At 69.6% G+C, this 115,343-nt stretch carries 78 protein-coding genes and 1 CRISPR repeat array (2 of these 79 cut by a window edge); of the genes, 35 read left to right on the top strand and 43 right to left on the bottom strand.

Features of this window, described 5'->3' with window-relative positions; genetic code table 11:
- The 9 genes from NM961_RS13475 to NM961_RS13435 form a co-directional block, all read right to left on the bottom strand.
- A protein-coding gene (locus tag NM961_RS13475) for a DUF4350 domain-containing protein (RefSeq protein WP_255914915.1) crosses the window boundary here: on the bottom strand, window positions 1-775 show its 5' portion. 491 nt of this gene lie to the left of the window's left edge; only the first 775 of its 1,266 coding nucleotides appear in the window; it begins with the start codon at window positions 773-775; its stop codon lies beyond the left edge, outside the window.
- Window positions 772-2,388, bottom strand: a complete 1,617-nt coding sequence (locus NM961_RS13470; protein WP_255914914.1) for a DUF4129 domain-containing protein — start codon at window positions 2,386-2,388, stop codon at window positions 772-774. Before NM961_RS13470 ends, NM961_RS13475 begins: the two co-directional genes overlap by 4 nt.
- Window positions 2,378-3,376, bottom strand: a complete 999-nt coding sequence (locus NM961_RS13465; RefSeq protein ID WP_255914913.1) for a stage II sporulation protein M — start codon at window positions 3,374-3,376, stop codon at window positions 2,378-2,380. Before NM961_RS13465 ends, NM961_RS13470 begins: the two co-directional genes overlap by 11 nt.
- Before the next feature lie 6 nt (window positions 3,377-3,382).
- Window positions 3,383-4,069 carry an RDD family protein gene (locus NM961_RS13460; RefSeq protein WP_439334215.1) on the bottom strand — a complete coding sequence of 229 codons (687 nt, stop codon included), beginning with the start codon at window positions 4,067-4,069 and terminating at the stop codon, window positions 3,383-3,385.
- A 14-nt stretch (window positions 4,070-4,083) separates the two neighbouring features.
- The gene (locus NM961_RS13455) at window positions 4,084-4,653 is read right to left on the bottom strand and encodes an RDD family protein (protein ID WP_255914912.1); all 570 of its coding nucleotides are present in this window, start codon (window positions 4,651-4,653) and stop codon (window positions 4,084-4,086) included.
- A gap of 55 nt (window positions 4,654-4,708) precedes the next feature.
- The gene (locus NM961_RS13450; protein ID WP_255914911.1) at window positions 4,709-5,467 is read right to left on the bottom strand and encodes a sulfurtransferase; all 759 of its coding nucleotides are present in this window, start codon (window positions 5,465-5,467) and stop codon (window positions 4,709-4,711) included.
- Between the two features lie 60 nt (window positions 5,468-5,527).
- Window positions 5,528-6,817: an NCS2 family permease gene (locus NM961_RS13445; RefSeq protein ID WP_255914910.1), complete on the bottom strand. Its 1,290-nt coding sequence runs from the start codon at window positions 6,815-6,817 to the stop codon at window positions 5,528-5,530.
- 152 nt (window positions 6,818-6,969) lie between these two features.
- Complete coding sequence (locus NM961_RS13440; protein ID WP_255914909.1) at window positions 6,970-8,925, bottom strand: reprolysin-like metallopeptidase; 1,956 nt, start codon at window positions 8,923-8,925, stop codon at window positions 6,970-6,972.
- A gap of 311 nt (window positions 8,926-9,236) precedes the next feature.
- A complete protein-coding gene (locus NM961_RS13435; RefSeq protein WP_255914908.1) occupies window positions 9,237-9,677 on the bottom strand; it encodes a hypothetical protein in 441 nt (146 codons plus the stop codon).
- Between the two features lie 109 nt (window positions 9,678-9,786).
- Between NM961_RS13435 and NM961_RS13430 the strand changes: the two genes are divergently transcribed.
- Together NM961_RS13430 and NM961_RS13425 are read left to right on the top strand one after the other, a co-directional pair.
- Window positions 9,787-10,869 (top strand): PQQ-dependent sugar dehydrogenase, encoded by a 1,083-nt coding sequence (locus tag NM961_RS13430; RefSeq protein ID WP_255914907.1) that lies wholly within the window; start codon window positions 9,787-9,789, stop codon window positions 10,867-10,869.
- Between the two features lie 114 nt (window positions 10,870-10,983).
- On the top strand, window positions 10,984-11,328 hold the full coding sequence (locus NM961_RS13425) for a RidA family protein (RefSeq protein ID WP_255914906.1): 345 nt from the start codon (window positions 10,984-10,986) through the stop codon (window positions 11,326-11,328).
- A 412-nt stretch (window positions 11,329-11,740) separates the two neighbouring features.
- Here the strand turns inward: NM961_RS13425 and NM961_RS13420 are convergent, their stop codons facing one another.
- Together NM961_RS13420 and NM961_RS13415 are read right to left on the bottom strand one after the other, a co-directional pair.
- On the bottom strand, window positions 11,741-13,912 hold the full coding sequence (locus NM961_RS13420) for a hypothetical protein (protein WP_255914905.1): 2,172 nt from the start codon (window positions 13,910-13,912) through the stop codon (window positions 11,741-11,743).
- Between the two features lie 109 nt (window positions 13,913-14,021).
- The gene (locus tag NM961_RS13415) at window positions 14,022-15,881 is read right to left on the bottom strand and encodes an aspartyl protease family protein (RefSeq protein WP_255914904.1); all 1,860 of its coding nucleotides are present in this window, start codon (window positions 15,879-15,881) and stop codon (window positions 14,022-14,024) included.
- A 104-nt stretch (window positions 15,882-15,985) separates the two neighbouring features.
- Here NM961_RS13415 and NM961_RS13410 point away from each other — a divergent pair, with 104 nt between their 5' ends.
- From NM961_RS13410 to NM961_RS13400, 3 genes are all read left to right on the top strand, one after another.
- On the top strand, window positions 15,986-16,615 hold the full coding sequence (locus tag NM961_RS13410) for a helix-turn-helix domain-containing protein (protein WP_255914903.1): 630 nt from the start codon (window positions 15,986-15,988) through the stop codon (window positions 16,613-16,615).
- 367 nt (window positions 16,616-16,982) lie between these two features.
- Window positions 16,983-18,050: a TraB/GumN family protein gene (locus tag NM961_RS13405; protein WP_255914902.1), complete on the top strand. Its 1,068-nt coding sequence runs from the start codon at window positions 16,983-16,985 to the stop codon at window positions 18,048-18,050.
- Between the two features lie 336 nt (window positions 18,051-18,386).
- Window positions 18,387-19,841, top strand: coding sequence for a right-handed parallel beta-helix repeat-containing protein (locus tag NM961_RS13400; RefSeq protein WP_255914901.1), 1,455 nt, complete (start codon window positions 18,387-18,389; stop codon window positions 19,839-19,841).
- Window positions 19,842-20,337: 496 nt separating this feature from the next.
- Here NM961_RS13400 and NM961_RS13395 read toward each other — a convergent pair whose 3' ends face one another.
- On the bottom strand, window positions 20,338-21,126 hold the full coding sequence (locus tag NM961_RS13395) for an acyl-CoA thioesterase (protein ID WP_255914900.1): 789 nt from the start codon (window positions 21,124-21,126) through the stop codon (window positions 20,338-20,340).
- 262 nt (window positions 21,127-21,388) lie between these two features.
- Between NM961_RS13395 and NM961_RS13390 the strand changes: the two genes are divergently transcribed.
- Window positions 21,389-22,738, top strand: a complete 1,350-nt coding sequence (locus NM961_RS13390) for a right-handed parallel beta-helix repeat-containing protein (RefSeq protein ID WP_255914899.1) — start codon at window positions 21,389-21,391, stop codon at window positions 22,736-22,738.
- Window positions 22,739-22,748: 10 nt separating this feature from the next.
- Here NM961_RS13390 and NM961_RS13385 read toward each other — a convergent pair whose 3' ends face one another.
- Window positions 22,749-23,309 (bottom strand): GNAT family N-acetyltransferase, encoded by a 561-nt coding sequence (locus tag NM961_RS13385; RefSeq protein ID WP_255914898.1) that lies wholly within the window; start codon window positions 23,307-23,309, stop codon window positions 22,749-22,751.
- Window positions 23,310-23,387: 78 nt separating this feature from the next.
- On the opposite strand from NM961_RS13385, the gene NM961_RS13380 reads away from it, so the two are divergent.
- Window positions 23,388-24,566 (top strand): esterase/lipase family protein, encoded by a 1,179-nt coding sequence (locus NM961_RS13380; RefSeq protein ID WP_255914897.1) that lies wholly within the window; start codon window positions 23,388-23,390, stop codon window positions 24,564-24,566.
- Between the two features lie 122 nt (window positions 24,567-24,688).
- Here NM961_RS13380 and NM961_RS13375 read toward each other — a convergent pair whose 3' ends face one another.
- Window positions 24,689-25,096 (bottom strand): hypothetical protein, encoded by a 408-nt coding sequence (locus tag NM961_RS13375; protein ID WP_255914896.1) that lies wholly within the window; start codon window positions 25,094-25,096, stop codon window positions 24,689-24,691.
- Between the two features lie 205 nt (window positions 25,097-25,301).
- Between NM961_RS13375 and NM961_RS13370 the strand changes: the two genes are divergently transcribed.
- Window positions 25,302-26,204 (top strand): DMT family transporter, encoded by a 903-nt coding sequence (locus tag NM961_RS13370; protein WP_255914895.1) that lies wholly within the window; start codon window positions 25,302-25,304, stop codon window positions 26,202-26,204.
- Window positions 26,205-26,462: 258 nt separating this feature from the next.
- Here the strand turns inward: NM961_RS13370 and NM961_RS13365 are convergent, their stop codons facing one another.
- A complete protein-coding gene (locus tag NM961_RS13365) occupies window positions 26,463-27,185 on the bottom strand; it encodes a UDP-2,3-diacylglucosamine diphosphatase (protein ID WP_255914894.1) in 723 nt (240 codons plus the stop codon).
- A gap of 566 nt (window positions 27,186-27,751) precedes the next feature.
- On the opposite strand from NM961_RS13365, the gene NM961_RS13360 reads away from it, so the two are divergent.
- The 9 genes from NM961_RS13360 (at window position 27,752) to NM961_RS13320 (ending at window position 48,237) form a co-directional block, all read left to right on the top strand.
- On the top strand, window positions 27,752-30,646 hold the full coding sequence (locus NM961_RS13360; protein ID WP_255914893.1) for a PKD domain-containing protein: 2,895 nt from the start codon (window positions 27,752-27,754) through the stop codon (window positions 30,644-30,646).
- A 149-nt stretch (window positions 30,647-30,795) separates the two neighbouring features.
- Window positions 30,796-34,227, top strand: a complete 3,432-nt coding sequence (locus NM961_RS13355; protein WP_255914892.1) for a PKD domain-containing protein — start codon at window positions 30,796-30,798, stop codon at window positions 34,225-34,227.
- Between the two features lie 407 nt (window positions 34,228-34,634).
- Window positions 34,635-37,232 carry a M14 family zinc carboxypeptidase gene (locus NM961_RS13350; RefSeq protein ID WP_255914891.1) on the top strand — a complete coding sequence of 866 codons (2,598 nt, stop codon included), beginning with the start codon at window positions 34,635-34,637 and terminating at the stop codon, window positions 37,230-37,232.
- A 422-nt stretch (window positions 37,233-37,654) separates the two neighbouring features.
- Window positions 37,655-39,094, top strand: a complete 1,440-nt coding sequence (locus NM961_RS13345; protein WP_255914890.1) for an alpha/beta fold hydrolase — start codon at window positions 37,655-37,657, stop codon at window positions 39,092-39,094.
- 99 nt (window positions 39,095-39,193) lie between these two features.
- Window positions 39,194-39,928 (top strand): ABC transporter ATP-binding protein, encoded by a 735-nt coding sequence (locus NM961_RS13340; RefSeq protein WP_255914889.1) that lies wholly within the window; start codon window positions 39,194-39,196, stop codon window positions 39,926-39,928.
- The gene (locus NM961_RS13335) at window positions 39,925-41,106 is read left to right on the top strand and encodes an ABC transporter permease (protein WP_255914888.1); all 1,182 of its coding nucleotides are present in this window, start codon (window positions 39,925-39,927) and stop codon (window positions 41,104-41,106) included. Before NM961_RS13340 ends, NM961_RS13335 begins: the two co-directional genes overlap by 4 nt.
- Before the next feature lie 34 nt (window positions 41,107-41,140).
- Window positions 41,141-41,641 (top strand): RNA polymerase sigma factor, encoded by a 501-nt coding sequence (locus tag NM961_RS13330; protein WP_255914887.1) that lies wholly within the window; start codon window positions 41,141-41,143, stop codon window positions 41,639-41,641.
- On the top strand, window positions 41,638-42,216 hold the full coding sequence (locus NM961_RS13325; RefSeq protein ID WP_255914886.1) for a hypothetical protein: 579 nt from the start codon (window positions 41,638-41,640) through the stop codon (window positions 42,214-42,216). Before NM961_RS13330 ends, NM961_RS13325 begins: the two co-directional genes overlap by 4 nt.
- A gap of 240 nt (window positions 42,217-42,456) precedes the next feature.
- Window positions 42,457-48,237, top strand: a complete 5,781-nt coding sequence (locus tag NM961_RS13320; RefSeq protein ID WP_255914885.1) for a proprotein convertase P-domain-containing protein — start codon at window positions 42,457-42,459, stop codon at window positions 48,235-48,237.
- Window positions 48,238-48,925: 688 nt separating this feature from the next.
- A CRISPR array of direct repeats spans window positions 48,926-49,726; the repeat unit is 36 nt; unit sequence GTCGCAGCGTTCCTAGCCGAATAGGCTGTTGAAACT.
- 338 nt (window positions 49,727-50,064) lie between these two features.
- Here NM961_RS13320 and NM961_RS13315 read toward each other — a convergent pair.
- From NM961_RS13315 to NM961_RS13295, 5 genes are all read right to left on the bottom strand, one after another.
- Complete coding sequence (locus NM961_RS13315) at window positions 50,065-52,251, bottom strand: prolyl oligopeptidase family serine peptidase (RefSeq protein WP_255914884.1); 2,187 nt, start codon at window positions 52,249-52,251, stop codon at window positions 50,065-50,067.
- 185 nt (window positions 52,252-52,436) lie between these two features.
- Entirely contained in the window at window positions 52,437-54,947 is a 2,511-nt protein-coding gene (locus tag NM961_RS13310; RefSeq protein ID WP_255914883.1) for a PKD domain-containing protein, read from the bottom strand.
- Between the two features lie 193 nt (window positions 54,948-55,140).
- Window positions 55,141-58,041, bottom strand: coding sequence for a winged helix-turn-helix domain-containing protein (locus tag NM961_RS13305; protein WP_255914882.1), 2,901 nt, complete (start codon window positions 58,039-58,041; stop codon window positions 55,141-55,143).
- A 1,129-nt stretch (window positions 58,042-59,170) separates the two neighbouring features.
- On the bottom strand, window positions 59,171-59,605 hold the full coding sequence (locus tag NM961_RS13300) for a DUF4279 domain-containing protein (protein WP_255914881.1): 435 nt from the start codon (window positions 59,603-59,605) through the stop codon (window positions 59,171-59,173).
- Between the two features lie 303 nt (window positions 59,606-59,908).
- A complete protein-coding gene (locus tag NM961_RS13295) occupies window positions 59,909-61,729 on the bottom strand; it encodes a DegV family protein (protein WP_255914880.1) in 1,821 nt (606 codons plus the stop codon).
- Window positions 61,730-62,025: 296 nt separating this feature from the next.
- On the opposite strand from NM961_RS13295, the gene NM961_RS13290 reads away from it, so the two are divergent.
- The 4 genes from NM961_RS13290 (at window position 62,026) to NM961_RS13275 (ending at window position 66,829) form a co-directional block, all read left to right on the top strand.
- Window positions 62,026-62,394 carry a hypothetical protein gene (locus tag NM961_RS13290; protein WP_255914879.1) on the top strand — a complete coding sequence of 123 codons (369 nt, stop codon included), beginning with the start codon at window positions 62,026-62,028 and terminating at the stop codon, window positions 62,392-62,394.
- A gap of 40 nt (window positions 62,395-62,434) precedes the next feature.
- On the top strand, window positions 62,435-63,211 hold the full coding sequence (locus NM961_RS13285) for a M90 family metallopeptidase (protein ID WP_255914878.1): 777 nt from the start codon (window positions 62,435-62,437) through the stop codon (window positions 63,209-63,211).
- An 83-nt stretch (window positions 63,212-63,294) separates the two neighbouring features.
- Window positions 63,295-63,945: a proprotein convertase P-domain-containing protein gene (locus NM961_RS13280; protein WP_255914877.1), complete on the top strand. Its 651-nt coding sequence runs from the start codon at window positions 63,295-63,297 to the stop codon at window positions 63,943-63,945.
- Between the two features lie 166 nt (window positions 63,946-64,111).
- Window positions 64,112-66,829, top strand: a complete 2,718-nt coding sequence (locus NM961_RS13275) for a C25 family cysteine peptidase (RefSeq protein ID WP_255914876.1) — start codon at window positions 64,112-64,114, stop codon at window positions 66,827-66,829.
- A 340-nt stretch (window positions 66,830-67,169) separates the two neighbouring features.
- Here the strand turns inward: NM961_RS13275 and NM961_RS13270 are convergent, their stop codons facing one another.
- The 7 genes from NM961_RS13270 to NM961_RS13240 are packed head-to-tail and all read right to left on the bottom strand — an operon-like array spanning window position 67,170 to window position 76,870.
- Entirely contained in the window at window positions 67,170-69,461 is a 2,292-nt protein-coding gene (locus tag NM961_RS13270; RefSeq protein ID WP_255914875.1) for a glycosyltransferase, read from the bottom strand.
- Window positions 69,458-70,492 (bottom strand): GDP-mannose 4,6-dehydratase, encoded by a 1,035-nt coding sequence (locus tag NM961_RS13265; protein ID WP_255914874.1) that lies wholly within the window; start codon window positions 70,490-70,492, stop codon window positions 69,458-69,460. The genes NM961_RS13270 and NM961_RS13265 overlap by 4 nt, the downstream gene beginning before the upstream one ends.
- Window positions 70,489-71,964: a glycosyltransferase family 2 protein gene (locus NM961_RS13260; RefSeq protein ID WP_255914873.1), complete on the bottom strand. Its 1,476-nt coding sequence runs from the start codon at window positions 71,962-71,964 to the stop codon at window positions 70,489-70,491. The genes NM961_RS13265 and NM961_RS13260 overlap by 4 nt, the downstream gene beginning before the upstream one ends.
- Entirely contained in the window at window positions 71,961-74,633 is a 2,673-nt protein-coding gene (locus NM961_RS13255) for a glycosyltransferase (protein ID WP_255914872.1), read from the bottom strand. The genes NM961_RS13260 and NM961_RS13255 overlap by 4 nt, the downstream gene beginning before the upstream one ends.
- The gene (locus NM961_RS13250) at window positions 74,630-74,983 is read right to left on the bottom strand and encodes a hypothetical protein (protein WP_255914871.1); all 354 of its coding nucleotides are present in this window, start codon (window positions 74,981-74,983) and stop codon (window positions 74,630-74,632) included. The genes NM961_RS13255 and NM961_RS13250 overlap by 4 nt, the downstream gene beginning before the upstream one ends.
- A gap of 9 nt (window positions 74,984-74,992) precedes the next feature.
- Entirely contained in the window at window positions 74,993-76,321 is a 1,329-nt protein-coding gene (locus NM961_RS13245; RefSeq protein ID WP_255914870.1) for a hypothetical protein, read from the bottom strand.
- A 27-nt stretch (window positions 76,322-76,348) separates the two neighbouring features.
- Complete coding sequence (locus tag NM961_RS13240) at window positions 76,349-76,870, bottom strand: hypothetical protein (protein ID WP_255914869.1); 522 nt, start codon at window positions 76,868-76,870, stop codon at window positions 76,349-76,351.
- 94 nt (window positions 76,871-76,964) lie between these two features.
- On the opposite strand from NM961_RS13240, the gene NM961_RS13235 reads away from it, so the two are divergent.
- The 6 genes from NM961_RS13235 (at window position 76,965) to NM961_RS13210 (ending at window position 82,052) form a co-directional block, all read left to right on the top strand.
- A complete protein-coding gene (locus tag NM961_RS13235; protein ID WP_255914868.1) occupies window positions 76,965-78,146 on the top strand; it encodes a hypothetical protein in 1,182 nt (393 codons plus the stop codon).
- A 25-nt stretch (window positions 78,147-78,171) separates the two neighbouring features.
- Window positions 78,172-78,759: a hypothetical protein gene (locus NM961_RS13230; protein WP_255914867.1), complete on the top strand. Its 588-nt coding sequence runs from the start codon at window positions 78,172-78,174 to the stop codon at window positions 78,757-78,759.
- Between the two features lie 16 nt (window positions 78,760-78,775).
- Window positions 78,776-79,858: a glycosyltransferase family 4 protein gene (locus NM961_RS13225; RefSeq protein WP_255914866.1), complete on the top strand. Its 1,083-nt coding sequence runs from the start codon at window positions 78,776-78,778 to the stop codon at window positions 79,856-79,858.
- The gene (locus NM961_RS13220) at window positions 79,855-81,057 is read left to right on the top strand and encodes a glycosyltransferase family 4 protein (RefSeq protein WP_255914865.1); all 1,203 of its coding nucleotides are present in this window, start codon (window positions 79,855-79,857) and stop codon (window positions 81,055-81,057) included. Before NM961_RS13225 ends, NM961_RS13220 begins: the two co-directional genes overlap by 4 nt.
- 161 nt (window positions 81,058-81,218) lie before the next feature.
- Window positions 81,219-81,728, top strand: a complete 510-nt coding sequence (locus tag NM961_RS13215) for a hypothetical protein (RefSeq protein ID WP_255914864.1) — start codon at window positions 81,219-81,221, stop codon at window positions 81,726-81,728.
- A gap of 12 nt (window positions 81,729-81,740) precedes the next feature.
- Entirely contained in the window at window positions 81,741-82,052 is a 312-nt protein-coding gene (locus tag NM961_RS13210; protein ID WP_255914863.1) for a hypothetical protein, read from the top strand.
- A gap of 109 nt (window positions 82,053-82,161) precedes the next feature.
- Here NM961_RS13210 and NM961_RS13205 read toward each other — a convergent pair whose 3' ends face one another.
- From NM961_RS13205 to dusA, 6 genes are all read right to left on the bottom strand, one after another.
- Window positions 82,162-83,544, bottom strand: a complete 1,383-nt coding sequence (locus NM961_RS13205; protein ID WP_255914862.1) for an ATP-binding protein — start codon at window positions 83,542-83,544, stop codon at window positions 82,162-82,164.
- 6 nt (window positions 83,545-83,550) lie between these two features.
- Window positions 83,551-84,243, bottom strand: coding sequence for a response regulator transcription factor (locus NM961_RS13200; protein ID WP_255914861.1), 693 nt, complete (start codon window positions 84,241-84,243; stop codon window positions 83,551-83,553).
- Window positions 84,243-84,497 (bottom strand): PepSY domain-containing protein, encoded by a 255-nt coding sequence (locus NM961_RS13195; protein ID WP_255914860.1) that lies wholly within the window; start codon window positions 84,495-84,497, stop codon window positions 84,243-84,245. Before NM961_RS13195 ends, NM961_RS13200 begins: the two co-directional genes overlap by 1 nt.
- Before the next feature lie 115 nt (window positions 84,498-84,612).
- On the bottom strand, window positions 84,613-85,521 hold the full coding sequence (locus NM961_RS13190; RefSeq protein ID WP_255914859.1) for an arginine deiminase-related protein: 909 nt from the start codon (window positions 85,519-85,521) through the stop codon (window positions 84,613-84,615).
- 18 nt (window positions 85,522-85,539) lie between these two features.
- Window positions 85,540-88,803, bottom strand: coding sequence for a ligand-binding sensor domain-containing diguanylate cyclase (locus NM961_RS13185; RefSeq protein WP_255914858.1), 3,264 nt, complete (start codon window positions 88,801-88,803; stop codon window positions 85,540-85,542).
- Window positions 88,781-89,800: a tRNA dihydrouridine(20/20a) synthase DusA gene (dusA, locus tag NM961_RS13180; protein WP_255914857.1), complete on the bottom strand. Its 1,020-nt coding sequence runs from the start codon at window positions 89,798-89,800 to the stop codon at window positions 88,781-88,783. Before dusA ends, NM961_RS13185 begins: the two co-directional genes overlap by 23 nt.
- Window positions 89,801-90,792: 992 nt before the next feature.
- On the opposite strand from dusA, the gene NM961_RS13175 reads away from it, so the two are divergent.
- The gene (locus NM961_RS13175; protein ID WP_255914856.1) at window positions 90,793-93,093 is read left to right on the top strand and encodes a hypothetical protein; all 2,301 of its coding nucleotides are present in this window, start codon (window positions 90,793-90,795) and stop codon (window positions 93,091-93,093) included.
- Between the two features lie 500 nt (window positions 93,094-93,593).
- Here NM961_RS13175 and NM961_RS13170 read toward each other — a convergent pair whose 3' ends face one another.
- On the bottom strand, window positions 93,594-93,815 hold the full coding sequence (locus NM961_RS13170; RefSeq protein WP_255914855.1) for a hypothetical protein: 222 nt from the start codon (window positions 93,813-93,815) through the stop codon (window positions 93,594-93,596).
- Between the two features lie 318 nt (window positions 93,816-94,133).
- Here NM961_RS13170 and NM961_RS13165 point away from each other — a divergent pair, with 318 nt between their 5' ends.
- Window positions 94,134-96,188: an O-linked N-acetylglucosamine transferase, SPINDLY family protein gene (locus NM961_RS13165; RefSeq protein WP_255914854.1), complete on the top strand. Its 2,055-nt coding sequence runs from the start codon at window positions 94,134-94,136 to the stop codon at window positions 96,186-96,188.
- Between the two features lie 100 nt (window positions 96,189-96,288).
- On the opposite strand, the gene NM961_RS13160 is transcribed toward NM961_RS13165, so the two are convergent.
- Complete coding sequence (locus NM961_RS13160; protein ID WP_255914853.1) at window positions 96,289-97,179, bottom strand: ferritin-like domain-containing protein; 891 nt, start codon at window positions 97,177-97,179, stop codon at window positions 96,289-96,291.
- 247 nt (window positions 97,180-97,426) lie between these two features.
- Here NM961_RS13160 and NM961_RS13155 point away from each other — a divergent pair, with 247 nt between their 5' ends.
- Complete coding sequence (locus NM961_RS13155; RefSeq protein WP_255914852.1) at window positions 97,427-98,020, top strand: YdeI/OmpD-associated family protein; 594 nt, start codon at window positions 97,427-97,429, stop codon at window positions 98,018-98,020.
- 133 nt (window positions 98,021-98,153) lie between these two features.
- Here the strand turns inward: NM961_RS13155 and NM961_RS13150 are convergent, their stop codons facing one another.
- The 3 genes from NM961_RS13150 to ygiD all read right to left on the bottom strand — a co-directional run bounded on the left by NM961_RS13150 (window position 98,154) and on the right by ygiD (window position 100,776).
- A complete protein-coding gene (locus tag NM961_RS13150; RefSeq protein ID WP_255914851.1) occupies window positions 98,154-98,519 on the bottom strand; it encodes a hypothetical protein in 366 nt (121 codons plus the stop codon).
- Between the two features lie 208 nt (window positions 98,520-98,727).
- A complete protein-coding gene (locus NM961_RS13145; RefSeq protein WP_255914850.1) occupies window positions 98,728-99,942 on the bottom strand; it encodes a GNAT family N-acetyltransferase in 1,215 nt (404 codons plus the stop codon).
- A 33-nt stretch (window positions 99,943-99,975) separates the two neighbouring features.
- Entirely contained in the window at window positions 99,976-100,776 is an 801-nt protein-coding gene (ygiD, locus tag NM961_RS13140) for a 4,5-DOPA-extradiol-dioxygenase (protein ID WP_255914849.1), read from the bottom strand.
- Between the two features lie 604 nt (window positions 100,777-101,380).
- Between ygiD and NM961_RS13135 the strand changes: the two genes are divergently transcribed.
- Together NM961_RS13135 and NM961_RS13130 are read left to right on the top strand one after the other, a co-directional pair.
- On the top strand, window positions 101,381-102,070 hold the full coding sequence (locus tag NM961_RS13135) for an outer membrane beta-barrel protein (RefSeq protein ID WP_255914848.1): 690 nt from the start codon (window positions 101,381-101,383) through the stop codon (window positions 102,068-102,070).
- Between the two features lie 141 nt (window positions 102,071-102,211).
- The gene (locus NM961_RS13130) at window positions 102,212-104,059 is read left to right on the top strand and encodes a VWA domain-containing protein (RefSeq protein WP_255914847.1); all 1,848 of its coding nucleotides are present in this window, start codon (window positions 102,212-102,214) and stop codon (window positions 104,057-104,059) included.
- Window positions 104,060-104,276: 217 nt separating this feature from the next.
- Here the strand turns inward: NM961_RS13130 and NM961_RS13125 are convergent, their stop codons facing one another.
- Complete coding sequence (locus NM961_RS13125; protein ID WP_255914846.1) at window positions 104,277-104,912, bottom strand: YiiX family permuted papain-like enzyme; 636 nt, start codon at window positions 104,910-104,912, stop codon at window positions 104,277-104,279.
- Window positions 104,913-105,235: 323 nt separating this feature from the next.
- Here NM961_RS13125 and NM961_RS13120 point away from each other — a divergent pair, with 323 nt between their 5' ends.
- A complete protein-coding gene (locus NM961_RS13120) occupies window positions 105,236-105,940 on the top strand; it encodes a DUF1287 domain-containing protein (protein WP_255914845.1) in 705 nt (234 codons plus the stop codon).
- 292 nt (window positions 105,941-106,232) lie between these two features.
- Here NM961_RS13120 and NM961_RS13115 read toward each other — a convergent pair whose 3' ends face one another.
- Entirely contained in the window at window positions 106,233-107,978 is a 1,746-nt protein-coding gene (locus NM961_RS13115; protein WP_439334216.1) for an alkaline phosphatase, read from the bottom strand.
- Window positions 107,979-108,128: 150 nt separating this feature from the next.
- Here NM961_RS13115 and NM961_RS13110 point away from each other — a divergent pair, with 150 nt between their 5' ends.
- Window positions 108,129-110,117, top strand: coding sequence for a bifunctional 2',3'-cyclic-nucleotide 2'-phosphodiesterase/3'-nucleotidase (locus NM961_RS13110; RefSeq protein ID WP_255914843.1), 1,989 nt, complete (start codon window positions 108,129-108,131; stop codon window positions 110,115-110,117).
- Between the two features lie 316 nt (window positions 110,118-110,433).
- On the opposite strand, the gene NM961_RS13105 is transcribed toward NM961_RS13110, so the two are convergent.
- The gene (locus NM961_RS13105; RefSeq protein WP_255914842.1) at window positions 110,434-111,045 is read right to left on the bottom strand and encodes a hypothetical protein; all 612 of its coding nucleotides are present in this window, start codon (window positions 111,043-111,045) and stop codon (window positions 110,434-110,436) included.
- Between the two features lie 859 nt (window positions 111,046-111,904).
- Between NM961_RS13105 and ubiA the strand changes: the two genes are divergently transcribed.
- Window positions 111,905-113,038 carry a 4-hydroxybenzoate octaprenyltransferase gene (gene ubiA / locus NM961_RS13100; protein WP_305119173.1) on the top strand — a complete coding sequence of 378 codons (1,134 nt, stop codon included), beginning with the start codon at window positions 111,905-111,907 and terminating at the stop codon, window positions 113,036-113,038.
- A gap of 384 nt (window positions 113,039-113,422) precedes the next feature.
- Here ubiA and NM961_RS13095 read toward each other — a convergent pair whose 3' ends face one another.
- Together NM961_RS13095 and NM961_RS13090 are read right to left on the bottom strand one after the other, a co-directional pair.
- A complete protein-coding gene (locus tag NM961_RS13095) occupies window positions 113,423-115,129 on the bottom strand; it encodes a hypothetical protein (RefSeq protein ID WP_255914841.1) in 1,707 nt (568 codons plus the stop codon).
- Window positions 115,130-115,217: 88 nt separating this feature from the next.
- A protein-coding gene (locus NM961_RS13090) for a ComF family protein (RefSeq protein ID WP_439334214.1) crosses the window boundary here: on the bottom strand, window positions 115,218-115,343 show its 3' end. It continues 588 nt past the right edge of the window; only the last 126 of its 714 coding nucleotides appear in the window; its start codon lies off the right edge, out of view; the stop codon is at window positions 115,218-115,220.

Genomic DNA, 115,343 nt, shown 5'->3' with positions numbered 1-115,343 from the left:
GGTAGCCCGGGCTGTCCAGCGCGCTGTTGTGCAGCGGATCGAAGTCCGCCGCCACCAGCACGCTGCCCTCGCCCCAGGGATGACGGCCGAAGATGAAGCCATCATCGCTGTTGCCCCAGAGCCAGTCGAAATCGGTTTCATATTCCGCATCGGTGGTGAAGCGGAATTCGCTGCAGAAGCGGCCACTGCCGGCCTTGTCATTGCCGAAGCTGGCGCCGAACAGGCGGCGCAGCTGTTCCAGCGTCCGGGCGAGATCCTGCGCGTCGGCCTTTGCAGGCGCTGCGCCGGCCGCTTCCTTCGGCGCTTCGGCTGCGTTCTTCCCGCCGCTGCCGGACGTCGCCGCGGCGGCTTCGGACCACTCGTGGCAGCTGAAATGCGACTTCACGCGCAGGCTCAGGGTATCCAGCAGTTCGCCGGAACGGCCTTCGTCGCCGGCGGGCAGGCGGAACAGCAGGTGGCCTCCGCCTTCGACCCAGCTCATGAGCGTCTCGACCTGGGCCGCAGTCAGCGTGCGCACGTCGATGTCCAGCAGCAGCATGTCCTGCGGCGCCAGCGCCATGGCGTCGAAGTTGAGATCCTTGCGGCTGATCGCCTCGACGCCGTAGCCCTGCAGCGTCTTGCGCAGGGCATACAGCGGGTTGTAGCGCGCCTCGCCGCGCGGCGGCAGGTGGAATTCGCGCTCGACCCGGTGGAAGGTAGTGAGGAACCAGGCCACCAGTCCGCCCAGCACCAGCAGGCCCAGGCCGGCGATCAGATAGCGCACGTTGCGCTTCATGCGGCGCCCCGCGGTGCCGACCAGGCGGCCAGCAGCGCTTCCAGCTCGGCCGGCTCCGGCAGCCGGCGCGCGTAGGCGGCGGACTGCCAGGCACGGACTATACGAGTGAACAATTTTGCATAGTCGCCATCATCCAGACGGCGCGCGCGGCGCAGGCATTCGGCCTCGGTCGCACCGGGCGGCAGCGGCAGGCCCAATGCCTCGTCCAGGCGCTGCACCGCGGCGCGGTAGAACAGCGCCAGCGCGGCGCGCTGGCGGCCTTCGCGCCACAGCGCACGCACCGCGGCGGGCAGGTCGTCGGGCAACTGTTCGGGCAGGTCCAGGTCGTGCACCTGCACCGGATCGGGCTGGCGCTCGCGTTCAAAGCGGTCGCTGACCCAGGGCAGCCAGTAGCGGTGGTAACGGATCAGCAGCACCACCAGCACGGCAAGCAGGATCCACAGCGCGTTCTCGAACAGGAAGGCCAGGCCGTTGCCCAGCGGCTTGAGCCACTGCAGCGCCGGCGGCTTGGCGTCGAACCTGGCGGGATCGCGCTCGCGCGGCTCCCACACGACCTGGGTGGTCCTGGGATTGAGATCGCCGTCGGCATAGGCCTTCTTCGCCGCCGCCTCGAAGGCTTCGCCGTCGGGCTGGTACTGACCGCCGAACACGCGGCGCAGGCTGCGCGGCGGCGCATCGGCCAGGTCCTGCTCCGCGCGCTCGGCGGCCATGCCGCCGATGCGGTCCTTGGACGAGTCCTGTGCGCCGGCCTTGGCCAGCTCCTCCAGCAATTGTTCGGCGCCGGGCGGATCCTCGGCCCAGGCCGGCGCCGGCGCGAACGCGGCCAGCACGGCCAGGGCCAGCACCGCCGCGGTCGCGGACAGGCGCTGGGCCAGGCGGCGGAAGGCCAGTTCCACATCCCAGGCTTCCAGCTGGGTGCGCCGGTTGAGGTACTGGCCGAAGCCGGCGCCGACATAGAACGGCTCCATCAGGCTCATGGCCAGCCAGGCGATCAGGTTGAACAGCAGCTTGGCCCACAGCGGCGGTTCCTGGATCAGGTTGTCCCATACGGCCTTGGCCGCGTCGGACATGAATTCCACCGGCACGAACATCAGCCCCAGCAGCACGATGGAGAAGTTCAGCATCAGCTCCATGTTGACCGCGAGCAGCAAGGTCAGCGCCGCGGTGCCGCTGGTGGAGCGCTGCAGCACACGGACACGTTCGCGCCGGCGCGCGCCGCTCAGGCCTTCGAGCAGGTCCACCGGCAGCAGCAGCGAACGGCAGGGATGCAGGCGGCGCCAGGTCAGCCAGGCGAACATGCTGCGCCAGCCCCAGCGCAGCTGGGCGCGCGCGGCCTCGGCCACGCCGGGCGCGGCGCCGAACACTGCGCGCGACAGGATGTACAGCGGCACGCGGTCGAACACGGGCTTGAGCCACCACAGCAGCAGCCCGGCCAGCCACACCTGGCCCAGCAGCAGGCACAGGCCGTTGAGCAACAGCAGCACCGGCAGGGTCACCAGCAGCCAGGCGCCCCAGATGCGGCCCGCATGGCGCCGCACCAGGGCGAAGCCCAGATCGGTCGCCTCCCAGGCCGTACGCGGCCGCAGCGCGACGGTCAGGCCTTCAAGCCGCATGCGCGACTCCGCGACCGCCGCGCCACAGCCACAGCAGTATGCCCAGCCACAGCAGCCCGCCCACGCTGAACTTGACCGCGTCGGGCATCCAGCCGATGGAGGACCAGAACGCCTCGACGAAGGCGGCGAACAGCAGCAGCGCGAACACGCCGAAGATCAGCCGTGCGCCGATCACGCCGGCCTCGACCAGGGCGCGGCCGCGGCTGCGCCGGCCCGGCGCGATCAGGGCGAAGCCCAGCTGCAGGCCGGCGCCGCCGGAAATCACGATGGCCAGCAGCTCCGGCGCGGAATGGCCGACCACGAAGCGCCAGAACGGCCCGCCGTAGCCGATCGCGGTCAGGTGTCCGGCGACGGCGCCTATCATCACCCCGTTCATCACCAGCACGAACATCGAGCCCACGCCGCCGAGCAGGCCGGCGGCGAAGGTGCGGAAGCCGATGCTGATATTGTTCATTATGTAAAAACCGAACATTTTCATGTCACTGCCGCTCTCGCGGCCGAGCTTCTCGCCGACGGTGGCCGGGTTGTACATGGCCTCGTATTCGGCCAGCTGGGCCGGACCGTAGATCGAATGCACCAGCTCGGGGCGGTACTGCAGCAGCACGATCAGGCCGATCAGCGGCAGGAACAGCAGCGCCGCGGCCAGCGCCATCGCGCGCCATTGCTGGCGCACCAGGCGCGGGAACTCGGCACCGAAGAAATTCGCCACTGCCTGCCAGCGCGGCGAGCGCGGCCGGTACAGCACTAAGTGGCCGCGGTGGACCAGTTCCTGCAGCCGCTCGATCAGCACCACGCTGTAGCCGCGGCGGCGCGCCAGGGCCAGGTGCTGGCAGACGCGGCGGTAGGCGGCGGGGAATTCGAGATCGCCGAACACGCCTTCGGCGTCGTGCGCGCGGTCGCGCGGCCGCGGCCGCTGGCGCTGCTTCAGCCATTCGTCCAGGGCGCGCCATTCCGCCTCGTGCCGCTGCTGGAAGACATCCTGTTTCATGCGGCCTCAGTCGCGTCCGAGGAAACTGTTGGCCAGCCCGAGCAGGCGCTGCACCGCGACCGCACCACGCGCCTGGGTCAGCTGCGGCAGCAGTTCGGCCAGTTCTCGCTGGCGTTCCGGGGTGAGCTGGCGCGAGCGCTCGGCGAAGGCGACGATGGCGCCCTGCTCCGCCGCCGGCAGCGGCAGCGGCGAAGGCACCGCCGGCACTACCGGCGCCGCGCTGTGGCCGTGGGCCGGCTCCACATGCACTACCAGGGTGCCGGCGACGATGTCGCCCAGACGCCGGCTGCTGCGGTCGATCAGGCCCGAGACCAGGCCGAAGCCGTACAGGATCGGCAGCATGTCCACGGTGCGCATCAGATTGCGCACGATCGAGGCCACCCAGCCCACCGGCGTGCCGTTGGCATTGACCACGCGCAGGCCCAGGGCCATCTTGCCGGGCGTCTGGCCGTCGCGCAGCACTTCGAACAGCACCGGATAGCCCCAGGTCAGCGAGAACATCAGGATCAGGTTCAGCGCCATGCCGAATTCGCCGGCCAGGGCGAACCCGATCGCGCACACCCACAGCACGCCTATGCGTATGGCCAGGTCGATGACCCAGGCCGCGGCGCGCGGCAGCATGCCGGCGGCGCGCAGGCGCAGGGCGATGCCCTCGGGCGTCTCGACCAGGGTCAGGGTATCGACCAGGGTCACGGGCGCGTTCGTACTCAGACTCTCACCACGATGGTGTCGGCGAAGATGTCGTGCAGGCAGCGCCGCTCGTCGCCGAAGATCATCAGCGAATCGACCAGGAAGATGATCCAGCCGATAAAGGGCAGCGATTGCAGCAGGCCCGACGCCATCACGCGCAGCACGATGATGCGCCACAGCTCGCAGCGGCTGCCGTCGGTGCGCACTATGCGTATGCCGACGATGCGCTTGCCCAGGGTCTGGCCATGGCGATGCAGCAGCACCAGGTTGAAGCCGATGTAGGCGAGAAAACCCAGCAACGCAAGGATCACGCCGGCGGCGCGCGCGCCCTGGCCCGCGTTCTCGAACACCGCGGATACCGCCACCAGCGCGATGGCGAGCACGACGATGAAGACGCTGTCCAGCAGGTAGGCGCCCAGGCGGCTGCCGCGATCGGCCAGCTCCAGGTCCGCCTGCCCGGGCTGTTGCTCGACCTGGGCCAGCGGCGCCGAGTACGGGTTGTAGCTGGGCAGCGGCGGCGGGGACGCGGCCGGCGGAAGCGGCGGCGGTAGCCGGGCGGTTTCCGGCAGCGGCGGCGGTTGCGTCATGCAGTTCCCCTGGCGTCCCTGTTCACCGCGCCACTGTAGCGAGCCGCGCCATCAGTCACAAATCCGCCGCGGCCGGCGCTGCCGCGGCGGCCAGCGGGCTCAGGTCCGGCGCCAGTGCGACGCGCTCGTCGAACACGAAACAATGGCCGCTGTAGCCCAGGCCGCCGATCTGTTCGAAATAGCCCAGGATGCCGCCTTCGAGTTGCAGCGCCTGGGGAAAACCGTTGTCGCGCAGCCATAGCGCGGCCTTCTCGCAGCGTATGCCGCCGGTGCAGAAGCTCACCACGGCCGCATCCGCCAGGGCTTCGCGCTGGGCGTCCATCGCGGCGGGGAAATCGGTGAAGCGGTCTATGGGCAGGGTCAGCGCGCCGGCGAAACTGCCCAGGCGCACTTCCTCGCGGTTGCGCGTATCCAGCAGCACCAGGCGGCGGCCGGCGTCGTCGTGGCCGGCGGCGATCCAGCGCGCGAGCGTCGCGGGATCCACCGCGGGCGCGCGGCCCTGCAGCGGATCGCAGCCGTCGCGGCGGAAACTGATGATTTCAGGCTTGTGCTTGAACTTCAGCCGCGCGAACGGCGGGGTTTCGCTGCGGCTGAATTTCACCGCGATCGCAGCGAAGCGCGCATCGGCGCGCAGCCGGTCGAGGAAGGCGTGTATGCCCGCATCGGCCCCGGCCAGGAAAATATTGATGCCCTCGGCCGCGACCAGCACGGTGCCGCGCAGTGCGTGCTGCCGGGCCACGGGTTGCAGCTGCGCGATGAGCGCCGCCGGGTCGGCGATGGGCGTGAAGTGATAAGCCGCGATATTCAGGATCATGCGGCCATTGTAGCTGCCCGCCCGGGAGCGGCACTGCGGCACGACGCCGCGCGCCGGCGCTCAGACCAGGGCGAACTTGGCCACGAACACCAGCGCGATCGCCGCCACGGCCGGCGGCACTTCGCGCCCGCGTCCGGCCAGCAGCTTGATGCCGGCGTAGCTGATGAATCCGAAGGCGATGCCGTGGGCGATGGAAAACGTCAGCGGCATGGTCAGCGCGCAGATCAGTGCCGGCGCGGTTTCGGTCAGATCGTCCCAGGGCAGCTCGGCCAGACCGCGGCTCATCAGGATCGCCACATAGATCAGCGCCGGCGCCGTGGCGAACGGCGGCACCGTCGCCGCCAGCGGCGAGAAGAACAGCGCGGCGAGGAACAGCAGGGCCACCACCACCGCGGTCAGCCCGGTACGCCCGCCCACGGCGGTGCCGGCGGCGCTTTCGATATAGGCCGTGGTCGAGGACGTGCCCAGCACGGCGCCGGCGGCGATGGCACTGGAATCGGCCAGCAGCGCGCGGCGCAGCCGCGGCAGGCGCCCCTGCGCATCGAGCAGGCCGGCGCGATGGCTGACCCCGACCAGGGTGCCGGTGGCATCGAACAGCTCCACCAGGAAGAACGTGAGCACGACGCTGACCAGCCCCGCCTCCAGCGCCGCCCCTATGTCCAGCTGCAGCAAGGTCGGCGCCAGCGACGGCGGCGGCGCGAACACGCCGGCAAAGCGCGCGTGCCCGCCGAGCACCGCCGCCACAGTTACCGCGAGGATGCCGAGGATAATGCCGCCGCGCACGCGGCGCGCCTCCAGCCCGAGGATCAGCAGCAATCCGCCCACGGCGTACAGCACGCCCGGCGCATGCAGGTCGCCCAGCCCGACCAGCGTCGCCGGATTGGCCACGACCAGTCCCGCGTTCTTGAACCCGATCATGGCCAGGAACAGGCCTATGCCCGCGGAGATAGCCAGCTTGAGCGAGGCCGGAATCGCATGCACCACCCACTCGCGCACGCGCAGCACGCTGACCGCGAGGAACAGGCAGCCGGAAATGAACACCGCCCCCAGCGCCGCCTGCCAGGAAAAGCCCAGCCCCTGCACCACGCCGTAGGCGAAATACGCGTTCAGCCCCATGCCCGGCGCCAGCGCGATGGGGTAGTTGGCATACAGTCCCATCACCGCCGAACCCAGGGCCGCGGCGAGACAGGTCGCGACGAACACCGCCTCGCGCGGCATGCCGGCCGCGGCGAGGATCTCCGGATTGACGAACATGATGTAGGCCATGGCCAGGAATGTGGCCAGCCCCGCCAGACACTCGGTACGCACGTCGCTGCCGCTTTCGCGCAGGTGGAACCAGCGGTCGAGCATGATGGCGTCTCCGGGGTCTGGGGCCTGCCGAGCATAGCCGCGGATGCGCGGGCAAGGAACGCCGCGCGGCGGGATTGGTGATTCGGGATTGGTCAGGCGCGGCGGTGCCGCGCCAAACACCGAATCCCGAATCACCAACCCGAATCCCGGCCCTACAGCTCGAAGCTGTCGTCGAAGATCGCGTCGCTGCCCGGCGTGATCGTGAAATCCGGGGCCGAGACGTTGAAGAAGATATTGCCGATGCAGGAAACGCGCAGACGCGCATGCGTCGTCGCGGTGTTGGGCACGGTGATGCTGGCGCTGCCGGTGTTGGGGAAGGTGCCCAGGTTCTGCGGGAAGGTGAGGCCGCCGTCGCTGGAGAGGTCTATGCCGACCTGGCTGCAGGAGATCGGCGCCGCATTGGTGCCGGCCACGTCCCAGGTCACGTTCTGGCTGCTCAGGCCGGCCCAGTTCACCGCAGTATTGGGGGCATTGACCTTGAACGCGCTGCCGGTCGCCACCGACTGCACGCTCATGTCCGCGCTGCTGCTGGTGCCGCCGCCGGGCACGTTGTCGCGCACGGTGAGGCGGAAATGCAGGGTGCGGTTGGTGGTGGGCAGGATCTCGCCCTTGAGCGTGGTGCCGGCGAGCAGGTTGGACAGGCGCGGGATCACGCGCACGCCGGTCGCGGCCGGAGTGAGCGAACGGATGATGGGACCGGTGCCCGGGTCGTTGGCCAGATTGTTGTTGGTCGCGCCGGTGTCGTTCTGCTCCCAGGCATAGCTCAGCGTGCCGCCGCTGGCGGTGGTGGCCGAGCCGGTCAGCACGAACGGCGTACGCGCCGGGATGATGAAGTTCGACAGCGGCGCAATCACCGGCGCAGCATTGGGATTCGCGGTATTGCCGGCGCAGCCCGCCCCGTCGCCGGCGGTATAGGTGTGGATCTCGCTCAGGCTGCTCGCGGTGAAGTACGGATCGGAATTCGACTGCAGATCGGCCGCACCGCAGATGCCCGCATAGGCCATCACTGTCGAACCGCTGCCGGGCTCGAACGCGGTAGCGCCGTTGCGGTTGCCGCTGCAGAAACTGGTGGTGGAATTGAACGTATGGTCGCCGCCGAACTGGTGACCCATCTCGTGCGCGACGTAGTCGATCCAGAACGCATCGCCGGTGGGATTGCCCGAGCCCGTGGTGCCGTCGCCCTTCCAGCTGTCCTGGCAGACCACGCCCAGGCCGGCGACGCCGCCCGAGCCGGTCGTCAGAACATGGCCTATGTCGTAGCTGCCCACGCCGATGGTGGTGTTCAGGTGACTGGTGTTCATGTCGACGGCAGTGTCGTCGTTCGGGTACGGATCGGTGCCGGCCGAGGGATAGATCAGCTGGTCGTTGTTCGCGTACAGGGTCATGTGGATGGAGAAATCCTGCTCATAGACCTGGTTGACGCGGTTCATGGTCGCGACCACGCCGGCCAGGCCGGTCGCCACGGTGGCGCCGCCCGACGGGCTGATCGCGGCGACATAGGCGCTGTTGGCCGCGACGGCAGCGACGTAGTTGCGCTTGACCGCGCCCGTCACCGTCATGGGCGCGGGCACCGCGCGCAGCGCGGCATCGACGCGGCCCGGTGCCGGACGGCCGTGCACGCCGCAGCGGAAATCCTTGCCCGCCTGCAACTGGCCGCGGGCAAAGCTCATGTACTCGGCGCGGTCGCGGCCCTGGGGCTGCACCATCCATACGCCGTCGCCGGCGAACACCATGGCCTGCAAGCCCAGCGGCGACACGTCGATGCGCGCCTGGGTGCCGTCGGCGGCGACGCCGACATAGCTGCGGATCTGCGGATACTTCGCCGCAAGCTGCGGCGGCATCACGCCGGAATCACTGAGCACGAACTCGTTGAAACCGCCCTGCGGACGCGGCAGCGCCAGCGCCTCGCCCTGGCGCGCGGCACCGTCGAGGAAACGCTGCAGCGCGCCTGCATCCAGCGTCAGCGCGCGGAATTCGCGGGCCGGCGGCGCATCCGCCGCCGGCCGCTGCGCCGCGGCGTCGCTCCAGAAATCCTCGCCCGCGGCGAAGGCCGCCGGCGCCGTCATGGCCAGCAGCAGGGCCGCCGGCAACCCGTGAATCTTGCGCATACAAAAACCCCCGATTGGAAAACAGACCCTCGATGCAAATTTCCCACAACCGCACAGCGCACACGACGGTGCTGCGGGCGCCGCGGCCGTTGCGCGGGAAGCGGCCAGCATGAGCACGCCGGGCAGGGATTTCGCAGGACCACGCGACCGAATCTGCGCTAGGCCCACAGGCGGAAGACGGCGGCGCCGGGAGCCGGGCGCCTGCGCTGACGAATCCGCGCAGCTGCATGACACCAAAATCGAGCGGAAAAAATTTTCATCCCGCGCACTGAAAAACAGCGCCAAATATAAAATTCCACACCGTGCGAAACTCAGTTTTTCCGCACCAGCCTCGCATACAGCCAGCCGGCCAGCACACCGCCCAGCACCAGCGCGGCCAGTCCTCCGGCGCGGCGCGTGGCGAACACCAGCACCTCGATGCCGGCGAGCAGATCGGCGCTGCGCAGCGCCGCGGCCACCGCCGCACCGCCGGCCGGCAGGTACAGCCACTGCCGCGCCGCACCGCGGCCCAGCCAGCCCGCTACGGCGAAAGCCGGCGCCAGCCCGACCAGGCAGATCGCGGCATACAGCGGCATGAAACGGTACAGGTCCTGCAGCGTGGCCGATAGGCGCGTGGCGACCGGAATGTTCAGGCCCAGCCGCTCCAGCTCGTGCAGGTTGAACTGGGTCTGCCAGACCGATCCCCAGACCGCGCAGGCCAGCACGGCCAGGGCGAAGGCACGCAGGCGCGGCAGCCAGGTCGATCGCGTCATCGGTTTTCTCCTGCGGCACGCTTGCGGCCGGCGCAGTGTGCCGCAAGCGCGCCGCGGCGCCCAGGCGCGAGTCTGCTAAGGTCGGCTTCTCTCCGCCCGGAAGCGCGCCATGCGTCCCGCCGCCCTGCTGTTGCTGCTGCTGAGTACCGGCGCCGGCGCTGCCGGCTATCGCGTCGGCACGCTGGCCGCGGGCCTGGATCACCCCTGGTCCCTGGCCAGCCTGCCCGACGGCCGCCTGCTGGTGACCGAACGCGCCGGCCGCCTGCGCCTGATCGAGAACGGGCGTCTCAATCCCGAACCGGTACAGGGCGTGCCGGCCGCGTTCGTGAAAAGCCAGGCCGGCCTGTTCGATGTGCTGCCGGACCGCGATTTCGCCGCCAACCGCACGCTGTACCTGTCCTTCGCCAGCGGCGATGCCCAGGCCAATGCGACCCGCGTCGTGCGCGCACGCCTGGACGGCGCGGCGCTGGCGGATCTCAGGACCCTCTTCACCGCCACGCCGCTCAAGCGCGGCGCCGCCCACTACGGCGCGCGCCTGGCCCAGCTGGCCGACGGCAGCCTGCTGATCGGCCTGGGCGATGGTTTCAGCCAGCGCGAGCAGGCGCAGAACCTGCGCAGCCACCTGGGCAAGATCGTGCGCATCCAGCCCGACGGCAGCGTGCCCGCGGACAATCCGTTCCGCGGCCGCGACGACGCCCTGCCGGAGATCTACAGCTACGGCCACCGCAATGTGCAGGGCCTGCTCTACGACGCCGCATCCGACCGCATCTACGCTCACGAACATGGTCCGCGCGGCGGCGACGAGGTCAACCGCATACGGCCGGGCAGGAACTACGGCTGGCCGCTGGTCACCTACGGCCTGGACTACACCGGCGCACTGGTCTCGCCGTATACCCAGCGCGAAGGCCTGGAACCGCCGCTGCTGCACTGGACGCCGTCGATCGCGCCTTCGGGCATGGTGCTGTACCGCGGCGATGCGTTTCCGCAGTGGCGCGGCAGCCTGATCGTGACCGCGCTTGCGGCGAAACAGGCACGGCGTATTCCGCTGCAGGACGACCAGCCCGGCGCGCAGGAAATCCTGTTCGCCGAACTGGGCAAGCGCCTGCGCGATGTGCGCGTCGCGGCGGACGGCGGGCTGTACCTGCTGGTCGATGCGGACAGTGGCGAGGTGCTGAAGGTCGATCCGCAATAAATCATCGCGACAGATCATCGCGACCATCGCCCATCCGGCCAGCACCCGCTTATGGGCTTGCAGCAGGCGCCGCGACGAGGCCAGATACCCGTTTACCCAGCCGCAGGAACCGCCATGATCCACCGTTTTGAAACCGGCCCGCGCATGTCCGAAGCCGTGGTGCACAACGGCACCGTCTACCTCGCCGGCCAGGTCGCCGACGACGCCAGCGCCGACATCGCCGGCCAGACACGCCAGATCCTCGACGCCATCGATGCCCTGCTCGCCCGCGCCGGCAGCGACAAGTCAAAGATCCTGCGCGCGCAGATCTACCTCACCGACCTGGCCGATTTCGCCGCGATGAACGCGGTATGGGAACAGTGGGTGGTGCCCGGCCACACACCGGCGCGCGCGACGGTGCAGGCGGCGCTGGCCAATCCGCAGTGGAAGATCGAGATTGTGGTTACTGCGGCGGTGTGAGGGACCGGATTCCGAGTCTGGATTCGGACTCGGACTTCGGAATCGGGGTTCGGAATCGGGAACCAAGAGCCAGGAACCAGGGGCTCGGACTCGAATCTGAGCCTGTGGAAAGCCCTCTCCCAAGCGCGTTCACGCGCTTGGGAGAGGGTTGGGTGAGGGGCGACGCACCCGATAACCTCGAAATACAGTTTTCGCCACCAGCCAGCTGGCCAGAGTTTTTTCGCGGCAATCTGGTTTCACGCCGGGATTCGACGTCGCCCCCTCACCCCAACCCTCTCCCCCAAGCAGAGCTTGGGGGAGAGGGAGCTGGCGTTCCCGGGATCGGGGAAACGCTGACAACCATCGCTCGCCAACTGCTACAGCGACAGCCCCTGCCCCTGCACCTGCAACAACAACACCATCCCACACTTCGTCACACCTCGAACCCATCCGCAAAAATCCCATCCGGCAACACGTCTCCCTGCCACACCGGCCCATCCGCGCCGACGCTGATCCCCTGCACATCGCCCCGCAACGGCACCGCCGCGGCGCCGCCCAGCGCGACGCTGCCGCCCTGGGAAATCATGCCCTTGGCCAGCACGATGCTCGCCGTGCCCTGCACTGGATCGGACAAGGTCAGCGTCCAGCTGGAACCGTTGTCGGCCAGGCTCGCGCCCAGTGCTGCCGCGCCGCTGTCGCGGCCGTGTACCACGTTGAGGAAATAACTCTCGGCACTGCCGCTGGAATCCAGTTCCAGCCGGTGCTGGCCGTACAGTTCATTGCCCGGCACGTCCTCGGCGACCACGCGGAAATTCGGCGCCGCCGGCAACAGCGTGATCAGCTCCGCCACCTGGTTGCCGACATTCGCGCTGGCGCGGTTGCCACTCAGCGCGGGCGCAGTCTCAAAGTGCATCAGGAACGTGCGCACCACGGCATCGGCATTCACATGCACGGCCAGCGGATCGGCGCCGCTGCCGCCTTCGGGGCTGTTGATCCAGTTCGGCGTGAAATAGAACGGCAGCTGGGAATCGCTGCTGCCGCGCAGGCGGTCGAGGATGATCAGGGCATTGAAGCGGCGCAGGAACAGGAATTCGCGCACGGCCTTGTCCGCATAGGGCCAGTCCACGCGCGGACCGTCGGTATTGCGATACGCCTTGGAATAATCGGCGGCGACGTAGCCGAAATCGGCGTGGTGCTGCAGGCGCACGACTTCGGGCAGTCCGTCCGGATTGTCCTGGCGCGGCTGGCCCGGCGGAATCACGCGCGGGCCGGAACCGATCCAGCGGCCGGTGGTGCGCCCCTGGAATAGCAGCCCGTTGTGCGCGACGTGGTGTTCGGTATCGACCGTACCGCTGCCGCCGAAGCCCACCAGGGGCTTGGAATAGCCCGTGCTTTCGCGCGTGATCCAGCGCCCCTTGCGCCAGAACTGGAAATTGCCGGCGTCGCGGTGGCGATGCTGCACGCCCCCGGGCGTGCCCAGCTGGATATGCAGGGCGCTGGCATTGGCGTCGTGGCCGCTGCGCGCATAGAACACCGCCGCGCCGGGGGCGAAGTAGTCCAGCGGCAGCCCGTTCAGGTCGGCGGCATTGCCGCTGCCGCCGAGTGCGTCGAACATCCAGCTGCGCCCGGCACCGGTCGCCGCCAGCCAGGCGCGCATATGCCGCGCATTGCCGCTGGCCGCATCGCGCTGGCCGAAGAAGCGCGCGACGTCGCCGTAATAGCTGCGCACATTGATCGGCGAACCCTCGAAGAACGTCGCATCGTCATTGAACGGGAACAGCACGTTGCCGCCGGAGAAGGCGCCGCTGATGCTGGTCGGTCCCGGCGTGCTGCCATAGATCAGCGCGTACAGCGCCTCGCGGAAATACGGCGTGGTGGCGTAGGGATCGAAGCCGAAGTCCGCCGCGCTGGCGAACGGCACGATGGGATAGGACAGCGTCACCGAGCCGTAGTCCGCGCCTTCGGGAAACACGCCGCCGCGGCCGAAATCGGCGTACCACTGCGGAAACCAGTTCTGCAGGCGGGTCTGCAGCGCGTTGTCGATGAATTCCTGCGCACGCGGATTTTCGCCGTAGCTGGCAATGCCCCAGAGCAGGTTATTGCGCACGCGGCCCCAGAAGTAGTTGTTTGCCTCCGACCCCTGGTTGGCGAAATCGTCGCCGTTGTCCCGGTCCATGTAGCCGTTCCACAGCGTGACCAGGCTGCTGATCTGGGCCGGGCTGAGGCGGTGATGGCACCAGTCGTAGATCAGCAGCAGGTTCTCGCCCTGCTGCCGGGTCGCGTCGCGGAAGCCGCCTATGCCGGCGGGCGCGCGCCAGGCGTCGAGGAAGGCGACGGCCTGGTCGCAGTCCCCGGCATTGTTGGCGAGCAGGCCGCGCAGCGCGCGGCCGAAGTTCAGCACCGAGCCGTCGCCGGACGGCGTGAACGGCGTGGCCTGGTGATGCGCCCGCGCCTGGGCCAGGCGCGCGGCGTTGCCGTACCAGTTGCGCGGATAGGTGGAAGGAATGTTCAGCACGACGGCCTGGGCTGCGCCGCTGAGCAGCAATGCCAGCAGCAGCAGCCAGGCCGCGAACGAAGACGGGACGGCGGCGCGGTTCGGTTTCATGGGCGGAGCTTCGTGAAAAGGCTTGCCCCCATGATGCGCCGCCGCCGTCCGCCGCGTTATGACTGCGGTCGCGCGGCAGCTGTCCGGCCGCGCCGTCTGTCGGCCGTTCTTACCGTTTCGGCACGGGCGGCAGCAGCTCGCGCAGGACCAGCGTCGCCGTGGCCGGCTTGCCCGCGCGTTCGTAGCCGATCGCCACGCGGCTGCCCGGCTCGCCACGGGCGAGCAGGTCGCGCCAGTCGGACAGGCTGCGCGCGGCCACCGGCTCGCCGCCGATCGCGGTGATGCGGTCGCCGCTCTTGAGTCCCGCCGCGGCCGCCGGCCCTTCGGCCAGCACCTCGAAGGCCTTGAGCGCGCTGCCGTCGCGCAGCAGCATCAGTCCGCTGCGGTCGCTGCGGAAGGGTTCGGCGTAGCTCGCGTTCGGCGCCAGGTACATGATCTTGGCGGCGTAGTCGAAGGCCACGGTGAAGCGTCCCAGCACGCGGCCGCCGAGGTTCGCATCCACCGTGGGCGAGGCGAATGCGCCCTTGTCGCCGGTGTACAAGGTGGCCGCGACCGCCGGCAGGGCGAAGCCGCCCAGTTCCAGCTCGCCCAGGCGCACCGGCCAGGATCGCATGGGGCCGCCCACGCCCCAGCCGGAAATCTGCTCGAAGCGCGGCGCGTAGTGCTGCTTCAAGCCATGTTTGGCCACGAAGGGCGAATGCAGGTCCAGCGCACCGCCGGAGCCGGTGTCCACGCTGATCCGCGCCGGTTTGCCGTCGATGCGGCCTTCCACCAGCGGTATGCGTTCGGCCAGGGTGAAGGGAACGGCCGTGGCGCCGGCCGGCGCGGTGAATTTCTCGCGCGTGGCCAGGATCATCTCGCGCGCGGCGTAGTCGATGGTGACGCCGAAGCGCTGGAACAGCTCGTAGCCGATGACGCCGTCGAAGTCCTCGCCTTCCACATCGGGAATCCGGCCGAAGTCGATGATGTAGAACAGCGGTTTTTCAAATACGACGCCGCCCAGGCGCAGCAGTCCGGCGCGGCCCAGGGCGACCTGCGCCGATTGTTCGCCTACGCCGCGCGCGCTGAGCTGGCCCTCGCTCTTGAGGCCCAGGCGCTGCACCGCCGCCGGCAGCAGGATGTTCACGCCGCCGGTGTCGACCAGCATCTTCACCGGCTTGCCGTCGACTTCCGCCTGGATGTGGATATGGTCGCGCACCAGACGAAATGGAATTCGCGTGATGCCGCCGGCATCGGTTATATGAGCGCCGCCGGTTGTCTGCGGCGGCGCATACTCGGCGGGATCGACGGTGGCCCCGGCGGTAAGGCTGGCGTAGCGGATCTCGACGCGGTTGGCCGATTCCACGCCGCTGTCGACCACGACGTGGAACGGCAGGCGCAGGCCCTCGGCCTCGCGCCAGTCGCCCAGCGTGGTGACGACGCGGTCCTGCGCGGTCAGGCCGGTGACGGTACGCTCCAGCAGGCCGCTGTCGCGGGCGAACCACAGTTCCACCGGCTCGCCGCCGGCGGGTTCGGCGCGGATCACCTGGTAGCTGCGGCCGCCGTCCTCGCGCGCGGCCGGCGCGGCCAGTACCGCGGCGCCGCGGGCCGGGAACCAGTAGGCGCGCTGGCTCAGCCAGGCGGCGGTGCGGGCGCGCTGGCGCGCCTCGGGCGCGTCCTGCAGGGCGACTTCGCCGCCCGGATCCTGGCTCCAGGCTTGCTTGCCGTCATAGCCATTGGCGCCCTTGAACAGGCCCAGGCTGTAGCGTGCGACGCTGCGGCCGTCGCGCAGGTCTTCCCGGGTCTCGGTGGTGCCGCTGAGCCCGGCTGCCTTCATCTCGCCCTGGCCGGCGAGGGTGGCGACGGCATCCCAGGCCGCCCCGCCGCTGGCGGCCTTGGCGCGGGACAATACGGCGGCGGTATCGTCGGCCGCCACCGCGGCGCAACTTGACAATAACAGCAGCAACAGCGATAGCGGTCGTAGCGACATAATCTCCTCCGGCGGGCGCCGGCCGCGGGCAAGGGCGGCGGGCGCGGATCGAACCAGTCAAGATTGAATTTTCATTGAAATTTTCAACACAGGCAACCCAACCGATGGCACAGCCCGGCAAGACCCGCACAACGACGCGCAAGCTCCCGAACAACCGCGCAGTGGAAAAGCCGCGCGAGATCGCCCTGCTCGCCTCGCCCGCGCGGCAGGAACTGGTGGATACGCTGGAGGCGCTGGGCGGCGAAGCCTCCGTCGCCGCCCTGGCCGGGCAGCTCGGCCGTCCGGCAGACGGCCTTTACTACCATCTGCGCCTGCTGGTCCGCGGCGGCCTGCTGGAAGAACTCCCCGACGAGGGCGACGGCCGCCGCTACCGCACCCGCGTCGACAAGGGTGCGCGCCTGCAATTGCGCTACCGCGGCGGACGCAACGCCGGCGCGGCGGCGGTGGAGAAAGTAGGCGCGAGCATGCTGCGCATCGCCTCGCGCGATTTCGCCAATGCGCTCAAGCGCAGCGATGTCGCCACCGAAGGCCCGCAGCGCGAAGTGTGGGCCTCGCGCAGCAAGGGCTGGGTGGACGAACGCGACCTGGGCGAGATCAACCGCCTGCTCAGCCGCGCCCTGGAACTGCTGCACAAGCCGCGCAGCGGCGCGCGCAACAAGCTGATCGCCCTGACCTGGGTCCTGGCGCCGCTGCCGGTCAAGCCGAGCCGGCGCGGCCAGGACGACGAGGATTGAGGTCGGGCGAACCAGCGGCCGGGACATAGCCCTCTCCCCAGGCGCGAATGCGCTTGGGGGAGCGGGCGTGGTTCCGTTTTTGCCGACGGCGCAGTAGCGATCATGCTTTCGCCGGCACCGGGAAGCCCCTCGGATTCCGCCGGTTTCGGAGAAAGCGGCGGCGGCGCCGGCGCTGCACGATTTCCACTCGCCGGGCCGCAGTGGCGAAAAATTGCTCAGCCTTCGCAGCCAGGCCACCTCCGCCGCAAACCGCAGCCTCGACGCATTCCGCCGGCATCTGCGCGACCTGCCGTTTCAGACCGCCGCGGTTCATGCGCCGCCGCCTAGTCTCCGTCGCCACCCCCCAACTTCTTCTGCGCACCCGGCCATGCTGCGAGCCACGCTTTCGCTGTGCCTGTCGTTCTGCATCTTCACCGCCCATGCCGCCGCGCCGGAAACCGCGCCGGCCACGCCATCGCCTGCCGTCGCCGTACCGCCTTCCGCAACAACTGCCACGGCCGTGCCCTCCGCGCCGGCGCCAGCCGCCGTACTGGAAACCGTGGTGGTCAGCGGCGAACAGCCCGGCCCCGGCTTGTGGAAGATTTCCAAGGGCGAACATGTGCTGTGGATACTGGGCACGCTGTCGCCGCTGCCGAAGAAGATCAGCTGGGTGTCGCGCGAGGTCGAAAGCGTGATCGCCGGCGCGCAGCAGGTGCTGCTGCCGCCGCAGGCCTCGGTCAAGATCAAGGGCGGCATGGTCGGCGGCCTGTTCCTGCTGCCCAGCCTGCTCAAGGCGCGCAACAATCCCGATGGCAAGCGCTTGGCCGACGTGGTCCCGCCTGACCTCTATGCGCGCTGGCAGCCGTTGAAGCAGAAATACCTGGGCCGCGACCAGGGCGTTGAAAAACGCCGGCCGATTTTCGCCGCTAGCGAGCTGTATGGCGAAGCCCTGGACAAGGCCGGCCTGCGCGGCGGCGGCAAAGTGGCCGATACCGTGGAAAAACTGGCCGAGCGGCACAAAGTGGAACTGGTCCGGCCCGAAGTCGCGCTCAAACTGGACGGCGCTCGCGACACCTTGCGCGATTTCGCCAAGTCCGAGCTGGACGACATCGACTGCCTGCGCCGCACCGTGGACCGGCTCGAATCCGACCTGCCCGCCATGCAGCTGCGCGCCAACGCCTGGGCCGTGGGCGATATCGAAGCGCTGCGCGCCCTGCCCTACGTGGACCAGAACCAGGCCTGCACCGAGGCCATGCTGCAGAACAGCGCGGTGCAGGAACACGGCATGGGCGACCTGCGCGAGCGCGTCGCCCGCGCCTGGCTGGAAAGCGCGGAAACGGCGCTGGCCCGGCACACGGTCAGCCTGGCCGTGCTGCCCATGGACCAGATCCTCGGCGCCGACGGCTATGTCGCCGAACTGCAGCGCCGCGGCTATACGGTACAGCCGCCGGAATAGGCGGCCGCGCGTCTTTCGCGCCGGCCGCCGCGGCGGCGCCGCCAAGGACCGGCCAGCGACAGCGCCGGCAGCCGCCACGCATCGCGGCCGGATGCGACACCCAGCGCTCCCGCCCGCCGGAGTCCGCGGCTGCGCAGCGGCGCGGCCGCGGCCCGTGTTCACGCCGCGCCCGTCCGCGCCGCGGCTTCCGGCCTGTTCGAAAACAGCCGCCGGATCAGTCAGTTGAGAAATTTAAGGAAAACGTGAGACGCCCTTGAAGCCAGCCCGCGAGGGATTCGCTGAAGTTAACCGCGCGGCGTGAGCCGCGCATCTTCATCGAACAAGGAAATTGTCTCCATGACTCTTCTGCGCTTCCTGGCCCGGCTTGGGCTGGGCGGGGCCGCATTGGCCTCTTCCGCGTTTGCCGCCGACTACGAGGTGAACCAGACCGGCGACTCCGGTTCCGGCAGCCTGCGCAGCGCGCTGGCGCTGGCGAACGCCAATCCCGGCGCCGACCGCATCCTGATCCACAGCGCCGGCCCCATCGTGCTGAGTTCCGGCCCCGTGCCGGTCACCGATTCGGTGGAAATCCTCGGCACCGGCGCAGAGCCGGCGGTACTGGCCGGCAACGGCCTGGGGCGCCTGCTCCTGATCGAGGGCGACGGCAACGAGGCCTGCCGGGTGGATGTGCGCTTGGCACGCCTGCATCTGCGCGACGGCTATTTCGACGGCGACGGCGGCGCCGTGCATGCGTCCTATGCACGCCTGCGCGTCGAGGACAGCCGCTTCAGTCAGAACCGGGCAGGCGGCTGGGGCGGCGCCATCTTCATCGACGACTGCGAACTCAGCCTCGTCTCCAGCCAGTTCGACAGCAATATCTCGTACAAGCTCGGCGGCGCCGTCGCCGTGAGCGAAGCGCGCCTGGTGGCGCGGCGCAGCCGCTTCAGCGGCAACGAGGCCGAATTCGGCGGCGCGATCTCCGTCCACGGCGTGACCGCCAGTGCGGAACTGGGCGACAGCTACCTCTACGGCAACCGCGCCCAGTACAGCGGCGGCGGCCTGCTGGCGTCCGCGACTTCGCTGCACATTGCCGGCAGCACGTTCGCCGACAACCAGGCGACGACTTCCGACGGCGGCGCGCTGCATCTGACGACGCCGCTGGAAGGCGCTATCTCGGTGATCGAAAACACTACGTTCAACGCCAATCGCGCGCCGGAAGATTCCGCCAGCGGCGGCGCCGTCTTCCTCGGCCACGGACGCCTGATCCTGCGCAACAGCACCGTGGTCGGCAACAGCACGGGGCCGGCGAGCGGCGCCTTTACCAGCGGCGGCGGTGTGTTCGTCGGCGGCGATGCCAGCCGGCTCGACCTCGTCAGCAGCATCGTCGCCGGCAATACCCAGGGCCCGGCCGCAACGCCGCGCGATCTGGTGCGCGAGATCGACCCCGATCTCACGCCGGCCACCGTTTCGGCGCGCCGCAGCCTGGTCCAGGCCCTGCCCGACGTCAGCACCGTCAATGGCGAGGATTTCGAGAACCGCTGGCAGCTCGATCCGCAGCTGGAGCCGCTGCGCGACAACGGCGGCCCCACGCCGACGATGGCGCTGACGCTGGGCAGCCCGGCCTGCGAGCGCGGCGAGAACGACGCCGGCCTCGCCACCGACCAGCGCGGCGCGGGCTTCGCCCGCGGCTACGGCCGCACCGATATCGGCGCCTATGAGTACCGCGGCGACACGATCTTCTACGGCGACTTCGAACTGCACGATCCGGGCGAGTTCGGTTGCGCGCGGCTGCCTGCGGAGCAGTTTCGGTAGCGGTTCCTGGGGTTGGGAGTTGGGAGTCGAGATTCGGGCTTTGGGCTAGGGCTCGGGCTTCGGGCTTCGGGCTTCGGGTTTCGGGTTTCGGGTTTCGGGTTTCGGGGTTGGATTTGGGATTTGGGGTTGGATTTGGGATTTGGCAGCCGGAGGAACGGGCTTCGAAAAAGCCCGCTCCCCCAAGCGCGTTTACGCGCTTGGGGGAGAGGGTTGGGTGAGGGGGCAGCGCGTCAGTTCGCGCCGAAATCGGGTTTTCGCCGACGCTTCGCGCGCTGAAAATATCGACGAAATTCAAACGCAGAGGCGCGTTGATCGTCGCCCCCTCACCCCGGCCCGCTCCCCCAAGCGAAGCTTGGGGGAGCGGGAGATTCCCGCTTTTTCTCGAAGAAATTCAGCAATTCCGTTTGCCGGAAGCCCCGGGGGGTTCGCCGCACGATTCCAACGACTCCCGACTCCCCGGCTCCCGGCTGTCGACTTCCGCCCCCACTCCCAACCATCAGCCAAAAACAACCATACTCTGCCGACTCACCGCCACCGGACTGCCGTCCGGTGCCCAGATCAGGGTGGATTGGCTGGTATAGCCGTCGCGGGCGGCGACCATTTCCGCATCCACCAGCCAGCCGTCCAGGGGCTGGCTGGCATAGTCGTCGCTCAGCAGTTCCAGCATCCAGGTCAGGGAGCTGCCCGGCGAGACGGTTTCCATCCACGACAGCGCGACCGGCGGCACGAAATCGGCCAGGGCCAGCAGGTGCGATTCGCTCATGCCGGTGTCGTCGCGCAGGCCGACCTCGAAGCGGTTGGCGAACACGGGCGTGTTGCTGAAGGGCATTGCGCCTTCGCGCAGGCGCACCTTGAAATGCTGCATGAAATTCGGCGTGACGCCGGGCAGGAAGGGCAGCGGCACCGCCGCCTGCGCGGACGCCGGCGCACGTACCGGCTGGCGCTGCACGCGCGAGGCGCGGCCGCGGCCGAATACGCCGATGACCAGGGCGAGCAGTTCGCCGGCGGCGTCTTCCAGCCGCGCCTGCACGTGTACCGCGCTCTTGCCGCTGCGCAGCAGCGTCGCGACGGCGCGCACCTCACCCTGGCCCACCGGCGCGATGAAGGTCATCTGCAAGGTACGCAGCGGCAGTTCCGCAGCGACCTGGCCGCGCATTGCGGCGACGGCGATGGCGGCCTGCAGGCCGCCGAACACGCTGCGGCCCTGCAGCCAGTCCTCGCCCACCTGCACGCTCAGGCGGCCGTCCCCGCGCGTGGCCGCGCCCAGCAATTCAGACAACTTCATCGGCAATGCTCCCGCCGGCTTGCGGCATTGATCGGCAGCGTCCGCGCGGTGGATCCGCCGGCGCCGGCGCGGCGGCTTGCCGCGCGCATCCGCGTAGCTTAGGCCATGCTCCGGCGCGCAGCCGGTGCAGGATTCGCCAGCCGCCGCCGGTCCGGCGCTTTCCGCCACTGACCCCGTTCGCTTTGCGCCCGCCGGCGCATTTCACAGATTGCGCGGCCGCGGCACCGCAGGCTGCGCGCCGCCGATTGCCTGGAGTGTCCGCATGCGCGCCCGCCGACTGCTGTTGCTGCCCCTGCTGTACGCCGGCTGCGCCGGTGCCGCTACCTACCAGGTCGGCCCGACGCGGCCCCATACCAGCCTCAATCAGCTGTTCGCCGCGGTGGACCTGCAAGGCGGCGACGTGGTCGAGGTCGACGGCAATGTCACCTACGCCGGCGGCGTGGTCGTGCCCGCCGCCGACGGCGGCAGCGCCGGCAATCCGGTGGTGATCCGCGGCATCCGCGTCAACGGCCTGCGCCCGCGCATCAACGGCGGCGGCAACACGGTGGAATTCCGCCAGTCCGACTACGTGGTGTTCGAAGGCTTCGAGGTCAGCGGCGGCAGCGCACGCTGCATCCTGCAGGGCGCCCACGAGGTCACCGTGCGCGACAGCGTGATCCACACCTGCGCCGCCCACGGCATCCTGAGCACGGACCAGTTCTCCGGCTCCTTCACCCTGGAATACTCGGAGATCTACGGCTCCGGCGCCGGTACTTCGCAGCATGCGCTGTATATCCAGAGCGACGAAGTCGCCTGGCCGAATGCGGTGTTCCGCATGCGCCACAACTACGTGCACGACGGCACCGGCGGCAACCTGCTCAAATGCCGCCACCAGCGCGCGGAGATCCACTACAACTGGTTCCAGGGCGCGGTCTATCACGAACTGGAACTGATAGGCCCGGACGAGGAAACCCAGCAGGCCGGCTGGACCCGCGACCTGGTCCGCGAAGACCAGGACGTGGTCGGCAATGTCATCGTCCACACCAATCCGGCGTTCGGCGCGGTCATCCGCATCGGCGGCGACGGCTCCGGCGTGAGCAAGGGCCGCGCGCGCTTCGTCAACAACACCATCCTGCTCAGCTCCGGCGTGGACGCGACGGTGTTCCGCATCTTCCAGGAAATGCAGTCGGTGGAGATGCACAACAACGTGATCGACGTCACCGCCGGCGGCACCGCGCGCATCATCCGCGCGGTGGACGGCGAGCTGGTCTGGACCGACGGCCGCCAGATCCGCGGCAGCAACAACTGGATCGAGGCCGGTTCCACCTTCGTGCCCGCCGCCGGCGAGTGGAGCGGCACGCTGAGCGGCACCAGTCCCGGCTTCGCCAACGTGGCCGCCTACGATCTGCGCCCCACCGCCGCCAGCCCGCTGCGCGACAGCGGCAACAATGCGCCGGCCGGCAACCCCGCCTTTGCCTTTCCCGGCCCACTGTTCCCGCCGGCCTTCCAGCCCCGGCGCGGCCTGGTCGCACCCGGCACTGCGCAGGCGCGCGGCGGCGATGGACTGATCGACATCGGCGCGTTTGAACTTGTCGGCGACCTCATCTTCGCCTACGGCTTCCAGAACCCCTGAAACACCGGTCTCAGCCGCGCAGGAATTCCCGCGCGAGCAGGCCGTAGAACGCGGTATCGGCGATTTCGCCGGCGACGTGCCAGCGCTCGCGCAGCAGGCCTTCGCGCTGGAAGCCCAGCCGTTCCACCAGGCGGCAGGAGGCGCTGTTGCGCGGGTCTATGTCGGCCTCGACGCGGGCCAGTTCCAGCGCGTCGAAGGCGTAGGCCAGCACCAGGCGCGCGGCCTCCTGGGCGTAGCCGCGGCCCCAATGGGCGGAATCCAGCAGATAGCCCAACTCCGCCCGGCGCTGCAGCCGGTTGACCGCGAACAGGGTGAACAGGCCGATCAGCCGATCGTCCTCGCGCCGCACCACCGCCCAGGGCCAGACTTCCTCCTGCGCGCAGAAATGCTGCTGGCGCAGGAACCAGTCGCGCGCCTGCTGCGGCGCGGTCCAGGCCGGAAAGCTCCAGTAGCGCATGGCGCGCGGATCCGAATGCAGCGCGTAGATACGGTCCAGGTCGCCGCGGTCTATGCTGCGCAGCTGCAGGCGCGGACTTTCCAGTACCGGCACCGCGCAAAGCAGATCGTGCATGCAGCTTCCCCCCGGCAAGACTGCGCATGATGCCGCCGGCACAGGCACACTACCAGCGCCCGCAGACAGGAGTCCCGCATGACCACCGTCCTTATCCCCGGCATCAAGGGCAGCGAACTCACCGACAGCTATCCGCTGGACTGGCCGGTGCGCTGGAGCCTGGAAGACATGGTGTTCGGCGACGCCTTCGAGAATCCGCTGGACTTCGCCCTGCTCGACGGCCGCTACGAAGCCAGCGACGGCCACCGCATGCTGCCTTCGCGCCCGATCCGCTACGCCTACGGCGAGATGGTCGGCAAGCTGCGCGCATGGAAGCCCGACGAGGCGCTGCATGTGTTCACCTACGACTGGCGCCGGCCGGTGGAACACGCCGCACAGAAGCTGGCCGAATTCTGCGAGGAACTGAGCGGCCGCCAGCGCCGCTTGCGCCGCCGCACCACGCTGAACTTCGTCGCCCACAGCATGGGCGGCCTGGTCCTGCGCAGCATGCTGGGCCTGCGCGGCCGCGATGCCTTCGCCGATGTCGCCCGCATCGTCTTCATCGCGCCGCCGTTCCGCGGCTCGCTGGCCGCGGTGCAGATGCTGGTCGCCGGCGAACGCGACGGCTGGTTCGGCACCGACGAGGACTACCGCAAGATCGCGCGCAGCTTTCCCTCGGTCTACCAGATGACACCGCACTACGCCGAAAGCTGCGTGGACGAGGACAGCCGCAGCGTAGACCTGTTCGACGCGGCCAACTGGCAGGCCAATGTGCGCGATGGCGACGGCGGCTTCGAGGCGCGCTTCGTCGCCGATGCCGAAGCCTTCGCCCGCGGCCGCGCCGCGCGCCACGGCGGCAGCAGCGCCGCGCCCCTGCTCGACGATGCCGCGCTCGCCGCGAATGCGGAAAACATCCTGGTTTTGCAAGGCTGCGGCGTGCCCACGCCGGTGCAGCTCACGGTGCAGCGCGCCAACCGCGCCAACCCGAACTGGTTCGACTTCGCCGGCGCGCGCAAGGACAACCTCGGCGACGGCCGCGTCCACCTGCGCAGCGCCGCCGTGCCGGGCATCACCCTGGCCGTCTACGCCGGCGCACTGGACCACGGCCGCGTCTGCCGCGACAGCCGCATCATCAATACCGTGTCGCTATGGCTGGAAGGCAAGCGTGCGCTGAAGCTGGTGCCGCGCGGACCCGAACATCCGGCCGTGCGGCGCAGCCGCAGCTATTTCGGTGCCTGGGACGGGGATGTGGGGACCTTGGCGGGGCATGTGGTCTGAGGCTGCGTGCCGGGTGCCTTCATCGCAGGACGGCGCAGGCGGCGTGAGCCTTCGTTCCGGCCTGCGCTTCCGGCCTGAGTCCGCTCGTGTCTTCGATCGCTGCGATTGCGTACTGGACCTGCTCACGTGCCGCCGATCCTGCGGACCGGGCCGGCGGCATCACGACAACGCAACAGCAGCACCACGACGAGCAGCACCAGGGCAACCGCATCCGCCAGTGCCACCCGCTGCAGCGGACCGGCAGGCATCTGATACAGCCCATACAACGCCAGGAAACCGATCTTGCTGCACAAGGCCAGCGCCAGTGCCGGACCACGCCATCCAGTACGCCAGGCGGCAACGATTAATCCCAGTCCTGCCGTTCCCAGCAACAGCGCGCGATGGCGCATGGCGATGCCCAGCGCGGCGTCGTCCAGCGCGATGCCGTACAGGCCCAGGCTGCGCGCCGGATCGAATGCAACCACGGCGGGCAGCAGGTTGAGCAGGCCGACCAGTACCAGCACTCCCTTCACGATCCACTCGCGCTGCATGACTGCCTCCGGCGGCATCGCGCCCTTATGAAATTTCCGCTGGATTTCCACTGCGCCGCACCGGAGCACGTCGCCGGCCGCAGCAGGGCCGTGCACTTGCGCAGACCTCGCACGCGCTTCGCCTGCGGCAATACTGCCCTGCCCTTGCGCATTGGCGCCGACAACCGCACCGGCCAGCCCGCGGCGCGCCGGCTACAATCCGCCGATGGACGAAACCACCGCCCGCCAACGCTTCCGCCAGGGACTGCTGATCGCCGCCACCGCTTCGGTGCTGTTCTCCGCCAAGGCCATCGTCGCCAAGCTGCTCTACCGCCATCCCGTCGACGCGCTGGACGTACTCGCCCTGCGCATGGCGTTCGCCGCGCCGTTCTTTCTCGCCATCGCCCTGTGGCAATGGCGCAACAGCCCTGCCCTCGGCCGCCGCGATACGGTCAGCGTAATCGGCCTGGGCCTGCTCGGCTATTACCTCTCCAGTTATCTCGACTTCCTTGGCCTGCAATACATCAGCGCGGCACTGGAACGGCTGATCCTGTTCCTGTCGCCGTCCTTCGTCCTGCTGATCAGCGCCACCGCCCTGCGCCGGCGCATCAGCGCGCGCGAATGGATGGCGCTGGCCCTGGCCTACGCCGGCATCGTGCTGGTCTTCGCCCACGACCTGCAGCTGGGCGGCGACGCCGTTTTGCTAGGCGCCGGCCTGGTGCTGGGCTCGGCCCTGTCCTATGCGCTGTACCTGATCGGCTCCGGCGAACTGGTGAAACGCCTCGGCGCAACCCGCCTGGTCGCCTACGCCATGAGCGTATCCACCATCGCCGTACTGCTGCACTACGCACTGGCCCGCCCGTGGGAACGCCTGCTGCACCACGGCCCCGCTGTCTATGGCCTTTCCCTGCTCAACTCCGTGTTCTGCACCGTGCTGCCGGTAGTCCTCACCATGCTCGCCGTAGCCCGCATCGGCGCGCCCAGCGCCGCACAGGCAGGCATGCTGGGACCGGTGTCGACGCTGTTCCTGGGTTTCTGGCTGCTGCAGGAGCCGATCACCGCGTGGCAGCTGGCCGGTTCGGCGCTGGTGCTGCTGGGGATGTATGTGCTTTCGACGCGGAAGGGGTGAGCGGCAGGATTCTTCGCGATCCACAGTGATTGCGTGGCGGAATCCGGCTTTTTCGGCAAGCGAAATTTGCCGGATTTCCTGAGCAAAAAGCGGAAAGCTCCCTCTCCCCCAAGCACGCTTGGGGGAGAGGGTTGGGGTGAGGGGGCAACGACCAACGCGCCTCGCATTTGGATTTTCGGCAAAATCTTCACCACGCGAAGAGCTGGCGAAAACCAGAATTCCTCCCGACTGAAGCGCCGCCCCTCGCCCACGTCCGTCTCAAAGCGGAATCCCCTCCAGCACCACCCCGTCTCTGTCTACCCGCAACACACTCCCCTGCTCATACCAATCCCCGAGCACCACCCGCTCCACCGGAATGCCGTCCAGCTCGAAGCGATGCCGGCCGGGCCTGTGCGTGTGTCCGTGGATCAGCCGGGCCGCGCCATGCCTGGCCATCGCTTCACGCACGGCCGCATCGGTCACATCCATGATCGCGGCCATCGCGCTGCCGGTATGGGCGCGGCTCTGCTCGCGCGCATGGCGGGCGAAGGCGCGGCGCTGTTCCAGCGGCTGGGCGAGGAAGTTCTGCTGCCAGGCCGGGTCGCGCACCACGCTGCGGAACTGCTGGTAGGCGACATCGTCGGTGCACAGGGTGTCGCCATGCATGAGCAAGGTGGGCACGCCGGCGAGGTCCAGGCAGGTGGGATCACTCAGCAGCCGGAAACCGGTGGCGGCGGCGAAGCGTTCGCCGACGAGGAAATCGCGGTTGCCGGCCATGAAGTAGCCGGCGACGCCGCGCGCGGTGAGTCCGGCCAGAGCCTGCTGCACGCGCAGGGCCAGCGCGGAATCGTCGTCATCGCCTATCCAGCTCTCGAACAAGTCGCCGAGTATGTACAGCGCCTCGGCCCGGCTGGCTTCGCCGCGCAGGAATTCGAGGAACAATCCGGTGATCGCGGGACGCTCGTCGTCCAGGTGCAGGTCGGAGATGAACAGGCTGGTCATTCCGGCACGATAGCCCAAAGGCGTCGCCGGCGAGAAGTGAACGGCACGGCAGCGCATGCGTCCGCGCAAACACAGATGGTAGATCCGCAATGTTGCGGCGCACACGCGAGCTTGCGTAGTACCCGGGGACAGGGCGAAGACCCGCCGCCAAGCCGAACATCTGTTGCTGCAGGGATTGGACCGGCACCGGACGGCATCGCCCCCGGCGCACCGCCCTTGATCCATACGGCGGTTTCATGATGCAACCGCACATATCGGCCCCAAGACCTATGCGACTCATTCCATAGACTGAGCAAAGTATTTGCTGTAAATCGTCCCCCGGCTCGCGGTTCTCGGGGGGGAACGCGCGCCCGGCCCATCCACAGGCAGCGCTCGCCGGCAGCTTCCCGCCGCCGGCCCGCAGACGCCAGGCCGTTCGGCACCGGGCAGCAGCTGCGGCCGGCCACTCGCGACGAACGCAAACGAACAGTGACTTCCGCGTCCGTGGCACAGCGGGCTCCAGCTCCGCCTGCAGCGCAGCACTGCGCAGCGCGCAGTGTACTTTTCAACAAATGGAGGGGAGACCAATGAACAGCAAATTGATCGGCCGGCTGCCGCTGCTGGCCGCGGGCCTGCTTGGCTGCAGCATCAGCCTGGCAGTGCACGCCGAAGAAGAACAGGAACTGGGCCGCGCCGTCGCGTTCCGCGTCGATGCGGCCAAGGGCGCCGACCCGCGCGTCGACTACGCCGGGCTGCAGGCGCTGGGCCCCTGGGACGACCGCAATTACGCGCTGACCGCGGAAGACCTGGCCCTGCTGTCCAAGAACGAGGCCGACACCATCATCGCGATTCCGGTGTTCTACCGCGTCGAGATGCGCAAGGCCAACAAGGAGCTGCCGCAGTTCGGCCCGGTGCAGTATCCGCGCAGCGCCTTGAACGGCTACTTGGCCAAGTACGGCGGCTACCGCATCGACGGCAGGACCTATACCGCGGTCAGGGCCGATGCGGCCGGCAGCTTCCGCGTGCATGAATCCACGGCGCGGGACGAAGCCTCGCGCGGCAACATCTTCCAGAACTTCCTCGGCGGCGAAAAGCGCATTACCACGCCGGCCGGCGCGGCCGAATCGGCCGTGGCGATCAACCCGGTCAATACCAACATCGTCATCGCCGGCACCAACGGCCCGGGCAGCGGCCAGAAGATGTGGCGCTCCACCGACGGCGGCGTGAGCTGGGGCAGCGCGATCTCCCTGCCCGACACCTGCTGCGACCCGGCCGTGGGCTGGTCGCCCGACGGCACGGTCGGCTACGCCACGGCGCTGTCGACCGTGGTCGGCTCCGGCACCAATGTGTATTTCTACCGTTCCACCGACAACGGCGCCAGCTGGACGCGCAGCGCCACCCTGTCCAACCAGAACATCTCGGACAAGGAATACCTGCACGTCGACATGCATGCCAGCTCGCCGCACAAGGGCAATATCTATGTCGCCTGGCATGACAACAACATCCAGAAATTCGCCCGCTCGACCAACGGCGGAACGTCGTTCGGCGCGACGCTGACCCTGGACGGCTCCAACCGCGGCATCGGCAGCGACATCACCTCCGACAGCGCCGGCAACGTCTACTTCTTCTATCCCGCCACCTCCGGCGGCAGCCTGGGCAAGGCCATACGCATGGCCAAGTCCACCGACGGCGGCGCCAGCTTCGCCGCGGCGACGACGGTGAGCAGCACCAACGCCGACTTCGACTTCCCCATCCCGGCGATGGAAACCCGCCGCGCCTTTATCTACACCTCGGTGGACACCGACCGTTCCGGCGGCGCCTTCAACAACAGCATCTACGTGTCCTGGACCGACACCTCGACCACCGAGAACAACACCAGCGCGACGGCCAACCACGCCATCATCCGCGTGGCGCGCTCGCGCGACGGCGGCGCCACCTGGCAGATTTCCTCGCCGCATTCCAGCAGCGACGTCAGCACGGTGGACCGCTTCAATCAGTGGCTGTCGGTGGACCGCAACGGCCGCGTCTTCGTCATGTATTACGACACGCGCCATTCCAGCAGCCGCAGCGGCACCGATCTCTACTACGCCGTCTCCAGCGATGGCGGCGTGACCTGGGGCACGGCCACGCGCCTGACCACGGTGACCTCGCGCAACCTCACCGATTCGTTTGAGTGGGGCGATTACAACGGCATGGACGTGGTCATGAGCGAGATCATGGCCATCTATACCGACAACCGCGACGAGGCCGGCGGCACAGCCCAGTCCAAGGACGTCTACGGCATCGGCGGCTTCGCCGGCAGCGGCGGCAACCAGGCGCCGGTGGCGAACTTCAGCGTGGCCACCAGCGGCCTGACCGCGAACTTCACCGACAGCTCCACCGATTCCGACGGCAGCATCGCATCGCGCAGCTGGAACTTCGGCGACGGCGGTACCTCGACCGCGACCAATCCGAGCAGGACCTATGCAGCGGCCGGCACCTATACCGTCACGCTGACGGTGACCGACAACGGCGGCGCGACCAATACCAAGACCAGCTCCGTCACTGTCAGCAGCGGCACAAATGTTCCGCCCACGGCGAACTTCAGCGTGGCCACCAGCGGCCTGACGGCGAACTTCACCGACAGCTCCACTGATTCCGACGGCAGCATCGCTTCGCGCAGCTGGAACTTCGGTGATGGCGGCACGTCCACCGCGACCAATCCCAGCCGCACCTATGCCGCAGCCGGCACCTACAGCGTCAGCCTGACCGTCACCGACAACGGCGGCGCGACCAACACCAAGACCAGCTCTGTCACCGTCACCGCCCCGCCGGGCGGCAACGTGCTGCAGAACGGCGTGGCCCTGACCGGCCAGGCCGGTGCGGCGAATTCGCAGACCTTCTACACGATGGCCGTGCCGGCCGGCGCCAGCGGCCTGAAGTTCGTCACCACGGGCGGCACGGGCGATGCGGACCTCTATGTGAAGTTCGGTTCCGCGCCGACCACGGCCAGCTATGACTGCCGCTCGCAGGGTTCCACCAACGCCGAGACCTGCACCATCGCCACGGCGCAGGCGGGTACCTACCACGTGATGGTGCTGGGTTATTCCGCGTATTCCGGCCTGTCCATCACCGGCAGCTACACCACCGGCGGCGGCGGTACGCAGACCTATACCAACACCACCGACTACACCATCAGCGACAACGCCACCGTGGACAGCCCGATCACGGTCTCCGGCCGCAGCGGCAATGCGCCCAGCAATGCCTCGGTCACCGTCGCCATCGTGCATACCTACCAGGGCGACCTGAAGGTGGACCTGGTCGCGCCGGACGGCACGCTCTACAACATCCACAACCGCAGCGGCGGCGGCACCGACAACATCAACAAGACGGTCACGCTGAATCTGTCGAGCGAACTGCTCAACGGCACCTGGAACCTGCGCGTCAACGACAACGGTCCGGGCGACGTCGGCAAGATCGACAGCTGGAGCATCACCTTCTGAAGCCGCCGCGGGACGCGGGCAGGGCGCAGCACGCCCCGTCCGCCGCTCCCGCGCCGCCGGGGCCCCGTGGCGCAGCGCGCACTGCGGCGGCCCCGCTCTTCCCCAGTCATGCCTACGGCAGTCACGCTGCCGCTCGCGGAGAACCGATCATGCACGTACGCCCTGCCCTGCGGTGCCACCTGCTTTCGTTCGTGGCCGCCGTTTCCCTCACCACCACCGCCAGCGCACAGTCCGATGCGCCGGGCGGCGACCGCGGCAGCAAGCCGCGCGAAGAAAGCTGGCAGATAGAACAGCGCCAGCAATGGTTCATCCGCTCGCGCGGACTGGACCAGGCCGTCAATGCCGATGCCGAACGGCGCAAGGCCGCCGCCGAACTGAAAGCCGACGTCGAGCGCCTCGCCCCGCTGCAGCGCGCCGCCGGCGAAACCTGGGCGCCGCTGGGCCCGTCCTCGATGAACATGGGCAACTGGAGCATGGGCCGCGTCGCCGGCCGCACCAATGCCGTAGTGCCGCATCCCACCGATGAAAATACCGTCTACTTTGCCGCCGCCGCCGGCGGCGTATGGAAGACCACGAACGGCGGCAGTTCATGGACCGCGCTGTTCGACCAGGTCGGCACCTTGCCCACCGGTGCGCTGTTCGTGGAGCCGGCCGCGCCGGCGAATGTCTGGGCAGGCACCGGCGACCGCAACGGCGGCGGCTGCGCCGGCTATTTCGGCCAGGGCGTCTACCTCAGCAGCGATGGCGGCAACAGCTGGCAGGCGCGCAATGGCAGCGGCGCGACGGCCATGCCGCTGTCCATCGTCAACGCGGTGGCAGTACAACCGACCAATGCCAACGTGGTACTGGCCGGCGGCGCCGGCAGCTGCAGCAGCAGCGGCACGTTGTCGGGTTCGGGCCTGTACCGCTCGGCCGACCGCGGCGGCAGCTGGAGCAAGACCCTCAACGGCAATGTTGAAGACCTGATCTTCGTGCCGGGCACGGCCACCGTTTATGCCGGCGTGGCCGGCAGCGGCGTATACAAATCCAGCGACGGCGGCGCCAGCTGGACGGCGATGAATTCCGGCCTCAGCGTATCCGGTTCGCGCCTGCGCCTGGCCATGGCCCCAAGCAATACCAATGTGCTGTACGCGCTGCAGAGCGGCAGCCTGTACCGCAGCGCCGACGGCGGCGCCAGCTGGTCCCTGCGCAGCAATACCGCCTGCGAAGGCCAGTGCAGCTACAACCTCGCCATCGACGTGCACCCGACCCAGCCCGACACCATCCTCGTCGGCAGCATCCGCACCGCGCGTTCCACCAACGGCGGCAGCAGCTTCACCATCCTGCACTCCACCTGGGGCAGCAGCCAGGCGGTACATCAGGACACCCACGTCGTGCGCTATTCGCGCAGCAATCCGGACCGCTTCTGGCTGGGCACCGACGGCGGCCTCTGGCGCACGGACAACGGCGGCAGCAGCTGGGTGAACATGAATTCCAACCTCAATGTCACCCAGTTCTACGACATCAGCGTGCATCCGACGAACCCCGACATCGTGTTCGGCGGCGCGCAGGACAATTCCTCGTCCCGCCGCAGCACCAGCGCCGTGTGGGACCTGACCTTCGTCTCCGGCGACGGCTTCATGAATGCGATAGACCCGACCAATCCGTCCATCGTGTTCCAGACCAGCTATCCCTCGGGCGGCTTCCCCAGCATCTACCGCTCGACTTCCGGCGGCGGCGCCAACAGCTTCACCAAGTTGCCGACGACGGGCATCACGTCCTCGTCCAGCTTCCCCTGGGTGACGCCGATGGCGGTGGCGGGCAATCGCCTGTTCACCGCGTCCAACGTGGTCTATCGCGCCACCACGTCGGCCAATCCGCTGTCCTGGACGGCGATCTCGGGCAGCCTGGGTTCGGCCGTGTCGGTGATTACGCCGGTGAGCATGGGCGTGCTGGTGCCGACCTATGTCGGCACCTCGGGCGGGCGCATCTACGCCACGCCGGATGCAGCCGTGCCCAGCGTGAGCTTCACCGATGTCACCGGCAATTATCCGGGCGGCGTGGTTTCCGACGTGGCGATGGATCCGCTCAACGCCCAGCGCGTGTTCGTCACCCGCGCCGGCTTCGGCGCCGCGCGCCTGTATCGCTCGACCAGCGGCGGCACCAGCTGGAGCGCGGTCGGCGCCGGCTTGCCCAATGTGCCGGCCAATGCTGTGGCCATCGATCCGCTCAATACCAACCGCATCTTCGTGGGCACGGACGTAGGCGTATACGAGAGCGCCGACGGCGGCGACAACTTCGTCGCCTTCTCCACCGGGCTGCCGCTGGGCCTGGTCGTCACCGACCTGGAAATCGACGACACGCCGCACGTGCTCAGCGCCGGCACCTACGGCCGCGGCGCCTGGAACGTCACGCTCAACAGCGGCGGCAACGCAGCACCCGTGGCGAATTTCAGTGTGGCCACCAGCGGGCTAACGGCGAATTTCACCGATACCTCGACCGACTCCGACGGCAGCATCGCCGCGCGCAGCTGGAATTTCGGCGACGGTGGCACCTCGACCGCGACCAATCCGAGCAGGACCTATGCGGCGGCCGGCACGTATACCGTTACGCTGACGGTGACCGACAACGGCGGCGCGACCAATACCAGGACCAGCTCCGTCACCGTCAGCGGCGGCACGAATGCACCGCCCGTGGCGAATTTCGGCGTCGTCACCAACGGGCTTACCGCCAACTTCACCGACAGCTCCAGCGATTCCGACGGCAGCATCGCTTCGCGCAGCTGGAACTTCGGCGACGGCGGCACGTCCACCGCGACCAATCCCAGCCGCACCTATGCCGCAGCCGGCACCTACAGCGTCAGCCTGACCGTCACCGACAACGGCGGCGCGACCAACACCAAGACCAGCTCTGTCACCGTCACCGCCCCGCCGGGCGGCAACGTGCTGCAGAACGGCGTGGCCCTGACCGGCCAGGCCGGTGCGGCGAATTCGCAGACCTTCTACACGATGGCCGTGCCGGCCGGCGCCAGCGGCCTGAAGTTCGTCACCACGGGCGGCACGGGCGATGCGGACCTCTATGTGAAGTTCGGTTCCGCGCCGACCACGGCCAGCTATGACTGCCGCTCGCAGGGTTCCACCAACGCCGAGACCTGCACCATCGCGACGGCGCAGGCGGGTACCTACCACGTGATGGTGCTGGGCTATTCCGCGTATTCCGGCCTGTCCATCACCGGCAGCTACACCACCGGCGGCGGTGGTACGCAGACCTATACCAACACCACCGACTACACCATCAGCGACAACGCCACCGTGGACAGCCCGATCACGGTCTCCGGCCGCAGCGGCAATGCGCCCGGCAATGCCTCGGTCACCGTCGCCATCGTGCATACCTACCAGGGCGACCTGAAGGTGGACCTGGTCGCGCCCGACGGCACGCTCTACAACATCCACAACCGCAGTGGCGGCGGCACCGACAATCTCAACACGACGGTGAGCCTGAACCTGTCCAGCGAACCGCTCAACGGCGTGTGGAAGCTGCGCGTCAACGACAACGGTCCGGGCGACACCGGCAAGATCGACAGCTGGAGCATCACGTTCTGAACTGACGGGGCGGCGGAAGCGCGGGAAGACCGGCGCTTCCGCCGCCGGCCGGCAGCGCTGCCGCGCCGCCGGCTGCCCGCATCGGCCCGGCGGCGGATGCAACGCCCGCTGCCGGCGCCGGCCTGTACAGACCGGCGCCGGCGTACAGACGGCGCCCCGCCCAAATGCGTACAAGTTCGCACATGCGCCATGTGCCGCATGTTATCTAACGGCGCTGCCGGCTCCGGCCGAAACCGATTGCGACGGGGCAATCCGGACGGATCCGGCAAAGCCGCGGAACGGATACATGCCAGGGGCCTTGTCCGTTCCGCATCCGCACGGCGTCTCCGGCATCCAGCTCGCGCCGGTGGCGCCGATCCTCACGCCGGCCGTCGGGGAGGACGTCCGGCCTGACCCTGGAGAAATCCATGCTGTCCAAACTGGCCGTATTGCCGCTGGTCATCGCCGGCGCCGCCAGCGCGCCCGCGCAGGCGGAAGAAGTCTGGTTCGTCACCGCGCGCTATGAAAAACCGGAACAGTTGCAGGCCCTGGCCTCGCAGTTCCAGCACCTGATCGTGGATCGCGAAAACCGCAGCGTGAAGCTGGAAGCCGACGCGGCGACCATCGCCGCGCTGCGCGCCGGCGGCTACGAGATCGAGATAGACCAGGCCGCCTCGAACCGCCTGCACGACTGGGAGCGCGACCGCCACGCCGGCGGCGGCATCAAGAGCATTCCGGGCTACGCCTGCTACCGCACCGTGGAAGAGACCCAGACCACGATGAGCCAGCTCGCCGCGCAGAAACCCAACTTGGCCGAAGTCATCGACATAGGTCCGAGCTGGGAAAAGACGCGCAACGCCGCCAACGGCTACACCCTGAAAGTGCTGCGCCTGGGCAACAAGGGCACCGATGCCACGATTGCGGACAAGGCCAACATGGTCGTGCTCAGCGGCCTGCACGCGCGCGAGTACACCCCGGCGGAAACCATGACGCGCTTCGCCGAATGGCTGGTCAACGGCTACGGCAGCGATGCCGAGGCGACCTGGCTGATGGACCATTTCAGGTTCCATCTGGTGCTGCAGTCCAATCCGGACGGACGCAAGAAGGCCGAGGCCGGCCTGTCCTGGCGCAAGAACACCAACAACACCAACGGCAGCTGCGGCAGCAGCAGCTACGGCACCGATCTGAACCGCAATTTCCCGTTCCACTGGAACAGCGCGCCGGGCGGCTCCAGCGGCGATCCCTGCAATGAAACCTACCGCGGTCCGGTGCGTGCATCCGAACCCGAGACCCAGGCCATCATCAATTACGTCGCCGGCACCCTGGGCAGCAACGGCAGCTACAGCGGCGGCGTGTTTCCCGACCGCCGCGCCGACGCCGTCAGCGCCGCCGCGCCGGAGGACTACAAGGGTGTCTTCATGGACATCCACAGCTACGCCCAGCTGGTGCTGTGGCCCTGGGGCGATACGGCGACCGCCGCGCCCAACGGCACCGCGCTGCGCACCTTCGGCCGGCGCCTGGCGTATTTCAACGGCTACTACCCGCAGCAGTCCGACGAGCTTTACGCCACCGACGGCGCCACCGACGACAACATGTACGGTTCGCTGGGCGTGCCGGCCTTCACCATAGAACTGGGCGTGGCCTTCTTCGAGAGCTGCACCACCTTCCAGAACACCACCCTGCCGCAGAACCTGGCCGCGCTGCGCTATGCCGCACGCAACCTCCAGGCGCCGTACAAGCTGCCGGCCGGGCCGGATACCACCAGCATCAGCGTCAGCCCGGCCAGCGTCGCCGCCGGCGGCAGTGTCACCGTTACCGCCAGTGTCGACGACAGCCGCTTCAGCACGCGCAACGGCAGCGAAACCGTGCAGGCCATCGCCTCGGCCGCGGCCTATGTCGATGCCGCGCCCTGGCAGGCCGGCGCCGCGCCGCTGGCCATGAGCGCGGTGGACGGCAGCTTCAATGCCAGTGCCGAAAGCGTGCGGGTGACCATCAACACCAGCAGCCTGGCGCCGGGCGTGCACACGGTGTTCGTGCAGGGCACCGACGCCGCCGGCAAGCCCGGCACGCCCAATGCCGTGCGCTTTACCGTGACCGACGGCGGCGGCAACCAGCCGCCGGTGGCGAGCTTCAGCGTCGCGGCGAACGGGCTCGGCGCCAGCTTCACCGATACCTCCACCGACAGCGACGGCAGCATCGCCGCGCGCAGCTGGGATTTCGGCGACGGCGCGACATCGACCGCGGCCAACCCCAGCCACAGCTATGCGGCGGCCGGCACCTATACCGTGGCCCTGACCGTCACCGACAACGGCGGCGCCAGCCACAGCACCACGCGCCAGGTCACGGTCAGCAGCGGTGGCGGCAACGTGCTGCAGAACGGCGTGCCGGCGAGCGGGCTTTCCGGTGCGGCGAATTCCAGCCTGGCCTACACCATCGTCGTGCCCGCCGGCGCGAGCAATCTGAACATTTCCACTTCCGGCGGCAGCGGCGATGCCGACCTGTATGTGCGCTTCGGTTCGGCGCCGACCACATCCACCTACGACTGCCGTCCCTACAAGAGCGGCAATGCGGAAACCTGCACCTTCGCCACGCCCCAGGCCGGTACCTATCACATCCTGCTGCGCGGCTATTCCGCCTATTCCGGCCTGAGCCTGCTGGGCAGCTACACCACCGGCGGCAGCGGCGGCACCAGCTTCGAGAACGGCACGGATTTCGCCATCGGCGACAACAGCACGGTCGAGAGCCCGATCACGGTCAGCGGCATCGCCGGCAATGCGCCGGCCGCGCTCAAGGCCAGCGTGACGATCAACCACACCTACCAGGGCGACCTGAAGGTGGATCTGGTCGCGCCCAACGGCACCGTGTTTAACCTGTGGAACCGCAGCGGCGGCGGCACCGACAACATCATCCAGACCTTCACCGTGAATGCGTCGGCGGTGGCGGCGAACGGGGTGTGGAAGTTGCGGGTGAATGACAATGGGCCGGGGGATACGGGGACTCTGGATCGGTGGGGGTTGCAGTTCTAGCCGGAAAAAGGCCTCTCCCCCTGGCGCGTTCGCGCTTGGGGGAGAGGGGTTGGGTGAGGGCGGCGCCTCGGATTGCGTCGAAGGCGAGGTTTCGCGACGGGCTCTTTTGTTCGATGTTAACGGCGAAAATCTGACGTTACGCCCAGGTCCGGCGCAGCCCCCTCACCCCAACCCTCTCCCCCAAGCTGCGCTTGGAGGAGAGGGCGCGTTGCCGGATCAGCGGCTCGCAATCCCGCACCGTCCAGTCGCAATCCCGACTCGATCCCGACCTCGATCTTGATCCCGATCACGCCCCCAATCCCTGTCCCGACCACACCGCCCATCACGATCCCAAATCCCGGGCTCCACGTTCCGAATCCCCGCTGTAAGGTTTTTCGCAAACCCCGGACTACAGGCACATCGATCCCAGCGAGGTGCCCGGAATGCGCTTGCGTGATTTCTTTGTCGGTCTGCTGATCCTGTCATGGCTGCCGGTGGCCGCGGCGGCGCCGCTGGACTGGCAGGCCTGTCATCTTCCCGGCCAGCGCGAGGCGCTGCGCTGCGGCCGCCTGGCGGTGCCGCGCGATTACGCGCAGGCGCAGGCCGGCACGGTGGAAATCCATGTTGCCATGGCGCCAGCCATTCGCCCCAGGGCCGAGCCGGATCCGCTGTTCGTCCTCGCCGGCGGCCCGGGACAGGCCGGTAGCGATCTGGCTGCGCTGCTCGACGGCGCCTTCGCCAAGGTGCGCGCCAGCCGCGACATCGTCTTCATCGACCAGCGCGGCACCGGGCGTTCCGGGCGCCTGGCCTGCGCTCCCGCGGACGACATGCTGGCGCGCAGCGACAGCGCGCTGGAGGCGGACATGCTGGCCTGCCTGCGTGGCTACGGCGCCGGCCTGCTTGCGTATACGACGGCGGCCGCGGCGGAGGATATCGAGCATCTGCGCCAGGCCGTAGGCGCCGAACGCATCAATCTGTGGGGCGGCTCGTACGGCACGCGCCTGGCCCAGGTCTATGCGACGCGGTATCCGCAGCAGGTGCGCAGCCTGATCCTCGACGGCGTTGCCGATGCGGACCTGATCATCGGCGCCGACGCGCTGGAGTTCGAGGCGGCGCTGGCCGCCCTGCTGCAGCGCTGCGCCGACGACACCGACTGCAGCCGGGCCTTTCCCACGCTGGCGCAGCAGCTGCAGACGGTGCTGCAGAAACTCGACACCAGCGCGACGACCGCATCACTGCCGCATCCGCGCGACGGCGCGCCGCTGGCCGCGCCGATCTCGCGCCAGCGCCTGCTGATGACGGTGAAATACCTGCTGTATTCGCCGCAGAGCGCGGCCCAGCTGCCGTATCTGATCGCACGCGCGGCGGCCGATGACTGGCGTCCGCTGCTGGCCGCGCAGGCGAACAGCCTGGATCTGGCCGCCGCAGCGCCCGCCGAAGGCCTGCTGCTGGGCATCACCTGTCGCGAAGACTGGCCGCGGCTGGATGCGGCGCAGCGCGCACAGCTGGCCGCTGCGCCGATCTTCGGCGGCAGCATCGCGGCGCTGGACGCGCTGTGCGGTGAACTCGCCCTGCCTGCGACGGGTGCGGCATCAGCACCGGCATCGGCGTCGGCACAAAGCATCTCCGCCCCCAGCCTGCTGCTCTCGGGCGCGCTGGATCCGGTGACGCCGCCGGCACGCGCCGAACGCGCCCTGCGCCAGCTGCCGCACGGCCAGCACCTGATCGCGGCCGGGGCCGGGCATATCGTCTCCGGCCTGGGCTGCGCGCCGCGGCTGTTGCGGCGTTTTCTCGATGCGCCGGCCGCGCCGCTGGACGGCGCCTGCCTCGCCGATATCGCGCTGCCGGCGTTCCAGACCAGCGCCGCGGGGACCGCGCCCTAGCCGCCGTCGCAGCGCGCTGCCGCCCTCGCCGCAAGGCCCGACTCACCGCCGTTCCCCATCCACCAATGCCCGCGCCGCGTCGCGGGCCAGGAGCCTGTCATGCTGGTTCTGGACAAGGTATACAAATCCTTCGGCGCCGTGAGCGCGCTGGACGGCCTGGATTTCCGCGCCGGCGACGGCCGCATCACCGGCCTGCTCGGCCCCAACGGCGCCGGCAAGACCACGGCGCTGCGCATCCTGTTCGGCCTGCTCAAGGCCGACCGCGGCAGCGCCGCCATCGACGGCGTCGACCCCGCGCGCGAACCGCTGGCCGCACGCCAGCGCCTGGGCATAGTCACCGACCAGGTCGGCCTGTATCCGCGCCTGACCACGCGCGAACATCTGGATTACTTCGGCCGCCTGCACGGCATGCAGTCCGCCGCGATCGCGCGGGCGACCGCGGAGATCGTCGACCTGGTCGGCCTGGCCGACATCATCGACCGGCGCACGGCCGGTTTTTCCCAGGGCCAGCGCATGAAAGTGGCGCTGGCCCGCGCCCTGCTGCACCAGCCGCGCAACCTGCTGCTGGACGAACCCAGCCGCGGCCTGGACGTGGTCAGCGCGCGCGCCCTGCGCACGGCGCTGCAGCACCTGCGCGCGCGCGGCTGCTGCATCGTGCTGGCCAGCCACGTGATGCAGGAGGTCGACCAGCTCTGCGACGAGGCGGTGGTGATCGCCGCCGGCCGCAGTGTGGCCTGCGGCAGCAGTGCGGCGCTGTGCGCGCGCACCGGCACGCGCCAGCTCGAGGATGCATTCATCGCACTGACCGGTATCGAAGAAGGAATCGCCGCATGAACCGCCACTGGTGGACCGTATTGCACAAGGAACTGCGCGACGCCCTGCGCGACCGGCGCTCGCTGCGCAGCCTGGCCATCATGACCCTGCTCTATCCGCTGCTGATGTGGAGCGCGCTGCACAACAGCATCAGCAAGCAGGAGCGCAGCGAGGACAAGGAAATCCGCGTCGGCGTGGTCGCCGCGGCGCAGGCGCCGCAGCTGCTGGCGCGCCTGGCCCAGGCCGGCATCGTCACCGAGGACCTGCAAACCGCCGACGAAGCCGCGCTGCGCCGGCAGCTGGTGCAGGGCCGCTACGCCGCCGTGCTGCAGCTGGCCGCCGACTACGCCCAGCGCTACGCGGCGCGCCAGCCGGCGCGCATCACCCTGTGGCACGACAGCGTGCGCGGCAAGCCCGAGGCGCTGGAGAAGATCAACGGCGTACTGCAGGCCTATGGCCAGGCGGCGACCGCGGCACGGCTGAACAGCCAGGGTGTCTCGCTGGTGCATCTCAGGCCGCTGCAGCTGGAACGCTTCGACACCGCCACGCCGCAGACCCGCGCCGGCCGCCACATCGCCGTGCTGTTCGGCATCTTCCTGCTCGGCGTGTTCTATTTCGGCATGGACATCGCCATCGACAGCAGCGCCGGCGAGCGCGAGCGGCGTTCACTGGAAATCCTGCTCGCCCAGCCGGTGCGCGGACTGGACCTGATCGTGGGCAAGTGGCTGGCCGCGGCGCTATTCTGCGCCATCGGCCTGGCGCTGGAATTCATCGTCGGCCACTGCGTGCTGCAGGCCCTGCCGCTGGAAAACATCGGAATGTCATGGCAGGTCGAGGCAACGCAGCTGGCGCAGTTCTATCTGGTCGCCCTGCCCCTGTGCCTGCTGGCGCCGGCGCTGCAGATCGCGGTCGCGTTGAATGCGCGCTCGTTCAAGGAAGCGCAGTCCTCGATGATGGTGGTGCTGGTGTTCGCCCTGGTGCCGGCCTTCATCCCGGCGCTGCAGCTGGACGTGCAGGACTGGTGGTACCGCGTGCCGCTGCTGGCCGAGCAGACCCTGCTGCTGGATCTGGCCCGCGACGGCGCGCTGGACTGGCGCCACGCGCTCACCGCCATGGGCGTGGCCCTGGCCGGCACCGCCGGCTGCATCGCCTTCGCCGCGCGGCGCCTGGCCAGCGAACACTACGTGATGAACGTATGACGGCGCCGCGCAGCGCGCAGCGGGCCGGCCGCGCATGAGCCGGCCCGATGCCAGCCTGGACGCCATCGTCAGTGCCCACGGCGCGGCGATCGCGCGCATAGTCGCCGCGTTCGAAGCCAATGCGGCGCGGCGCGACGAACTGGGCCAGGAAATCCTGCTGGCGATCTGGCAGAGCCTGGCGCGCTTCCGCGGCGAATCCAGCCTGAAGACCTTCGTGCTGCGCATCGCCCACAACCGCGCGGTGGATCATGCCTTGCAGGCCAGCCGCGACCTCGCCCGCGAGGAAGTGCCCGAGGACCTGCCCGACCCGCTGCACGGCCCCGAGCACAGCGCCGGCCTGCAGCAGCGCGGCGAACGCCTTGCCGCCATCGTGCGGCGCCTGCCGCTGGCCCAGCGCCAGCTGGTCACGCTGGCGCTGGAAGGGCTGTCGCACGAGGAGATCGGCAGCCTGCTCGGCATCTCGGTCGGCAATGTCGCGGTGCGCCTCAACCGGGCGCGCAAATACATTACGCAGCAAATGGGAGAAACCGCATGAGTTCCGGCGACGACTGGACGGCGCTCGCCGCAGCCTGGCAGGCCCAGCCCGTGAACGTGGATCTGGAAGCATTGCAGCGCGCGGTGCGGCGGCGCAGCTGGCGCATGCGGCTGCTGATGGCGCTGGACGTGGTCTGCGCCGTGGCCGGCGTCGGCTTCGCGGCCTATCTGTTCCTGCACGTGACCGCGTTCTGGCCGCGCGTCGGTGCCGTGGTCGGCCTGGTCGTGCTGGCCGCCGCGGTACTGATCAACTACCGCCTGCGCCAGGGCCTGTGGCAGGCCGCGGACAACAGCGTGACAGGCCTGCTGAAGCTGCAGCGCCGGCGCTGCGTCAACGCCGTGCGCATGGCGCTGTGGGGTCCGCTGTTCCTGCCGCTGGGCATGCTGACCGGCACCCTGGTCGGCCGCGGCTGGACCACGCCGGCGCCGGCAATGCCCGGCTGGAGCCCGTCGGCCAAGCTGGCGCTGCTGCTGGCGGTACTCGTCCTGTTCGGGCTGGCTTCCCTGCTGTACGTGCGCCGGCAGCGGCGGCGCATCGCGGCGATAGACGGGCTTTTGCAGCAGCTCGAACGGTGATAGCGGCGGGCGCCTCATCCGCGCGGCGGATGCCGGGATTCCCCTAGCCGGTTCATCTTGCGAAAACCGTGAACCAGCTCTCGACACGACGCAAACAAAAGCCTAAGTTGCAGCGGTCACGCACTTGCCCTGGGGAGGGCGGCGTCGGCGCGCCGGCCGCCAGTGCCCGGCGCAGGGGTCTGATCCGGGACTACAGCCGCCTAGCCGGCTGGCCGCACATTCGCGACAAAGGGGAATAGCGTGAATTCACTTGCAAGGGCAATGGCGCATGCCGCTGCTGCGATGGCCTTGACGCTGTGCGCGGGCATCGCGCCGGCGCTGGCGGCCGGTCAGGGCGCGGCCGGAGACGGGCTGAAATCCGCGCCGGGCGCGGTAAAGATCGCCGCCCGGCCGGCGGCCGAGGTACTGGCCGGCGCGGTCGAGTTCCAGCAGATTCAGCCAGGTGAAGAACCCGCCAAGGGCACGCCGCCCGCGCGCGCGCCGGCGCCGCCCTCAACCCTTGCGCACTCCTATGCGCAGGTGAAGCTGGGCCAGACCTACGGCGGCGAAGTCGAGCCCAACGGTACGTCCGCCACCGCCACGCCGATCGCCAGTGGCGATACCGTCATCCGCGCGCCGCTGTACCCGAACGGCGACATCGATTTCTATTCCTTCACCGCCAACGCCGGCGACCGCGTCTACGCGGCGCTGATGACCGCGTTCTCCGCCGGCAGCAGCACCGACAGCCAGCTGACCATCATCGGCCCCGACGGCACCACCATCGTCGAGTTCGACGACGACAACGGCACCTTCGCCGCGCTGTCCTCGTCCATCGCCGGCGCCGTGATCCCGACCACCGGCACCTATTACCTCAAGGTCAACGACTTCACTGCCGGCACCACGTCGCAACGGCCCTACGAACTGCATTTCCGCATCCAGTCCGGCACGCCGACGCCGGAGGTGGAAAGCAACGACACACCGGCCACGGCCACGCCGCTGCCGGCCAACGGCTGGGTCAGCGGCGCGCGCAACCCGGCCGCCGCGACCGAGCAGGACTGGTACAGCATCAACCTCAATGCCGGCGACACCGTGTTCCTATCGCTGGACCTGGATCCCGAGCGCGACGGCGTGAGCTGGAACGGCCGCCTGGGCTTCGCCCTGTTCGGCGATGCCGGCAACCAGATCCTGCCGGCCGACGACGCCGGCACCGGCGATGTATCGCCCAATCCGAACATTCCGTCCGAGGCCATGTTCTTCACGGTGAAGGACTCCGGCACCTATTTCGCTTTCGTCGATTCGGCCAGCGCCGCGGTAGGCGGGCCTACGGCCACCTACAACCTCAGCGTCAGCGTGCACCGGGCCAGCAACGAAGGCGTCAACTGCACTACCTACACCAGCACCGACGTGCCCAAGACCATAGGCCCGGGCACCGGCCTGGTCAGCTCGACCATCACCGTGCCGGGCAATCCGGTCATCGCCGACGTCGACGTCATCATCAATCTCAACCACGCGCTGATGCAGGACGTGGACGCCCACCTGCGCTCGCCGGCCGGCAACGACAACGGCCTGTTCACCGACATCGGCGCAGCGGCCACCGGCGGCCAGCAGCAGATGGATGCCGTGTTCGATGACGAAGCCGGCATCACGCCGTTTTACACGGCGCTGCGCGGGGTACAGATCAAGCCGGAGAACAATTCCACCGCCGGCACCGCCAGTACTTCCGGCGGCTACCGCCTGGCCGCCTTCGACGGCGAGAACGCCGGCGGCACCTGGACCCTGGACCTGCGCGACGACACCGCCGGCGCCAACGGCGGCACGCTGAATTCCTGGGCGCTGCGCATCTGCGAGGCACCGCCGCCGCCGTCCTGCCCGCCCGGCTTCGCCACCCAGACCGTGCTCGCCACGGACTTTGAATCCGGTGCCGCCGGCTTCACCCATACCGGCGCCCAGGACGAATGGGAACTGGGCCTGCCCGCGACCGTGGCCACGACCACGGCCAACCCGGTCGCCAGCTTCAGCAGCTGCAACAGCGGGGTGAACTGCTGGAAGACCGATCTCGACAACACCTACAACGCCTCGTCCAACCAGGACCTGCTCTCGCCCGCGATCAACCTGGCCGGCCTCACGCCGCCCATCGTGGTCACCTGGGCGCAGCGGCACCAGGTCGAGACGGCGAACTTCGACCACTTCTTCGTCGATTTCCAGCAGGTCGGCGGCGCCACGCCAGTGCGTCTGTACGAGTGGCTGGACCCGACGCCGATCAGCGCCACGGCCGGCACCGGCAATCCGCAGAACAATATCGGCGGCAGCTACGGCTGGGGCGTGCATTCGCGCCGGGCCGACAGCCTGGCCGGGCTGAATACCGAACTGCGCTTCCACCTCGACAGCGACACCACGGTCCAGTTCGGCGGCGTCGCCATCGACGACGTTAGCGTGACTGGCTGCCGCGCCCTGCAGGCGGATGCCTCCATCACCAAGAGCGACGGCGTGACCACGGCCACGCCGGGCGGCAGCGTCACCTACACCATTACCGCGAGCAACGCCGGGCCGGATCCCGCCAACGGCGCAACGGTGGCCGATACCTTCCCGGCCATCGCGACCTGCACTTGGACTTGCGTCGGCGCCGGCGGCGGCACCTGCACCGCTTCCGGCAGCGGCAATATCGCCGACAGCGTGAACCTGCCGGCAGGCGGCTCCGTGACGTACACCGCGTCGTGCACGATCGCCGCGTCGGCCACCGGCTCGCTGAGCAATACCGCGACGGTGGCCTTGCCGTTCACCGACACGAATCCCGCCAACAACTCCGCCACCGATACCGACACGCTGGCGCCCAGCGCCGACCTCGCCGTCACCAAGACCGACGGCGTGACCTCGGCTACGCCGGGCGGCAGCGTGACCTACACCGTCACCAGCAGCAACGCCGGTCCGAGCAATGCGCCCGGCGCTACCGTCGCCGACACCTTCCCGGCCAGTCTCACCTGCACCTGGACCTGCGTGGGCGCCGGCGGCGGCACCTGTACCGCCTCGGGCAGCGGCAACATCAGCGACACGGTGAACCTGCCCGCCGGCGGCAGCGTGACCCATACCGCCAGCTGCGCGATCTCTGCCGCGGCAACCGGCTCGCTCGGCAATACGGCGACCGTCGCCGCCCCGGCCGGCGTGACGGATCCCACGCCGGGCAACAATTCCGCCACCGATACCGACGCGCTCACACCCAGCGCGGATCTGTCGATCACCAAAACCGACGGCGTGACCTCGGCCACGCCGGGCGGCAGCGTCACCTACACGATCAACGCCGCCAACGCCGGCCCCAGCAACGCCCCCGGCGCCACCGTGGCCGACACCTTCCCGGCGTCGCTCACCTGCACCTGGACCTGCGTGGGCGGCGGCGGCGGCACCTGTACCGCCTCCGGCAGCGGCAATATCGGCGATACGGTGAACCTGCCGGCGGGCGGCCTGGTGACCTATACCGCGTCGTGCACGATCTCGGCCGCGGCCAGCGGCACATTGAGCAATACGGCGACCGTCGCCGCGCCGGGCGGCATGACCGATCCCACGCCGGGCAACAACAGCGCGACCGACACCGACTCGCTCGCCGCCAGCGCCGATCTGTCGATCACCAAGACCGATGGCGTGACTTCGGCCACGCCGGGCGGCAGCGTCACCTACACCATCACCGCCAGCAACGCCGGCCCCAGCAATGCCGGCGCCACCGTCGCCGACACCTTCCCGGCGCCGCTCACCTGCACGTGGACCTGCGTGGGCGCGGGCGGCGGCACCTGCACCGCATCCGGCAGCGGCAATATCAGCGATGCGGTGAACCTGCCCAACGCGGGCAGCGTGACCTACACCGCCAGCTGCACCATCTCCGCCGCCGCCACCGGCTCGCTGGTCAACACCGCCACGGTAGCCGCCGGCGCCGGCGTAACCGACCCGACGCCGGGCAACAACAGCGCCACCGATACCGATGCGCTGGGCGCGAGCGCGGATCTGTCGATCACCAAGACCGACGGCGTGACCTCGGCCACGCCGGGCGGCAGCGTGACGTACACGATCAGCGCGGCTAACGCCGGTCCCAGCAATGCCGCTGCCACCGTCGCCGATACCTTCCCGGCGCCGCTCACCTGCACCTGGACCTGCGTGGGCGCGGGCGGCGGCACCTGTACCGCGTCGGGCAGCGGCAATATCAGCGATGCGGTGAACCTGCCCAGCGGCGGCAGCGTGACCTATACCGCCAGCTGCACCATTTCCGCCTCCGCCACCGGCTCGCTGGTCAACACGGCCACGGTAGCCGCCGGCGCCGGCGTCACCGACCCGACGCCGGGCAACAACAGCGCCACCGATACCGATGCGCTGGGCGCGAGTGCGGATCTGTCGATCACCAAGACCGACGGCGTGACCTCGGCCACGCCGGGCGGCAGCGTCACCTACACCATCACCGCCAGCAACGCCGGCCCCAGCAATGCCGCTGCCACCGTCGCCGATACCTTCCCGGCGCCGCTCACCTGCACCTGGACCTGCGTGGGCGCCGGCGGCGGCACCTGTACCGCGTCGGGCAGCGGCAATATCAGCGATGCGGTGAACCTGCCCAACGCGGGCAGCGTGACCTACACCGCCAGCTGCACCATCTCCGCCGCCGCTACCGGCGCGCTGGCCAATACCGCCACCGTGACGGCCGGCGCCGGCGTCACCGACCCGACGCCGGGCAACAACAGCGCCACCGATACCGATGCGCTGGGCGCCAGCGCCGATCTGTCGATCACCAAGACCGACGGCGTGACCTCGGCCACACCGGGCGGCAGCGTCACCTACACCATCACCGCCAGCAACGCCGGCCCCAGCAATGCCGCTGCCACCGTCGCCGATACCTTCCCGGCGCCGCTCACCTGCACCTGGACCTGCGTGGGCGCCGGCGGCGGCACCTGCGCCGCGTCGGGCAGCGGCAATATCAGCGATGCGGTGAACCTGCCCAGCGGCGGCAGCGTGACCTATACCGCCAGCTGCGCCATTTCCGCCGCAGCCACGGGCGCGCTGGTCAACACCGCCACGGTGACCGCAGCCGCCGGCGTGACCGATACCAACCCCGCCAACAACAGCGCCACCGACACCGATGCGCTGGGCGCGAGTGCAGATCTGTCCATCACCAAGACCGACGGCGTCACGGCAGTTACGGCCGGCAGCAGCACGACCTACACCATCATGGCCAGCAACAGCGGCCCCAGCGACGCCAGCGGCGCCAGCGTGACCGACATGTTCCCGGCCGGTTTGACCTGCACCTGGACCTGCGCAGGCACCGCCGGCGGCACCTGCACCGCGTCGGGCAGCGGCAGCATCAGCGATACGGCGAACCTGCCCAGCGGCGGCAGCGCAACCTACACCGCGGTCTGCGCGATCTCGTCGGCCACCACCGGTTCGCTCAGCAACACCGCCACCGTGAGCGCACCCGCCAGCGTGACCGACACCAATCCGGCCAACAACAGCGCCACCGATACCGACACCGTCCAGGCCGCGCCGGCCGCCGTGCTCAGCGCCACCAAGAGCGTGACCGCCGCCGCCGGCTTCCTGCCGGGCACGGCGGTCACTTATACGGTCGTCATCAGCAACACCGGCACCGCCGCGCAGACCGACAACCCCGGCAACGAATTCGTCGATACCCTGCCGGCCGGCCTGAACCTGGTCGCGGCCAATGCCACCTCCGGCAGCGTGACCACCGCCGCCAATGGAGTGAGCTGGAACGGCACTGTCCCCGCGGGCGGCAGCGTGACCATCACCATCAACGCGACCATCAGCTCCTCGGCCAGCGGCACGATCAGCAACCAGGGCACCGTGTTCTACGACGGCGATGCCAACGGCAGCAACGAAAGCAGCGCGCCGACCGACGACCCGGCCGCCGCCGGCGCCGCCGACCCGACCAGCTTCGTCGTGACCGGCACCCCGGCCAGCCCGGCGACGCCGGTACCCGCGTTGAGCAGCTGGACGCTGCTGCTGATGGCGCTGGGCCTGGCCGGTCTGGCGTGGTGGCGCAGGATGCTCGCCGGCTGAGCGCAGAGTCATCGCGGTTGATTGAGAAAGCGGCGCCTTCGGGCGCCGCTTTTTTTTCCCATTGATGCAGCAGCAGGCTTGTACACCGCACGCCGCCGTCGATCATCCGGCGCGAACGCGGCTGCACCGGACGTGCTGGAGGCGATGCCCTTACAGCGGGGTCTGCTACGGCAGAGCGGCAATCGCGAATGCAGCCCGGCGACCCGCTGCGGAACGCGGCGATTAGCGCATCGAAGAGTCCGTATTCGAGCTGCGCCGCGTGACGAACCAGCGCTAGGCGCACCGGCACCTGCGAGGACATCGTCAGCGCCCCGACCATCCTGCAGTTCTACCGTCCGGGTACCAACATCCCGGTCCGCAACCGCAAGCTGTGCGGCACCCGCTTGGGCCGGCCGGCTTTGTTCTTTATCCTGTACCCGGGAACGCTGCGACGAAGGAATTCGGGAACCTCGCCGGAATATTCGGCAAGCCCCGGGGAATTCTCCAAAAAGTGAACTGCGCCAAAAACTTACCGGAACATCTGCGACACCGGAACCCTTCGGGGTTCCCGAAACCCAGGGAATCAGCCAGTTACGACAGAAAAGACCATTCTGCGATGCGCTCGCCAGGCCGCCAGGCCGAGAAACGGCGGGGGTTGCCGAAAACGGGGTTGCAACTGGCTGGATCTGAAAGGGTTTTCGAGGGTAGAGTCGCAGCGTTCCTAGCCGAATAGGCTGTTGAAACTTTCGACGGCGGCGCTATCGCTGTAGCGGCGGTTGTCGCAGCGTTCCTAGCCGAATAGGCTGTTGAAACTGCGGAAATAGAAGGCAATGCAGTCGTGGATGGCGTGTCGCAGCGTTCCTAGCCGAATAGGCTGTTGAAACTCGATAAACCTCCTTGGGTTATGACCTGCGGCCGTCGCAGCGTTCCTAGCCGAATAGGCTGTTGAAACTTAGAGCGCGCCAGCTTCATGCATCACGCTCATATCGTCGCAGCGTTCCTAGCCGAATAGGCTGTTGAAACTCGAACTCACGCCCCAACGCCTCCCACCAGGCCGTCGCAGCGTTCCTAGCCGAATAGGCTGTTGAAACAGGCGAAGGGCCTCCCAGCTCGTGCAGCTGTACTGGTCGCAGCGTTCCTAGCCGAATAGGCTGTTGAAACATGGGGGCATGGCGTTGCTTGAACTCAGCCTGGATAGTCGCAGCGTTCCTAGCCGAATAGGCTGTTGAAACCCAAACCGGGGGGCATACGGCCCTGTTAGGGTGAGTCGCAGCGTTCCTAGCCGAATAGGCTGTTGAAACGGAGGGAACCGCCTGGATGCGCGCGAAGGTGGTCGTCGCAGCGTTCCTAGCCGAATAGGCTGTTGTAACTTCAAAGTCCTGTGATGAAGCGTTGAATGCTGCTGTCGCAGCGTTGCTAGCCGAATAGGCTGTTGAAACCTACTTTCCGGCGTCAGCAGGCCCCAGTGAGGCAGGTCGCAGCGTTCCTAGCCGAATAGGCTGTTGAAACATGTGAGCCTCCAAGGGCCGTTCCATTTTCAAACACGTCGCAGCGCTCCCAGCCGGACAGGGCTGTCGAAACCTGCCGCCGCAGTCGAGCACGCGGTCGACTTCAGTCGCCGCGCTTCTGGCCGGACAGGCTATTGAACCGACTCGAACACACATACCGTTCCCCCGGCCGGGCCAGTTGCCACTGTCGGTCTGCGGCGGCGTGAGGCGGTGTAAACGCAACGCGCAATGCTCGCGAGCAGAAAAGCACAGGGCTCGCACAACCACGGCCCCACGCTCCGCCCGACGAATCCGCTGCGGCACTATCCGCCAGCAACAGAACCTTCCCCGCGGCGGGCCGCTACTTGGCTCCAGCCTGCGGGCCTTCCTGCCCCACCGCCAGATTGCCCAGCAGAAACGCATACTCATCCGCCAGCAGCTCCGCCACCTGCAGCTTGCTGTTGCCCAGTCCATGGCCGGCGTTGTAGTCCACGCGCAGCAGCACCGGCTTGCCGGAGCTTGTGGCGGCCTGTAGCCGCGCCGCCATCTTGGCCAGTTGCCAGGGCGGTACGCGCGGGTCGTTGATGCCGGTTTCCAGCAGCACGGCCGGATACGCCGTGCCGTCGCTCAGGTTGGCGTAGCCGCTGAGCTTGCGCATGGCGCGGAAATCTTCCTCGATCTTCACCGTGCCGAATTCGTTGACGTTGGCCGCGCCGCCTTCGCTGCCTTCCATGCGCAGCACGTCAGTGACGCCGACGCGGAACAGCGCCGCGCCGAACAGCTCCGGCGCCTGCGCCACGGCCGCGCTCATGATTACGCCGCCGGCGCTTTTGCCGGCTATGCCCAGACGCTGCGGCGTGGTGTAGCCCTGCGCCACCAGCCAGCGCGCGACGGCGAGGAAATCGTCGACCGCGTTCTGCTTGTGGTTGCGCCGGCCACCTTCGCGCCATTCCGCGCCTTTCTCGCCGCCGCCGCGCACATGGGCGAAGGCGAGGATGCCGCCGCGTTCGTACCAGGCCAGGTCCGCGGCGGAAAACCACATCGGCGAGATGGCACCATAGGACCCGTAGGTCACCAGCAGCACCGGGTGGCTGCCGTCCAGGCGCAGATCCTTGCGCGCGGTCAGCGTCACCGGCACGCGCAGATCGCCGTTGGGCACTTCCAGGCGCTGCGTGGCGATAGCGGAGAAATCCGCCGGATCGGCGGCGCGCACGCCGGTATCGGCGAGCGTGCGCCGGTCAGGGTCGTAGCGGAACACGCGCGGCGACAGGGTCGGGCCCTGCAATGCCAGCAGCACGCCGCGGCGGCGCGCGCTGCTGTCGAATTCGATCAGCTCGCCGTCGGCACCCAGCGGCACTTCGCGCGCCTGGTTGGCCTTGGCATAGGACACGGTGCGCACCACGCTGCGGCCCTGGCGCAGGCCGACGACGTAGAGCGCATCGGCCGCCGCCGCAATGCCGCCGCTTTCGTCGGCGATCACCACGTCGCTCGCGCCCAGCCATTCCTGCGCATCGGCCAGGCTTTGCCGGCGCGCATCGAAACGCAGCACGCGGCCGTTGCGCACGGGTTTTTCGGCGATGACGTAAACCCAGTCCTTGTGGATCTGCAGCGAACCGATGCCGTCGTCGAATCCGGCAATCGCGCGCCACGGCGCATCCCGCTTGCGCGCATCGCGCAGCCACAGCGCAAGATCATTGTCGGTGCCGCGCTGCACCGAGGCGATCAGCCAGCGGCCGTCGTCGCTGGTTTCCACCTGCGGAAACCACGCCACGGCATCCAGCGCGATTCCGGCGTGCACGCCGTAGCCGAACACGGCCTGGTCTTTTTCCGGATCCGAGCCCAGGGCGTGGTAGTAGACGCGCTGCTTGTCGTACTTGGCCGTGGCCGGCGCATCGTCGGCGAGTTTCTGCAGCCGGGTGTAGTAGAAGCCGCGGCCCTGCGCATCCCAGGACGGTACCGGCGTGGCAACGCGGTCCAGGCTGTCGGGCAACAGGCGGCCGCTGGCCGTATCGACGATGCGCAGGGTCCAGTCCTCGCCGCCGTCATGGGAAACGACGAAGGCCACATGGCGGCCGTCCGGCGCCGGGCTGATGAAGTCCACGCTGGCGCGGCGCTGCGGCGTGGAGACCGTGGCCGGATCGAACAGTACGCGCGCGGCGCCGCCCTTCAGCGGCTTGCTGACCAGCCGCGCGCTGTTGCCGTCGGCCGGTGTTTCCAGGAAGAAATAATCTGCGCCGGCCTGGGATACGAAGCGCGTGCTGGCCGTGCCCTTCTGCAGTTCGCGTATGCGCTCGAACAAGGCCTGGCGCAGCGGCTGCTGGGCGAACCAGTGGCGGGTGTAGTCGTTCTGTGCGCGCAGCCAGTCATCCAGCTCGGGATTGGGCCGCGTTTCCATCCAGCGGTACGGATCGCTGACCTCGCTGCCGAAATAGGTGTCGGTGACGACGGCGCGGCGCGCCGGCGGCGGCGAGGATTCAGCAGCGGAAACGGCTGTGGCGGACAGCAGCCAGGCAGCGGCGAGAACGACGGCGACACGGATGAGGTGCAACGGGTCTGGGCGCATCCGCCGATACTACGAACGCCGACGTAGTTCGTCCACAGGTACGTTTCGCCGTTCGTCGTGCGGGCGCCTCTGCCCAGTCCGGCGGGATTGCGGCTCCGGAGATCCGGAGCCGCAATGCACGATTGTGCGGGCCGGCCGATGCCGGCCCGCGTCCTGCGAAGAACTGCGATTTACGGCTTCTGCAGCGTCAGGCTGTAGCTGCCCGCGCCGGAGAAGTTGATCACGCGCACTACGTAATAGCCGGCGGTGCCGGTATAGGCGATGCGCTCGCCCGAGGTCGGGCTTTCGCTCTTGGCGACCTGGGTCCAGCCGGCGCCGTTCCACTTGTCGAGGTAGATGTCGAAGTCGGTACCGGCCGGGCCGGTGAGGCAGATGGTGTGCACGCCGCCGGACAGCGACTGGTAGTAGTTGCCGTTGGGCTGGTACTGGATCTGGCCCGCACCGCCGAAGAAGCTGCCGTAGTAGCTCGCGCCCGGACAGCTGCCGCCGCCGTCGCTGACCGTCACCTGCTGGGTCGAGGTATTGGTCGCACCCTGGTTGTCGGTGACGGTGAGGCTGACGCTGTAGGTGCCGGCCGCGGTATAGGTCTTGCTGGTGCTGGCGCCGCTGCCCGTGGTGCCGTCGCCGAAGCTCCAGCTGTAGCTGGCGATGGAACCATCCGGGTCGCTGGAGCCGCTGCCGTTGAAGCTCACGGTCAGGCCGTTCGGCGTCGCCGTGAACGAGGCCACCGGCGGCTGGTTGCCGCCGTTGCCGCCCGTGACCGTCACCTGCTTGGTCGAGGTGTTGGTCGCGCCCTGGTTGTCGGTGACGGTGAGGCTGACGCTGTAGGTGCCGGCCGCGCTGTAGGTCTTGCTGGTGCTGGCGCCGCTGCCGGTGGTGCTGTCGCCGAAGTTCCAGCTGTAGCTGGCGATGGAACCGTCCGGATCGCTGGAGCCGCTGCCGTTGAAGCTCACGGTCAGGCCGTTCGGCGTCGCCGTGAACGAGGCCACCGGCGGCTGGTTGCCGCTGCTGCAGGCGTTCGGATTGGCCGGCGCCGTGCCGGTCACGCCGACCGCATCCCAGGCCTTGCCGATGCGCACTTCGTCGCAGGCGCCGACGGTGCCATTGGCGCGGGCGCGCGTCATCATGGCGTTGCGCAGGCGGGCGAAGGTGTCGTTGGCCTGCAGGATGCTGGTATGCGATTCGTAGAAATACTTGATCGCGCGGTCGAACGGGATCGCCGTCACCTGCACCGTGCTGGCGCCGCGCGGATGGGTGCCGCCGGTGGTGAGCAGATAGAACGCAAGGTTGACGATGCCGCTGGACAGGTGCACGCCGCAGTAGTCGTTGTTCTGGCTCGGCGAGCAGCTGCCGTACTGCTGCTGGTATTGGGTGTAGTGATCCAGGCTGCGCCCGTCGGCGCGCGGATCGGCCATGAAGCGCAGCGCGGCGGTGCCGTTGCGCATCAGGCCCTCGCCCAGCTTCCAGGTGTTGGCGTCGGGCGTATAGGTCACGGCGGTGGACGCGCCGGGCTCGCCGGAAACCGTGTTCATCCAGGCCTCGACCGCAGCGGCGTAGATATCCGACGACGCTTCGTTCATGCCGCCGGACTGGCTCTGGTAGGCCAGGTTGGAGGTGTACTGGGTCACCGCGTGGCCGAGTTCGTGATAGATCACGTCCGGCTCGCTGTTCATGTCGTAGAAGGTGCTGCCGCCATTGCCCATGGCGATCTGCGAGCCGCTCCAGTAGGCGTTGTCGCCGCTGCAGCCGCTGTTGCCCTGGAAGGTGGCCTTGACCGACACGGTGATCTTGGCGCCCGCGCCGTTGTAGGAATCGCGGCCGAAGGCATCGCGGAACCACCAGTAGACGCGGCCCGCATTGCGGTAGGCCTGGTTGACCACGCTGTCGGAGCTGCTGCCGCCTTCGCTCATGGCCAGCGGGCCGGGCAGGCCGGAGCCGCTGGCCGAGACGCAGGAATTGTTCAGATTGTGCACGGCGCGATTGATCGCATCCTGCACAAAGGTATAGCTGTTCAGCAGGGCGCCGGTGCGCGCATCGACGAACACGCGGGCGTGGAACGGACGGCTGCCGGTTTCATAGGCCACGTCCGCATCCCAGGCCAGGGTCGGCGCGTGGCCATTGGCCGCATAGACGGCCAGCTCCGGCGCGCGGGTGTAGCGGAACAGGCGCTCGCCGGCGCTGGCGGTGCGGCTGGCGATGCCGTCGTTGAGCATGGCCGCGCGCACGGCGGCGGGATACAGCTCGCTCGCGGCGCGCGGCTTGTCCACATCCAGGCCGCTGATCGCGATGGCGCCGCCGAACACGGCTTCGACGCGGCCGCCGGCATCGGTCTGCACGACGAAGCCGTCGCCCCAGACCGGCACGCCGCGGTAGAACTGGCGCGAACGGTGGAAGTTGCGGCCGTCCTCGGTGCGCACCACCTGCTGCACGGTGACCGTGTCATCGGCGCCGAGGCCTACCACGCCGCCCAGTTCGCCCTTGAACAGGGCGCTGACTTCGGCGGAATTGGTGGCGCGCAGATTGCTGGGGCCGGAAATGAGATCGGTACGGCCGTCTTCGCCCCGGCTGATGCTGGTGAAGCCGAGATTCTGCGCGCGGGTTTCGGTGGGCTGCGCCGCCTGGGCGGTCGTGGCGGCCGCGAATACGGCAGCCAGGGCCAGCGGAAGTGCTGCGAAATGCATCGTCGTTTTCCTCATGCTGTTGAACGCAACGGGTGTTGCGCCAGCATGGCCGTGCGACGACGCGACAGCGGCCATCCGTGGAGGACGGCGCGGCGCGACCGGAACCGGTCGCGGCTGTTGCCTGGTTCGACGACCGCACCCCCGACCCGGAGAGACCTGTCATCGCCCGCGCTTTGGCACGGGGCGGCGCACCCTAAGGCGTGGCGTGCGCCGCTGCAAGCTGCGGCGCAACATCGGACGCCAGCAGCCACACATCCGAAGCGCCGCGCAGGCCGCTCTGGCTGAGCAGGCGGCTGTGCCGCTCGGCGCTGCAGCGGCGCGCCTGCGGGTTGGCTTCGGCCAGGCTGTGCACCAGCAGTTCCGCCAGCACGTCGCCGTGGCGGCGCGCGTCCGCATCGAGGGCTTCCAGTTCGCGCGCCGCGGCCGCCGCGTCGCCGTGGCGCTGCGCCAGCAGGGCCTGCACGGTGCGCAGGCGGCGGCGTCCCTGCCAGTCGTCGGCGGCGAGCCCCTTGTCGCTGTGCGCGGCTTCGCGGCCGGCCTGGGCCACGGCATTGCCGGCCAGGGCGATCTCGGCCAGGGCCAGGTGCGTCTCGGCTGCCAGCGCGGCGTAGCCGGCGCGCTCGAACAGCGGCAGCTGCTGCTGCAGCAGCTCGCGCGCGCCGGCGAGTTCGCCGCTGCGCGCCAGCAGCGGCGCCAGGATCAGGGCCATGCGCGAGCGGTCCGGCGAACTGGTCATTGTGGATAAAGCGCCTTTTGCTGCCGCGATCAGCTGCTGCGCACGGCGGGCGTCGCCGCCCTGCAGCGCAAGTTCGGCCTCGCCCAGGTCGGCATAGATGATGAAGTGCGGCAGCTGCGGCGCGCGGCATTGGTCAAAGCCGTTGCGCGCCAGGCCCGGCTGGCCGCGCGCCAGCGCCACCGCGCCGCGCAGGCAGGACAGGCCGACCAGCTGCGCCGCGCGCGCGGTATCGCCGCCGGCCAGCGCCTCGCCGCGTTCGATCTGCTGCAGCACGGCGTCGTAGTCGCCGCGCTGGTAGGCCATGGACGCGGAGAAATGGCTGAACCACAGTGCCCACACGCCCTGCAGCGGCTGCGCCGACAGCATGGCGAGACGGCCCTGGGCCGCGTCGAATTCGCCCAGCAGCAATTCCTGGTGCAGCAGATCCAGCAGCACGATATTGCGCGCCAGCCGGTCGCCGGCGCCGTCGACCACAGCAGCGGACTGGGCCAGGCGTTCGCGGTAGGCGCTCATCTCGCCGCGGTGGTAGTGATGAAACGCGGCGCGGCGCAGCGCGTCGAACTCGAACGCCACGTTGCCTGCGGCGCGCGCCTCGGCCAGCACTTCGTCCAGCGCGCGGCGCTGCGCCGCGGCATCGCTGCCCAGCAGGCTGGCCTGCTGGCGCGCGCGCAGCACGCCCAGGCGGTCCTCGCTCGCGGCGAAGCGCTGCTCGGCCTCCGTGTACAGCGCGGCGGCGTCGCCGCCGGCGCCGCCCTGGGCCGCATCGGCCAGCAGCAGCAGCGCGCGGCCCTGTTCGTAGGGCCAGTTCTGCCGCTGCGCCAGCGCGCCGGCCTCGGCCGCGCTCGCGGCGGCGGCGGCGGTTTCGCCGCCGGAGAGCTGCGCAATCGCGCGCTCGATCAGCCACGGCAGCGCCAGCGCCGTGTTCTGCGGCACGGCGCCGGCCAGCCGCTGCAAGGCATCGCCGCTGCGCCCGGCGCGGCGCAGGTTGCGCGCCTCGGCCAGACGCAGCGCCTCGGCCTCGTAAGGGCTTTGCGCGGCCAGGGCGGCGAAGGCGGCGGCGGCCTGTTCGTAGTCCTGCGCCAGCGCCAGCGCCTGGGCCTGGTGCAGGGCGCGCGCGGGCGGCGGCAGGCTCTGCATCCATTCGCGCAACCGCGGCAGCTGCGCTTCCACCGCGCCCTGCTGGCCCAGTTCGGACAGGTTGTCGGCCAGCAGCAGGCGCGCATAGCCGAAATCCGGCCGGCCATCGAGCACGCGCCGGTAGTGCTGCGCCGCCGCGCCGCGGCGATGGCGCTGCTGTTCGGCCAGGCCGGCGGCGAATTCGGCCGCACCGGCCGTATCCAGCGCAAGCGCCGGCCAGCCCAGGGCGGCGCTCTGCGGCGCGAGTTCCTGATGCACGTCGCGGCTCAGCGCATCCAGCGCCTGCACCAGGCCGTCGGCGCCGGCGCTGCGGCGGAAATCGCGCTGCACGCCGGCGCCGCGCAGGCGCGCGCTGAGCTGCCAGGCCTCGCCTTCGGCACTGCCCAGGTTCACCGCGAGCACGACGACGATGTCGTCGTCATCGCCTGCGGCACCGGGCGCGGCCAGCGGCAGGCTGTTGCTGGCACGCAGCTTCCATTCCAGCCAGGACTGCAGCAATTGCAGCGGCCAGCGCTGTTCTTCCGCCAGCGACGCATCCGCCGCCGCGGCCAGCACCACGCGCGGCCGGCCCTGCGCGCGCACCTGCCACCAGCCCAGGCCGAGCAGGCCGGCGAGCAGGCAGGCAGCGGCGAGCCAGGCGGAAGGGCGGCGCGGGTGCGCCGGCGGTGCGGCGGGATATGGCGATGGTGCAGGCGCTGTCACGCTCGCCGCCGATGACGGCGACAGCAGCGGTGATGGGGAAGGTGACGGCGACGATGTTGCCGGCTCCGCCGCCGCGGCGGCAGGCGCCGGCACAGACGGCGCGGACTGCGGCGATGCCGCGGATGCCGCGGACGGCTGGGACGACGGCGCAAACGCCGGCGTCGTTTCGTCCGGCCATTCCACCGGCACCGGCGGATCGAATACATAGCCCAGCTTGGCGACCGTGCGCACCCAGTCCTTGGCCTGCGCGCCCAGGGCGCGGCGCAGCAGCCAGATGCTCTGGGTCAGGTTCGCATCCTCGACCACCACGCCCGGCCAGACCAGACGGAAAATCTCGTTGCGCGAATGCAGCTGCCCCGGCCGCGCCAGGAACAGCAGCAGCAGATCGAAGACGCGCTGGGCCAACTCGGTCTCCGCGTCGGCGCGGATCACCCGGCGATAGCGCAGATCGACCAGCAGCCCGCCCATGCGCAGGCGGCGCTGCGCCGCCGGCCACGGCAGTTCGAAGTGTTCGCTCACAAGGCCCTCCCGCCGCCATCGCGCACGACAGCCACCGGCCCCTCCAGGCCGACCGCCGCGCTGACGCCCTGACCTCCCCGTCAGGCGCCGTCGTCGAGACTTACTCCAGTACGCCCGCGGACTCAAGCGCATTAGCAGAAACTCGTGTGCGCCGTCGCGGCGGAAAGCGGCGTGCGGACGCGCATCAACGCCGCTTCTGCGCGGATCTCATTCAGACGAACGCAGGATGCTCGTGCGGTCTGCGGCGGGCTCGGCATGAACCAGTCGCGGGCGCCGCGCCGCGCGCGTGCCGCAACGCAGCAAAGCGCATCATTTCCTTTCTGCACAATGCACTGAATCTGCGGCGGCGGGTGCGGGAGGCGGCTCAAGCCGGGATCTCGCCAGCGCGAGAGACACAATTGATCCCGCACTGATGCCGCGCCAGAGGCCGCGCCGCCCGCCCCGGCTCAAGCTGCAACGGCGCCAGCACACCCCTGACCCGGAGGCGCCGCCCCGCCTTCCCCCACAAGGGCGGGGCACTTTCATCGAAGGAAACGCCGCCCGCGGGAGCCGGGCGGCGTGACCGCCGGCCCCGGCGCGGCAGCACCGGAGCCCGGCGACATTGCACTGCAGCAGACCGAGGGGGCGCTGCGGCAGGGCAATCGGCGGCACGCCTGTCTACCTGAGTGACAGGCTGCGCCAGCGGACGCCGCGCCTGCCGCGGCGCCCGTATTCACCGGCAGGACGCCGCGCCGCCGGCCCCGGCATCTCCCGCCGGACCGGCGGCGGGCGCGTGCACGGCCCTGCCGGCACGAACGCGGCGCAGGCGGTCCGATCCCGTCCGCACCGCGCGCCCCGTGCGATGGCGGGGACGGAGCCGCAGGGGGCGGCTTCGTTCCTGCTGTCCTTGGGCAGCAAGTGGCCGTATCCGTTTCTTGGCCTGCCGGGCGCCTTGGCTGGCCCAGCGGCTCCGCGCTCATAGCCCGGGCGCGGTGAGTGTCGCCCTGAGATCTGTGCGGCAGATGATCACGGCCTCCGGCTCACTCGCATGATGGGACTCGATCAGGTAATCGTCAGGATCGCTGGCTGCGGCCTGCGCGACAACGTCCCGGTGAGCCCGCCCCCGGAATGCCGCTGCGGCCATGGGAGATCAGCCGGGCGGAAGGGAGCGACGGCTGTCCGCAGGCCCATACAGGTCCAGATCCAGCGCAATGCCACGCTCCGCCAGAGCGCGCAGGGTGCCGGCATCCAGGGAAAGCCCCTCGTTCGCTTCATTCATGAACAGCCCACAGAACAGAACGATCTCGAATCGGGATACCAGCGTGGACCACAAGGACAAATCATCGGGAAGCCTGGACAGCAGCTCCGCGACCTGCGCTGCCACATTCTCGGGCTTGTGCAACTCGGCGCTCAGAGACCACATGCCCCTACTGCGGCGGTACTCCTTCCCGCCCCGCGATGAAAGCAAGTCGCCTTTGCAGCAACTCAACGAAGGTTCGACCTCGAACAGCGCCGTGATCTCTTCAGGACGAAGATCGTCTCCGAGGATACGCAGCGACACCATTGATTCGGAAACGCGCGTCATGGCCGGGAATCCAAAACCGGAACAGGCCCTGCGCTTACTGGCGCAGGCCGAACGGATTGTCAGTTGCCGGCCGGTGGATCACAAGGCGGCGCTGCTTGAGCCGCCATCCAGCGACAAATTTGCCACGGAATTTCAATTGACCGCTGCGCAACAGCGGAAGCCAGCACGATACGGCTCGCGCATCCGCAGCGGATTTCAGATGCGGGCAGCTGCTGCGACGCCCGCAGGCCGCAGCCTTCTGCACAACGCAGCCCGCGGAATACAGCCACGGCGGCTGACCTCGCCCCGCTGCGCCCCGCCCGCCTAGCCCGGCAACAGTCCCACCACGATAGCCCCCGGCCCGGCATGCACCGAGATCGCCGCACCCAGCGGCACGATTTCGATGGATGCGGCCGGCAGGCGCTGCTGCAGTTGCAGGCGCAGGCAGGCGGCTTCGGCCGGGTTGTCGCAGTGGCCGACCAGGATGCGCCAGTCGCGCGCGCCGGCGGGCAGGCGGCGCAGGATGCGCTCGGCGAAGCGTGCCGGCAGGGAGGGGCCATCGCGCAGGATGGACGCCACATGCAGGCGGCCGTCGCCGCCGACCGCGGCGACCGGCACCAGGCGCAGCCAGCGCGTCAGCGGCAAGGTCCAGGCCGGCAGGCGGCCGCCGCGCACCACATGGCTGAGATCGCGCACATAGGCGATGACGCGGGTCTGCGCGATGAGCGCCTGCAGGCGCGCGACGATGCTGTCGGCATCCAGGCCCTGGGCCGCCAGTTCCGCCGCGTGGCGCGCGAGCAGGCCCTGGCCGCAGCTGGCGGTGCGCGTGTCGACGATGCGTACGCGCCCGGCGGCACAGCGCGCGGCGGCGCTTTCGCCGGCCTGCAAGGTGCCGCTGACCGCGCGCGACAGGCCGACGTAGACCACTTCCTCGTGGTGGCTGAGCAGGAACTCGAACAGGCGGCGGAAATCCCCCGGCGGCGGCTGCGAGGTGCGCGGCGCGGCCGGATTGCTGCGCAATTCGTGGAAGAATTCCTTTGGCGACATCGATACTTTATCGAGGTAATCCTGGGCGCCGAAGTTGAGCCGCACCGGCACCAGGTGCAGCGGCAGCTGCTCCAGCGCCGCATCGGGCAGGTCGGCGGCCGAATCGGTGACCACGGCCACGCGCGTGCGCGCCTGGGTGGCGCGCTGCTGGGCGCGCATGTCGTCGGCCTTGCAGCCGCCGAGCTGGCCCAGCGGCGCCAGCGCGTCGTAGAGCTGCTGCGGCTGGTCCAGGTGCACATGCACGCGCAGCTTCTGGCGCGTGCCGGCCAGCACCAGGCTGGAATGCTCCAGCGCGGCGATGGCGGCGCGCACCTGGTCGCGGTCTATGGCCTCGGCACTGAGCACGCATTCGGTGCAGTAGCGATGCCCGGCGTCGTGGTCGCCCGCGGCCGTGACCACGCCAGCGTCGCCGGGACGGAAATCCTGCAGCCGGGCCAGGCCGGCGCGGCCGCGCAGCAGGTAGTCGTTGATGCCTTCCAGCAGCTCGACGAAGCCCAGCGCGCCCGCATCGACCACGCCGGCCTTGCGCAGCACGGCCAGTTGTTCGGGCGTCTGCGCCAGCGCGGCGCGGGCCGCGGCCAGCGCGCCGGCCCAGCAGGCGCGCAGGTCGGCGCCGCGGCCGCTGTGCTCGCGCAGGGCGGCGGCGAAGGCGCTGATGACGGAAAGAATGGTGCCCTCGCGCGGCTGCGCCACGGCGCCGCGGGCCTGGCGCGCGGCGTGTTCGGCCGCGGCGGCCAGGGCGGCGGGATCCAGCCGCGGCTGGTCGGCCAGTTGCTCGCCCAGCCCCTGCAGGAACTGGGCGAGGATGGCGCCGGAATTGCCGCGGGCGCCGTCTATGGCCTCGTCGCCGGCCCGGCGCAGCAGCCCGCCGGCGCTGCGCAGGCGCAGCGGCCGCAGCGCCTGTTCGACCGCGCTCAGGGTGAAGGCGAGATTGGAGCCGGTGTCGCCGTCGGCGACGGGAAACACGTTGATGCGGTTGATCGCATCGCGCTGGGCCAGCACCCGGCGTATGCCGGCGAGCAGGCCGCGCTTGAGCGCCAGGCCGCCGGGACGCCAGCGCGGCGCAAGGAAAGCCAGGTCGGGGGATACGATGCTCATGGCCGAGTCTAGCCACGGACCCGGCCGCTGGCGTGCTGCAGCACAGCAACGCAACCGATTCACGCCTGGCCGCATCCATACCACTGTCCGGCGTATGTCCGCTGCACGCCCAGCGGACACCGCGGACAATGACCATGACTTCAAGCCCTTGTTGGACAAGGCCCGGGGACGTCTTGCAATTGTTGGCACGAAGCCTGCTGTAACGGCGCGTCCGCGCTGGCTACACTCGGGCTTTCGTGCGAGCATTCCGACCCGCCCGAGCCCGTGTGCCAGCGTTCCGCCCTCCGGAGCCACCGATGCTCACAATTCCGAACTCGCTGATTCTGGCGCTTGGCCTCGCATTCCTGGCCGGGCCCGCCTGTGCCGACGATTTCATGATTTCCGCCACGCCGGGCGGCGTCGCCCTGGCCCAGTCGCGCCAGGATTGCGACATCACCCCGGCCAGCAGCTCGGCCCGGGTCATCTATCACGACGGCCAGAGCGCCCCGATCAGCGTGCCGGTGGACAGCCGCGCCCTGGTCGGCGACAGCGCCGACGCCAGCCCGGAAAGCGGCAGCAGCCCGGCCGCGGCGATCAGCCTGCCCTCGGCCGAGCCGTCCGTGCCGCAGCGGCCGCGCGGCGGCGGCCTGCGCTGGCAGTCGGTACTGCCCGGCTCGATCAAGTAAGCGCTTCCGCCCGCGGGCGGCGCCACGGCATCATGTGGCCATGTTCGCCCTGCTGCGCCGTATCGGGGAGCGCCTGCGCCCCCGTCCCGAACCCCTGGACGATGCCCGCTGGCAGGCCGCCGTGGCGGCCTGTGCGCTGCTGCAGCCGCTGAATCCGGACCAGGCCGCGCGCCTGCGCGGACTCAGCGCGCGCTTCCTGGCCGAGAAGACCTTCTTCGCCCTGGGCGGCGCCGAACTGGACGACCAGCGCCGCCTGCTCATCGCCGCCCAGGCCTGCCTGCCGGTACTGGAGCTGGACTACGACCTGCTGCGCGGCTGGCGCCAAGTGCTGGTCTACCCGGGCGAATTCCGCATGCGCCGGGAACACCACGACGAGGAAACCGGCGTCGTCACCGAAGGCGAGGACAGCCTGATCGGCGAAGCCTGGGAAGGCGGCCCGCTGGTGCTGTCCTGGGCCGACATCGAACAGGACCTGGCCCAGCCCCACGAAGGCTTCAACGTCATCATCCACGAGATCGCGCACAAGCTGGACATGCGCGACGGCGGCAGCGACGGCGTGCCGCCGCTGCCGCCGTCGCTGCCGCGGCGCGAGTGGAAGCAGGTGTTCCAGCAGGCCTACGACGCCTTCTGCGCGGCGGTGGACGCGGACGAGGAAACCCTGATCGACCCCTACGCCGCGGAAAGCCCGGACGAATTCTTCGCCTGCCTGACCGAGGCCTGGTTCTCCAACCCGGCCCTGGTGGCCAAGGCCATGCCCGCCGTGGCCGGCCTGCTGCAGCGCCTGTTCCGGCCGTCTGCTGCGACGACCGGCAACTGAACAAACGTCCTGTCGCGTCCGTAGGTGAGCCGGAGTTCGGCTACACTGCGGCGGTTTTCTGTCGTTTTCCTGGAGTGGTAGGCATGCGCATCACCGCAACTCTGGCCGTGCTCGGCCTTGGCCTCGCAGCGGCGTCCGCGTCCGCCGAGGTGGCGACTTTCACCGGCACGGGCATGGGCCCCATTCCGGACGCCCCGGCCGGCTCGCCCAGCTGCGGCGTGAACAACCTGGGCCAGCCCCGCGTCATCAGCTTTGACGTCACCGGCCTGCAATACCCGGTCGTGGCGGTCAAGCTGAGCATGAACGTGGTGCACAGCTGGCGCGGCGACCTCGTCGTCAGCCTGGCCGCCCCGGGCGGCACGCCGTCCAAGATCATCTTCAGCCATACCGGCTCCAACGTGCCCAACGGCTGCGGCCACGACGGCGACCTCAACGGCGAATACAAATTCAGCGACGACGCCCTGCGCGGCTGGTGGGCCTGGGCCACGCCGGTGGTGCCGCCGGAAACCTACCGCGCCGCGACGCCGGGCGGCGTCCAGCCGGGCGGCGTGCCGGCCATCATTTCCGAAGCCTTCAAGGGCGTGCCGCCGTCCCAGGCCAACGGCACCTGGACCCTGACCTTCTGGGATGCCGGCGACGGCAACACCGGCACAGTCAACGGCGCCACACTGACCATCGACCATACCGACCAGCTGTTCAAGTGGGGCTTCGAGACCATCCCCACCACGCCGTGAACACCGGCGCCGCGGCCCCCCCCCCCCGCAGCGGCCCGCCGCCGCCGATGCGGCGATGCGGGCCGCGGCCGCGCCAGAATGAGCCGCGCGAGGTTTGCATAGCTTTTGCTCAGCCGGTAGGCTGCCAGATTCGGTCGTACAGACGATTCGCAGGTTCTGCCCGCTCATGCTGCCGCATTTCCGCCGCGCCGCCGGCCTCGGCTTCCTCGCCGTTCTCTCTGCACCTGCCGCGCTCGCCTGCTCCGGCGCCGCACACATAGAAATCGAACAGGCCGGCGTGTACGCGCTGGATCACGCCAGCCTCGCGCAGGCCGTGCCGCAGCTGGCCGACTGCCCGCGGGATTCGCTCTACCTGACCCAGCGCGGCGTCGAAGTTCCCATCCGCATCACCGGCAGCGGCGCCAATTTCAGCGCCGGCGACCGCATCGAATGGGTGGGCCGGGCGCTGCACGGGCCACTGTCCTGGTTCGACACCTACAGCACCGTCAACGTCTACGAACTGCGCGCCGCTCCCGGCGCGCATGCGCGCATCGCCGAAATCGCCACCCAGGGCGCGGCCGGCGCGGCCGCGCTGCAGCGCCAGCTCCATCTGGAGCAGGAAAACATGATGATCCGCCTCAACCAGGCCCACGTGAAACAGTGGGAAGAGGCGGATTTCTGGCACTGGGCCAAGCTCACCCACGTGGATCCGGAGCCGTTCCGCCTGCCGCTGGAACTGCCCGATCTGGCCAGCCGCGGCGGCACGGTCGACTTCAAGCTCAAGTTCCGCGGCATGTCCTCGCTCAACGTGCCGCCCAACCAGCCGCGTCCCGCTACCGACCACCAGGTCAATGTGCAGATCGACGGCAGGGACGTCGCCCATTTCAACTGGGACGGCCGCGCCGAAGTAGTGCACGAATTCCGTGTACCTGCCGCTCAGCTGCGCGCCCAGGGCAATGTGCTGACCCTCAGCGTACCCAAGCGCCTGGCCAAGCCGGAAGACACCAATCCCATCGTCGACGTGGTCATGTTCAATTCCGTCGACCTGGACTATCCGATCAGCGGCGACCTCGCCCTCTCCGCCGCGCCGCTGCGCATCAGCAGTGCCGGCCGCCCGGGCCTGAGCCACGCCGGCGGCGAACTCGCGCTGTACTCCGGCGACGGCCGCCGCTTCAGTGCCGCCGGCGGCCAGTTCGGCCGCATCGAGGCCGGCACCGAACTGTTCCCGGTGCTGGACGCCGGTTTCGCCAAGCCGCTGAGCCTGCGCGCGATCAATGCCGCCGACCTGCACCGGCCCGCCGCGCCGGTGGACTACCTCATCATCAGCCATGCGCGCCTGATCGACGCAATCCAGCCGCTGGCCGAATTCCACCGCCAGCGCGGGCTCAAGGTCGCGGTCATCGATGTCGCGGATGTCTACGACCAGTTCAACCACGGCATCGTGCATCCGCAGGCCATACGCAGCCTGATGCAGCAGGCCTACAACGAATGGCCTGCGCCGCGTCCGCGCTACGCCCTGCTCGTCGGCGACGCCAGCTTCGACATCCGCCACGAGCGCATAGACCGCCGCCAGCTGGCCAAGTGGGCCGACAACGAACTGCTGATGCCGGGCCAGTTCGGCGATATCGACAGCATTCCCTATGCCGACACGCCGGCCGATCTCAAGCACCGCGGCCTGATCCCGACCTGGCAGTTCATGTCCTACGACGGCCAATCCGCCAGCGACAATCATTTCGTCAGCGTGGGCAAGGATCCGCTGGCCCCGGTCATCGCCCTGGGCCGCTTCCCGGTGGTGGAGCCGGCCGAGGTCAAGGCCATCGTCGACAAGACCATCAGCTACATGAGCACGCCGCAGTTGGGCAGCTGGCGCCGCGACGTGATGTTCATTACCGACGAGAGCGACTACTTCAAGCGCACCTCCGACGATATCGCGCGCAACCTGGACAATGCCGGCTTCCTCACCGACAAGGTCTACGCCAGCCCCGACGAAAAGGACAACCTGGCCCATCAAAGCTCGATCAAGGACGGCCTCAACGAAGGCCGCCTGCTGGTGCACTTCATCGGCCACGGCGGCCGCTACATCTGGCGCACCGGCCCGCCCGACCTGCGCAAGAACCACGACCTGTTCACGCTGGACGACGTCTCCGGCCTGAACAACAGCGGCCGCCTGCCCATGGTGCTGTCGATGACCTGCTATTCGGCCCCGTTCGACAACCCGACCGAAGACTCCATCGGCGAACGCTTCCTGCGCGAACCCGGCAAGGGCGCAATTGCGGTGTTCGCCGCGTCCTGGCGCAACTCGCCGTCGCCGGAATTCAGCAAGGTCATCGTCGAACAGCTGACCAAGACGGGCGTCACCATCGGCGACGCCATCGTCGCCGGCAAGACGCCGATCAAGGATGAAACCCTGGTCGAGACCTACAATCTGCTCGGCGATCCGGCGGTGATCCTGGAACGCCCCGCCGGCGAATTCCGCCTGGTGCGCAAGCTGCGCCCGTTCGGCCCCGACCTGATCGAAGCCCAGCTCGCCCGCGACAGTTTCCGCGGCATGGTCGAGGTCAACTGGGTCGACAACAAGGGCAAGTCGCTGCATGTCTCGCGCTTCGCCGCCCAGGGCAGCCGTTTCACCCTGCCCGACCCGCCGGCCGCGGTACGCCAGGCCGCCGCCGAAGTGCGCGGCTACCTCGCCGACCCGGACCGCAGCTTCGACGCCATCGCCAAAATCAACATCATCGACCCGCTGCCGCCGCCCCAGCGCGTCGCCGGCGCCAAGGCCAGGCCGGTGCAGGCAGATCTGGTCAACCACGGGGAAACGCTGCTGCGGTCCAGTTTCGACCAGCCTTTCGCCCCCAAGGCCGCCGCCGAGGGCGGGGCGAAGCCGGTGGCGCCGATGGCGAGCAAATAAGGTCGTGCTGGCGGAACGGCGCCCCGGTCAGAATGAGTGAAAAAGGGGCGGAAGCCCCTTTTTCGTTTTGGGTGGAAAAGCGATCGCGGGAAGAGGCCGGGTGAAGGGCGGTCTGCGAAGAATTCCGGCTCTCGCATCGCTCTTTGTACGTTGGAGATTGTGGCGAAAATTCAAAGGCGAGGCGCGTTGATCGTTGCCCCTCGCTCCAGCCCTCTCCCTGAGCAGGCTCGGGGGAGAGGAAGTTTCGCGCGTTTCTTCAATGCAGCGGTAAATTTCGCTTCCCAAAAACCCCAGGGTTCCACCGCACACTCCGCGCGAATCCCGAACCCCAATACTCCAATCACCTCCGCCCCACCAACGCCGCCCACAAATCCTTCAGCGCATTGCGCACATAGCCGCGGTCGTAGAATCGCCGGCTTACATGGCGTGCGAAGCCGGCCGTGCCTATGCGCCGGCTACGCTGGATGCAGCGGCGTTTGCGCCACATGCGCAGGCTGCCGCCGAGGGCGTCGCGGTAGAGGCGGAATACCACGCGCGCCTTGCCGCGCAGGCCGTGGCGCAGCACGATGCCGGCGTGGATGGCGAGCAGCCAGGGCAGGTTGCGCAGGATCAGGCCGGCCGGCACGCATTTCAGCAGCATCCACAACGAATTGCGGATGCCGTGGTAGAGCACGAAATCGTTGAAGCCGCCGCCGCTGGAGGCCTGTCCCTCGTGCCGCGCCAGCACTGCGTCGGCGTAGGCCGGCGTAAAGCCCAGCAGCAGCGCGCGCGCGGCCACGTCGGTGTCTTCGGCGTAGCAGAAGAATTCCTCGTCGAAGACGTAGCCGTGCGCGTCGCGCAGGGTTTCCAGCACGCGCCGCGCATACAGCGCGCAGCCGCCGGTAGGGCCGAAATACGGCTCCTGCGGATCCAGCCGGTTTGAGGCGAGCAGGCTGCGGTAGAAGGCGATGCCCAGGGAATCGACTTCGTCGCTGCCCGCATCGAGCTTTAGCACGCGCCCGCCGGCCAGGTCCGCTGCGGCGCGGCCGTGCAGGTGGTCCAGCAGCCAGGCATGCAGCTGCGGCGTGGCCACGGCATCGTTGTTGAGCAGCAGTACATGCGAGACCGCCGCGTCGGCGAGGCAGCGCGAGATGGCACGATTGCAGCCGGCGGCGAAGCCGATATTGAGCGGGCTGGCGATGAGTTCGGCCTGCGGCCAGTCACGCGCCAGCCCCGCGCGCAGCACGGCGAGATCGGCCGGCCGCGAACCGCTGTCGACCACGATCAGCCGTATCTGCCCCGCCAGTGGCCGCAGCGAGGCCACGCAGCGCAGGCTGCGGTCGGCGGTGTTGAAGTTCACCAGTACGACGGCGCCGCGGGCTGCGGCGGCTGGCGATGACGAAGCATGCGCCGGCGGCGGCGGCAGGCGTGCATGCCCCAGCACCGGCGGCGTTGCACTGGCGCGCGCCCGCGCCGCGCGGTACACGGCGATGGTCTGCTCCAGCGTGCGCTGCCAGGTATAGGCGCCGGCCTGGGCCAGGCCGGCGGGCACCGCGGCGGCGCGCCAGGTTTCGTCGTCGCACAGGCGCTGCAGGCCCGCGCGGATCGCGTCCACGTCCAGCGGATCCACGCACAGCGCCGCATCGCCGACCACTTCCGGCATGGAAGCCGCATTGGACGTCAGCACCGGCACGCCGCTGGCCATGGCCTCCAGCAGCGGCAGGCCGAAGCCCTCGTACAGCGACGGAAATGCGAAACCGGCGGCGCCGGCGTAGATGCAGGGCAGCTCGGCGGCGGCGACGAAGCCCAGCCGGCGCACTTCGCCGCGCTGTTCCAGCGGCTCGATCACGCGCGCCAGCGGCGCGTCCAGCCAGCCGCGCGCGCCGACCACGACCAGCGGCAGGCGCCGGCGCAGCGCCGCGTCCAGGCCGGCATAGGCCTGCACCAGGCGCTCCAGGTTCTTGCGCGGTTCCTGCGTGGCGACCACCAGCAGATAGCCCTTCCACGCCAGCCCGTGCGCCGCCAGCGCCGCGGCGCACTGCGCTGCGCTGCGCGGATGGAAGTCCGCATCCACGCCCAGCGGCACCACGTGCAGGCGCGACTCGTCCACGCCCAGCACGTTGATGAGTTCCTCGCGCACATGCGCGGAGTCGACGATCAGCGCATCGGCCCGGGCCAGGGTCGGCGGCAGGTGGCGCTCGAGGAAGCGCACCCGTTCGGGCGGATGGAACTGTGGATAAAGCAAATAGGAAATATCGTGCACCGTCGCCACGCTGGGTCCGTCGAACGGCATCAGCACGAAGTTGGGCGCATGCAGCACGTGGTCGCGCAGATGCCCGGCGCTGCGCCGGAACAGGCCGGCGCGCAGCCGGGTATAGCCTTCCAGCGCCGCGCGGCGCAGCGGCAGCACGCGGCGCACGTTCTGTATGGTGCGGTTGACCAGCAGAGCCTGGTCCACGCTGTCCACCCAGCGGTAGGCCGAGAACAGTTTCAGCTCGCCCAGCGCCGGATGCTGCTGCAGGCCCAGGGCCAGCTCGCGCGTGTACACGCCTATGCCCGTCAGCGGCGCACTGATCGCGTCCACGTTGAGGATCAGGCGCAGCGGTTCCTGCGCCGGATCGTGCATCGCCGGCATTGCGTCCGTAGCGCTCACGGCGCGCGCTCCTGGCCCAGGCGGCGCTGCTCGGCCTCGACCAGCAGCCGCACCAGCCGCAGCAGCGGCACCGTATTGGCGAAGCCCAGCTCGCGCCGCGCCCGCGCCGCGTCGCCGCGCAGCAGCGGCGCATCGGCGCGGCGCAGCAAGGCGGGATCGACGCCGATACAGCGCCGGCCGGCCGCATCCAGCGCGTGTTCGTCCGGGCCGCTGCCCTGCCACCGCACTTCGATGCCGGCCGCGGCATAGGCCAGGCTGGCGAACTCGCGGATCGACGCGCATTCGCCGCTGGCGAACACGTAATCGTCCGGCACGGCACAGGCGGCAAGCGCGCGCAGGCCGGCGACGTAGTCGGGCGCGTAACCGAAGTCGCGCTGCGCGGACAGGTCGCCCAGCAGCAGCACTTCGCCGCCGCCGGCGCCGCGCCGCGCCGCCGCCGCGGCGATCTTGCGCGTGACGAAGGCGCTGCCGCGCAGCGGCGATTCGTGATTGAACAGGATGGCGGCGGAAGCGGCCAGGCCGTAGCTCTCGCGATAGGTGCGCACCGCCGCATGGGCGAGCAGCTTGGACAGGGCGTAGGGATGGCGCGCCTGCAGCGCGCAGTCCTCGTCGATCACGCCGTCGCGCGGCACGAAGATCTCGCCGCTGGAAGCCAGTACGAAACGCGCCTGCGGCGCATGGCAGCGTACGGCTTCGAGCAGGTTCAGCGCGCCCAGGCCGTTGCTGTCGACCGCGGCCAGCGGCTCCTGCGCCGCCCGCGCCACGCTGCTGATCGCGGCCAGGTGAAAAACCTGCTGCGGTTTCAATTGCAGCACCGCGTCGTTGCAGGCGGCGGCGTCGCGCACGTCCAGCGCCAGCAGCTGCAAGGCCGGCCGGCCCAGCAGGCCCAGTTCGCGCAGCCGCCACAGGGCCGGTTCCTCGGCACCGGGGCGTACGCCGGCCTGCACCTGCCAGCCCGCCGCGAGCAGATCGCGGCAGAGGTAGGCGCCGTCCTGGCCAGCGGCTCCGGTGACCAGGGCCACCTGGCTCATGCGCCGTCTCCGAACGGATTCGCCACGCGCCAGCCATCGCCGGCGATGTTCAGCGCGGCGGCGACCGCGGCCAGATGCGCCGGCAGCGCGCCGCTGATCCGAGCGATCGCCCAGCGCTGCAGCAGGCGCGCGAAGGCCGCGGCCTGGTCCGCGCGCGCGGCCGCCGCGGCGAGGTTCTCGCTGCCGAAGGTTTCCTGCACGCCCTGCGGCCCCTGCAGCCAGATACCGCCGCCGCCGAAGCCGGCGCGCCAGGCACTGTGATTGGTCGCACCGACCTCCGCATCTTCCCAGCACAGCAGCCGCGGCAGCGGCGGCGCTTCGGCGTACAGGCGCCGCACGCGCCAGTCCAGCACGCGCCGGCGCGGCGAGAACAGGCTGGCGCCGACTTCGCTCTCGTAGTGCGGCCAGCGCCGGCGCAGCACAGCCATGCCGGCTTCGCCCAGGGCGCGGCGGCGTTCGTGGCCGAAGCTCTGGCTGCGCGCATGCCGCACCAGCACATTGCCGGCGATCACGTGCTGCCAGCCCGCCGCGGCGGCGCGCTGGCACCAGTCGTTCTCCTCGCCGTAGCCCTGCGGGAAGGCTTCGGCGTCGAGCACGCCGACCGCATCCAGCGCCGCGCGCTTGAGGTAGAGGCAGAAACCGTTGCCGGTGGGCAGGCGCGGATAGGCCGTGCCGGCCTGCTGCCACAGGGCGAGCGCGGCCTGGGCGAAACTCCAGTCCTGCGGCAGCGGGTTTTCCTGCTCCAGCTCCGGCACGGAGAACGCACCGGCGTTGTCCGACACGGCCGTCGCGCTGGCGATGGCGGCGTGGCTCCAGGCCGCGCGGCGCAAACCGCAGAGCCAGTGCGGCGCGACCTCGGTATCGGCATTGAGCAGCACCACGTCGGCGCGGCCGGCCGCCGCGATGCCGCGGTTGGCGGTGCCGGTGAAGCCGAGGTTCTGTTCGTTGCGCAGCACGCTCACGCCGCGTCGGCCGGCGTAGTCCTGCAGCAGCGGCGCCACGGCCGGATCCGGGCTGGCGTCATCGATGACGATGAGGCGGGCTGCGCCGCGGGTATGCGCGAGCACGCTGTCGAGACAGGCACGCACCGCCTGCGGCGCGTTGTAGACCGGCACCACGATGGCGGCCTCGCCGGCCAGCCCTGCGGCGCATGCCGCAATATCCACATATTCATCATTTTCCAGCGGCGCCAGCGGCAATGCCGCCGCGGCGCGGCCCAGGCCGGCGCGGCCGGATTCCAGCGCGACCGCGGCACTGCATGCAGCGCCGCGGCGCAGCTCCAGGTTCACCCGCGTCCGCCCGTTCGGCGCGCACGGCAGGGCCAGGCGCGCGGCGCCGTCCTGGCCGGCCAGGCGCGCGTAGAACACGCCGTCCAGCCAGAGTTCGATCTCGCCGTCCACGCCATGCAGGCGCAGTTCCCGGCCGTCCCAGTCCACCCGCGCGGCCAGCGCCGGGCTTGCTTGCATGGTCATCCGCCTCGTTCCTGTTCCGCCGCCATCGCCGCGCGGTGATCCGCGCCCAGCTGCTGCAGCAAGGCCGCCGCGCCGGCGTCGGCCGGCGGCAGCGGCACATCCTCGTCCGCGGCGCGCCGGCGCAGCGCCTGCCACAGCGCCTGCTGCGCCGCGCTGGGCGCAAAGCCGCGCGGGCTGCGTTCGCGCGCGAGCTGCGGCGCCACCCAGGCGGCGATTTCCTCCGCCGAGGGCAGCCGCAGGCCCTGCACGCCGTAGTCGCAGAGGCGCCGGTACAGGCGCCGCACCTGCGGCTGCGGCTGTTGCAGCAGGCAATGGTAATCCAGCACCAGGGCCGGCCGGTCGCGGCACAGCTGCGCCGCGGCACGGTTGTAGTGTTCCCACAGCGCCAGTGCCTGCGGCGCCTGCAGGCCGTGGCGGCGGCAGACCGAGGCCGCAACGCAGTCCGGCGCACGCACCACGTGCACCAGCGCGCAGGGACCGATGAGATCGGCGACCTCGTCCAGCAGCAGGCACAGGCGCGGTTCCTTCACCAGCCAGGGCGAGCGCAGCTCCAGTTCGGCCTGTATGCGGCGCCAGTCCGCGCGCCATTGCGCCCGCGCCGCGGGCAGCGCGGTTTCGTCCCAGCCCAGCGGTATCGACCAGTCGCCGCCGCGCCGGCGCAGTGCGCCCACGCAGGCCAGGTGCAGGTCGCCGCGTTCGAGGAAGCCGCGGGCATTTTCCGCTGCATTGACCAGGAAGCTGCCGGGCTCGCCGGCATAGGCGCCCAGCATGTGCAGCAGGCCGGCGACGCAGGACGTGCCCGAGCGATGCATGCCGAGCACGATCACGCGCCCCTGCGCCGGCGCAGCCGGCGCACGCGGCACCGGCGCGAACGGCCGCGCCAGGTGCTTGCGCGCAATCTGCGCGCTGCTGCGCCAGTCCGCCGCGATGCGCAGCTGTCCGCTGGCGCGAAGCGCGCGCGCGCGCGCCGCGGGCAGATCGGCCAGCACTTCATCCAGCGCGGCGAGCACGGCGTCTTCGCAGGACACGTCATCCGCATCCACCGCCCGCCCTGCATGCCGCTGCAGCCATTCCGCCGCCGCGCCGCGCGCGACGGCAACCAGCGGCCGCGCCGTCGCCAGCGCCTGCAGCAGCGCCCAGCAGCGGCTGTTGGCGCGGCTGGTGCTGATGACCACATCGGCCGCGGCAAACACGACCTGCTGCGCTTCCTCGGCCAGGCGCGGCTGCAGCACGATGTCGTAGCGGCCGCCGTGCACATCCAGCGCCAGTTCGCGCGTGGCCGTGGCGATGTCGCTGCCGGCCGGATCCAGCCACAGCAGCAGGCGCAGCCGGTCTTCGCGGCGGAACCGGCGCGTCCACGCCTGCAACAGGCGCCAGGGCCGGTCCAGTTCGTCCCAGGCGGCGATGCACAGCACCACGCAGTCGCCGTCCGCTGCCCGCGGCGCGCGCAGGCCCGGATGCGCATAAGCCGCATCCACGCCCCAGGGCAGATCGCGCAGGCGCGCGCCCAGGCCCAGCCGCTCCAGCTCGCGCCGGTGCCAGCCGCTGGGCGCCCAGAGTTCATCCATCGCGTGCAGGATGGCTTGCTCGCGCACATCCGGCGGGGTCTCGAAATCGGCCAAGCCGATGCGGTAGGCGGCCTGCACCTGCGGCCACAGCGCGATATCGCCCACGCACAGCGCCGCGGCCGGCGCTGTTTCGGCGCCGCGCCGGCGCAGCGTGTTGAGCAGGTGATCGCGGCTGTCGCCGGGTTCGGCGATGGCCTCGGGCAATACCGGCGCATACAGCGACTGGTAGGACAGGCGTATCCCGGCCGCATCCAGCGCCCGCGCCAGCGGCCGCAGCCAGCGCGCGACGTGCTGCGGAAAATCCAGCGCGCCGTGGATGCGCAGCGACGTCCCGTATTGCGCGCGCAGGGCCGGCAGCCAATGCCGCGCAAAGGTCTCCCGTCCCTGCCGCAGCAGTTCGCCGCGCCGCGCCGCATCGTCGGCGGTGGAGCCGTGCTGGTCGTGGCGCAAGGTGACACCGCCGCACAGCCGCGTATGCCAGCCGGCGGCGCGGGCGCGCAGGCAATAGTCGCTGTCCTCGGCGTAGGTGTCGTAGTCGCTGTGCAGCGGGCCTATGGCGTCGATCACGGCGCGGCGGATATAGACCGCGGCGAAGACCACGCCCTCGACCACGCGGTCGGCATCGCTGTACTGGCCCACGTCGCGTTCGATGCGGCCGGAAGGCGTCTGTACGCCGATGCCATCGTCGGGCAACACGCGCGTGCCCGCATGCAGGAGATGGCCCTGGTCGTCGACCAGACGGCAGCCGGCGATGCCGCAATCGCCGGCGGCGTAGACGCACGCGCGCAGTTTCGCCAGCCAGTCCGCCTGGGTGAAGACCAGGTCGTTGTTGAGCAGCACGATATCGCTGTCCGCGGCCGCCGCCGCGATGCCGGCATTGTTGCCGCGCACGTAGCCGAGGTTCCGCGCCAGGCGCAGCACGCGCACGCGGTCTGCATAGACGCCGAGTTCCTGCGCCGTGGCATCGCTGGAACCGTTGTCGACGACGAGGATCTCGCTGTCGCCGAGGTCGCAGCGCAGCAGACTGTCCAGCGCGCGCCGCGTCAGTTCCCAGCGGTTCCAGGCCAGCACGATCAGGCTGGCGCGCGGCGCGGCGTTCATGCGCCGCGGTCGGTTCCGGCGCGCTCGCGCCACAGGCGGCCGAGCACGGCATCGAGTTCCTGCTCGGCGGCGGGATCCGCACACAGCTGCTCCAGCAGCCGGCGCCGCCGCGCCAGATCTTCGTCATGCGCCGCGGCGATGCGCCGCCAGTGCGCCGCGTCCTGGGCGCTGCCCGGCGCACGGCGCAGCAGCCATTCCAGCGGGCGCAGCAGGGCGCGGCCCAGTTGCCAGCTGCGGCTGGCGAATACGGCCTCGCCTTCGCGCAGCAGCAGCTCGATCACGCGGCGCAGCTCCGTCTCGGTATGGCGCGATTCGGCCAGGCGCAGTTCCAGTTCCTGCTCGCGGTTCATGCGCCCTCCTCAGCCACAACTATGGTCCAGCCAGGGGCCGCCCAGGGCCAGCAGCAGCAGCAGGGCGGACAGCAGCGCCGCCAGCACCCAGCGCCAGCGGCCATGCAGCCAGACCGCCGCGGCGGCGTCGGGCCGGCCCAGGCTGGCACAGGCGCTGCCGGCGAAGGCGCAAAGGAAAGGCATGAACGGCAGCAGGAAACGCGCCTTCACGTGCAGCAGCAGATACAGGCCCAGCTGGTAGGCGAAGAAGAGTCCAGTCCACCACACCAGCGGTTCGCGCCAGCGCCGCCAGAACGCCAGGCCCACGGCAAAGCCGGCCAGGATCAGCAGATGCAGCGCATCGGCCGCCGCCGCGAGCAGCTGCGGCAACCAGGCAGAGGCCGGCCGGTAGCTGCCGGTGTGCCCGGCGCAAGCCGGCCCGGGCAGCTGGCTCAACAGCAGCGTCTTGCTGCTGAACAGGCGGAAATACTGCCGCTCCAGCTGCTGCTGCAAGGTCGGCAGCAGGCCCTGCTGCGCGACCAGGGTTTCGGCGCGGTCGAGATAGATCGCATTGCGCGCGCTGATGCTCGGCGCGGACTGGAAATAGTCCTGCGCCAGCGCGGCCACGCTGTCGTCGATGTAGTCGCTGCGCCAGCGGTCCTTGAGCCCGCCGAGCAGGTTGAAGGCCGAGCTGTCGGCGATCATGGGCTTGCCGGTTTCCTTCCAGCCCTGCCACAGCGGCAGCGCGATCACCGCGGCCACGCCCAGCAGCAACGCGGCCATGCCGCGCCAGCGCCGTCCCTGCAGCAGCAGGACGAAGGGCCAGAACAGGCTGAGCAGGCTCTTGGCCAGCAGCGCCGCGCCCAGTGCCGCGCCGGCGAGCAGGTCGCGTGCCGGCGTGGACGCGCGCTGTGCCAGGCGCAGCGCCGCCAGCAGCAGGAACAGGTGTACGGGTTCCGGCCACAGCCAATGGGCATAGGCCATGGTGGACGGATTGAGCAGAAACAGCGCCGCGGCCAAGTTGGCCGCGCGCACGCGGCCGTCCACGTCGCGCCAGATCGCGCGCAGCAGGCCGGCGCAGGCGATCAGCAATGCGGTTTGCAGCAATTGCACCAGCCACAGCTGCTCGCCGCACAGGCGGAACAGTCCGGCCAGCAGCCAGGCCTGCAGCGGCGGCCACCAGCCGGTCGGTGCCGGCATCGGCCCCAGCCCGGCCAGGCCGCGCGCCCAGGCCAGGTAGTTCACCTCGTCGCCGAGCAGGACCTTGGCGCCCGCGCCGCCCCAGTACAGCCACAGCAGGGCGGCCTGCTGCAGAAGAAACAAAGCGACAAATAAACAAAGCAGGACACGCCGGTGCATCTGCACGTCCTGCCCTGGCGCCATCGTTTACTGCGCCGGCGCAGCGGCGGCGCGGCGCTTGGCCGGCGCCTTGAACACCGGGGTGAACTTCTCGCGCGTGCCGTCGGTGGCGATGGATTCGACGTAATACCAGTAGTCGCGGCAGGGATCGATGGTGTCGTCGCGGTACTCGTATTTGCGCGTCTCGTCGGTGGTGCCGGCGCCGAGGATGGGCTTGTCGCCCAGCTTGGCGAACGGACCGGCTTCGGCTTCGCCGCGGAACACTTCGTAGCCGAAATTGTCGACTTCGCTGGCCGTGGTCCAGCGCGGCGTGTTGGCCAGGCGCTGTTCCTTGGGCAGGGCGCTCTGGTCGCCGCAGGCGCCTTCGGGCACCGGCGCGGGCGCAGCCGGCGCGGCGGCACCTTCTGCTGTAGCGGGCGCGTTCTGCGCCGGCTTGGCGGGTGCGGCCGCGGGTGCGGCCGGAGCGGCGGCGGGCTTGGCGTCCTGGGGCGGACTGCTGCAGGCCGCCAGCGAAAGCAGGACGACGAACGAAGGCAGGATCTTGCGCATGGGAACTCCGCGGGGAAGGGCTTGGTCGGGAACGCAGGCCATCGCCCTGCGCGGCCTATGGACAAGCACAGGCGGCCGCAACGATAGTCGGCACATGCTTTCCGTGCAAACTCCGTTGCGCCGTTTCCTGGCGCTATTGGCCTGCGCCATCGCCGGTGTAGCGGGCGTGAAACCGTGCGCCGCGGCAAGCGGCTGGAGCATCAGCATCAGCCCGGACGATGCGCTGTATCCGGTGCTGGATCTGTCCCAGCGCGCGGGCAGGCCGGGCGAGGCGCGCTACGGCGATGGCAGCGGCATGATCGCGGTGGAAGTGACCGCGCAGAGCGCGAACGAAGCCGTCCATCTCAGCGTAAGCACCGCCGCACTGGCCGAGCCCGCCGTGGTCGACGCCGTGCTGCCGCGCGCCGGCGAACGCTACACGCTGCGGCCGCGGCTGCGCTGGAGCCGCTCCGCGCTGGCGCGCATCGCCACGCCGCAGAACACCGTGGTCGAATTCCGCCTGCAGCGCGGCGCCGCGGCAGCGGAAGTTCAGCGCCGCGAGATCCGCCTGCATCCACTCAGCGAAGCGCTGTACTACGTGCGCGACGGCAAGGACCATGTCGACCTCGGCTGGATCTTCGCCGCCTATGCCGACCCGAATTCGCACGTGATCGACCGCATCCTGCAGGAAGCGTCGGAACGGCATCCCTTCCTCAGCCTGAAACCCGGCCCGCGCACACCGGCGCAGACCACCGCCGCGGTCTACGCGGTATGGGAAGTACTGCAGCTGCACGGCGTGCGCTATGCGGACGAGGATCCCGGCCTGGCCCGCGGGCCGCTGGTGTGGAGCCAGCACGTGCGCCTGCACGACGACGTCTGGGAAGAACGCCGCGCCAACTGCATCGACGGCAGCCTGCTGCTGGCCGCGGCGCTGGAACGGCTGGGCATACGCAGCGTGCTGCTGCTGGTGCCGCGGCATGCCCTGCTCGCCTTCCATACGGATGCGCGGAAGTCCTCGCCGGTTTTCGTCGAGACCACCCTGCTCGGCGCGCGCCAGCTCGCGGTGCGGCCGCGGCCGGGCTTCGTCAACGAACTCAGCCTGATCGACAGCGACGCACTGGAAAGCTTCTCCGCCGCGCTGGTCGCCGGTCAGGCGCGCTATGCGCGCGAAGCCGCGGGTTTCGGCCAGAAGAAGCCCGACTACCAGTGGATAGACCTCGCCACCGCGCGCGCCTATGGCATCATCCCGCTGGCCGCGCCCGGTGCCGCGGTGGCTGCCGCGGGCCAATCGCGCTGAAACCGCGCCGCTACACCGCCTCCGCATGACGACCCGCCCCGACGACGCGCTGCAGCAGCTGCAGCAGGAAATCCGCGCCGCCGCCGAACAGCTGGCGCCGCCGCCGGCCGCCGACAGCCGCCGCCGCGCCCTCGCACCGGACGCCTTTCCGGTCGATCATCCGCAGCGCCTGCGCTACGCGCTGGACGATTTCCTGCACGTGCACAACGAGGAGTTCGCCGAGCTGGCCTACCGCTGCCTGCTCAAGCGCCCGCCCGACCCTGGCGGCCAGCTGCTGGTGCTGCAGCGCCTGGCCGCCGGCGACAGCAAGATCGCCATTCTGGGCGATCTGCGCGACTCCGCCGAAGGCCGCGGCTACGGGGTGGAAGTACGCGGCCTCAATGCCCGCTACCGGTTCTGGCGCCTGTGCCGCCTGCCCGTGATCGGCAGCCTGATCGAACGCTGCGCCCTGCTGCTGAGCCTGCCCGAGATCGCGCGCGAGCAGCGCCGCCTGGGCCAGGCCCTGGCGCGCGATGCGGCGGCGGCGGAAGTCGCCGATCTCGCGGCCGAGGTCGCGCGTCTGCGCGCCGAGGTCGCCGCGCTGCGCGGCGCGCAACGCGATCAGGCACCGTGAGCCCCTGCCGGCCCGCATGAAGATCGCCCTGCTCGCCCCTTCGCTGACCGCGCACGATGCCGTCGGCACCGACGTGATCGAGATGGCCGCGGCGCTGCGCCGCGCCGGCCACGCCGTGCGCCTGTACGCCGACCATAGCCAGGGCCTGAGCGAAGGCATCCACGCCACCGGCGGCCTGGATGCCTGGCTGGGCGCGCAGGACCTGGTCATCTACCACTATTCGATAGGCTGGCCGCGCATCGAGGCGCAGCTGGCCGGCCTGCGCTGCCGCCGCGTGCTGCGCTACCACAACATCACGCCGCCGGAGTTTTTCCACGGCTGGTCGCGCGAGCACGTGCGCAGTTGCGCCGCCGGCCGCGCCAGCCTCGCCACGCTCGCAACGCTGGGCTTCGACCTGGCCCTGGCCTGCTCACCGTACAACCGCGACGAACTCGTCGCCGCCGGCCTGCCGGCGGAACGCGCCCAGGTGCTGGCGCCGTTCCACCGCTGCGAAGCGTTGCTGGACCAGCCGGCCGACAGCGTGCTGCTGGACCGCTACGGCGACGGCCGGCCGAATATCCTGATGCTGGGCCGCATTGCGCCGAACAAGGGCCATGCGGCGCTGTTCGAGGCTTTCGCCTGCTACCGGCGCGACTACGCCGCCGATGCGCGCCTGCTCGTGGTCGGCAAGCACGACCGGCGCCTGGCGCGCTATTCGCGCCATCTGCGCGACCTTTGCGCCGCACTGGATATTTCCGAACATGTACATTTTCTTGACAACATCGACGATGCCAGGCTGAAAGCCTGCTGGCTGGTCGCCGATGCACTGCTGATGCTGTCGGAGCATGAAGGCTTTTGCGTGCCGCTGGTTGAAGCCATGGCCCTGGGCGTGCCCACGGTCGCGCGCGCGCGCTGCGCCATCCCGCATACGCTGGGCCGGGCCGGGTTGCTCTGGCAGGAATCCGATCCGCGCCTCTACGCCGCCAGCCTGGAGCGGCTGCGCCGCGATCCGGCCGCGGCCGACCTGCTGCGCCTGGCCGGCCGCACGCGCTACCGCGAGGAATTCGCCCCCGCCGTGCTGGAAGCACGCCTGGCCGCCGCACTGGCCGCCTTCGCATGAAGCGCATCGCCATCGTGGTGCAGCGCTGCCACCGCGATGTGGCCGGCGGCTCCGAGGCGCTGGCCTGGCATTACGCGCAATTGCTGCGCGCGCGCTGCGACGTGGAAATCCTCACCAGCTGCGCGCTGGACTATCGCAGCTGGGACAACGCCCTGCCCGCCGGCAGCGAGGAACACGACGGCATCACCATTCGCCGCTTTCCCAGCGCCTGGCCGCGCGGCAGCTGGTTCGGCGAACTGCACCGGCGCCTGTTGCAGGCCCATGCCGTGCACGTGGAACAGCGCGGCGAAGCGGAAATTCCCTGGCGCGCCCCACTGGCCGAGCAGTTCGTGCGCGCGCAGGGGCCATGGTGTCCGGGCCTGTTGGATCATCTGCACGCCCGCCACGCCGGCTACGACGCGGTGCTGTTCTGCACCTACCTCTATCCCACCACGTATTTCGCCATGGAATGCGTACCGGCCCACAAGCGCGTGCTGATCCCCACCCTGCACGACGAACCGCCGGCCTATCTCGCCATCTACGCCCGCGCCGCGCAGCGCGCCGCGCGCATCGTCTGGCTGACCGAGGCCGAGCGCCGCCTGGGCCGGCGCCTGTGGGGCACCGAAGCCGGCGCCGTGGTCGGCATGGCCGTGCCCGTACATCCCGCCGCAGCGGTCGAGCGCGAGCTGCCCTACCTGCTCTACTGCGGCCGCATCGACGAAAGCAAAGGCTGCCGCGAACTCATCGCCGCCTTCCGCGAACTGCGCGCGCGCCGCCGCGGCGCGGTGGAACTGGTGCTCACCGGCGCCGACCACCTGGGTCTGCGCCCCGGCGACGGCGTGCATTTCCTCGGCTTTGTGGACGAAGCGCAGAAGCGCCGCCTGATGGCCGGCGCCCGCGCCTTCGTCATGCCCTCGCGCTGGGAGAGCTTCAGCATCGTCACCCTGGAAGCGCTGGCCCAGGGCACGCCGGTCGTGGTCAACGGCGACTGCGAAGTACTGGCCGACCATGTGGCCCAGTCCCGCGCCGGCTGGAGCTACCGCGGCAGCGAGGAACTGCAAGGCTGCCTGGCACAGGCGCTAGATCTGGCGGCCGAACAGCGCGCGGTGATGGGCGCGAATGCGCGCAACTATGTCGCGGAACAATTCGAGCATGAGGCAGTGGCACACCGGCTTTACGCCGCCATCGGCACTGCCGGCGCAACGCAGCCGCCGCTCTGAATGGCATCGGCCGCGCGGAAAACCAGGCGGCGACGTCACGCGAAGAAAACGGCAGACACCTGCCGGCACACCCGAAAGAGGTAGCGCGGAATTGCCCGGCCGGGGATTCCGCCCGCGCGCCGGACAGTACATGTTCGCCGCACTCTCCTGGAGCAGCCGCCATGTTCGGTATCACCCCGTTCGGTTGGGTCCATACCGCGGTCAGCATTGCCGGCCTGGCAGCCGGCATCGCGGCGCTGGCGGCCAGCGGCCGGATCAGCCGGCACAGTGTCCGCGGCAAGCTGTTTATCTGGCTGACGGTGGGCAGTTGCGTCAGCGGGCTTTGCATCTACCGCACCGGCCATTTCAACGAAGCCCATGCACTGAGCATCCTCACTCTGCTTACCCTGGCCGCCGCCGTCTGGCTGGAGCGCGCCGCGGCGGCGCCATGGATGACCTACGCCCATACCGCGCTGTATTCGCTGGCCCTGTTCTTCCATTTCATCCCGGGCTTCACCGAAACCTTCACCCGCGTGCCGGATGGCGCGCCGCTGGCGGCGGGGCCGCAGGATGCGCTGGTCGTCGGCGCCATCGGCATTGCCTTCCTCGGCTATCTGGCGCTGGTCGCGTTCCAGTTCGCCATGCTGCGTTCGGGCTACCGGAAAACGGCGGCGGCCGCGGCGAACTCCTGAGCGGCGGCCGGCGTGCAAGGCGTCAACGGCCTGAGTTCCGCCGCCATGCTGGCGACGGCGTCGGCGCAGCTGGTGAATGCAGGCTTCTCGGCATCGGCGTCATTGGTGATCGGCGGCGCCGTGGTCGGCGGCAGCACCACGGCGCTGACGGCGACCATGTCGGCCGCGCTCAAGGAAATCTTCCGCCAGGAGAACATCGCCACCGCCGCCCACGGCATGCCGGATGACGACCTGTACGCCTTCCAGAAAAGCGGCACGGCCTCGGGTACGACTGAAGTGAATGTGCTGACCGCGGCCTCGAACTACCGGCAGTGCACGTGCTGAAGTATTGAGCGCGGCGGTCGCGCCGGCCGTGTGCGCGGCGCGGGACATTGCGGAGCAATCAGCCGCTGCGGCGCAGACCTTGCGCCGCGGCGGCGCTTCCATCGCCGCGCTAGACCACCGCGTCGAACTTGATCCGGAACAGGGCGCCGCCCAGCGCGTCCGAACGATGCACGGTGAGCGTGCCGCGGTAGCCCTTGACGATGTCCTGCACGATGGCCAGGCCTATGCCGTGGCCTTGCACGCGCTCGTCGCCGCGGACGCCGCGCTGCAACAGGTGTTCCACTTTCTCCGGCGGAATGCCGGGGCCGTCGTCCTCCACGCGCAGCTCCAGGCCGGCGCGGCGCATGCGCGGCGCCTTGACCACGTGGGCGGTCAGCAGCACGCGGCGGTTGGCCCACTTGAATGCATTTTCGAGCAGGTTGCCCAGCAGCTCCATCAGGTCGCCCTGGGCGCCGAAGAAGCGCGCGTCGGCGTCGAGTTCAAATTCGCACAGCACGCGCTTGGCGGCGTAGACCTTCTCCAGGCTGGCGACGATGCCCTCGGCTGCGGTCTCGATCGGCAGCGCGGTGGAGAACACTTGGTGGCGCGAGGCGGTCGCGCGCGACAGCTGGTAGGAGACGATGTCGTGCATGCGCTGGGCCTGGTCTTCCACGCTGCGGCGCAGGCTGTGATAGCCGGCATCGCTGTCGATCTCGCTGCGCAGCACGGCCAGCGGCGTCTTCAGGCTGTGGGCGAGATCCGACATGGTGTTGCGGTAGCGGTCCAGTTGCTCGCGGCCGAAGTCGATCAGCTCGTTGAGGCTGCCGGTCAGCGGCGCGATCTCGGCCGGATACTGGCCGGGCAGGCGGTCGGCCTCGCCATTCATCACATTGTCCACATCGCGCACCATGGTGCGCAGCGGGCTCAGGCCCCAGCGCAGCAGCGCCACCTGCAGCAGCAGCAGTACCACCGCCAGTGCGCCCAGCCAGCGCGCCAGGGTGCGGCGGAAGGCGGTGATCTGGCGCAGGAAGGGCTGCTCGCTCTGGGCCACGTGCACGGTGAGCTTCACCGGCTTGCGTTCGTCCACTTCCCAGCTCACGCCCTGGGAGAACACGAAGACACGGCCGACGGCATTGTCCAGCGGGCCTTCAAAACGGGTCTCGCCTACCGGCAGGCGCGTGTCGAAGGCCAGCTCGCGGCCCAGCGCCGAGGGCGATTCCCAGCGCAGCGACTCGGCCTCGCCGACCACGACGGCGTAGAGACCGGAACCGGGCCGGTTGAATTCGGGATCGGGCAGGGTTTCCGGCGGCAGCAGCTTGCTGCCGCGCAGTACGTCGGAACCGGCCAGGTAGGCGTAGACGTAGCCCTGCAGCCGGTCGCGCATGGCCGCGACCGTGGCGTCGTAATAGGCCCGGTCCAGCGCGAAGCCGGTCACGCCGAGAAAGGCGGCGAGCGCCAGACCCGCCGCGACGGTCGACCGCGCCTGCAGCGACAGCGGCCGCCGTTGCGCCATGGAAACTTACTCCGCCGGGCTGTCGCTGCGCGGAATGGCGAACCGGTAGCCGCGGCCGCGCACGGTTTCTATGGGCTTGAGGTGGCCGTCCGGATCCAGCTTGCGGCGCAGGCGGCCGATGAAGACTTCCAGCACGTTGGAATCGCGGTCGAAATCCTGCTGGTAGATGTGTTCGGTGAGATCGGCCTTGGACACCAGCTCGCCCGCATGCAGCATCAGGTATTCCAGCACCTTGTATTCGTAGCTGGTGAGGTCGACCGGCTTGCCATCGACGGTGATGCTCTGCGCCGTCGTATCCAGCTGTACCGGGCCGCATTCCAGCACCGGCTTGGTCCAGCCCGTGGCGCGGCGCACCAGGGCGTTGAGGCGGGCCAGCAGTTCTTCCACGTGGAAGGGCTTGACCAGGTAGTCGTCGGCGCCCGCCTTGAGGCCTTCGACCTTGTCCTGCCAGCTGGAACGCGCCGTCAGGATCAGGATGGGATAGCGCTGACCTTCGTCGCGCAGCGCCTTGACCAGTTCCATGCCCGGGCGCTTGGGCAGGCCCAGGTCGATCACGGCCACGTCGAACGGCATTTCACGGCCCAGGTACAAACCTTCGTCGCCGTCCGCGGCGCAGTCCACCGCATAGCCTTCGCGCTTGAGCCGCGCCGCCAGGGTTTCGCGCAGCGGGGCCTCGTCTTCGACCAGCAGGACTCGCATTATCGGCTCTCCTTGTTCTCGTCCGCGGGAATCTTCACTACTTGTACACGCCCGTCGCGGGTCAGCAGCTTGATCCGGTAGAGCTTCTTCTTGCCGATGGTGACTTCTTCGGCCTTGAGTACGCGCCCCTGGATCTCCTGTTGCACCCGCTCCACCGCATCTTCCAGCGTCAGCTGTGCGAAGGCGGCGGTGCTGATCACGCTCAGCGCGACCAGGGCGGGAATGCGTAGCAAGGAAACCGCCAGTCGTTGCATGCGTTCATCTTAGCGAGGGCGTCCGAGTCTCGGTAGCGCGGATTGAATTGCACCTGAACTGCGCCGCACCGCGGCGGGAACTGCGCCGGGGTGTTGCGGCACTGCGCCGGCCGCCTCAGTAGATCTCGCCGACGCAGCAGCGCAGGCTGCCGCCGGCCTTCTCGATCTCGGCCAACGGAACGGTTTCGACGCGAAAGCCCCAGTCCGCCAGCGCGGCCTTCTGTTCCGGCCGCAGGCTGGCCGCGGCGCGGGTGCTGAACCAGACCGTATCCTCGCTGAGCGCGATGCAGTTGCCGGCGTAGTCGGCCTTCTGCGCGGCGCTGAGCAGCAGGCTGCGCGGCGCGTAGGCCTGGGCGATGGCGGCGGCCACGGCCGCGTCGGCGAAGCCGTCCGGCGCGATCAGCAGGGCGCGTCCGGCCAGCACCGACATCACCACGTTGGTGTGGTATTCGCCGGCAGCCAGGTCGAAGCAGAAGGTGAGTTCCAGCCCGAACGCCGCGTGCATGGCCGCCGCACCGGCGGCGTCGCAGCGTTCGCCGAGGCCGCAGTAGCCGATGCCGCGGGCGCGGTCTATCACCAGGCTGCCGGTGAGTTCGGCCACGCCGTCGAGGGTGGACAAATCAATTTCTTCATATCCGGCCACGCCGCGGAAGAAGCCGCGGATATCCGGCCGCTGCGCCTCGCGCTGGCGCACGGGATGGCGCATGCGGCCGATGATGCTGCGGCCGGGCGCGGTGGCGAACACGTTGTTGGGGAAGACCGCGTCCGGCGTGGCCGCATCGCCGGGAAAGCACACCGTCGGCAGCACCGCGCTGATCCGGCGCGCCAGCCCGGCGTGTTCGGCCAGCGCCGCGTTCGCATCCACACCCTGGTCCATGGCCATGTAGCGGTTGTCGCTGGCCGACTGCTCGGCCAGGCGGAAGCCCAGCGGCGTAATCAGGAAGGCGGCCCGCGCACAGGCCGGCGCGCGCGGCGCCAGGCGCGCGAACGCCTGCTGGAATTCGGCGATGGAACGGGTGATCACGGGCGGCTCCGGCGGCGCTCAGGAATCGGCAATCGTCGCGGAACGGCGCACTTCGCGCCAGAGCGGCCCGTCGTTTCCGCCCGCCTCGACCAGCACGGCGCGGTCGCGGCCCTGGTGCTTGGCGCGGTACAGCGCCGCGTCGGCCAGGCGCAGGCAGGCATCCAGGCTGTGCCGGTCGGGCGCGGCCGCATCGAAGGGGAAGGCGCACACGCCCAGCGAGCAGGTCACCTGCAGCGGCGATTCGCTGAACACGAACGGCCGCTCGGCGATGCAGCCCAGCACGCGCTGGGCCGCCGCGGCCAGGCCGCCGCGCGTGGTGTCGCGCAGCACCAGCAGGAATTCCTCGCCGCCCCAGCGCAGCAGTACGTCGCCATCGCGCGCCTGGTTGCGCAGGCGCGCGGCGATCTCAACCAGTACCGCGTCGCCGACCGCATGGCCCAGGGTGTCGTTGATGCGCTTGAAGTGATCGCAGTCCACCAGCAGCAGGCCGAGCACGGTGTCGCCATCGCCGTCCTCGGCCCGGCGCAGGGCGCGGGCGACCTCGGCCGGCATTTCCAGTGCGAAATGGCGCCGGTTCCACAGGCCGGTGAGCGGATCGGTCAGCGAGGCATGTTCCAGGCGCCGGTTGGCGTCGGCCAGTTCGCGCGTGCGCACGGCGACCTCCTGCTGCAGGCGCTGCGCGCGCCGCGCCAGCGCCGCCGTGCGCCAGCGCCCGGACGCCACGCCGGCCAGCAGCAGGGCCAGGCCGAAGCCGGCCAGCGCCGCCGGGGTCTGCCACCAGGGCGCGCGCAGGCGGAACGGTATCTCTATCGGCGCCGCCTCGACCGCGAAGGCATCGCGCGCGCGCAGGCGCAGCACGTAATCGCCCGGCGGCAGGCGGCTGAACTGGAAGCGCGAACCGCTGCTCCATTCCGCGCTGTGCTCACGCAAACCCAGCAGTTCGGCGCAGTAGCGGATTTCCTGCGGCCGCTCGTAGGCCAGCAGGGCGACTTCGGCGCGCACCGAATCGTCGCCGGCGGCCAGCACCGCGCCCGGCGCCAGCGGCGTGCCGCGCTCGGTCGCGGCCTCGCGCAGGCGCAGCGGCGAGGCCGGCCCCGCGGCTGATTCCTGCGCCGGGTCGTACAGGGCCAGCCCGTCCACGCCGCCGGCCCAGATGCGGCCGCGCGCGTCGACATAGCTGGCGCGGTTGAACTCCAGCCCGGGCAGGCCGTCCTCGATGCCGAACTGGCGGGTTTCGGCGACCACCAGCTCAGCGGCCCAGGGATCGGCAAAGGTGTAGCGCGTCACGCCGTTGGAGCCGAACACGTAGAGCCGGCCGGACTGGTCCAGCGCCTGCTGGTAGATCTGCCCCGGCGGCCGCGCCGAGGCCGGCAGGCCGGTGCAGCGCAGGCCGCCGCCCAGGTCCAGCCGCACCACGCCGGCGCGGCTGGCCACCCACAGCGCGCTGCGGCCGTCGGCGCCGCGCTGCAGCTGCATGTCCAGCAGTTCCTGATGCGGCAGGCAGTGCGCCGGCGGCAACTGCCAGCCGTCGTCGCCGCGCCAGGCCAGGCCGGCGGAGGTCGCCACCCACAGCCGCGGCCTCGCATCCAGCGCCGGCGCCAGCAGCAGCTTGCGCACGGTAGGCCCGCCATCGCCCAGCGGCAGGGTTTCCGGCGTGATTTTTCCATCGCGCAGGCTGGCCAGGCCGTGCCGCGTCGCGATCCACAGGCGCGAACCGGCGGCTTCGGCTTCGGCCGCGATGTCCAGCACGGTCAGGCCCGGCAGCGCGCTGTTGTCGACGCTGTACTGCACCAGCTTGCCGCGCTCCAGCCCGAGCAGGCCGTTGCTCGTGGCCAGCCACAGCGCGGCGCCGTCGCGCAGCATGGCGAACACGGTGCTGCGCGGAAGCAGCTCGGGCAGGAAACGCTGCCAGCGGCCGTCCTTCCAGCGTGCCGGGCCTTCCACCGTGCCTATCCACGGCGATTCGGTCTCGTCGTCGGGAAAACGCGCCCGGCCCACGCCGAACACCACGCGATGCGGCAGGCCGTGGCGTTCGTCCAGCGCAGCCCAGTGGCCGGGCTCGCGCCGCGCCACACCGGAGGACGTGGTGCCGATCCACAGAATGCGGTGCTGCGGGGAGTCGCCGGTCTCCAGCAGGCTGCGTACGCCGTCCTCGGGCAGGCCCTCGGCGCGCGTGACCAGCTGCACGCTGCCGTCCTCGCGCAGCTCGGCCAGGCCGGCGCGGGCCAGGGCCACGCGCAGCAGCGGACGGCCGTCGCGATCCCGCGCCGGCAGCAGCGGCGCCGCGGTGCCTTCGGGAAACCCGGATGCCGCGTCGTATACAACAAGTTTTTCTGCAGAAAGCCGCGCCAGGCCGCGGCCCGTGCCTATCCACAGATCGCGCCCGTCCGCCCCGCCCCAGAAGGCCAGGCCGCGGATGGCGTCGTTGGGCAGGCCGTCGCGCTTGCCCAGGTGCCAGCCGGCCAGTTCCGGCGCGGCGGAATCCGGCCTGTCGAGGCGGTACAGGCCGTCCTCGTTCGTACCTATCCACAGCGCCGGCCCCTGCGGCCCGGTGCCAGCCAGCATCACCGCGACCTGCAGCGATTGCGTCGCGGCAATTACTTCGCAGCCGCCCTCGGCACAGCGATAGACGCCGCGCGGCGTGCCCGCGTAGACGCTTTGCGCATCGCGCGGCAGCAGGGCTTCCAGCGCCAGGTCCGGCGCGATGCCGGAAACCGGCGCTACGCGCCCGTCCGTGGCGCGCCGCCACAGGCCTATGCTGTCCGTGCCTATCCACAGCGCGCCGTCGGCGCTGGCCGCGAGATGGTTGACGTAAGGCCGCACGCCGGCGCGCTCGGGCAGGTCGATGCGGCGCCAGCGCCGGCCGTCGAACTGGGCCAGGCCGTCCTCGGTGCCGGCGTAGACATAGCCGGCCTGGTCCTGCGCCAGCGCATGCGCCGTGTTCTGCGGCAGGCCGTCGGCGGTGCTGTAGCGGCGCAGCGCGGCCCATTCCAGGTCGGCGCGCTTTTCCGGCGCGGGGCCGGCGACGCGGATCCGCACGATCGGCGATGGAGGCGCGGCATCAGGCGCGGCCGCGGCCGGCGACGGCGCATTCGCACCGGCGGACGGGTTGACCGCACGTTGCGGCAGGGTCGAGGAAACCTCGTGCGCCGGCGCTGCCGGCTGCGCCACCGATGCCTGTCCGGACCGGGCCGCGGCGGCGACGGACGCGGCGGCCAGCGCCGCCGTCAGCAGCGCGGCGCCGGCGAAAACCAGCGACTCAGGCAGCCGCCGGCGGCGCATGGCGCTGCTGCAGGGCGGCCTGGATCACCGCGATACCCGCATCGCTGCGGTGCGCCTGTTCGCTCAGCACGCGGCGGAAACCGCGCGCGCCCGGCAGCCCCTGGTACAGCCCCAGCAGGTGCCGCGTGATGTGCTTGAGCGCGGTGCCCTGGGCCAGCTCGGCCTCGACATAGGGCAGCAGCCGCTGCAGCACCGCGTCGCGATCCGGCGGTTCCACACCGTACAGCGCGTGCTCCACCCGGGCCAGTACGTACGGATCGTGATAGGCCGCGCGGCCCAGCATCACGCCATCGACCTGTTGCAGGTGCGCCTTCACCGCCTCCACCGTGGTGATGCCGCCGTTGATCACCACGCAAAGGTGCGGAAATTCCTTTTTCAACTGGTACACACGCTCGTAGTTGAGCGGCGGTATTTCGCGGTTTTCCTTCGGCGAGAGCCCCTGCAGCCAAGCCTTGCGCGCGTGCACGATCAGCACCTGCACACCGGCCGCGACCATCAGCCCGGTGAACTGCTGCAGGCCGGCGTAATCGTCCTGCTCGTCAACGCCGATACGGCATTTCACCGTCACCGGAATCTTCACCGCCGCCCGCATCGCCGCGACGCAGTCGGCCACCAGCGCCGGCTCGCGCATCAGGCAGGCGCCGAAGCGCCCCGACTGCACGCGGTCGGAAGGACAGCCGACGTTGAGGTTGATCTCCACATAGCCCGCGTCCTCGCCAAAGCGCGCCGCCCGGGCCAGCTCGGCCGGCTCCGACCCGCCCAGCTGCAAGGCCACCGGCTGCTCGAACGCGCTGTGCCGCAACAGGTGCGTGCGGTTGCCGTGCACCAGCGCGGCCGAGGTGACCATCTCGGTATAGAGGCGCGCGTGCGGCGACAGCAGGCGGTGGAAGTAGCGGCAATGCCGGTCTGTCCAGTCCATCATCGGCGCGACGGTCAGGCGCCAGTCGGCACGGTCGATGGAGGCGGTTCGGTGGTATTCCTGGGATGGCAGCGTCATGGGGCGATGCGGTCCGGCGGCCGCCGCGGCGCGGGTTCAGCGCGGCGTGGCGGCGGTCTTGGGTGAAAGTTGAGCGGCCGGCCGGCCCTGGGGGGGGCGGTGCTGGCGTTGGGAAGCAATCATCGCATGGGAAGCGAAACGCGGCTGCGGCGGGTGGCCGCGGCCGCGCTGCCTCGTGGAAGCGGCTGCACCGACCGCGCCTCCGCGCCGGCGCGATACCGGCGAAGTGCCGTTGCGCCGACTATGGCCCGGGCTTTGCCCGCGGCGGACCGCGGGACCGGCGATCTGGGCCGGTATTCCTTGCCTCGAACCGCTCCGCCGCAGGGCGGGGGGATTTCCGGGCGTCCCGAAGCCGTTCGTGCCAGGACAGCGATGCCGCGGCGCGGCGCGGGAATTTCTGGATGGCCCGAAACCTGGATCGGCGATAGGTGGGTGTCCCCGAACCCAGCCCGACAAATGGGTGTCCCAAATCAAGCCGTCCCAAATCAATCCGGTAAGTGGGTGTCCCAAATCAAGCCGGTAAGTGGGTGTCCCAAATCCAACCGTCCGCGTCCCGAAGCCGTTCGTGCCAGGACATCGACGCCGCGGCGCGGTGCGCGGGAATTTCCGGATGGCCCGAAACCTGGATCGGCGATAGGTGGGTGTCCCCGAATCCAGCCCGACAAATGGGTGTCCCAAATCAAGCCGTCCCAAATCAAGCCGGTAAGTGGGTGTCCCAAATCCAACCAGATCCATACGACACCGAATCCACGGACCACCCGCAACCCACGCCCCAAAACCGCAATCCCGGGCAAACCCCGGGCCGTACGCGCCTCGCCGGCCCCCACGCGCCCCGATTGCACGGAAAACCCCGGATCGCCGGCGCATTGGTACAAAAATCGCCGCACCCGGATTGACTGAGTCGACATAGCGGTTATGGTCCGCAAGCGACCGGGAAACCGCGCGCGGCACCGCGCCGCCACGGTCGCGTCACTGCCACCGGAACCGCGACGATGCCCAGAACCCTGCTGATTTCCGCCCTGCTGCTCCTTGCCCTGCCCGTGCTGGCATCGGCGCAGGGGCAAGGCCCGCTGATCCCCGGCGACAAGACCTTCGGCGAATCGCTGCAGCAGGAAAAACGCCGCCGCTGGTTCAACGAAGTGCGCAATCTCGAACACGAGCCCGATGCCGCGCTCTACCGCAGCGAAGCCCTGGTGCAGCAGCAGGAAGTGCTGGCGCGGCGAACGCCGCAATACCTCACCGTCGCGCCGCGCTGGCAGTCCATGGGTCCCAGCCCCATGACCATGACCGGCTGGACCTTCGGCAAGGTGTCCGGCCGCATCCTCTCCTTCGCCGTGCGCAGCGGCGACGACAACATCCAGTACCTGGGCAGCGCCTCCGGCGGCCTGTGGAAGACGGTGGACGGCGGCGACAGCTGGCTGCGCCTCTCCGACGAGCTGGATTCGCAGGCCATAGGCGCGCTGCTGCTGGTCAACGGCGCCACGCCGGCCGCGGATGAACTGTGGGTGGGCACCGGTGATTTCGCTTCCGGCTGCTACGACTATTTCGGCAGCGGCCTGTATCGCTCCACCGACGCGGGCCTGACTTTCCAGCCGCGCAACGGCAGCGGCGCCAACACGCTCAAGCTCAGCACCATCAACGCCATCGCACGGCGCCCCGGCCAGCCGCAGACCCTGCTCGTCGCCGGTGCCGGCCAGTGCGTCAACGGCAGCGTCACCGCCACCAGCGGCATCTACCGCACCACCGACAACGGCCTGAACTGGACCCGCGTAGTCAGCAGCGGCCGCAGCATGGATGTGCGCTTCGACCGCAACGACGGCAACATCGCCTGGGCCGCGGTCAACGGCGTCGGCGTGCTCAAGTCCACCGACGGCGGCGTCACCTGGGCCACTTCCCGCGCCAACACCTCGGCCAAGATCCGCCTCGCCACGGCCGACAGCAACAGCAACATCGTCTACATGTACACATCCGGCGGCGCCATCGACAAGACCAGCGACGGCGGCGCGACCTGGGCCTCCATGGCCACCGGCGCCTGCGACGGCCAGTGCAGCTACAACCTGACCATCGACGTGGATCCCGCCAACCCCAGCCGCATCATGGTCGGCGCGATCCGCCCGTACCTGTCCAGCGACAGCGGCGCCACGCGCACCGCCATGACCACGACCTGGGGCAGCACGCAGAGCGTGCACCAGGACATTCACCACGTGTACTTCTCGCGCAACAGCTCCACACGGCTGTGGATAGGCTCCGACGGCGGCCTGTGGCGCAGCAACGACGGCGGCGCCACCTTCACCCACCGCAACGACGGCCTGACGCTGACCCAGTTCTACGATATCGCGCTCGATCGTCGCGATCCCGACCGCATGCTCGGCGGCGCACAGGACAATTCCTCGCTGGCGCGCTCCACCAGCAACGTATGGTTCCTCACGCGCACCACAGGCGACGGCTTCATGAACCTGTCCGCGCCCGACGACGGCGCCAACAACGGCCGCTACACGTTCCAGACCAGCTATCCCTCGTCGGACCTGCCCAACATCTCGCGCAGCAGCAACTACGCCGGCCTCTACGGCGGCGCCATCAGCTACAGCAGCGTGAGCACGTCCGGCCTCGTCGCCGGCGGCTACCAGTGGGTGACGGCGATGACCGTGACCAAGGGCTACGTCTTCGTCGGTGGCAATTCCGTATTCCGCATGCCGGTGACGGGTTCGAGCTGGAGCAGCACCGGCAGCGCCTTCGCCTCGCCCGTCGCCGTTTTCAGCGATCCCGACCCCAGCGGCACCGCACCGCTGCGCCTGTACGCAGGCACCACCGGTGGCAAGGTCTATACCACCAGCAACGCCCTGCCCGGCGGCCCGGACTGGACCGACATCAGCGCCGGCCTGAACGGTGCACGCATCACCGATATCGCCACCGAGCACGGCAACGCCAGCACCGTCTATGTCACCGTCAGCACCTTCACCAATACCAAACTGTACAAATCCACCAACGCCGGAGCCAGCTGGACACCTGTCGGCAGCGGCCTGCCCGGCGTAACGGCCAACAGCGTCATCGTCGATACCGCCAATCCGCTGCGCGTATTCGTAGGCACCGATATCGGCGTGTACGAGAGCACCGACGGCGGCGCCACTTTCGCGCCGATGACGCTGGGCATGCCGCGGGCCAGCGTGGTGCTGGATCTGGAGATCGCGGCGAATCCGCACGTGCTGGTGGCTGGGCTGTACGGCGGCGGGGCATGGAAAATCAGTCTGGATCCGGATCTGGATACGATTTTCGTCGACGGATTCGAGCAGTAGCCGCGCGGCAGCGCCTTCGTGGCGTTGAAAGAGCAGCGGGAAATACAGCCGTCGGGACCAACGGCGCTGGAGCCGGCAACGACTGCAGCGCACTGATCCAGTCCGCAGGAATCGTTGGCCTCCGATCAATTCGCCGGGTCCGAGGCGACCCGCCGCGCCTACGGACCAGACCCGGGCAGGCCGCTGCAAGACCAGTGGATACGCCTGCTTCAGGCGGGCCTCTTTCAGGACCGGCCGCCACCGCCTGGCACCTGCGTGTGCGGTCACGCAGCACCTAGTGAAACTACGCCAGCCGTTCGGCGGCCGTGAGCTGAACAGCCGCCTGCGATGCGCGGATGCCCCGCAGAAACAGCGGCTTCGGGCAGTGGTGCAGCCATATCAGCGCGTACGGCAGGGCGACGACCCGGCTGCGCGCCGCTGACGGTCACGTAGCGAGGAAGGCTTGCGGCTGACGCGGGATGCCACAGTTCACGCAGGCCGGTATATGCCGGACCGCTATGTCACTTCGCCATCGCGCCCCGGACAAGCAGGAATGCGATCAGGCCGGACAGCGGCACCAGCAGCAGCGTGATGCCAAGACCGCCAAAACGGCAGGCCATGGCGGGAAGCGTGAAATCCGCACTGCACAGGGCGCCGGAGACGGTATCGAGATGCCCCACGGCCCAGATGAGGGCCAGGTAGGAAACCAGCAGACCGACAGCGATGGAGACGCTGGTTTTCATGAGGTGCTGAAGCAGATGGTCGCTGCGCCCGGCGTACGGAGTACGCGGGATTGGGAAAGCGCGCGCCGGATGGTGGTTGGCCCCGCGGCACCTGTCAAGCCAGGCCGCCGGCTGATCCGACGCACGGCTTGCGCCGCGGCACCGGACAAGGGGGGACGCCGCCAGGTAGCGCAGCCGCGCAGATCCGCCATGATTTGCCTGGGGCTTGCCCGCATTCGCCGCGGTGCGGATGCCGGCACCACAGCAGGGTCCGGTCACCCGGATGCTAGTCTCCGCGCCGAGCACACCTTGTAGCCGCATGGACTGCCACATCTGCCGATGGTTTCCCCCGAACAGCGAATCCAGCACGCCCTGCAGCTTGCGCAAACAGGCAAGCTGCCGGAAGCCGTCGCGCTTCTGCGCCAGCTGACCGCGCAGGCAGCGGATCTGCCGCTGCCGCGCTTTCTGCTGGCGCTGCTGCTGCACCAGTCGGGCGCTTCGCGCGCGGCGCTCGCAGAGATCGACCAGGCCCTGCGGCTGGAACCGGCCAATCCGGCGATGGGCGAACTCAAAGCCACGCTGCTGGCGCAGCTCGGCCCACCGGAGGCGGCGGAAGCCCTGGCGCGTCAGCTGCTCGCGGACAGCGGCGACAGGCCGCAAGTGTGGCTGTGCCTGGGCACCGCGCTGCAACAGCAAAAGCGGCTGGCGCAGAGCGCCGCGGCGCTGCGCTCGGCGCTGGCGCTGCGGGCGGATTTCGCACCGGCGCGGCGATTGCTGATCCAGGTCCTGTTGCAGCAGGGACAGGATGAACAGGCGCTGGAAACGGCATCGGCCGCGGGATTTCCCGATGATGCCGCCGCACTGGATGCTGTCGACGATTTCCTCGCCAGCGGCGCGCTGGATCAGGCGCTGGCATTGCTGCACAGGTTTCCGCAGCCGGCCCGTCCCGGCTACGAACGGCTGGTCCGTATCGCGCGCCTGCTGCACCAGCGCAGCCGCTCCAGCGAGGCGCTGGCCTGGAGCGAAGCAGCGCACGCCCTGCGGCCGGACGCGCTGGAGCCGCAGGAAATGCGCGCCGTCAGCCTGATCGACCGCGGCGACGTGGAAGCGGGGCTGGCCTTGTACGCCACGCTGCAGGCACGCAGCGATTTCGGCGCGGAGTCGGCCAACCGCCGTCTGATTCTTTCGCACTACGATCCGGCGCAGGACACCACCAGCCTGTTCGCTGCGCATACGGACTGGATCCGCCGCTACGCACCGCCGTTCGGCACGGCTTTCGTGCGCACGCAAAGCGCCGATGCCGGGCGCCGCCTGCGCATAGGCTGGATCTCGCCGCGGTTCAACGCCGGCCCGGTGACCAGTTTCCTGACGGACACACTCGCCGCCTTCGACCGGGAAAATTTCCAGCACGTCCTGGTTTCGCTGAGCGGCGCCGCAGACGAGGCGACCGCCGGCTTCCGCGCAATGGCCGACACCTGGCTGGATGCGCGCGGCCTCGATGACGAAAGCCTGCTGCAGCGGCTGCGCGAACAGCAGTTCGACATCGCCGTCGATCTCGCCGGCCATTCCTTCGGCAACCGCCTGCGCGTGCTCGCCCAGCGCGTGGCGCCGGTGCAGCTGTGCTGGCTGGACTATTTCAACACCACGGGCCTGGCAGCCATGGACGGCTGGATCAGCGACGAATGGCTGACACCTGCAGATTCGCCCCAGCGCTATGTGGAAACGCTGCACCGGCTGCACAGCGGACGCTTCTGCTACAGCCCGCCGGCGCAGGCGCCGCTGCCGGATCACGCCGGCAGCGCCGCGGACGCGCCCGTATTCGTTTCGTTCAACCGTCTGGCCAAACTCAACGACGGCGTGCTTGATGCCTGGGCCGAAATCCTGCGGCGTGTGCCCGATGCCCGGCTGGAACTCGGCGCCGGATTGCTGGGCGATGCGCAGGTACGCGCGCACACCGTCGAACGCTTTTCCCGGCGCGGCATAGACGCGCAACGCCTGCGGCTCCACGCCAAGCGCAGCTACGCCGATCTGCTCGCCGCCTACCGGCACGCCGATATTGCGCTGGATCCATTCCCGTTCTCCGGCTGCACCACCACAGCGGATGCGCTGTGGATGGGCGCCGCGGTAATCACCTTGCCGGGCAGCAGCTTCGTGAGCCGCCAGAGCGCAAGCCTGTTGCAGCGGCTGGGGCGCGCCGCATGGGTGGCGCCGGACATTGCCGGCTATGTGGCGCAGGCCGTGGCTATGGCACAGCACGTGGATGAACTGCGCGCCACACGCACGCAATTGCGCTCGGAGGTTCGCCGCAGGCTGTGCGATGCGGCGGCGCAGGCAGCCGAGATGGGCGCGCTGTTCCGCTGGTTGTGGCGGGACTCCGCCGTGCGGCAGCACTAGACGCCGCGACCGGGCAGCGCCTGCCCGCAGCGGCCGGCTGTCCTCATCGCCGGAGTCAGGCTCGCCTGTCCGCGACGGGAACGGATGGCGCGTCGTTGCATTACGGCATACGCAGCCGGTCGCGCCACGCCGCCTCCTGCATTTCACGCCGGGGCGGACGCAACGCCGACAGCAGCGCACGCGCACGCACGCCCAGCCACAGCCCGGCGGCGAACACGCGGCTCAGGCCATCGTGACGCAGGCCGAACAGTGCGGGACAGAGCAGCCGGGCCGCGTAATGCAGATGCGCAAATCGGTAGTGCGGATACAGGTCCGCGTTGTAGCGCCGCGCGGCGGCGTGACAGGCGTAGCGCGGGGCCGAGTCCGCATCGACCAGCCAGGAGGCGAACATGATCTGGTCGTCGCTGAGTTCCAGCATGCGGCCCAGTCCTACGCGCAGGCGCTGCCACAGGCTCAGCGGCGTACGCGCCCGCTCTGCCTGCAGCATGGCGTGAAACATGCCGTAGTGGCGCGCCTCGTCCTGGGACAGGGCATGCAGTACGGCGCGGCCCAGCGGGTCGGCGCAACGGTCGCGCAGCACGCGGTAGAAAGTGCTGGCCAGGGCTTCGACCACGCAGCGCGCAACCAGCTCGCCGGCGATGGAGCCGCGCACCGAAATGCCGTCGCAGGCGTGATAGTCCACACCGTCAAGATAGGCCTTCAGCGCCGCGTCGAAGCCGAATTCGCCGTCGGCGGCTTCGCACAGGCGGCGCAGCACCACGCCGTGTTCGCGTTCTTCGCGGTTCCAGCCGTCAATGGCCGCGCGCCACTCGCTGCCGCGTGCGGCGAAAACGGCGCGCAGATAGTCGGCGTACTGGTCGGCGCGGGATTCGACCAGGGCCGTGGTGCGCAGGATATGCAGCAGCGCGGCATCGTAGCCGGCGGGCAGCAGTTGCGACCAGGCGAAATCGGTGCTGCGCAGCGGACGCGCGGCGGGCTTGAGCAGGGACATGGCGGGCTCCGGAGGAAACAGCCTGCACAGTGCGCGCGCCCCCGGTGGCGATGGCGGCGGCGGCGGGGCAATTTCGGGCGTGGTGCTGACAGCGCGCGGGCGATGGCGCTGGCGTCGCGGCCTTTTTCGCCACTGGCGCCGGGCCTCTGGCGACTCGCGTCCGTCGTCAGCGGAACGCCGACTGCAAGTTTTTGCTAGCGGCATCCGCCCGCTGGCCGCTGCCCGCGGCAGATCGCATACTCGCCGCATGCTTCGCCGGACCAGCACCATGGATGCCGAATATTTCCGTACGCCGGACGAATTCCGCCGCTGGCTGCAGCGCCATCACGCCAGCGCGACAGAGCTGTGGGTCGGCTATCACAAGGCCGGCACCGGCGAGCCCAGCATGACCTGGCCGCAATCGGTGGACCAGGCCCTGTGCTACGGCTGGATAGACGGCCGCCGCCAGCGCGTGGACGAACAGCGCTATCGCATCCGCTTCACGCCGCGCAAGCCGGGCAGCATCTGGAGCACGGTGAATATCCGCCGCATGGGCGAACTGGAAAAGGCCGGTCTGGTGCAGCCCGCCGGCCGCGCCGCCTTCGCCGCGCGGCGCGCGGAGAAGACCGCCGTGTATTCCTACGAAGTGCGGCGCGAAGCGCTGGAACCGGCGCAGCGTGCACGCCTGGACCAGCATCCCGCCGCCGCCGCGTTCTTTGACGCGCAGAACGCCTCCTACCGGCGCGCCTGCTGCAACTGGGTGAGCGGCGCCAAGCAGGAGTCGACGCGCGAGCGCCGCCTGGACAGCCTGATCGCGCATTGCGAGCGCGGCGAGACCTCGCCGCAGTTCACGCGGCGCTGAGGCATTTCCGCGCTGCCGGCAGCCGGCGTCCTGCGCGCGTCGTGGCCCGGGCACTGCGGCAGGATCGCCTGCTCATCGTTCTGGCCAGTGCCCGGGATATCGCCCGCGTTGCAGCGGCGCCGCAGCCCATCCGTCAGGCCAGCATGACCAGCACCGCCACGCCGCCCAATCCGGCCCAGCCCGGATGCCGGCCGCGCGTGCCGAACAGCACCAGCAGGGCGCTGACCGCATAGGCGATGGCGACCACATTCAGCAGGAAACCGCGCAGCGCGAGCGGTTCCGGCATCGCGGCCAGCTGCCACAGCAGCGCCGCCAGCGCGAGACCAAACACGGTCGCGATATGCCAGCACGCCCAGAGTATGTCGAACGGCCGCTGCAGCCGGCGCCGGCCGGCGGCGTCGCGCGGCTGGCGCCGGAAGATCAGCACTTCGCCCAGCAGCGAGTGGATCAGGCCGACCACGACGGCCAGCACGGTTGCAGCAAGCAGCCAGGTATTCATCGCATCACCCGGGGCGCATCGCGACGATGCCGCCACACGCTAGCACGCGCCGCCGCGGGCGGCAGGCAGCGTGACATCGTGCCGCAGCCGCCGGCGGGCAGGCGCGCAGCGGCAGGAAGGCGGGCTGCGCCGCGCGGCCGTCCTCCGCCTCAATGCGGCAGTCGCGCCGCAGCCGGATACGGCATCGCGCGGCGGCCCGCCGCGGCGCTCAGGCTTCCTTGAACGGCTTGCGCTGCGGCACTTCCTCCGGTTCCACGCGCGTGAATATCTCGCGCACCAGGGCATTCACCGCAGGCAGGCGATGGCGCAGCCACACATGGCTGGAATGCGCGACCGCGCCCAGCGACGCCTTGGGCTCGGCCGCGGTGCGGCCGAAACTGAGTTCGCTGCAGCCCAGCTCGATCGCATCCTCGATCAGGCTTTGCAGCAAGCGCAGGTACAAGGGCACGGTCGCGTTGACGGCGTAATCCAGTCCCACGTAATAGCCCAGCGCGCGGGAACCGTCCTTGATCGTGCTCATGAAGCCGGCGATGTGCTCGTCGTTGCGGATCAGCGTGCAGCGGAAATTCTCCGCACCGGCCAATTGCGCCAGCGCGCCGAAATAGCCCGGCGGCAGCGCCGACAGTCGCGTGGACGCGCGCTGTTCCACCGCGCTGTAGAGTTCGTGCAGGCGCGCGTCGTGCGCGGCCGCATCGGCATTGCGTTCGACGCGGTAGCCGGCGTCCTGCACCTGCTTGATGATCTTCTTGGCCTTGCTGCGGTAGTTGGAATTCAGATCGGCGAGATAGCCGGCGAAATCCTTCCACTGCGGCCGCACCGGCATCGCCATCTCCGGTTCGGTCGCCAGCGGCCGGTAGCTGAAATCGCGCAGCGGCGTGGCGGCGGCGTTACGCGCGTCGTCCAGGTCCTTGATCATCACGTAATCGATCTGGCCGTGCAGGCGGTCGGCGCGGCGGATGCGGTACAGCGCTTCGGCCACGCCGTGCCAGAGCAGGGCCGGATCTTCGTCCGCGGCGAAGGCCAGGCCGTGGAAGCCGCTGGAGACCAGGCTGCCGCAGACCAGGATGCGCGTGCGGAACTGCTGCAGCGCCTTCTTGCGCACGCGCGATTCGGGCAGGTTGGCGAGCTGGTGGCCGCGCACTTCCAGCACCTGCGCGGCCAGCGCGACGATGGGTTTGCCGTTGCGGTAGACCAGGGCGTAGCGCTGGCTCATGCCCTGCGGCGAATGGGTTTCCAGCAGGCGCCGGTAGTCGCGGCGCATGAAGAAGGATGCGCCGGCGGTCAGCGCATCCCAGTGTGCAGGATTGAGGAACTCCACGCTGTCGGCGATGACGCAGTCCAGGCCGCCCGGGCGGGCGCGCTTGTCGTGCCGCTGCAGCGCGGCCTTGATCTCGTCGACGGCCCCCAGTATCCCCTTGCCCATGTCGGCATCCTGCTCATTGGTCGGTGCCGCGATTCAAGCAGGAAGCGGCGCAAAGCGCACGCTGCGCATGGACAGCGAACCCATGTCGAAGCCCGTGACCGGAAAATCGACCTGATCCTGCGCGCCGGCCGCGCCGACGGCGTACAGCAGCGGCAGGAAATGTTCCGGGCTGGGATGCGAAAGGGCGGCGTCGCTGCCCTGGAACAGCGCCACGGTCTTTTCGGGCTGGTCCGACTGCAGCGCCGCGGCGATATCCGCATCGAAGCGCTGCGCCCAGGCCGGCGTGGACGTATCGCCGGCGCGCCAGGCGCGGAAGGCATGGCCGAGGTTGTGCACGATATTGCCGCTGCCCAGGATCAGCACGCCCTGGTCGCGCAGCGGCGCGAGCTGCGCGCCCAGGGCGAGGTGCGCCGCCGGCGGCAGGCGGCTGTCCATGCTGAGCTGGATCACCGGCACATCGGCAGCCGGGAACAGGTGGCGCAGCACACTCCAGCTGCCGTGGTCCAGGCCCCATTCCTGGGTGGTGCGCAGGCGGCCGTCGCTGGCCGCGGCAATCTGCGCCGCCAGTTCCGGCGCGCCGGGCGCCGGGTATTGCACGGCGAACAGCTCGGCCGGGAAGCCGCCGAAATCGTGGATGGTCTGCGGCTGCGCCTGGGCGGTCAGCCGGCTGGGCGCCGGCTCGAACCAGTGCGCGGATATGGCCAGCACCGCGCGCGGGCGCACCAGTTGCGTGCCGAGTTCGCGCAGGGCGCGGCTCCAGCGGTTGTCCTCGATGGCGTTCATGGGCGAACCGTGGCCCAGGAACAAGACGGGCTGGCGGGCGGAAACAGTCATGGCAGTCCTGCGCAACAAAGCGGCAGCTCGCCCTGCCGTGGCTGCGCCAAGATGCGGCCGGGCGCGGGCGGATCAAGCACCGGCCAGCGCAACGGCCGCGGGAATGCCGCCGGACGCCAGCGGATCGGACACGGCCGCCGGCGACGGCACAACATCTGCGGCGCGGACACGATGGCGTGCGCTTTGGGGGAATCCGCGGACCAGCGCGTCCCACCGTTGTGACCGATGGGAAAGGCCAGGAAGGCCGACAGCCCGGCGCGGTGGACAGGGAGGTCCGCCGCGGCACGGAAACGCCGGGTCCAGGACGGACCCGGCGACCGGGCGATGCAGGCCGCAATCCTGACGCACCCGTGAGATTGCGCCGTGCGGCCTGCGGCCTGCATCGGCAGCCATTGTGCCGCCGCGGATCGCACCCGACTGCCGCGCGGCAGGTCAAATTTCGTGGCAGCCGCGGCCGGAGCTGCGCGCTGCCGCTTCACGCGACCGGCCAGGCCGTGTGCTAGCGTGCTGCCGTCGCCCCAGGGAGGTGGCGGCGACGCGGCAAGGCCGGCAGGTGCGCAGGGGCGCCGGCAACCACACCGATTACCATTCTGGAGATAGCAACATGTTTAAGAAACTGCTCGGCGCAACCCTGATCTGCGCCTGTGCCGGCACGGCCCAGGCCGGCGGCGAAGGCTTCTACGTCGGCGGCGGCATAGGCCAGGCACGCTACGACGACAGCCTGCCCAGCCAGATCCGCGACGCCTACCGCGGCAACAGCGGCTACGATTTTCTTTCCGCCGACCTGCGCGACGACACCGACCAGGCCTGGAAGATCTTCGGCGGCTACCGTTTCCTGCCCTGGCTGGGCGTGGAATTCGCCTGGGTCGACCTGGGCGAGGTGCACAGCAACTACGTGCTGCATTCGCGCGTGCCGCTGACCAATGCCAACGCCACCATCGACGGCCTGTACAACATCAGCGGCCCCAGCGCGACCGTGTTCGGCGAGCTGGATTTCACCGACAACGTCTCCGGCATCGTCCGCGCCGGCCTGTACAACGCCAAGACCGACTACGACGAAAGCGGCACCGCCGCCAGCGGCCGCCCGCACACCTACAGCCACAGCGAAAGCGATACCAAGGCCACCTTCGGCCTGGGCCTGAACGTGCGCGTGAACCCGCAGTGGGATGTGCGCCTGGACTGGGACCGCTACCAGCACGTGGGCAACCGCTTCGCACTCACCGACGACGGCAACGGCCGCTTCGACCATATCGACTTCGTCTCGATGAGCGTGGCCTACCGCTTCGGCCAGTAATGCCCCCGCGGGGGATCGCCCGTCGCGGCGGTTCCCCGCACCCTGCCCGGCCCTGCAGGGCCGCCGAAAAATTCCTGCGCAGGCAAAACCCCGGCATCGAGGAGGCGGCGTTGTACCCGCACCTCAACCCGGAGCACGACCATGCGCAGCACCCGCCTGAGCTTTGCGATCAGTCTCGCCCTGACCCTCGCCGCCTGCGCACAGAAGGAACCGATCTCCGCCACGCACGCGCGGCCCGAGCCTGCGCCGCAGGAGCAGATCGCCGCGACGCCGCCGGCTTCCGCGGTCAGCGCCGATGAAATTCAGGTGACCGGCTCGCGCACCGCCGCCACCGCGGCTCCGGCCGATCTGCGCGCCAAGCCGTCGCTGGAGAAGAGCGCCGACAAGTCCGAAGCCAAGGCCGGCCGCGCCGATCCGCAGGCGCTGGCCTATCGTCTGAAATCGGCCGTGCAGCCGCCGGCCAAACCCGCCGCCGCCAACTACGCCGGCGCGCCGCCGCCCGCCGGCATCGCCCTGGCCGCCGAAACCGCCCGCGCGCCGGAGCAGGAAGCCAATACCGAGCGTTACCAGGACCACGATGACAACCCGCTGCAGCTGACCGCGGAAAACCCGGTCTCCACCTTTTCCATCGATGTGGATACCGGCAGCTATACCAATGTGCGCCGCATGCTCAATGCCAACCAGCTGCCGCCGGCCGACGCGGTGCGCGCGGAGGAATTCCTCAACTATTTCGACTACGGCTACGCGCCGCCGGCGACGCGCGACACGCCCTTCAGCGTAACCACCGAACTGGCCGCCGCGCCGTGGAACGCCCAGCGCAAGCTGCTGCTGGTCGGCATCAAGGGCTACGAACTGCCGCGCAGCGAGGTCCCGCCATCCAACCTGGTGTTCCTGATCGACACCTCGGGCTCGATGAATTCCGCCGACAAGCTGCCGCTGCTGCGCGATGCGTTCAAGCAGCTGGTCGCCGGGCTGCGTGAGCAGGACCGCGTTTCCATGGTGGTCTACGCCGGCAGCGCCGGCCTGGTGCTGCCGCCGACGCCGGGCAACCAGCGCCAGCGCATACTCGAAGCGCTGGACGGCCTGGCCGCCGGCGGCTCCACCAACGGCGGCGCCGGCATACAGCTGGCCTATGCCATGGCGCGGCAGGCCTTCATCAAGGACGGCGTCAACCGCGTGGTGCTGGCCACCGACGGCGATTTCAACGTCGGCACCACCGACACTCAGGCGCTCAAGACCCTGGTTGCCCACCAGCGCGAAAGCGGCGTGGCGCTGACCACGCTGGGCTTCGGTGCCGGCAACTACAACGAGGAACTGGCCGAGCAGCTGGCCGACATCGGCAACGGCAACCACGCCTATATCGACAGTCTGGCCGAAGCGCGCAAGGTGCTGGTGGCCGAGGCCGGATCGACCCTGTTCACCATCGCCAAGGACGTCAAGATCCAGGTGGAATTCAACCCGGCCGCGGTCGCCGAATACCGCCTGATCGGCTACGAGAACCGCAAGCTGCGGCGCGAAGATTTCAACAATGACAAAGTGGACGCGGGCGAGATCGGCGCCGGCCACGATGTCACCGCACTGTACGAGCTGACCCTGACCGGCGACGCCGGCCAGGTCGATCCGCTGCGCTACGGCGGCGCCAGGCCGGCCAATACCGTCAGCGCCGAGGAAATCGCCTTCGTCAAGCTGCGCTACAAGCAACCGGACCAGGACAGCAGCCGCCTGATCGAACGCCCGCTGCGCCGCAGCGAACTGCAGCAAAGCGCGAGCGAACGCCTGCGCTTCGCCGCGGCGGTCGCGGCCTTCGCCGATTCGCTGCGCGGCGGTTCCCATCTCGGCAAGTTCGACCTGAACGGCATCGCCGCGCTGGCCCGCGCCGCCCGCGGCGAGGACAGCGACGGCTATCGCGCCGAATTCGTGCAGCTGGTCGAAGCGGCCCGGCGCATCAAGGGCGAACAGCCCGCGCAGATCGCCCGCATCGCCGACTGAGCAACCCGCCGCGCGCCGGGTTTCCTGCGCAGGAAGCGCGGGACGGCGCGCGGCTTTCTGCCCCGGGGACTTTCATCCGGTGCGTCCGTCCGGTGCGACGATTGCACCGGGCGGATCCACCGGATGCGTTTTCGGACTTATCCGGTTTTTTCCGATGCGGTTTCTCTCAGCGACGCCCCAGCGATTTCCGCGCAGAAGCCACGGCCGCGCGCGCAGCTCATTCCGAAGCGACGGTCTGCAGCAATTCGCTATCGAACATGGCCGCCGGGGAAATCACGATCTCGTCCAGCGGAATCTGCTGGCCGTAGCGCTCGTGCAACTTGGCCTTGACCGCGGCATCGGTCAAATCGAAATCGCGCAGGCGCTGGGTCTCGCCCAGGCGCACGCCGAACGCGCGCTGATAGGCCTTCCACACCAGTTCGGAGCAATAGATGCGCGCATCCGACCAGGCGAAGGCGAGATCGTAGGGCCGGCCGGCCAACGCCGTCGCCTCCCGGCGCAGGCGCGCGGCACCGGCGGCATCCAGCCGCTGCGGCGCCTCGCGCCAGCGCTTGACCACGTAGCTGCCGCCCTCGCCGCGAGCGATCCACTGCGCCAGCGGCGTGAACTTCACCGTAGATACGGCCTCGAACACATAGGGCTTGCCGTCCTTGTGCAGCACCAGGCCCATATGGCTGTAGCGCGAATGCGTCGCGCGCTGGATGGTGGCGCTCTGGGCCGAGCGCGAGGTATGGAAGATGATGTCGCCGTCGCGCAAGGCCGGCTCGCGACCGCAGGCAGCCAGCGGCAATGTTGCGAGCAGCACGATCGGCCACAGCAAGCGGCGCACGCGCGAACGGGGCAGATCCGACATGAGGGAATTCCTGCGATGACGTTGACTGGATGCCGCTTCGCGATACCGGCTGATCTACCGGCGCCTTGCGACGGCGAGGGTGTCGCCGTGCTCAATACCACGCGGAGGCGGGCGATGTTCCCGCTGCGGCGCCCGTTGTGCCGCCGCCGGCGCGGGACATGGGCTGCCGGGCGGGCTTTCGCCGTGACCCTTGCCGCTCCCGCAAGCGCTTCCGCAGCGGCCAGTCCGCACCTGGACCTGTTGCGGGCCCACCCTCCTTTGCTGCCGAGCAGGCGCTCTGCGGTCCCGCTATCCGCAGTCCTCCTTTCGGCCGGGCTTCCCGCATGAATCCGTTCCCGTTCTTTCACGCCCCTCTTCCGGCCGGTCTGTTCCTCAGCCTGTGCGCCGGCCTGGCCACGGCACAGACGCCGGCGGCCGCGACGGACGCTGCCGCAAAACCACGGTCGTCCCCGGTTGCGGCGCAAGCAGCGGCGGCCTTCCCCGACGACTTCATCGCCGCGGCGCGCCGGCAGATCGGCGTGACACGCTACTACGATCCGGCCTATGTGCGCCTGCCCTATCCCAACGGCGATGTGCCGGCCGAGCGCGGCGTCTGCACCGATGTGGTGATACGCGCCTACCGCGCCCTGGGCGTGGACTTGCAGCAGCGCGTGCACGAGGACATGCGCGCGGCCTGGGCGGCCTATCCCAAGCTTTGGGGCCTGCGCTCCACCGACCGCAACATCGACCACCGCCGCGTACCCAACCTGGCGGCCTTCTTCACCCGCCACGGCCAGCGCCTGTCCATCAGCCAGACCGACGCCTCGATCTACGCACCCGGCGATATCGTCACCTGGCGGCTGCCTTCCGGCGTGCCGCATATCGGCATCGTCTCCGCCCAGCGCCGCGGCGGCCGTCCGCTGATCCTGCACAACATCGGCGCCGGGACGCAGCTGGAGGACATGCTGTTCGACTACACGGTGACGGGGCGGTACCGGTATGAGCCGGAGGCCGGGCAGGCGGCGTCGGCAAAGTCGCGCAAGCCGTGAAACCGGCTGGCCCTGCATGGGAACGATCAGGATCGTGCCGCCGCTCGTTGCTGCGATACGCCTTCCTGCGGGAGCGGCAGGGCAAGGAAAGCAAGCACCGGGCAGCCGGATCGCGTATGAACCAGCGCTCTCCCCCAAGCTCGCTTGGGGGAGAGGGAGTTTCCGCTTTGCTCAATGAAGTTCGGTAATTCCTGCTTGCCAAAAAATTCGAAGTTTCGCCGCACAGTCACGGCGAATCTCGAATCTCGAATCTGAAATCCCGGATCCGATCCCGGATCTCCGATCCCGCCCTTCACTTCCCCAGCAAACTGGCCCGATCCGGCAGCTTCACCGGCACCTTGTCCGCATTGCAGCTACCGCTGGCGCAGAGTTTGGCGCGCAGCAGCGGCGCGCTCTGTACGATGATGTGGAAGATGACGTTCTGTTCCAGTTCGCCGTGGAAGGCCTGGGCGCCGGGGCCTCGGGCGAAGATGGCGACGTCTTCGCCGCCGTGGGATTCGCCCATGAAGGGCACGGTGGCTTCCTGCATGTAGTCCGGCGCAGTGGTGTCGACCTTGCGCAGGTCGGGCCGGCCCTTGGGCGCGCCCAGCAGCTTCTTGTAGTAGTGCGGGAAGGTCTTGGGCCCTTCGGGCTGGGTGTCGGTGGCGCCGGTATAGCCCGGGCCGTTGGCATAGCCCAGCGTGGTATAGGGCTGCTGGCCCTGGTCCAGCGCCAGCGATTCGCCGGAATCCTCGAAATCCGAGCCGCCGTGGACCAGGCCCATCATGGGATTGCCGCGCTGCGGATAGCCGGCGAAGGTCATGGTGTGGGAATGGTCCGCGGTCACCACGATCAGGGTGTCGGCCGCATCGGTATCGTCCAGCGCGACCTGCACCGCATCGGCGAAGGCGATGGTGTCGGTCAACGCGCGGTAGGCGTTGCCGGCGTGGTGGGCGTGGTCGATGCGGCCGCCTTCGACCATCAGGAAATAGCCCTTGGGATTCTTCTTCAGCAGCTTCAGCGCCGTGCGCGTCATCTCGGCCAGGCTGGGCTCGTCGGCGGCGACGCGGCCCGGTTCGGCGGCCGGATTCTGCCGATCGTGGTCGAACTTCATGTGCGAGCGTTCGAACAGGCCGAGCAGGTGGCGTGTAGCGCCAATATCCACCTTGTCAAATTGTTCCTTGTTCCACACATAGGCGGCACCGGGTCGTGCGCTCCACTGCGCGACCAGGTCGCGCTGGTCCAGGCGCTTGCCGGGGCGGCCGGGCTCTTCCGGATCGCGCTGGGTCGGCAGCATGAAGTTCTCGCGGCCGCCGCCCAGGGCCACTTCCAGGCCATCGCCAAAGGGGTTTTCGATCAGCTGGCGGGCGAAGTCGGCGCAATCGCCGCCCTTCTCCGACTCCTTCACGTTGACGTCGGCTTCCCAGTTGCGCTCGGGCAGGTGGCCGTAGGTCGCCGCCGGCGTGGCGTGAGTGAGCTTGGTGGTGGTGACCGCACCGGTGGCCATGCCGGCGAGTTCGGCCAGCTCCAGCATGCTCAGCAGCTCGTTGCCGCGGGTGGAGGCGCAATCGCTGCGCAGCGCGCCCTGGCCGACGCCGATGAAGCCGGCCTTGGTCTTTACCCCGCTCATGATGGCCGTCATGGTGCCGGCCGAATCCGGCGTCTGCGAATCGGTCTCGTAGGTGCGGCTCAGCGCGGTGTAAGGCAGGGTCTCGAAAGCCAGGCGCGTGCTTTCGCCGTCCTTGCCCTGGCGCTGGCCGGCCAGGATATGCGCCGCGGCGATGGTGGTGATGCTCATGCCGTCGCCGAGGAAGACGATCACATTCTTCGCCCGCGGCGGCGTGGCGCCGACATTGGCATGCGCCGCGGCCGCGCCGGCGGTGAACCACCACTGCGCGGTTTCCTGCTGCGGCCGGGTGATCTGCGGCACCGTGATCGGGTTTGCCGAAGTGCCGGCCGCCGCCGGCGCTTCGGGCCGGGTGGCGCAGGCGCTGAGGCCGAAGGCGATCAGGCAGGGCAGCAGGCGCAGATGTTTCACGGGGCGTTCTCCGGCAGGAATTGCAACGATAGGCGGCGAGTGTGACAGCGCCGGGTTGCGCCCGCTATCGGCCCCGCGACAGACGCCGCGACCGCACCAGGCCGGCCTGGACATGCGACCGACGCGCACCGGTGCTAAGGTGCGGCCCCGACTTCCTCAGCCCTGCCGCCCATGTCCCGTGCCGTCCTCGCCCTCAGTCTCGCCCTCGCCCTGACCGCCTGCGCCGCCGGCCAGAAGAAAGGTCCCAGCCTGCAGGACGGCGCCCGCGCCGATGTAGCCCTGCTGGAAACCACCGACCTGCACGCCAATGTGCTGAGCTTCGACTACTTCAAGGGCGTGATAGATCCGACCCTGGGCTTCGAGCGCGTCGCCACCCTGATCCGCGAGGCGCGCAAGGAAAACCCGAACAGCTTCCTGTTCGACGATGGCGACACCATCCAGGGCACCGCACTGTCGGACTACCAGGCCCTGGCCCAGCGCCTGCCCTGCGGCGAGAAGCTGGCCATGTACAAGGCCATGGATGCGCTGGGCTACGACGCCGCGGCCATAGGCAATCACGAATTCAACTACGGCCTGGACTACCTGGCCCAGGTCACCGGCACGCCCATGAACGCCGACGGCGTGACCACGCCGCGCTGCACCGGCCCGTCCTTTCCCTTCGTGCTCAGCAATGTGTTCTCCGCCCGCGACGGCAAGCCGCTGTACGCGCCCTGGCACGTGGTGGAGAAGACCATCACCGCCTATACGCCCGACGGCAGCGCGCTCAGCGTGCCGCTGCGCGTGGGCGTGCTGGGCTTTGCGCCGCCGCCGATCCTGAAATGGGACAAGCGCAATCTCGAAGGCAAGGTCACGGTGATGGGTGTGGTCGAGGCAGCCCAGCGCTATCTGCCGGAGCTGCGCGCGCAGAAAGTCGACCTGGTCGTGGCGGTGTCGCACGGCGGGCTGAATCCTTCGCCCTACAACGTCGACATGGAGAACGCCAACTGGCATCTGGCCGGCATCGCCGGCATCGACGCGATCATGCTGGGCCATTCCCACGACACCTTTCCCAACGCCAGCAATCCCAAGTCGCGCTTCAACAACATGCCCGAGGTGGACAACGAACGCGGCCTGGTGCGCGGCGTGCCGGCGGTCATGGGCAGCTTCTGGGGCAAGGGACTGGGCCTCATCAAGCTGGCGCTGGAACGCAAGGACGGCCGCTGGCAGGTAGTCAAGGACAAGAGCTACAGCGAAGTGCGGCCTATCTGCCCCAAGGGCGGCGACTGCGTCGCGCCGGATGTGGAAATCGGCCGCATCGTCGATGCCGAGCACCGCGCCACCATCGCCTGGGTGGAGACCGCGATAGGCCAGAGCGATTTCCACCTGAGCACGTATTTCGCCGACCAGGGCGACGTCAGCGCGCTGGGCGTGGTCAATGCCGCGCAGCGCGCCTTCACCCAGGAATGGATCAAGGCCGAGCGGCCGGACCTGGCCGGGGTGCCGGTGCTCTCCGCCGCTGCCGCATTCAAGGCCGGCTTCGCCGGGCCGGAGGATTACAGCGACGTCAAGCCGGGCAAAATCACGATCAAGAGCGCGGCCGATCTGTACCTCTATCCCAATACCATCGCCGCGGTGAAGATCGACGGCGCTGTGCTCAAGGGCTGGCTGGAAAAATCCGCCGAGCGTTTCAACCGCATCGACCCGCAGGCGGCCGAGGCGCAGGCGCTGATCAACACCAAGGTACCGACCTACAACTTCGATGTGATCCAGGGCGACCTGAACTACACCATAGACCTGACCCGCGCGTCCGGCGAGAAGATCGTCAAGCTCGAATACCAGGGCAAGCCGGTGCAGCCGCAGCAGCCCTTCATCGTCGCCACCAACAATTACCGCGCCAGCGGCAGCGGCAACATTCCCGGCCTGGACGGCAAGAACATCGTCATGTCCGAGGAAGTGACCAACCGCGACGTGGTGATCGAGTGGATCCGCAGGCATCCGCAGCTCAAGCGCAGCGACATCCAGCCCAGCCCGGTCAGCTTCGCCCCGCTCAAGCTCAAGGCCCCGCTCACCTTCCGCACCCGCGCCGGCCAGGCCGGCGTGGCCAGGGCCAACGGCATCAAGGGCGTGGCGGAGCTGAAGGACAATGGGGACGGGACGGCGACGTACAGCTTCTCGCCGTGATGCACTAGAGCCCTCTGCCCCAAGCGCGTTCGCGCGTTTGGGGGAGGGAGTATTTCGCCTCGTGTTGGTGCAGTCGCATGTGTTGCGTACGCTTTGTGCAGGAAACGCCCTCGCCGCTTGCCGCGACAGTCCATTCCTCCGCAGCGCCGGCACCGCAGCACTCCTGACGCTGTAATTGCGCACGCTTCCACACACCGCCGCAATACCGCGCTGCACTTCGCAGACTGTGCACAAGATGCCGCAGCGCGGGTCCGCAATCGCGCCCGCCCGGCTACACTCGCGCAATGAGCAAGAAACCCGAAGCGCCCGGCGACGATCAGGCCGCAACCCCGCCTTCCGCTTCCCGCAGCCGCCGCAAGCCGGCGCCCGCCGACAGCGGCGGCCCGGACGGCGATGCCGGCGCGGCGGCGGAAAGCGGCACCAGCCGTGCACGCGCGCCGCGCAAGCCGGCGGCCAGGGCGGACGCAACGGCAGAGACCGCCGCGGCGGCGCCCGCGAAAACGGGAATCGCGGGGACAGAGGCTGCCGGTACCGGAACAGCCATTGAGGCCGCCACGACCAAGCCTCGCGCGCGTACGCCGCGCGCCAAGGCGGCGGCGAATCCTGCATCGCCGCCGGCCCCGGGCGCCGATCCGGCAGCACCCGTCCCGGCGCCGCGTACAACGGCGAGGACTACCGCACCGAAAAGCGGAACCGCCACGGCCAGGCCCGCTGCGGCGGAAATGACCGCAGCCCCAGGAAAGACACCGGCTGCCGCGACGACAGCTCCGGCTGCCGCGCCGGCAATGCCCGCGGCGGACATGGCCGCGCCAATGGCGAGTTCCGCGCCGGCCGCAACGACGCCGGCCGCGCCGGCAACGGCACCGCCAGCTTCCACAGCCAGGCCGACCACACAGCCCGCACCGCCCGCTGCCGCGCCTTCCGCCATGCCTGCTGCACCCGTGGCGCAGACAGCCGTCACAGCCGCTCCGGCGAAACCAGCAGCAGCCCCTGTGCAACCCGCTGCCGCAACGGCGATGCCGCCAGATATCGCTTCGCCGGCAAGACCAGCGGCAGTGCCTGCACAGCCCGCTACAGTACAGGCGGCGGCTGCGAAACCCGGGACGATGGCTGGACAGCCAGCTGCGGCCGGTCCCGCAACACCAGCGGCCGCGCCTGCACAATCCGCTACCGAACCGGCCGCTTCTACAAGATCCGCTGCGACGGCGGCACAACCGGCTGCCGCTGCTTCGGCGAACCCGCCGCCGCCCCCCGAACGGACTGCCGCTGCGCTGCAAGCGCCCGCAAAATCGGCAGCGACCCCGATTGCCGCCGCCTCGCCGGCCTCTCCGATGGCGCCAGCAGCGACGCCGGTTCTGCCTGCCGCAACGCCGTCGCCGGCTCCCGCAAGACCGGTCCCCCGCCCGCCGCCGCCAGGCGCTATGCCGTCATCGTCCGCGGCGAAGCCGGCTGCAGCGCCCGCGGCCGCGGTACCGGCCACTTCGGCGCAGCCGGGTGCCGTGCCGGTCCATTCCGCCGCAGTGCCGGCTTCTAGCGCCGGTCTGGCCACAGCGCCGGCTTCTAACGCCACTCCAGCCGCAGCGGGCGCACGGTCCGCCGTTGCGCCGCCGCGTGCCGTTGCCACATCAGCCGCCGCACCGCCTCCGGCTGCCGCCGCAGCAGCGCCGCAGACAGCCGCCCCGCCCGCTGTCCCGGCCAAGCCAACGGCAACGCCGGCGCAGACGGCGACACCCGCACGCGCTACACCGCAGGCGGCCTCCGCGCGGCCGGCTGCGGAAACGCCCGCCATGTCCGCTGCATCCGCTGCGCACGAGAAGGTCGAGGCGGAGGAGCCCTCGCCGCCCCCCGCCTTCCTGCGCAGCCCGGCCGCAGCGCCCAGGCCCGCAGCCGCCGGGGCGAAACCAGCCGCCACGCCGGGCCGCGGCGGCAAGGCAACGGCCAAACAGCCGCCGCCGGCGCATCCGGCCGATGCCTCGGCCCGCTCGCGCGGCGTGCTGGAAGCCCTGCTGCGCCTGCTGCCCAAGGGCTGGCGCGACAGCACGCGCGACTACCTGGTGCTGATGCGCATGGACCGCCCCATCGGCGCGCTGCTGCTGCTGTGGCCGACCTGGTGGGCGCTGTGGCTGGCACAGGGCGATTTCCCGCCGCCGCACCTGCTGGTCATCTTCACCATCGGCGTATTCCTGATGCGCGCGGCCGGCTGCGTGATCAACGACTATGCCGACCGCTGGCTGGATCCCCAGGTCGAACGCACCCGCGGCCGGCCCATCGCCGCCGGCCGGGTCACGCCGCGGGCGGCGCTGGTGCTGTTCGGCGTGCTGATGCTGCTGGCCTTCGGCCTGGTACTGCTGACCAATACCCGCACCGTACTGCTGTCCCTGGGCGGCGCGGCGCTGGCCACGCTGTATCCCTTCGCCAAGCGCCATACCCACCTGCCCCAGGTCGTGCTGGGCGCTGCCTTCGGCTGGTCGATTCCCATGGCCTTCGCCGCGGTCAAGGGCGGCGGCGCCAACGTGGGCTGGTTCGACGCGCTGCCGCCGCTGTGCTGGCTGCTGTTCCTGGCCAACGTGATCTGGGCGACGGTCTACGACACCGAATACGCCATGGTCGACCGCGACGAGGACATCGCCGCCGGCTCCAAATCTACCGCCATCCTGTTCGGCGACGACGACCGCATGATCCTCGGCGTGCTGATGGCGACCCTGATCCTGGCCCTGGTGCTGATCGGCAGCCGCGCCGGCCTGCACTGGGTCTACTACCTGGGCGTAGCCGCCGCCGCCGGGCTGTGCGCCTGGCAGCAATGGCTGATCCGCGCCCGCGAGCGCGCCGCCTGCTTTGCGGCCTTCCGCAACAACCTGTGGCTGGGAATGGTGGTATGGGCGGGGATCTGTCTGGCGCTGGCGTTGAAGCATCCGTTGTAGCGGACAAACGGGCCGACGAAGCGACGCTTCAAACGTGCGCCGTAGCATAAAGCCCTCCCCACGCACGGAACGTGCTTGGGGAGAGGGTTGGGTGAGGGGGCAGCGCATCAGTCTGCGAAGAATCCCGGTTTTCGCCGGATCTTCGCTTGTTGAAGAATCGGGCGAAAATCCAAACGGTGAGGCGCGTTGATCGCCCCCCTCACCCCGACCCTCTCCCCCAACGGCTGCGTCGTTGGGGAGAGGGAGCTTTTTCCCGCACTCCGACGCGGCTTCACCACAACCAGTCTCTGCCGCATCAGCCAACTCTGTTGACGCGGGCTTCGCCACAACCAATCTCAGCCACATCAGCCCGCTCTGTTGCCGTGAGCTGTCCGATTTCCCCGTTCAGTTCATGGATTCGGCGTAATCGAACGCCGCCTTATCGATCTGCAGCACCGCATAACCGCTGCCGAGGTGGCGGCGCAGATAGACCACGCCTTTTTCCTCCTTCACGACCAGGCCCTGCATGGGCGGGCGGGTCTTCATGTAGACGCGGGCGTACTGGCCGACCATCTTGCCGAGCTGGGCGTAATCGACGCGGGTGCCGGCGGGAACGTAGTTGTCCGGCAGGCTGGTGTCGGCACCGCCGCGGGCGCTGGCGACGATGGGCGGGGGCGCCGCCGCGGGCGCGGCGGCCGTGCCCGCGGCCGGGCTTGCCATGGCCGTTGCGGCTGGAACGATCGCTGCGACGGAAGCTGGCGCCGCCGGCCTGGCCGATGCCGGCAGCGGCGGGTCGTTGAGGAAGGAACTGGTCGCAGGTGCCGCCGCGGCGGGCCGCGCCGCGTTCGCGGTAGCTGCGACGGCCGGTGGCGCAGCCGGCGTCGTCGCGCCGCTTGCCGATGTCGCGGCCACGCCGCCCGGCGCCGCAATGCCCGTTGCAGCACTACCCGCCAGCGCTGCAGCCGTTTCCACCGGCGCCGTCGCGCGGAGGCCCGCCGTGCCGTTACGCACCGGATCGGCCCCTTCGGCCTGTAGCACGGCCAGGGTGTTGAGGGCGTAGTCCGCATCCTCGTCGGCTTCCGGCAGCGGCTGCACGGCGCGGGACTCCAGGCCGAACGGCAGTGCCTTGCCGTTGAGGCTGAAGCGGCCCTGCAGCTGCGCCAGCCAGCTGCCGACATTGGGATCGGCATAGCGCTCGGCGGTCAGCGCGGGCTGGTATTCGACGCTGATGTCGAGCTTGCCGCCGTTCGTGGCGTAGTCGCGGTAGGCGGCGGCCATGTCGGCGTTGGCGCGCAGGCCGGCGCTGGCCAGCAGGCGCTGCACGGCGGCGATATGACGGTCGGCGAACTGGGCCGGGGTGATCTTGTCCTTGCCGGCGCAGTAGCGGTTGCGCGCGGCAACGAAACCTTCGTCGGCCAGGCTCCAGCTGTCGGCAGTGACGGCGTTCTTGCCGCCGTCGAGCAGGCTGAACAGCGAGTAGTTGTCGTTCATCTGCATGCGGCCGCGGTAGCTCACGCTGGCCACGCCGGGGGTGTGCAGATCCTCTTCCAGGATCAGCGTCTCCCTGTCGCGCTTGTAATGGACCACCAGCTCGGTAGGCCCGGGCTGCAGGCCCATGTCGCGCAGTTCGGCACTGCTCCAGAGGCTGTCCCCGGCGCAGCCGTCGGCCTCGAACGGCGAAGCGCTGGCCGCACCGAAGGCACCGAGCATGGCAGTGAAGGGCTGACCGTATTCGCCGCTGCCGCCCTTGAGGGTGATGCGCACTTCGTTGATGGCATTGAGCATGGAGCCGCGCCGGCGCGAGAAGGCGCTGCGCAGGTACTGCCAGGTGGGCACTTCCACCGTCACTTCCTCGAAGCGGAACGGCTGCAGGCCGCTGCCTTCCAGCGCGGGGAACACTACGTCCTTGGCCGTGACGGTGCCGGTCAGGCTGGGCCAGGCGGCGCGGTAGGTGGTGTCATCGGCCGGGAAGGCCAGATACAGCGCGCGGCCGAGCACGAAATTGGCGTGGCGCATGGTCCAGAAGCCCAGCACGGCGATCACGAATACGGCACTGAGTACGCGCTTGAACGAAAGACCCGCCTGGCGCCGGTGCAAGCCCTTGGCCGTCATGGAAATTCCCCCGGATGGATGGCCCTAGTATGCCGCGCCTGGCGGCGGCCGAAAGCGGACCGGCCCGGCATTTTGCCCGCCGCGCGTTTCAGCGCGGCGCCCGTGCCAGGGCCCAGACTTCGACCCGCGCCACGCCGGCGCGGCGCAGGGCCAGGGCACATTCCTGCGCGGTCGCGCCGGTGGTCATCACGTCGTCGACCACGGCTACGTGCGC

Source organism: Tahibacter harae (genome assembly GCF_024437735.1).
Lineage (GTDB): Bacteria > Pseudomonadota > Gammaproteobacteria > Xanthomonadales > Rhodanobacteraceae > Tahibacter > Tahibacter harae.
Note: the sequence above shows the minus strand (reverse complement) of the source record. Positions and strands in the feature narration are given on the sequence as shown.

Coding starts and splice junctions, on each gene's coding strand:
- NM961_RS13310 (WP_255914883.1), bottom strand. CDS start 54,947: ATGCATTTCGCAGCACTTCCGCTGGCCCTGGCTGCCGTATTCGCGGCC.
- NM961_RS13170 (WP_255914855.1), bottom strand. CDS start 93,815: ATGAAAACCAGCGTCTCCATCGCTGTCGGTCTGCTGGTTTCCTACCTG.
- NM961_RS13395 (WP_255914900.1), bottom strand. CDS start 21,126: ATGAAGTTGTCTGAATTGCTGGGCGCGGCCACGCGCGGGGACGGCCGC.
- NM961_RS13205 (WP_255914862.1), bottom strand. CDS start 83,544: ATGGCGCAACGGCGGCCGCTGTCGCTGCAGGCGCGGTCGACCGTCGCG.
- NM961_RS13265 (WP_255914874.1), bottom strand. CDS start 70,492: ATGAGCCAGGTGGCCCTGGTCACCGGAGCCGCTGGCCAGGACGGCGCC.
- NM961_RS13375 (WP_255914896.1), bottom strand. CDS start 25,096: ATGCAGCGCGAGTGGATCGTGAAGGGAGTGCTGGTACTGGTCGGCCTG.
- NM961_RS13260 (WP_255914873.1), bottom strand. CDS start 71,964: ATGACCATGCAAGCAAGCCCGGCGCTGGCCGCGCGGGTGGACTGGGAC.
- NM961_RS13185 (WP_255914858.1), bottom strand. CDS start 88,803: ATGCGCCGCCGGCGGCTGCCTGAGTCGCTGGTTTTCGCCGGCGCCGCG.
- NM961_RS13220 (WP_255914865.1), top strand. CDS start 79,855: ATGAAGCGCATCGCCATCGTGGTGCAGCGCTGCCACCGCGATGTGGCC.
- NM961_RS13430 (WP_255914907.1), top strand. CDS start 9,787: ATGCGTCCCGCCGCCCTGCTGTTGCTGCTGCTGAGTACCGGCGCCGGC.
- NM961_RS13195 (WP_255914860.1), bottom strand. CDS start 84,497: ATGCAACGACTGGCGGTTTCCTTGCTACGCATTCCCGCCCTGGTCGCG.
- NM961_RS13255 (WP_255914872.1), bottom strand. CDS start 74,633: ATGAACGCCGCGCCGCGCGCCAGCCTGATCGTGCTGGCCTGGAACCGC.
- NM961_RS13300 (WP_255914881.1), bottom strand. CDS start 59,605: ATGACGCGCGTTTCCGAATCAATGGTGTCGCTGCGTATCCTCGGAGAC.
- NM961_RS13470 (WP_255914914.1), bottom strand. CDS start 2,388: ATGCGGCTTGAAGGCCTGACCGTCGCGCTGCGGCCGCGTACGGCCTGG.
- NM961_RS13105 (WP_255914842.1), bottom strand. CDS start 111,045: ATGGCGGAAGGCGCGGCAGCGGGCGGTGCGGGCTGTGTGGTCGGCCTG.
- NM961_RS13110 (WP_255914843.1), top strand. CDS start 108,129: ATGTCCCGTGCCGTCCTCGCCCTCAGTCTCGCCCTCGCCCTGACCGCC.
- NM961_RS13295 (WP_255914880.1), bottom strand. CDS start 61,729: ATGAGCATCGTATCCCCCGACCTGGCTTTCCTTGCGCCGCGCTGGCGT.
- NM961_RS13145 (WP_255914850.1), bottom strand. CDS start 99,942: ATGGGCAAGGGGATACTGGGGGCCGTCGACGAGATCAAGGCCGCGCTG.
- NM961_RS13160 (WP_255914853.1), bottom strand. CDS start 97,179: ATGTCCCTGCTCAAGCCCGCCGCGCGTCCGCTGCGCAGCACCGATTTC.
- NM961_RS13230 (WP_255914867.1), top strand. CDS start 78,172: ATGACGACCCGCCCCGACGACGCGCTGCAGCAGCTGCAGCAGGAAATC.
- NM961_RS13445 (WP_255914910.1), bottom strand. CDS start 6,817: ATGCTCGACCGCTGGTTCCACCTGCGCGAAAGCGGCAGCGACGTGCGT.
- NM961_RS13225 (WP_255914866.1), top strand. CDS start 78,776: ATGAAGATCGCCCTGCTCGCCCCTTCGCTGACCGCGCACGATGCCGTC.
- NM961_RS13200 (WP_255914861.1), bottom strand. CDS start 84,243: ATGCGAGTCCTGCTGGTCGAAGACGAGGCCCCGCTGCGCGAAACCCTG.
- NM961_RS13360 (WP_255914893.1), top strand. CDS start 27,752: ATGAACAGCAAATTGATCGGCCGGCTGCCGCTGCTGGCCGCGGGCCTG.
- NM961_RS13410 (WP_255914903.1), top strand. CDS start 15,986: ATGGCACAGCCCGGCAAGACCCGCACAACGACGCGCAAGCTCCCGAAC.
- NM961_RS13280 (WP_255914877.1), top strand. CDS start 63,295: ATGCGCATCACCGCAACTCTGGCCGTGCTCGGCCTTGGCCTCGCAGCG.
- NM961_RS13425 (WP_255914906.1), top strand. CDS start 10,984: ATGATCCACCGTTTTGAAACCGGCCCGCGCATGTCCGAAGCCGTGGTG.
- NM961_RS13380 (WP_255914897.1), top strand. CDS start 23,388: ATGACCACCGTCCTTATCCCCGGCATCAAGGGCAGCGAACTCACCGAC.
- NM961_RS13240 (WP_255914869.1), bottom strand. CDS start 76,870: ATGCGCAAGATCCTGCCTTCGTTCGTCGTCCTGCTTTCGCTGGCGGCC.
- NM961_RS13135 (WP_255914848.1), top strand. CDS start 101,381: ATGTTTAAGAAACTGCTCGGCGCAACCCTGATCTGCGCCTGTGCCGGC.
- NM961_RS13330 (WP_255914887.1), top strand. CDS start 41,141: ATGAGCCGGCCCGATGCCAGCCTGGACGCCATCGTCAGTGCCCACGGC.
- NM961_RS13095 (WP_255914841.1), bottom strand. CDS start 115,129: ATGACGGCCAAGGGCTTGCACCGGCGCCAGGCGGGTCTTTCGTTCAAG.
- NM961_RS13215 (WP_255914864.1), top strand. CDS start 81,219: ATGTTCGGTATCACCCCGTTCGGTTGGGTCCATACCGCGGTCAGCATT.
- NM961_RS13450 (WP_255914911.1), bottom strand. CDS start 5,467: ATGATCCTGAATATCGCGGCTTATCACTTCACGCCCATCGCCGACCCG.
- NM961_RS13340 (WP_255914889.1), top strand. CDS start 39,194: ATGCTGGTTCTGGACAAGGTATACAAATCCTTCGGCGCCGTGAGCGCG.
- ygiD (WP_255914849.1), bottom strand. CDS start 100,776: ATGACTGTTTCCGCCCGCCAGCCCGTCTTGTTCCTGGGCCACGGTTCG.
- NM961_RS13155 (WP_255914852.1), top strand. CDS start 97,427: ATGCTTCGCCGGACCAGCACCATGGATGCCGAATATTTCCGTACGCCG.
- NM961_RS13130 (WP_255914847.1), top strand. CDS start 102,212: ATGCGCAGCACCCGCCTGAGCTTTGCGATCAGTCTCGCCCTGACCCTC.
- NM961_RS13435 (WP_255914908.1), bottom strand. CDS start 9,677: ATGACGCGATCGACCTGGCTGCCGCGCCTGCGTGCCTTCGCCCTGGCC.
- NM961_RS13290 (WP_255914879.1), top strand. CDS start 62,026: ATGCTCACAATTCCGAACTCGCTGATTCTGGCGCTTGGCCTCGCATTC.
- NM961_RS13420 (WP_255914905.1), bottom strand. CDS start 13,912: ATGAAACCGAACCGCGCCGCCGTCCCGTCTTCGTTCGCGGCCTGGCTG.
- ubiA (WP_305119173.1), top strand. CDS start 111,905: ATGTCCGCTGCATCCGCTGCGCACGAGAAGGTCGAGGCGGAGGAGCCC.
- NM961_RS13235 (WP_255914868.1), top strand. CDS start 76,965: ATGCTTTCCGTGCAAACTCCGTTGCGCCGTTTCCTGGCGCTATTGGCC.
- NM961_RS13250 (WP_255914871.1), bottom strand. CDS start 74,983: ATGAACCGCGAGCAGGAACTGGAACTGCGCCTGGCCGAATCGCGCCAT.
- NM961_RS13400 (WP_255914901.1), top strand. CDS start 18,387: ATGACTCTTCTGCGCTTCCTGGCCCGGCTTGGGCTGGGCGGGGCCGCA.
- NM961_RS13175 (WP_255914856.1), top strand. CDS start 90,793: ATGCCCAGAACCCTGCTGATTTCCGCCCTGCTGCTCCTTGCCCTGCCC.
- NM961_RS13370 (WP_255914895.1), top strand. CDS start 25,302: ATGGACGAAACCACCGCCCGCCAACGCTTCCGCCAGGGACTGCTGATC.
- NM961_RS13465 (WP_255914913.1), bottom strand. CDS start 3,376: ATGAAACAGGATGTCTTCCAGCAGCGGCACGAGGCGGAATGGCGCGCC.
- NM961_RS13440 (WP_255914909.1), bottom strand. CDS start 8,925: ATGCGCAAGATTCACGGGTTGCCGGCGGCCCTGCTGCTGGCCATGACG.
- NM961_RS13125 (WP_255914846.1), bottom strand. CDS start 104,912: ATGTCGGATCTGCCCCGTTCGCGCGTGCGCCGCTTGCTGTGGCCGATC.
- NM961_RS13165 (WP_255914854.1), top strand. CDS start 94,134: ATGGTTTCCCCCGAACAGCGAATCCAGCACGCCCTGCAGCTTGCGCAA.
- NM961_RS13415 (WP_255914904.1), bottom strand. CDS start 15,881: ATGTCGCTACGACCGCTATCGCTGTTGCTGCTGTTATTGTCAAGTTGC.
- NM961_RS13455 (WP_255914912.1), bottom strand. CDS start 4,653: ATGACGCAACCGCCGCCGCTGCCGGAAACCGCCCGGCTACCGCCGCCG.
- dusA (WP_255914857.1), bottom strand. CDS start 89,800: ATGACGCTGCCATCCCAGGAATACCACCGAACCGCCTCCATCGACCGT.
- NM961_RS13150 (WP_255914851.1), bottom strand. CDS start 98,519: ATGAATACCTGGCTGCTTGCTGCAACCGTGCTGGCCGTCGTGGTCGGC.
- NM961_RS13285 (WP_255914878.1), top strand. CDS start 62,435: ATGTTCGCCCTGCTGCGCCGTATCGGGGAGCGCCTGCGCCCCCGTCCC.
- NM961_RS13275 (WP_255914876.1), top strand. CDS start 64,112: ATGCTGCCGCATTTCCGCCGCGCCGCCGGCCTCGGCTTCCTCGCCGTT.
- NM961_RS13345 (WP_255914890.1), top strand. CDS start 37,655: ATGCGCTTGCGTGATTTCTTTGTCGGTCTGCTGATCCTGTCATGGCTG.
- NM961_RS13120 (WP_255914845.1), top strand. CDS start 105,236: ATGAATCCGTTCCCGTTCTTTCACGCCCCTCTTCCGGCCGGTCTGTTC.
- NM961_RS13385 (WP_255914898.1), bottom strand. CDS start 23,309: ATGCACGATCTGCTTTGCGCGGTGCCGGTACTGGAAAGTCCGCGCCTG.
- NM961_RS13245 (WP_255914870.1), bottom strand. CDS start 76,321: ATGCACCGGCGTGTCCTGCTTTGTTTATTTGTCGCTTTGTTTCTTCTG.
- NM961_RS13365 (WP_255914894.1), bottom strand. CDS start 27,185: ATGACCAGCCTGTTCATCTCCGACCTGCACCTGGACGACGAGCGTCCC.
- NM961_RS13350 (WP_255914891.1), top strand. CDS start 34,635: ATGCTGTCCAAACTGGCCGTATTGCCGCTGGTCATCGCCGGCGCCGCC.
- NM961_RS13390 (WP_255914899.1), top strand. CDS start 21,389: ATGCGCGCCCGCCGACTGCTGTTGCTGCCCCTGCTGTACGCCGGCTGC.
- NM961_RS13325 (WP_255914886.1), top strand. CDS start 41,638: ATGAGTTCCGGCGACGACTGGACGGCGCTCGCCGCAGCCTGGCAGGCC.
- NM961_RS13405 (WP_255914902.1), top strand. CDS start 16,983: ATGCTGCGAGCCACGCTTTCGCTGTGCCTGTCGTTCTGCATCTTCACC.
- NM961_RS13335 (WP_255914888.1), top strand. CDS start 39,925: ATGAACCGCCACTGGTGGACCGTATTGCACAAGGAACTGCGCGACGCC.
- NM961_RS13355 (WP_255914892.1), top strand. CDS start 30,796: ATGCACGTACGCCCTGCCCTGCGGTGCCACCTGCTTTCGTTCGTGGCC.